Source organism: Enterobacter sp. SST3 (genome assembly GCF_000286655.1).
Lineage (GTDB): Bacteria > Pseudomonadota > Gammaproteobacteria > Enterobacterales > Enterobacteriaceae > Enterobacter > Enterobacter roggenkampii.
The window spans coordinates 56,495-168,508 of sequence record NZ_ALNS01000011.1 but is presented as its reverse complement, the minus strand read 5'-3'; the positions used below and the strand labels follow the sequence as shown (position 1 = coordinate 168,508).

The 112,014-nt window shown below is 54.7% G+C and carries 122 protein-coding genes and 3 pseudogenes (2 of these 125 only partly in view); 43 read left to right on the top strand and 82 right to left on the bottom strand.

Features of this window, described 5'->3' with window-relative positions:
* The 4 genes from B498_RS15475 to yobA form a co-directional block, all read right to left on the bottom strand.
* On the bottom strand, positions 1–794 hold the 5' portion of the coding sequence (locus B498_RS15475; protein ID WP_008500469.1) for an ATP-dependent nuclease. 715 nt of this gene lie to the left of the window's left edge; 794 of the gene's 1,509 nt are visible here — the first part of the coding sequence; the start codon lies at positions 792–794; the stop codon falls past the left edge of the window.
* Positions 795–2,135: 1,341 nt separating this feature from the next.
* Positions 2,136–2,474, bottom strand: a complete 339-nt coding sequence (locus tag B498_RS15480; protein ID WP_008500468.1) for a YebY family protein — start codon at positions 2,472–2,474, stop codon at positions 2,136–2,138.
* Between the two features lie 16 nt (positions 2,475–2,490).
* The gene (gene copD / locus B498_RS15485; protein WP_008500467.1) at positions 2,491–3,360 is read right to left on the bottom strand and encodes a copper homeostasis membrane protein CopD; all 870 of its coding nucleotides are present in this window, start codon (positions 3,358–3,360) and stop codon (positions 2,491–2,493) included.
* A gap of 1 nt (position 3,361) precedes the next feature.
* The gene (gene yobA, locus B498_RS15490; RefSeq protein WP_008500466.1) at positions 3,362–3,733 is read right to left on the bottom strand and encodes a CopC domain-containing protein YobA; all 372 of its coding nucleotides are present in this window, start codon (positions 3,731–3,733) and stop codon (positions 3,362–3,364) included.
* A gap of 137 nt (positions 3,734–3,870) precedes the next feature.
* Here yobA and B498_RS15495 point away from each other — a divergent pair, with 137 nt between their 5' ends.
* The 3 genes from B498_RS15495 to exoX all read left to right on the top strand — a co-directional run bounded on the left by B498_RS15495 (position 3,871) and on the right by exoX (position 5,549).
* Positions 3,871–4,101, top strand: a complete 231-nt coding sequence (locus B498_RS15495) for a DNA polymerase III subunit theta (protein WP_008500465.1) — start codon at positions 3,871–3,873, stop codon at positions 4,099–4,101.
* Between the two features lie 110 nt (positions 4,102–4,211).
* The gene (locus tag B498_RS15500) at positions 4,212–4,862 is read left to right on the top strand and encodes a carbon-nitrogen hydrolase family protein (protein WP_008500464.1); all 651 of its coding nucleotides are present in this window, start codon (positions 4,212–4,214) and stop codon (positions 4,860–4,862) included.
* A gap of 24 nt (positions 4,863–4,886) precedes the next feature.
* Complete coding sequence (gene exoX, locus B498_RS15505) at positions 4,887–5,549, top strand: exodeoxyribonuclease X (protein WP_008500463.1); 663 nt, start codon at positions 4,887–4,889, stop codon at positions 5,547–5,549.
* Here exoX and ptrB read toward each other — a convergent pair.
* Positions 5,546–7,606, bottom strand: coding sequence for an oligopeptidase B (ptrB, locus tag B498_RS15510; protein WP_008500462.1), 2,061 nt, complete (start codon positions 7,604–7,606; stop codon positions 5,546–5,548). The two genes, exoX and ptrB, sit on opposite strands and share 4 nt — an antisense overlap.
* A gap of 85 nt (positions 7,607–7,691) precedes the next feature.
* Positions 7,692–8,342, bottom strand: coding sequence for a tellurite resistance TerB family protein (locus tag B498_RS15515; protein WP_008500461.1), 651 nt, complete (start codon positions 8,340–8,342; stop codon positions 7,692–7,694).
* A 171-nt stretch (positions 8,343–8,513) separates the two neighbouring features.
* Here B498_RS15515 and purT point away from each other — a divergent pair, with 171 nt between their 5' ends.
* The gene (purT, locus tag B498_RS15520; RefSeq protein WP_008500460.1) at positions 8,514–9,692 is read left to right on the top strand and encodes a formate-dependent phosphoribosylglycinamide formyltransferase; all 1,179 of its coding nucleotides are present in this window, start codon (positions 8,514–8,516) and stop codon (positions 9,690–9,692) included.
* A gap of 41 nt (positions 9,693–9,733) precedes the next feature.
* Here the strand turns inward: purT and kdgA are convergent, their stop codons facing one another.
* The 3 genes from kdgA to zwf form a co-directional block, all read right to left on the bottom strand.
* Entirely contained in the window at positions 9,734–10,375 is a 642-nt protein-coding gene (kdgA, locus tag B498_RS15525) for a bifunctional 4-hydroxy-2-oxoglutarate aldolase/2-dehydro-3-deoxy-phosphogluconate aldolase (protein WP_008500459.1), read from the bottom strand.
* Positions 10,376–10,414: 39 nt separating this feature from the next.
* Positions 10,415–12,226, bottom strand: a complete 1,812-nt coding sequence (edd, locus tag B498_RS15530; RefSeq protein WP_008500458.1) for a phosphogluconate dehydratase — start codon at positions 12,224–12,226, stop codon at positions 10,415–10,417.
* Between the two features lie 233 nt (positions 12,227–12,459).
* Positions 12,460–13,935 (bottom strand): glucose-6-phosphate dehydrogenase, encoded by a 1,476-nt coding sequence (gene zwf, locus B498_RS15535; RefSeq protein ID WP_008500457.1) that lies wholly within the window; start codon positions 13,933–13,935, stop codon positions 12,460–12,462.
* Between the two features lie 356 nt (positions 13,936–14,291).
* On the opposite strand from zwf, the gene B498_RS15540 reads away from it, so the two are divergent.
* A complete protein-coding gene (locus tag B498_RS15540) occupies positions 14,292–15,161 on the top strand; it encodes a MurR/RpiR family transcriptional regulator (RefSeq protein WP_008500456.1) in 870 nt (289 codons plus the stop codon).
* Between the two features lie 137 nt (positions 15,162–15,298).
* Positions 15,299–16,741, top strand: a complete 1,443-nt coding sequence (gene pyk / locus B498_RS15545) for a pyruvate kinase (protein WP_008500455.1) — start codon at positions 15,299–15,301, stop codon at positions 16,739–16,741.
* Between the two features lie 45 nt (positions 16,742–16,786).
* Here the strand turns inward: pyk and lpxM are convergent, their stop codons facing one another.
* The 3 genes from lpxM to znuA form a co-directional block, all read right to left on the bottom strand.
* Positions 16,787–17,758, bottom strand: a complete 972-nt coding sequence (gene lpxM, locus B498_RS15550; RefSeq protein WP_008500454.1) for a lauroyl-Kdo(2)-lipid IV(A) myristoyltransferase — start codon at positions 17,756–17,758, stop codon at positions 16,787–16,789.
* Between the two features lie 120 nt (positions 17,759–17,878).
* The gene (gene mepM, locus B498_RS15555; RefSeq protein WP_008500453.1) at positions 17,879–19,198 is read right to left on the bottom strand and encodes a murein DD-endopeptidase MepM; all 1,320 of its coding nucleotides are present in this window, start codon (positions 19,196–19,198) and stop codon (positions 17,879–17,881) included.
* Between the two features lie 15 nt (positions 19,199–19,213).
* A complete protein-coding gene (znuA, locus tag B498_RS15560; RefSeq protein ID WP_025910050.1) occupies positions 19,214–20,158 on the bottom strand; it encodes a zinc ABC transporter substrate-binding protein ZnuA in 945 nt (314 codons plus the stop codon).
* Between the two features lie 77 nt (positions 20,159–20,235).
* Here znuA and znuC point away from each other — a divergent pair, with 77 nt between their 5' ends.
* The gene (gene znuC / locus B498_RS15565) at positions 20,236–20,991 is read left to right on the top strand and encodes a zinc ABC transporter ATP-binding protein ZnuC (protein ID WP_008500451.1); all 756 of its coding nucleotides are present in this window, start codon (positions 20,236–20,238) and stop codon (positions 20,989–20,991) included.
* Entirely contained in the window at positions 20,988–21,773 is a 786-nt protein-coding gene (gene znuB / locus B498_RS15570; protein ID WP_008500450.1) for a zinc ABC transporter permease subunit ZnuB, read from the top strand. The genes znuC and znuB overlap by 4 nt, the downstream gene beginning before the upstream one ends.
* A gap of 52 nt (positions 21,774–21,825) precedes the next feature.
* Here the strand turns inward: znuB and ruvB are convergent, their stop codons facing one another.
* The 6 genes from ruvB to aspS all read right to left on the bottom strand — a co-directional run bounded on the left by ruvB (position 21,826) and on the right by aspS (position 27,081).
* Positions 21,826–22,836 (bottom strand): Holliday junction branch migration DNA helicase RuvB, encoded by a 1,011-nt coding sequence (gene ruvB, locus B498_RS15575; protein ID WP_008500449.1) that lies wholly within the window; start codon positions 22,834–22,836, stop codon positions 21,826–21,828.
* 8 nt (positions 22,837–22,844) lie between these two features.
* Positions 22,845–23,459 (bottom strand): Holliday junction branch migration protein RuvA, encoded by a 615-nt coding sequence (ruvA, locus tag B498_RS15580; RefSeq protein ID WP_008500448.1) that lies wholly within the window; start codon positions 23,457–23,459, stop codon positions 22,845–22,847.
* 80 nt (positions 23,460–23,539) lie between these two features.
* Positions 23,540–24,061, bottom strand: coding sequence for a crossover junction endodeoxyribonuclease RuvC (gene ruvC / locus B498_RS15585; RefSeq protein ID WP_003859749.1), 522 nt, complete (start codon positions 24,059–24,061; stop codon positions 23,540–23,542).
* Between the two features lie 34 nt (positions 24,062–24,095).
* A complete protein-coding gene (locus B498_RS15590; RefSeq protein ID WP_008500447.1) occupies positions 24,096–24,836 on the bottom strand; it encodes a YebC/PmpR family DNA-binding transcriptional regulator in 741 nt (246 codons plus the stop codon).
* A gap of 27 nt (positions 24,837–24,863) precedes the next feature.
* A complete protein-coding gene (gene nudB, locus B498_RS15595) occupies positions 24,864–25,307 on the bottom strand; it encodes a dihydroneopterin triphosphate diphosphatase (protein ID WP_008500446.1) in 444 nt (147 codons plus the stop codon).
* Position 25,308: 1 nt separating this feature from the next.
* A complete protein-coding gene (gene aspS, locus B498_RS15600) occupies positions 25,309–27,081 on the bottom strand; it encodes an aspartate--tRNA ligase (protein ID WP_008500445.1) in 1,773 nt (590 codons plus the stop codon).
* 263 nt (positions 27,082–27,344) lie between these two features.
* Between aspS and B498_RS15605 the strand changes: the two genes are divergently transcribed.
* The 5 genes from B498_RS15605 to cmoB are packed head-to-tail and all read left to right on the top strand — an operon-like array spanning position 27,345 to position 30,925.
* The gene (locus B498_RS15605) at positions 27,345–27,911 is read left to right on the top strand and encodes a hydrolase (protein ID WP_008500444.1); all 567 of its coding nucleotides are present in this window, start codon (positions 27,345–27,347) and stop codon (positions 27,909–27,911) included.
* Positions 27,908–28,726, top strand: coding sequence for a DUF72 domain-containing protein (locus tag B498_RS15610; protein WP_008500443.1), 819 nt, complete (start codon positions 27,908–27,910; stop codon positions 28,724–28,726). Before B498_RS15605 ends, B498_RS15610 begins: the two co-directional genes overlap by 4 nt.
* 51 nt (positions 28,727–28,777) lie before the next feature.
* Positions 28,778–29,173 carry an MAPEG family protein gene (locus B498_RS15615; RefSeq protein WP_008500442.1) on the top strand — a complete coding sequence of 132 codons (396 nt, stop codon included), beginning with the start codon at positions 28,778–28,780 and terminating at the stop codon, positions 29,171–29,173.
* 40 nt (positions 29,174–29,213) lie between these two features.
* Entirely contained in the window at positions 29,214–29,957 is a 744-nt protein-coding gene (gene cmoA, locus B498_RS15620) for a carboxy-S-adenosyl-L-methionine synthase CmoA (protein ID WP_008500441.1), read from the top strand.
* Positions 29,954–30,925, top strand: a complete 972-nt coding sequence (cmoB, locus tag B498_RS15625) for a tRNA 5-methoxyuridine(34)/uridine 5-oxyacetic acid(34) synthase CmoB (protein WP_008500440.1) — start codon at positions 29,954–29,956, stop codon at positions 30,923–30,925. Before cmoA ends, cmoB begins: the two co-directional genes overlap by 4 nt.
* Positions 30,926–31,100: 175 nt before the next feature.
* On the opposite strand, the gene cutC is transcribed toward cmoB, so the two are convergent.
* Complete coding sequence (cutC, locus tag B498_RS15630) at positions 31,101–31,844, bottom strand: copper homeostasis protein CutC (RefSeq protein WP_008500438.1); 744 nt, start codon at positions 31,842–31,844, stop codon at positions 31,101–31,103.
* 69 nt (positions 31,845–31,913) lie between these two features.
* Positions 31,914–32,483, bottom strand: a complete 570-nt coding sequence (locus B498_RS15635; RefSeq protein ID WP_008500437.1) for a VOC family protein — start codon at positions 32,481–32,483, stop codon at positions 31,914–31,916.
* A 239-nt stretch (positions 32,484–32,722) separates the two neighbouring features.
* Here B498_RS15635 and argS point away from each other — a divergent pair, with 239 nt between their 5' ends.
* On the top strand, positions 32,723–34,456 hold the full coding sequence (gene argS, locus B498_RS15640) for an arginine--tRNA ligase (RefSeq protein ID WP_008500436.1): 1,734 nt from the start codon (positions 32,723–32,725) through the stop codon (positions 34,454–34,456).
* A gap of 58 nt (positions 34,457–34,514) precedes the next feature.
* Here the strand turns inward: argS and flhE are convergent, their stop codons facing one another.
* The 14 genes and pseudogenes from flhE to B498_RS15700 all read right to left on the bottom strand — a co-directional run bounded on the left by flhE (position 34,515) and on the right by B498_RS15700 (position 49,856).
* Complete coding sequence (gene flhE / locus B498_RS15645; RefSeq protein ID WP_008500435.1) at positions 34,515–34,907, bottom strand: flagellar protein FlhE; 393 nt, start codon at positions 34,905–34,907, stop codon at positions 34,515–34,517.
* Positions 34,907–36,985 (bottom strand): flagellar biosynthesis protein FlhA, encoded by a 2,079-nt coding sequence (gene flhA, locus B498_RS15650; RefSeq protein ID WP_008500434.1) that lies wholly within the window; start codon positions 36,983–36,985, stop codon positions 34,907–34,909. The genes flhE and flhA overlap by 1 nt, the downstream gene beginning before the upstream one ends.
* Positions 36,978–38,126, bottom strand: a complete 1,149-nt coding sequence (gene flhB, locus B498_RS15655; protein WP_008500433.1) for a flagellar biosynthesis protein FlhB — start codon at positions 38,124–38,126, stop codon at positions 36,978–36,980. The genes flhA and flhB overlap by 8 nt, the downstream gene beginning before the upstream one ends.
* Before the next feature lie 148 nt (positions 38,127–38,274).
* On the bottom strand, positions 38,275–38,919 hold the full coding sequence (gene cheZ / locus B498_RS15660) for a protein phosphatase CheZ (RefSeq protein ID WP_008500432.1): 645 nt from the start codon (positions 38,917–38,919) through the stop codon (positions 38,275–38,277).
* 10 nt (positions 38,920–38,929) lie between these two features.
* Positions 38,930–39,319 carry a chemotaxis response regulator CheY gene (gene cheY / locus B498_RS15665; protein ID WP_008500431.1) on the bottom strand — a complete coding sequence of 130 codons (390 nt, stop codon included), beginning with the start codon at positions 39,317–39,319 and terminating at the stop codon, positions 38,930–38,932.
* Positions 39,320–39,336: 17 nt separating this feature from the next.
* Entirely contained in the window at positions 39,337–40,386 is a 1,050-nt protein-coding gene (locus B498_RS15670) for a protein-glutamate methylesterase/protein-glutamine glutaminase (protein WP_008500430.1), read from the bottom strand.
* The gene (gene cheR / locus B498_RS15675) at positions 40,383–41,249 is read right to left on the bottom strand and encodes a protein-glutamate O-methyltransferase CheR (RefSeq protein WP_008500429.1); all 867 of its coding nucleotides are present in this window, start codon (positions 41,247–41,249) and stop codon (positions 40,383–40,385) included. Before cheR ends, B498_RS15670 begins: the two co-directional genes overlap by 4 nt.
* Before the next feature lie 19 nt (positions 41,250–41,268).
* On the bottom strand, positions 41,269–42,870 hold the full coding sequence (gene tap, locus B498_RS15680) for a methyl-accepting chemotaxis protein IV (protein WP_008500428.1): 1,602 nt from the start codon (positions 42,868–42,870) through the stop codon (positions 41,269–41,271).
* A 44-nt stretch (positions 42,871–42,914) separates the two neighbouring features.
* Positions 42,915–44,582 carry a methyl-accepting chemotaxis protein II gene (gene tar, locus B498_RS15685; RefSeq protein WP_008500427.1) on the bottom strand — a complete coding sequence of 556 codons (1,668 nt, stop codon included), beginning with the start codon at positions 44,580–44,582 and terminating at the stop codon, positions 42,915–42,917.
* An 84-nt stretch (positions 44,583–44,666) separates the two neighbouring features.
* Positions 44,667–45,629: a spore coat protein U domain-containing protein gene (locus tag B498_RS0121280; RefSeq protein ID WP_023325527.1), complete on the bottom strand. Its 963-nt coding sequence runs from the start codon at positions 45,627–45,629 to the stop codon at positions 44,667–44,669.
* Positions 45,626–47,972: pseudogene (locus tag B498_RS0121275) on the bottom strand (fimbria/pilus outer membrane usher protein). Before B498_RS0121275 ends, B498_RS0121280 begins: the two are co-directional and overlap by 4 nt.
* Complete coding sequence (locus B498_RS15690) at positions 47,948–48,706, bottom strand: molecular chaperone (RefSeq protein WP_008500425.1); 759 nt, start codon at positions 48,704–48,706, stop codon at positions 47,948–47,950. Before B498_RS15690 ends, B498_RS0121275 begins: the two are co-directional and overlap by 25 nt.
* 16 nt (positions 48,707–48,722) lie before the next feature.
* Positions 48,723–49,271, bottom strand: coding sequence for a spore coat U domain-containing protein (locus tag B498_RS15695; RefSeq protein WP_032622788.1), 549 nt, complete (start codon positions 49,269–49,271; stop codon positions 48,723–48,725).
* A 12-nt stretch (positions 49,272–49,283) separates the two neighbouring features.
* On the bottom strand, positions 49,284–49,856 hold the full coding sequence (locus tag B498_RS15700) for a spore coat U domain-containing protein (RefSeq protein ID WP_008500422.1): 573 nt from the start codon (positions 49,854–49,856) through the stop codon (positions 49,284–49,286).
* Between the two features lie 430 nt (positions 49,857–50,286).
* Here B498_RS15700 and B498_RS15705 point away from each other — a divergent pair, with 430 nt between their 5' ends.
* Positions 50,287–51,552: a dicarboxylate/amino acid:cation symporter gene (locus B498_RS15705; protein WP_008500421.1), complete on the top strand. Its 1,266-nt coding sequence runs from the start codon at positions 50,287–50,289 to the stop codon at positions 51,550–51,552.
* Between the two features lie 471 nt (positions 51,553–52,023).
* On the opposite strand, the gene cheW is transcribed toward B498_RS15705, so the two are convergent.
* The 6 genes from cheW to flhD all read right to left on the bottom strand — a co-directional run bounded on the left by cheW (position 52,024) and on the right by flhD (position 57,456).
* Positions 52,024–52,527, bottom strand: a complete 504-nt coding sequence (gene cheW / locus B498_RS15710) for a chemotaxis protein CheW (RefSeq protein WP_008500420.1) — start codon at positions 52,525–52,527, stop codon at positions 52,024–52,026.
* Positions 52,528–52,546: 19 nt separating this feature from the next.
* Positions 52,547–54,583, bottom strand: a complete 2,037-nt coding sequence (cheA, locus tag B498_RS15715) for a chemotaxis protein CheA (RefSeq protein ID WP_008500419.1) — start codon at positions 54,581–54,583, stop codon at positions 52,547–52,549.
* A 4-nt stretch (positions 54,584–54,587) separates the two neighbouring features.
* A complete protein-coding gene (gene motB, locus B498_RS15720; RefSeq protein ID WP_008500418.1) occupies positions 54,588–55,517 on the bottom strand; it encodes a flagellar motor protein MotB in 930 nt (309 codons plus the stop codon).
* Complete coding sequence (gene motA / locus B498_RS15725) at positions 55,514–56,401, bottom strand: flagellar motor stator protein MotA (RefSeq protein WP_008500417.1); 888 nt, start codon at positions 56,399–56,401, stop codon at positions 55,514–55,516. Before motA ends, motB begins: the two co-directional genes overlap by 4 nt.
* Positions 56,402–56,524: 123 nt before the next feature.
* Positions 56,525–57,103 carry a flagellar transcriptional regulator FlhC gene (gene flhC, locus B498_RS15730; protein WP_008500416.1) on the bottom strand — a complete coding sequence of 193 codons (579 nt, stop codon included), beginning with the start codon at positions 57,101–57,103 and terminating at the stop codon, positions 56,525–56,527.
* A 2-nt stretch (positions 57,104–57,105) separates the two neighbouring features.
* Positions 57,106–57,456 (bottom strand): flagellar transcriptional regulator FlhD, encoded by a 351-nt coding sequence (flhD, locus tag B498_RS15735; RefSeq protein WP_008500415.1) that lies wholly within the window; start codon positions 57,454–57,456, stop codon positions 57,106–57,108.
* Positions 57,457–58,251: 795 nt separating this feature from the next.
* Between flhD and uspC the strand changes: the two genes are divergently transcribed.
* Entirely contained in the window at positions 58,252–58,680 is a 429-nt protein-coding gene (gene uspC, locus B498_RS15740) for a universal stress protein UspC (RefSeq protein WP_008500414.1), read from the top strand.
* A gap of 15 nt (positions 58,681–58,695) precedes the next feature.
* Here uspC and otsA read toward each other — a convergent pair whose 3' ends face one another.
* The 5 genes from otsA to araF form a co-directional block, all read right to left on the bottom strand.
* Positions 58,696–60,120, bottom strand: coding sequence for an alpha,alpha-trehalose-phosphate synthase (gene otsA / locus B498_RS15745; RefSeq protein ID WP_008500413.1), 1,425 nt, complete (start codon positions 60,118–60,120; stop codon positions 58,696–58,698).
* On the bottom strand, positions 60,095–60,898 hold the full coding sequence (gene otsB, locus B498_RS15750; protein WP_008500412.1) for a trehalose-phosphatase: 804 nt from the start codon (positions 60,896–60,898) through the stop codon (positions 60,095–60,097). The genes otsA and otsB overlap by 26 nt, the downstream gene beginning before the upstream one ends.
* Positions 60,899–61,074: 176 nt before the next feature.
* On the bottom strand, positions 61,075–62,064 hold the full coding sequence (gene araH, locus B498_RS15755; RefSeq protein ID WP_171843394.1) for an L-arabinose ABC transporter permease AraH: 990 nt from the start codon (positions 62,062–62,064) through the stop codon (positions 61,075–61,077).
* A gap of 11 nt (positions 62,065–62,075) precedes the next feature.
* Positions 62,076–63,590, bottom strand: a complete 1,515-nt coding sequence (gene araG, locus B498_RS15760; protein WP_008500410.1) for an L-arabinose ABC transporter ATP-binding protein AraG — start codon at positions 63,588–63,590, stop codon at positions 62,076–62,078.
* Between the two features lie 71 nt (positions 63,591–63,661).
* A complete protein-coding gene (araF, locus tag B498_RS15765; RefSeq protein WP_008500409.1) occupies positions 63,662–64,651 on the bottom strand; it encodes an arabinose ABC transporter substrate-binding protein AraF in 990 nt (329 codons plus the stop codon).
* A 787-nt stretch (positions 64,652–65,438) separates the two neighbouring features.
* Here araF and B498_RS15770 point away from each other — a divergent pair.
* Positions 65,439–65,942, top strand: a complete 504-nt coding sequence (locus B498_RS15770; protein ID WP_008500408.1) for a non-heme ferritin-like protein — start codon at positions 65,439–65,441, stop codon at positions 65,940–65,942.
* A gap of 156 nt (positions 65,943–66,098) precedes the next feature.
* Positions 66,099–67,442, top strand: coding sequence for an anaerobic C4-dicarboxylate transporter (locus B498_RS15775; protein ID WP_008500406.1), 1,344 nt, complete (start codon positions 66,099–66,101; stop codon positions 67,440–67,442).
* A gap of 42 nt (positions 67,443–67,484) precedes the next feature.
* Here the strand turns inward: B498_RS15775 and B498_RS15780 are convergent, their stop codons facing one another.
* A complete protein-coding gene (locus B498_RS15780; RefSeq protein WP_008500405.1) occupies positions 67,485–67,736 on the bottom strand; it encodes a DUF2766 family protein in 252 nt (83 codons plus the stop codon).
* A 108-nt stretch (positions 67,737–67,844) separates the two neighbouring features.
* Positions 67,845–67,928 (bottom strand): stress response protein AzuC, encoded by an 84-nt coding sequence (gene azuC / locus B498_RS22845; protein ID WP_014884364.1) that lies wholly within the window; start codon positions 67,926–67,928, stop codon positions 67,845–67,847.
* Positions 67,929–68,162: 234 nt separating this feature from the next.
* On the opposite strand from azuC, the gene yecR reads away from it, so the two are divergent.
* Positions 68,163–68,501, top strand: coding sequence for a YecR family lipoprotein (gene yecR, locus B498_RS15785; protein ID WP_008500404.1), 339 nt, complete (start codon positions 68,163–68,165; stop codon positions 68,499–68,501).
* A 203-nt stretch (positions 68,502–68,704) separates the two neighbouring features.
* Complete coding sequence (gene ftnA / locus B498_RS15790) at positions 68,705–69,202, top strand: non-heme ferritin (protein WP_008500403.1); 498 nt, start codon at positions 68,705–68,707, stop codon at positions 69,200–69,202.
* A 36-nt stretch (positions 69,203–69,238) separates the two neighbouring features.
* Here ftnA and B498_RS15795 read toward each other — a convergent pair whose 3' ends face one another.
* On the bottom strand, positions 69,239–69,580 hold the full coding sequence (locus B498_RS15795) for a hypothetical protein (RefSeq protein ID WP_008500402.1): 342 nt from the start codon (positions 69,578–69,580) through the stop codon (positions 69,239–69,241).
* A gap of 229 nt (positions 69,581–69,809) precedes the next feature.
* Between B498_RS15795 and tyrP the strand changes: the two genes are divergently transcribed.
* Positions 69,810–71,021: a tyrosine transporter TyrP gene (gene tyrP / locus B498_RS15800; RefSeq protein WP_025912273.1), complete on the top strand. Its 1,212-nt coding sequence runs from the start codon at positions 69,810–69,812 to the stop codon at positions 71,019–71,021.
* A gap of 33 nt (positions 71,022–71,054) precedes the next feature.
* Here the strand turns inward: tyrP and B498_RS15805 are convergent, their stop codons facing one another.
* Positions 71,055–71,723, bottom strand: coding sequence for a YecA family protein (locus tag B498_RS15805; protein WP_008500399.1), 669 nt, complete (start codon positions 71,721–71,723; stop codon positions 71,055–71,057).
* A 424-nt stretch (positions 71,724–72,147) separates the two neighbouring features.
* On the opposite strand from B498_RS15805, the gene B498_RS15810 reads away from it, so the two are divergent.
* From B498_RS15810 to B498_RS22145, 7 genes are all read left to right on the top strand, one after another.
* Positions 72,148–73,269: a branched-chain amino acid ABC transporter substrate-binding protein gene (locus B498_RS15810; protein ID WP_008500398.1), complete on the top strand. Its 1,122-nt coding sequence runs from the start codon at positions 72,148–72,150 to the stop codon at positions 73,267–73,269.
* 99 nt (positions 73,270–73,368) lie between these two features.
* Complete coding sequence (locus B498_RS15815; RefSeq protein ID WP_008500397.1) at positions 73,369–74,283, top strand: ABC transporter permease subunit; 915 nt, start codon at positions 73,369–73,371, stop codon at positions 74,281–74,283.
* 11 nt (positions 74,284–74,294) lie between these two features.
* Positions 74,295–75,569 carry a high-affinity branched-chain amino acid ABC transporter permease LivM gene (livM, locus tag B498_RS15820; RefSeq protein WP_025912272.1) on the top strand — a complete coding sequence of 425 codons (1,275 nt, stop codon included), beginning with the start codon at positions 74,295–74,297 and terminating at the stop codon, positions 75,567–75,569.
* Positions 75,566–76,441, top strand: coding sequence for an ATP-binding cassette domain-containing protein (locus tag B498_RS15825; protein WP_008500394.1), 876 nt, complete (start codon positions 75,566–75,568; stop codon positions 76,439–76,441). The genes livM and B498_RS15825 overlap by 4 nt, the downstream gene beginning before the upstream one ends.
* Complete coding sequence (locus B498_RS15830; RefSeq protein WP_008500393.1) at positions 76,438–77,154, top strand: ABC transporter ATP-binding protein; 717 nt, start codon at positions 76,438–76,440, stop codon at positions 77,152–77,154. The genes B498_RS15825 and B498_RS15830 overlap by 4 nt, the downstream gene beginning before the upstream one ends.
* A gap of 154 nt (positions 77,155–77,308) precedes the next feature.
* Positions 77,309–77,800: an Hcp family type VI secretion system effector gene (locus B498_RS15835; protein WP_008500392.1), complete on the top strand. Its 492-nt coding sequence runs from the start codon at positions 77,309–77,311 to the stop codon at positions 77,798–77,800.
* The gene (locus B498_RS22145; protein WP_008500391.1) at positions 77,797–78,276 is read left to right on the top strand and encodes a DUF2778 domain-containing protein; all 480 of its coding nucleotides are present in this window, start codon (positions 77,797–77,799) and stop codon (positions 78,274–78,276) included. The genes B498_RS15835 and B498_RS22145 overlap by 4 nt, the downstream gene beginning before the upstream one ends.
* A 354-nt stretch (positions 78,277–78,630) precedes the next feature.
* Here the strand turns inward: B498_RS22145 and B498_RS15840 are convergent, their stop codons facing one another.
* Positions 78,631–79,308 (bottom strand): DUF2076 domain-containing protein, encoded by a 678-nt coding sequence (locus B498_RS15840; protein ID WP_032622786.1) that lies wholly within the window; start codon positions 79,306–79,308, stop codon positions 78,631–78,633.
* A 151-nt stretch (positions 79,309–79,459) separates the two neighbouring features.
* Here B498_RS15840 and B498_RS23495 point away from each other — a divergent pair.
* Positions 79,460–79,693 (top strand): annotated as a pseudogene (locus B498_RS23495) (hypothetical protein); the annotation flags it as partial.
* A 77-nt stretch (positions 79,694–79,770) separates the two neighbouring features.
* On the opposite strand, the gene B498_RS22140 reads toward B498_RS23495, so the two are convergent.
* Together B498_RS22140 and B498_RS15845 are read right to left on the bottom strand one after the other, a co-directional pair.
* The gene (locus B498_RS22140; RefSeq protein WP_008500389.1) at positions 79,771–80,019 is read right to left on the bottom strand and encodes an ogr/Delta-like zinc finger family protein; all 249 of its coding nucleotides are present in this window, start codon (positions 80,017–80,019) and stop codon (positions 79,771–79,773) included.
* A 45-nt stretch (positions 80,020–80,064) separates the two neighbouring features.
* Positions 80,065–81,219 (bottom strand): phage late control D family protein, encoded by a 1,155-nt coding sequence (locus B498_RS15845; protein ID WP_008500388.1) that lies wholly within the window; start codon positions 81,217–81,219, stop codon positions 80,065–80,067.
* Between the two features lie 151 nt (positions 81,220–81,370).
* Between B498_RS15845 and B498_RS15850 the strand changes: the two genes are divergently transcribed.
* Genes B498_RS15850 through B498_RS15870 form a run of 6 tightly spaced genes read left to right on the top strand, consistent with a single transcriptional unit; the run spans position 81,371 to position 87,020 of the window.
* Complete coding sequence (locus B498_RS15850) at positions 81,371–82,552, top strand: phage tail sheath subtilisin-like domain-containing protein (protein WP_008500387.1); 1,182 nt, start codon at positions 81,371–81,373, stop codon at positions 82,550–82,552.
* Positions 82,553–83,068: a phage major tail tube protein gene (locus B498_RS15855; RefSeq protein WP_008500386.1), complete on the top strand. Its 516-nt coding sequence runs from the start codon at positions 82,553–82,555 to the stop codon at positions 83,066–83,068. It abuts the gene before it with no gap.
* 52 nt (positions 83,069–83,120) lie between these two features.
* A complete protein-coding gene (locus tag B498_RS15860; RefSeq protein ID WP_008500385.1) occupies positions 83,121–83,420 on the top strand; it encodes a phage tail assembly protein in 300 nt (99 codons plus the stop codon).
* A gap of 29 nt (positions 83,421–83,449) precedes the next feature.
* Complete coding sequence (locus tag B498_RS22135; RefSeq protein ID WP_039268621.1) at positions 83,450–83,593, top strand: GpE family phage tail protein; 144 nt, start codon at positions 83,450–83,452, stop codon at positions 83,591–83,593.
* Entirely contained in the window at positions 83,583–86,522 is a 2,940-nt protein-coding gene (locus tag B498_RS15865) for a phage tail tape measure protein (protein WP_008500384.1), read from the top strand. Before B498_RS22135 ends, B498_RS15865 begins: the two co-directional genes overlap by 11 nt.
* Positions 86,523–86,531: 9 nt before the next feature.
* Positions 86,532–87,020: a phage tail protein gene (locus B498_RS15870; RefSeq protein ID WP_008500383.1), complete on the top strand. Its 489-nt coding sequence runs from the start codon at positions 86,532–86,534 to the stop codon at positions 87,018–87,020.
* A 7-nt stretch (positions 87,021–87,027) separates the two neighbouring features.
* Here B498_RS15870 and B498_RS23330 read toward each other — a convergent pair.
* A pseudogene (locus B498_RS23330) lies at positions 87,028–87,368 on the bottom strand (recombinase family protein); the annotation flags it as partial.
* Between the two features lie 85 nt (positions 87,369–87,453).
* Between B498_RS23330 and B498_RS15875 the strand changes: the two are divergent.
* The gene (locus B498_RS15875) at positions 87,454–88,005 is read left to right on the top strand and encodes an ATP-dependent Clp protease proteolytic subunit (RefSeq protein WP_008500382.1); all 552 of its coding nucleotides are present in this window, start codon (positions 87,454–87,456) and stop codon (positions 88,003–88,005) included.
* 102 nt (positions 88,006–88,107) lie between these two features.
* On the opposite strand, the gene B498_RS15880 is transcribed toward B498_RS15875, so the two are convergent.
* From B498_RS15880 to B498_RS15955, 16 genes are all read right to left on the bottom strand, one after another.
* On the bottom strand, positions 88,108–88,698 hold the full coding sequence (locus B498_RS15880) for a tail fiber assembly protein (protein WP_008500381.1): 591 nt from the start codon (positions 88,696–88,698) through the stop codon (positions 88,108–88,110).
* On the bottom strand, positions 88,698–89,984 hold the full coding sequence (locus B498_RS15885) for a phage tail protein (protein ID WP_008500380.1): 1,287 nt from the start codon (positions 89,982–89,984) through the stop codon (positions 88,698–88,700). The genes B498_RS15880 and B498_RS15885 overlap by 1 nt, the downstream gene beginning before the upstream one ends.
* Entirely contained in the window at positions 89,974–90,588 is a 615-nt protein-coding gene (locus B498_RS15890; RefSeq protein ID WP_008500379.1) for a phage tail protein I, read from the bottom strand. The genes B498_RS15885 and B498_RS15890 overlap by 11 nt, the downstream gene beginning before the upstream one ends.
* Positions 90,581–91,477 carry a baseplate J/gp47 family protein gene (locus B498_RS15895; protein WP_008500378.1) on the bottom strand — a complete coding sequence of 299 codons (897 nt, stop codon included), beginning with the start codon at positions 91,475–91,477 and terminating at the stop codon, positions 90,581–90,583. Before B498_RS15895 ends, B498_RS15890 begins: the two co-directional genes overlap by 8 nt.
* Positions 91,464–91,832, bottom strand: coding sequence for a GPW/gp25 family protein (locus tag B498_RS15900; RefSeq protein WP_008500377.1), 369 nt, complete (start codon positions 91,830–91,832; stop codon positions 91,464–91,466). The genes B498_RS15895 and B498_RS15900 overlap by 14 nt, the downstream gene beginning before the upstream one ends.
* On the bottom strand, positions 91,829–92,413 hold the full coding sequence (locus B498_RS15905; RefSeq protein ID WP_008500376.1) for a phage baseplate assembly protein V: 585 nt from the start codon (positions 92,411–92,413) through the stop codon (positions 91,829–91,831). The genes B498_RS15900 and B498_RS15905 overlap by 4 nt, the downstream gene beginning before the upstream one ends.
* Complete coding sequence (locus B498_RS15910; RefSeq protein ID WP_008500375.1) at positions 92,413–93,054, bottom strand: phage virion morphogenesis protein; 642 nt, start codon at positions 93,052–93,054, stop codon at positions 92,413–92,415. Before B498_RS15910 ends, B498_RS15905 begins: the two co-directional genes overlap by 1 nt.
* Positions 93,051–93,500 (bottom strand): phage tail protein, encoded by a 450-nt coding sequence (locus B498_RS15915; protein WP_008500374.1) that lies wholly within the window; start codon positions 93,498–93,500, stop codon positions 93,051–93,053. The genes B498_RS15910 and B498_RS15915 overlap by 4 nt, the downstream gene beginning before the upstream one ends.
* 141 nt (positions 93,501–93,641) lie before the next feature.
* On the bottom strand, positions 93,642–94,037 hold the full coding sequence (locus B498_RS22695; protein ID WP_008500373.1) for a hypothetical protein: 396 nt from the start codon (positions 94,035–94,037) through the stop codon (positions 93,642–93,644).
* Positions 94,034–94,585: a lysozyme gene (locus B498_RS15925; protein ID WP_008500372.1), complete on the bottom strand. Its 552-nt coding sequence runs from the start codon at positions 94,583–94,585 to the stop codon at positions 94,034–94,036. Before B498_RS15925 ends, B498_RS22695 begins: the two co-directional genes overlap by 4 nt.
* The gene (locus B498_RS15930; protein ID WP_000420349.1) at positions 94,582–94,863 is read right to left on the bottom strand and encodes a hypothetical protein; all 282 of its coding nucleotides are present in this window, start codon (positions 94,861–94,863) and stop codon (positions 94,582–94,584) included. The genes B498_RS15925 and B498_RS15930 overlap by 4 nt, the downstream gene beginning before the upstream one ends.
* Entirely contained in the window at positions 94,854–95,054 is a 201-nt protein-coding gene (locus B498_RS15935; RefSeq protein ID WP_008500370.1) for a tail protein X, read from the bottom strand. The genes B498_RS15930 and B498_RS15935 overlap by 10 nt, the downstream gene beginning before the upstream one ends.
* The gene (locus B498_RS15940) at positions 95,054–95,551 is read right to left on the bottom strand and encodes a head completion/stabilization protein (protein WP_008500369.1); all 498 of its coding nucleotides are present in this window, start codon (positions 95,549–95,551) and stop codon (positions 95,054–95,056) included. The genes B498_RS15935 and B498_RS15940 overlap by 1 nt, the downstream gene beginning before the upstream one ends.
* A 103-nt stretch (positions 95,552–95,654) precedes the next feature.
* Positions 95,655–96,518 carry a phage terminase small subunit gene (gene gpM, locus B498_RS15945; RefSeq protein ID WP_008500368.1) on the bottom strand — a complete coding sequence of 288 codons (864 nt, stop codon included), beginning with the start codon at positions 96,516–96,518 and terminating at the stop codon, positions 95,655–95,657.
* Between the two features lie 46 nt (positions 96,519–96,564).
* Positions 96,565–97,614, bottom strand: a complete 1,050-nt coding sequence (locus B498_RS15950; protein WP_008500367.1) for a phage major capsid protein, P2 family — start codon at positions 97,612–97,614, stop codon at positions 96,565–96,567.
* Positions 97,615–97,637: 23 nt separating this feature from the next.
* The gene (locus B498_RS15955; protein ID WP_008500366.1) at positions 97,638–98,471 is read right to left on the bottom strand and encodes a GPO family capsid scaffolding protein; all 834 of its coding nucleotides are present in this window, start codon (positions 98,469–98,471) and stop codon (positions 97,638–97,640) included.
* 160 nt (positions 98,472–98,631) lie between these two features.
* On the opposite strand from B498_RS15955, the gene B498_RS15960 reads away from it, so the two are divergent.
* The 4 genes from B498_RS15960 to B498_RS15975 all read left to right on the top strand — a co-directional run bounded on the left by B498_RS15960 (position 98,632) and on the right by B498_RS15975 (position 103,589).
* A complete protein-coding gene (locus B498_RS15960; RefSeq protein ID WP_008500365.1) occupies positions 98,632–100,353 on the top strand; it encodes a terminase large subunit domain-containing protein in 1,722 nt (573 codons plus the stop codon).
* A 2-nt stretch (positions 100,354–100,355) separates the two neighbouring features.
* On the top strand, positions 100,356–101,408 hold the full coding sequence (locus B498_RS15965; RefSeq protein WP_000043651.1) for a phage portal protein: 1,053 nt from the start codon (positions 100,356–100,358) through the stop codon (positions 101,406–101,408).
* 460 nt (positions 101,409–101,868) lie between these two features.
* The gene (locus B498_RS15970; protein ID WP_008500364.1) at positions 101,869–103,068 is read left to right on the top strand and encodes a hypothetical protein; all 1,200 of its coding nucleotides are present in this window, start codon (positions 101,869–101,871) and stop codon (positions 103,066–103,068) included.
* Positions 103,069–103,070: 2 nt separating this feature from the next.
* Entirely contained in the window at positions 103,071–103,589 is a 519-nt protein-coding gene (locus B498_RS15975) for a hypothetical protein (RefSeq protein WP_008500363.1), read from the top strand.
* 164 nt (positions 103,590–103,753) lie between these two features.
* Here the strand turns inward: B498_RS15975 and B498_RS15980 are convergent, their stop codons facing one another.
* From B498_RS15980 to B498_RS23325, 13 genes are all read right to left on the bottom strand, one after another.
* A complete protein-coding gene (locus B498_RS15980; RefSeq protein WP_008500362.1) occupies positions 103,754–104,074 on the bottom strand; it encodes a hypothetical protein in 321 nt (106 codons plus the stop codon).
* Positions 104,075–104,322: 248 nt separating this feature from the next.
* The gene (locus B498_RS15985; protein ID WP_008500361.1) at positions 104,323–106,953 is read right to left on the bottom strand and encodes a replication endonuclease; all 2,631 of its coding nucleotides are present in this window, start codon (positions 106,951–106,953) and stop codon (positions 104,323–104,325) included.
* 7 nt (positions 106,954–106,960) lie between these two features.
* Positions 106,961–107,134, bottom strand: a complete 174-nt coding sequence (locus B498_RS23255) for a hypothetical protein (RefSeq protein WP_001098742.1) — start codon at positions 107,132–107,134, stop codon at positions 106,961–106,963.
* Complete coding sequence (locus tag B498_RS15990) at positions 107,131–107,337, bottom strand: hypothetical protein (protein WP_000152897.1); 207 nt, start codon at positions 107,335–107,337, stop codon at positions 107,131–107,133. The genes B498_RS23255 and B498_RS15990 overlap by 4 nt, the downstream gene beginning before the upstream one ends.
* Entirely contained in the window at positions 107,337–108,302 is a 966-nt protein-coding gene (locus B498_RS15995) for a DNA adenine methylase (RefSeq protein ID WP_008500360.1), read from the bottom strand. The genes B498_RS15990 and B498_RS15995 overlap by 1 nt, the downstream gene beginning before the upstream one ends.
* Positions 108,299–108,526, bottom strand: a complete 228-nt coding sequence (locus B498_RS16000; RefSeq protein WP_008500358.1) for a hypothetical protein — start codon at positions 108,524–108,526, stop codon at positions 108,299–108,301. The genes B498_RS15995 and B498_RS16000 overlap by 4 nt, the downstream gene beginning before the upstream one ends.
* A gap of 8 nt (positions 108,527–108,534) precedes the next feature.
* Entirely contained in the window at positions 108,535–109,086 is a 552-nt protein-coding gene (locus B498_RS16005; protein ID WP_008500357.1) for a 3'-5' exonuclease, read from the bottom strand.
* Positions 109,083–109,307 (bottom strand): hypothetical protein, encoded by a 225-nt coding sequence (locus B498_RS16010; RefSeq protein ID WP_008500356.1) that lies wholly within the window; start codon positions 109,305–109,307, stop codon positions 109,083–109,085. Before B498_RS16010 ends, B498_RS16005 begins: the two co-directional genes overlap by 4 nt.
* 67 nt (positions 109,308–109,374) lie before the next feature.
* Entirely contained in the window at positions 109,375–109,647 is a 273-nt protein-coding gene (locus B498_RS16015) for a hypothetical protein (RefSeq protein WP_008500355.1), read from the bottom strand.
* A 17-nt stretch (positions 109,648–109,664) separates the two neighbouring features.
* Positions 109,665–109,892, bottom strand: coding sequence for a phage filamentation protein Fil family protein (locus tag B498_RS16020; protein WP_008500354.1), 228 nt, complete (start codon positions 109,890–109,892; stop codon positions 109,665–109,667).
* Positions 109,893–109,904: 12 nt separating this feature from the next.
* Positions 109,905–110,078, bottom strand: coding sequence for a hypothetical protein (locus B498_RS23250; RefSeq protein WP_181008254.1), 174 nt, complete (start codon positions 110,076–110,078; stop codon positions 109,905–109,907).
* Positions 110,068–110,268 carry a DUF4761 family protein gene (locus B498_RS22125; protein WP_237716801.1) on the bottom strand — a complete coding sequence of 67 codons (201 nt, stop codon included), beginning with the start codon at positions 110,266–110,268 and terminating at the stop codon, positions 110,068–110,070. Before B498_RS22125 ends, B498_RS23250 begins: the two co-directional genes overlap by 11 nt.
* Positions 110,269–110,278: 10 nt before the next feature.
* Positions 110,279–110,482 carry a hypothetical protein gene (locus B498_RS23325; RefSeq protein ID WP_008500353.1) on the bottom strand — a complete coding sequence of 68 codons (204 nt, stop codon included), beginning with the start codon at positions 110,480–110,482 and terminating at the stop codon, positions 110,279–110,281.
* Between the two features lie 311 nt (positions 110,483–110,793).
* On the opposite strand from B498_RS23325, the gene B498_RS22115 reads away from it, so the two are divergent.
* The 3 genes in view from B498_RS22115 to B498_RS16035 are tightly spaced (at most 10 nt apart) and all read left to right on the top strand, a layout consistent with a single transcriptional unit that may run on beyond the window.
* Positions 110,794–111,186: a helix-turn-helix domain-containing protein gene (locus B498_RS22115; RefSeq protein WP_071530941.1), complete on the top strand. Its 393-nt coding sequence runs from the start codon at positions 110,794–110,796 to the stop codon at positions 111,184–111,186.
* A gap of 9 nt (positions 111,187–111,195) precedes the next feature.
* On the top strand, positions 111,196–111,831 hold the full coding sequence (locus tag B498_RS16030; RefSeq protein ID WP_008500352.1) for a membrane protein: 636 nt from the start codon (positions 111,196–111,198) through the stop codon (positions 111,829–111,831).
* 10 nt (positions 111,832–111,841) lie between these two features.
* On the top strand, positions 111,842–112,014 hold the 5' portion of the coding sequence (locus B498_RS16035) for a hypothetical protein (RefSeq protein ID WP_008500351.1). Its footprint extends 181 nt past the window's final position; 173 of the gene's 354 nt are visible here — the first part of the coding sequence; it begins with the start codon at positions 111,842–111,844; the stop codon falls past the right edge of the window.

Below are 112,014 nucleotides of genomic sequence, written 5' to 3'. Positions count from 1 at the left end.
TTTTTACGTTCTGCTAATTCAATTAAATATTCAACCATTCTAATGGTTGCGATCGGATGCAACCCATTTTCAATTTCCTCAATGATTACAAGAGTATGATCCACTGCTGCTTCAAGTTGAAGAACCATCCTTATAATGCTCGATTCACCAGCCCCAAAATGGAACTCGGAAAAAGAGTCGCCAGTACTATTAACTCCGGAAAGCAATGTTACATTACCAGTTTCATCAACCTTCATATGTTTAAATTCAGAAACATCTTTATCCAAAATAGCTGAAACTGAATTTGCCACTATAGAAGACAGATCAGAAATCCTATCAGCTCGAACAGAAAAATTATTTGAAACACAACGCCTTAGTTCCTTCCTTTCAGACGCTGGTACTGTTCGAATAACCCCGAAAACCAATACATTTCTATCTAATGTTGTTCTAGCCCATTTCAAGTTATGGTATTTGGCTGTACGTCGAACAATATCATTGTTTTTGACTTGCCGATCTATAGCTTCATATTCAATTTTCCAATTTTGCATACTGGCATCATACGCTCCACTTTTTGCAAAAAACAATGCTGGAGCAATATCTTTATACAAAATTGCAGCAGCCCCTGCAATAGTAGTTTTACCTCCTCCATTAGGACCAACAATAGCTGTAACAGGAAAATCCAAATTGATTGTTTTATTATTAATAGAACGTGCTTTCTCAATAATTATTTTTAATAAATATTTTCCATACCTTCGAGTTCTTACTTTTTCAAGAAGGTCATTAACTGTGCTCTGTCTAATTTCACTTTGAAACATTTTATTCCCTCTAGAAGGTAAATTATAGTTTATAGGGTTAAAGCTCACGCATCTACAAAGGCTTTATCATAAGGCCATATTATTAAAAGGCTTTTGTTATGGGTTCTCTAGATAAGTGATAGTACAATTTAACATAAACACCTCTCACAAATGAAAATATGGATAATCGCAAATTCAAAAAAAGAACAAACTTTAGGAAAGTGAACAATAAATAACACAAGCAAAAAAAATTAGATAGAAGTCATTACAAAGTACTCTTTTTTTAAATGCTCTGCAAAAGAAAAAAGTGAATCATTGTCACATTCTTAATGTTAATGTCATCTGGCGTTTGTAGTTAAAGCGCAATAGGTACTAATAAGCTATGAGACTATCATAAAAATTCAGGGACAACCAGAAGCATTTCTAAAGTAAATTTATTACTTTAAATTACTATATGATAACCTTTATTTATACTCACAATCTTGCATAAATTCCATGTATATCGATAGGGCACAACTGAGAACTCATGTTATTACTGAATCACTCATCATGATTGAGGCCTTGCGTATGTGAAGTATAGCCTATCGGGTATTCGTATTCGGCGTGCCCTGCGCAACACCCTCCCCCACACTCGCTCGTACAGGCGGGTAGAGATAATCCTTCATCGACCATTTCGACGTCACGAGTACTACTACCGGCATCGAAAATTACCCAGATGCGAGTGAATGTACGGCGCAATTCTTCAATCGTCCACCGTAAGTGAGCATTACTGTCTGACGATGCATAACGATTTTACGATTAGACTTATAATCAGTAAAGGATGTTCATAGCAGCATAAGCTAGCTATTTTGGCAAAGGGATTTGTAAATGCGAGAACGCCAACAGGAATGTGCTTTCCGGAAGTCCCGTCGGCGTTCCATGTAAATGAAAACTCATCTAAGATATTGTTTGAGAAATTATTAGAAAACAACAAAATAACGCGTGTTGGTTAAATTCGAATGCAAATGATTGAGAATGTTAAAAACGATGTGGTATAACATGAAGATCGGAGTCTTTAAGTCGGACAGTTTTAGGGAACTTTTGGACGTAGAACCGTAATGGACTGAAATTTCATGCAGATAAAAAGAGACCGAATACGATTCCTGTATTCGGTCCAGGGAAATGGCTCTTGGGAGAGAGCCGTGCGCTAAAAGTTGGCATTAATGCAGGCTAAGTCGCCTTGCCTTTTAAGAATAGATGACGACGCCAGGTTTTCCAGTCCACAGCTAAAGCGGTCGGAAAAAAAGCGCCAGAGCATCATAAAATGTGAAAAACCGCAGTGCTTTCGCAAGCATCTGCGGTTTTTTATTGGAAACCTGAACGTTAGCAGAGCTTGTCGGCGCGCTCGATAAACGGGGCCAGACTCATTTTCTGTCCCGGATTCGCCGGGTCATCGATCTGAATGATGCTAATCGGCTGGCCGCTGCTCTTGCCGCTGGCCACCTGCTGCTCGGCGGTTTCATTTAACGGGTATTGCACCAGCGTGCTCGGGTTAATCGCGTACAGCGCATGGCCCGGACGGCAGGTCAGCATCACCTCTTCACGGTTGAAGGCCCATTTGTCCTTACCCACTTCAAAACGGCTGACGGTGATAACCTGCGGTGCGGCAAACGCGCTCCCCGTGCAGGCCAGCAATATGAGAGAAAGTACTGTCTTTTTCATATGATATTTAACCTTGTCAGAAGGGTTCCCAGGTGGCGAACAGACTGACCGTTGCCAGTACCAGCGCCCCCAGCACCACTTCTGCCTGTGTCATCCTGATAAAAATCTGTTGTGCTCGCCCGGTCTCCGGACGAAACCGTGGCACCAGAAAATACCGATTTGCCAGCGCAATTACCACCATCAACGCCACCAGCGCACATTTGAACAACAAAAACTGCACGTAGTCAGCCTGCCAGGGAATATGGACGCCCAGTATCATGAGCGCATTGATCGCTCCGCTGAGCAGCACGCCCGCGACCGCATAATGGCCCACGCGCGAGAAGCGCATCATGGTATAGATGGCGGCATTCTGCCAGCGCCCTTTCGCCAGACGCATGCAGAACAGCAGGGGCAGTAATCCGCCAAGCCAGGTAGCAGCACAGATCAGGTGAAAAGCGTGATTAAGGCGCTGCAACGCCCCCATCGGACCGTCGTTCATCGCCGCGTGCCCTACCCCCGCCAGCAGGATAAGCTGCCCCATGGCGAGCAGCAGCAGCCGCGAACCCTTCAGCGGCGCGAGCCATGCTGCAGCGACCGTCATCGCAGCGAGAATCATTTGCCACAGCCAGACGCCGCCAAACTGTGTCCTCATTACGCCGGACCAGACCTGTGGGGCAAATACATCGCCCCAGCCGTTACCCATCTGCCCGCCCTGAAGCATAAACATCAGGAGTGCAGCCGCCAGGCTCACAAAAGCCGCCACTTTCTGCTGCAGCTGGAAACGTCGGGACATCAGCCGCTGGAGAGAGGAAGGCGCAAACCAGACGCTGTAAAGCGCGTTGCCAAAAATCAGCATCAGCGCCCCGAAATGGATAAAGCGCAACCCGATATAACACAGCGCCAGCATGCTATTTCACGCTAAAGTGATAGCTACCTTTGGTTTTATGACCGTCTACCGAGACGACATGCCAGTCTACCTGGTACGTCCCTGGCGTCAGCGTTTGGTCCAGCGGAACGGTGAGCTGCGCCTTGTTCTTTTCGTCGCGCGTGGCGGTTCCCGTTTTGATGACCTGCTTTTGCGCATCCGTCACCACCACACCGCTAAATCCCGGTTCGATGCCTTCTGAAAAATTCAGCGTTAGTGCCTGCGGAGCGCTCACCACGCTGTCCGCTGCCGGGATCGGCTGCTTAAGGTGCGCATGCGCCAGCACGGAGGGGGTCATCATTGTAGAGGCCAGAAAAACCAGTGCGCATACCGCGCGGGAAGCGGAGAAACCCATCGCAATCATTCCTTTTTGTTATGTCTGTATGCTAAAGAATAACGCTGTATAATAAACGAGTCGAGGATCATCCTGCCTCCGCTTGTCATCGTCGTGCAATCGCGGTAACGTTGCCGCCGCATAAAAAGGAGAAGGTAATGAAGATCAATCTGGCCGCCCTTCCACAGGACGAGATGGATAAAGTGAATGTCGATCTCGCTGCCGCTGGCGTCGCGTTTAAAGAGCGTTACAACATGCCTGTCGTGGCTGAAGTCGTTGAACGGGAACAGCCCGCCCATCTGCGCGACTGGTTTCGCGAAAGACTCATCGCCCACCGTCTCGCCTCGGTCAACCTCTCCCGTTTACCGTACGAACCTAAAGTTAAATAAGCTTAACGAGCCGTTACACTTCCTTACGCTGAATCTGGCAGGATAAGAAAACCCTGATAAATTTAGGTGTATTCTTAAATCCCTGCGACTCAGTGTATAAGGAAGTCACGATGTCACATTGGAATATAGCGGCGGCCCAGTATAGCGGGCAGCATCAGAGTGTCGATGACCATATCACGCACCACCTGCGCTTCATCGCCGAAGCAGCACGGCAGGGGTGCGATCTGCTGGTGTTTCCTGAACTGTCATTAACAGGCTCGGGAACGACGACGTTACCTCTCCCACCCGGCGACGCCCAGCTGGAACCGCTGCTCGACGCGGCGCATCGTTACCGAATAACCGTGATTGCCGGGCTCCCCGTGGAGCGGGATGGTCAGCGCCAGAAAGGTCTCGCGCTCTTCACCCCCGCTCGTCAACGCATCCTTCGCTACCCGCAAGGTGGCGGAGCCAGCCTGGTGCCGGGAGAGAAACAGCTCAGCATTATTGATGCGCATGCCGATTCCCCCAATCTCGATCCCAGAGCGTCGCTGTTTACCAGCTGTCAGTCAGTGGAGGATAACCGCTGGCGGCAGTCCATCAGTACCCTGCAGCGCTTCGCGCATAAATATGCCATAGCGGTGCTGATGGCGAACGCCTGCGGCGGTAGCGCGCTGTGGGATGAAAAAGGCCAGCTGATCGTTCGCGCGGATAAGGGCGAGCTGCTGTTGACCGGCACGCTCGGCGGAGAGGGTTGGCAAGGCGATATCATTCCTTTAGGCTAGGCGTTTTAAGCTCAGGAGAGTTCAATGCTGCGCGTCATCGATACCGAAACTTGCGATCTTCAGGGCGGAATTGTAGAAGTGGCCTCTGTCGACGTGGTTGATGGTAAAATCGTCAACCCAATGAGCCATCTGGTGCGTCCTGACCGCCCCATCAGCCCTCAGGCGATGGCTATCCATCGCATTACCGAATCGATGGTGGCGGACAAGCCGTGGATCGAAGAGATCATTCCCCACTATTACGGTAGCCCCTGGTACGTCGCGCATAACGCCAGTTTTGACCGCCGGGTGCTCCCTGAGATGCCGGGGGAATGGATTTGTACCATGAAGCTGGCGCGCCGCCTCTGGCCGGGCATTAAATACAGCAACATGGCGCTGTACAAGTCCCGCAAGCTCAGCGTCCGCACGCCTGAGGGGCTTCACCATCACCGGGCCCTGTATGACTGCTATATCACCGCCGCGCTACTGATTGATATCATGAATACCTCAGGCTGGACGCCGGACGATATGGCAACGATTACTGGACGCCCCGCACTGCTGACCACGTTTACCTTTGGTAAATACCGGGGCAGAGCGGTGTCGGATATTGCGGATAAAGACCCGGGCTATTTGCGCTGGCTGTATAACAACCTTGACAAAATGAGCCCGGAACTGCGCCTGACGCTAAAGCACTATCTGGGCGAAGCTTAACGCTCTGCACGGCCTGGCAGCGTCTCCTGCGCCAGGCCAATCAGGAAGGCGTATTCCAGCGCCACCCCTTCATACGATTTAAATCGTCCCGATTTCCCGCCGTGTCCGGAATCCATGTCGGTACACAGCAGCAGCAGGTTGTCGTCGGTTTTCAGCTCCCGCAGTTTCGCCACCCATTTTGCCGGCTCCCAGTACTGCACCTGAGAGTCATGCAGACCGGTGGTGACCAGCATGTGGGGATAGGCTTTCGCCTCGACGTTATCGTAAGGGCTGTACGTTTTCATATAGCGGTAGTAAATCTCATCCTGCGGATTCCCCCACTCTTCAAACTCCCCGGTCGTCAGCGGAATGGATTCATCGAGCATGGTCGTCACCACATCGACAAACGGCACCTGCGCGACAATCCCCTTAAAGCGTTCGGGACGCTGATTGATAACCGCCCCCATTAGCATACCGCCCGCGCTGCCGCCCATGCCAAAGCAGAGTTTCGGATCGCCATAGCCCTGATCAATCAGCGCATCGCAGACGTCGAGGTAGTCATTGAAGGTGTTTTTCTTTTTCAGGAATTTCCCGTCCTCATACCAGTGCTGCCCCAGCTCACCGCCGCCGCGAATATGGGCGATGGCGAAAACAAAGCCGCGGTCGAGCAGGCTTAAACGGCTGCTGCTGAAATCGGCATCCATGCTGGAGCCGTAGGAGCCGTAGCCGTACACCAGGATCGGGTTTTTGCCTTTCTGGAAATGGGCTTTGTGATAGACGAGCGAGACGGGGACCTCGACGCCATCCCGGGCGGTGACCCACAGGTGCTCGCTGCGGTAGTTTTCGGACTCAAACCCTTTAACCTCGGTCTGCTTTATCACCTGACGCTGCCCGGTATCCATGTCCAGCTCAAACAGGGTGTCCGGTGTGGTCATGGATGAATAGCCGTAGCGCAGCCGCGAGGATTCGGGTTCGGGATTGAACCCAATCCACGTCACATAGGCCGGGTCGTCGAACGCAATCCCCACCACTTCCCGCGTTTTGCGGTTGATTTGCCGGATGCTGGTCAGCCCGCGCTGGCGCTCCTCCACCACCAGCCAGTCGGTGAACAGGGTAAACCCTTCCAGCATCACCTGATCCCGCGCGGGGATAAGCACCTCCCACTTGCGCTCATCGCGCACTTTGGTTTTATAGAGGCCAAAGTTTTTACCCTCGCGATTCGAGCGCAGATAAAAGCTGTGCTGGAAGTGATCCAGGCTGTACTCATGATCCTTTCGGCGCGGCAGGAAACAGAGCGGCTGGGCGTCCGGCAGTTCGGCATCCAGCAGCAGGACTTCCGACGTCGTGGCGCTGGCCAGGAAGATAATCACATAATGGCGCGAAGAGGTTTTATGCAGGCTGACATAAAACGTTTCGTCTTTCTCTTCATAGACCAGGTCGTCGTCTGCGGAGTCCGTTCCGATGGTATGCCGCCATACCTGATAGGGCAGCAGCGTGGAGGCGTGCTTTTTGACGTAGTACACCGTCTCGGAATCATTCGCCCAGACAAAATCCGGGGAGACGTTTTCCAGCATTTCCGGATACCAGTTGCCGGTGTCCAGATTGCGAAAACGCAGGCCGTACTGGCGACGAGAGAGATAATCCTCCGCCAGCGCCATCACCGCGTTATCCGGCGAAATGGACATGCCGCCCAGAGTATAAAACTCGCTGTGGGCCGCGCGTTGGTTGGCATCCAGCAGAATATCCCACGCATCCCATTCGGCGCTCAGGACCGACTGACGCTGGTAGATGGGATACTCGTTGCCGGGCTCATAAATATGGCGATAGCGATAGCCATTTTTGGTCCAGGGCGCGGAGATATCGCGCTGGGGAATACGCTGCACCATTTCATTCAGCAGCTGGTCCTGAAGCGTCTGCTGGCTGGACATGACCTTGCGGCCATAGTCGTTTTCCTCGTGCAGGTAGTCGAGCACCTCTGGCCGGGAGCGCGAATCGTCCCGTAGCCAGTAATAGTTGTCTATACGCGTATCGCCATGCGTGGTGATCGCATAAGGTATACGTCGGGCTTTCGGTGGCATGTCATCATTCTTTTTCGTTTTACACCCTATAAGGTTGGCAAAACCCACGCATGATGCAAGCGAAACAGGGTCGCAACGGCGAGAACTATCCCTGTAACGCCTGTTTTTGTTCCCGAATATCCCGCTCAATGCCTTCGCGCACGTCTTGTGGGATCTTTAACGCATCGCCCAGGGCGTTAAGGTAGCTCCGCTCCATAAAGTGATCGATATCGATGGCGGCACAGCTGAGGAAATAGAGTTCAAGCGCCTCTTCCTCATTTTTCACGCTTTGCGCCAGACGCTGCGGCTCCAGAGGCTGTTCGATGGCCTGCGCCACCAGCGCTCTGCCCTTCTCTTCGACGCCGGCTTCGCGAAGCTGCTGTTCGATCGCCAGCCGTTCCTTATCGTCGATATGTCCGTCACTTTTCGCGGCAAAAACCAGCGCAAGAATGAGCCTTTCGGTACGCAGATCCAGCGGCGAGGTGTGCTCGCCGTAGTGCGGTTCATCGCTGTGCGCGGTCCGGACCCTGTCCTTGTATTTATTCCACAGGACGGTGCCCGCAATGGCGCCCCCACCGGCGAGCAGCGCGCCTGTCCCATACTTTGCCAGCAGCTTGCGCGAGGATTTATTCGCGACCAGCAGGCCTGCCAGCCCGCCGAGCGCCCCGGGCACCAGTAGTTTGCTGAGATCCCGCTCGCCGGAAGACGACGTTTTCTGCCCTAACAGTGATTGCAATTGATTTAGCCAGCCAGACATGGTTTCCCTCACTTAACGGTGAACATGTTCCACAGCGTAAGCGAGCAGGCGTCAGGAAATGTCTGGGCGGGCTAAAGAAGCGCAAATTTCTTCTCCCCTCGCCTGGCCGTGCACAAGACAGACGCAAACGTTTTCGTTTATACTGCCCGCAACTTTTTCAGGGGGATTGTTATGATTCGTTTAGGAACCGCGCTGCGACCTGCGGCGACGCGAGTGATGCTGTTGGGATCGGGCGAGCTGGGAAAAGAGGTCGCCATTGAGTGCCAGCGTTTAGGCGTGGAAGTCATTGCCGTAGACCGCTACGCCGATGCACCTGCCATGCACGTCGCCCATCGTTCTTATGTGATTAACATGCTGGACGGCGATGCCCTTCGTGAGCTGATTTCACGCGAGAAGCCTGATTTCGTTGTACCGGAAATTGAAGCCATCGCCACCGACACGCTGATTGCGCTTGAGCAGGAAGGCCAGCGCGTGGTGCCCTGCGCGAAAGCCGCAAAGCTGACCATGAACCGAGAAGGCATTCGTCGTCTGGCGGCAGAAGAGCTCGGGTTGCCCACGTCGAGCTATCGTTTTGCTGGCGATAAGGCCGCATTCCTGCAGGCCGTTGAGGAGATTGGTTACCCGTGCATCGTTAAGCCGGTGATGAGCTCTTCCGGTAAAGGACAGAGCTTTATCCGCGACAGCAGCACGCTGGACAAGGCGTGGGAGTACGCCCAGCAGGGTGGCCGCGCCGGTGCCGGTCGCGTGATCGTTGAAGGGGTGGTGAAGTTTGATTTCGAGATCACCCTGCTGACCGTCAGCGCCGTTGACGGCGTCCATTTCTGCGACCCGATTGGCCACCGCCAGGAAGATGGCGATTACCGCGAATCCTGGCAGCCGCAGCAGATGAGCGCCCTGGCGCTGGAGCGTGCGCAGGCGATCGCCCGTAAAACCGTCCTGGCGCTGGGCGGCTATGGCCTGTTTGGCGTGGAGCTGTTTGTGTGCGGCGATGAGGTGATCTTCAGCGAAGTCTCCCCTCGCCCGCATGACACCGGCATGGTCACGCTGATTTCGCAGGATCTCTCCGAGTTCGCCCTGCACGTGCGCGCCTTCCTCGGCCTGCCCGTCGGCGGTATCCGTCAGTACGGCCCGGCCGCCTCGGCGGTGATCCTGCCGCAGTTAACCAGCCAGAACGTTACGTTTGATAACGTTGACGCGGCGGTGGGTGCCGGGTTGCAGGTCCGTTTGTTCGGCAAGCCGGAGATCGACGGTACCCGTCGTCTTGGCGTGGCGTTAGCCACCGGAGATAACGTTGATGACGCCGTGGTGAGAGCGAAAGCGGCCGCAGCAAGCGTTAAAGTAACGGGATAAAAAAACGGGCCGAAAGGCCCGTTTTTCATGCGGCGAATGACTTACTGCTTCGCGCCTTCTACCGCTTCGCGAGCCAGTTTGGTGATGCGATCCCAGTCGCCCGCTTCCAGCGCATCCGCCGGAACCAGCCATGAGCCACCGATGCACAGCACGCTTTTCAGCGCCAGGTAGTCACGGTAGTTGGCAGGAGAGATACCGCCCGTCGGGCAGAAGCGTACCTGAGAGAATGGACCGGCAATCGCCTGCAGCGCTTTGGTGCCGCCGTTCGCTTCCGCCGGGAAGAATTTGAACTCTTTCAGACCGTAGTCCATGCCCAGCATCAGTTCAGAAACGGTGCTGATGCCCGGGATAAGCGGAATAGTACCTTCGGTGGCGGCTTTCAGCAGCGACTCGGTCAGGCCCGGGCTGATGGCAAACTGTGCGCCCGCTTCGGTCACTTCAGCCAGCTGTTTTGCGTTCGTTACGGTACCCGCACCGATAATGGCGTCCGGCACTTCTTTGGCAATCGCGCGAATGGCATCCATCGCGCAGGCGGTACGCAGGGTCACTTCCAGAACGCGAACGCCGCCCGCAACCAGCGCTTTCGCCATCGGTACAGCGTGCTCCAGCTTGTTTACCACGATAACCGGCACGACAGGGCCAGTGGTCAGGATTGCTTCTGCACTTGTTTTCCAGTTTTTCATCAGAGTCTTCTCTCGCCAGATCGTTAAAATCAAGTCGTCTTAAAACGTAATACAGGTTGCGCCCTGCTCAGCACCGGAGAGGTTCTCACGCAGTGCGCCAAACATTTCGCGTCCTGTTCCCACGCGCGACGCGCTCAGGTCAGGAATATGGGGCTGACGTGCCGCCAGCTCGGCGTCATCCAGCAGCAGGGTTAACTCGCCTGTCTGACCGTTAACGCGGATCATGTCACCGTCACGCACTTTCGCCAGCAGGCCGCCGTCGTACGCTTCCGGCGTCACGTGGATAGCTGATGGCACTTTACCTGAGGCGCCAGAGAGGCGTCCATCGGTCACCAGTGCAATTTTGAAACGGCGGTCCAATAATACACCAAGTGGTGGCATAAGTTTATGTAATTCTGGCATCCCATTGGCTTTAGGCCCCTGATGACGCACCACTACCACGCAGTCTTTGTCGAGCAGACCGGCGTCAAAGGCAGGTAATACGTCGTGCTGGCTTTCAAATACCACCGCTGGCGCTTCGATAATCTGGTTCTCTTCCGGTACGGCAGAGGTCTTCATTACCGCGCGACCGAGGTTACCGCTCAGCACCTTTGTGCCACCGTGAGGAGAGAAAGGTTTGTCGATGGTGGCAATAACCTGCGCATCAAGAGATGCGGTCGCCCCTTCGCGCCAGTCCAGCTCGCCGTTGTTCAGCCATGGCTCCTGGGTGTAGCGCTGCAGGCCAAAGCCCGCTACGGTGTTAACATCTTCATGCAGCAGACCGCCCTTCAGCAGCTCGCGCATGAGCAGCGGTACGCCGCCGGCGGCCTGGAAGTGGTTGATGTCCGCCGGACCGTTTGGATACAGGCGCGCCATCAACGGCACCACGGAAGAGATCTCGGAGAAGTCATCCCAGTTAATCAGAATGCCCGCCGCACGCGCCATGGCCACCAGGTGCATGGTGTGGTTGGTCGAACCGCCGGTGGCCAGCAGCGCGACAATCCCGTTGACGATAACCTTTTCGTCGACCATTTTGCCCATCGGCATCCATTCGTTGCCGTTTCCGGTCAGACGCGTGACCTGACGGGCCGCGGCCTCGGTCAGCGCTTTGCGCAGCGGTGCATCCGGCTGGATAAAGGACGAGCCCGGAAGCTGCATCCCCATAAACTCCACCACCATCTGGTTCGTGTTCGCGGTACCGTAGAACGTACAGGTGCCCGGCGCGTGGTAGGATGCAGCTTCCGCTTCCAGCAGCGCCTGACGATCTGCTTTTCCTTCCGCGTACAGCTGGCGAATGCGCACTTTTTCTTTGTTCGGCAGGCCGCTTGCCATTGGGCCCGACGGCACGAAGATCGCAGGCAGATGACCAAACGACAGCGCGGCCATCACCAGGCCCGGAACAATCTTGTCGCATACGCCGAGATAGAGCGCGCCATCAAACATGTTGTGTGACAGGCCCACCGCCGCGGACATGGCAATGACTTCACGGCTCAGCAGGGAGAGCTCCATACCGTCCTGACCCTGCGTCACGCCGTCGCACATGGCGGGTACCCCACCCGCCACCTGGCCGACCGCATTCACGCTGTGCAGCGCTTTACGGATGATATCCGGGTAAACCTCATAGGGCTGGTGCGCGGAGAGCATATCGTTATAGGCGGTAATGATGGCGATATTGTTACGCAACATGCTTTTCAGCGACGCTTTATCGTCAGGCTGGCAGGCGGCGAAGCCGTGCGCCAGGTTACCGCAGGCCAGCTGGGAGCGGTGAACGGTGTGGCTCTTCGCCTGTTCAATCCGGGCGAGGTAGGCCGAACGGGTCTCTTTCGAGCGCTCAATAATGCGCTGCGTTACGCGTAACAATGTCGGATTCATAAAAGCTCCTCTCATTTATCTGTCCGGGCTCGGGAGTTTACAAAGTCGCTGGCAGTTGTTAACAACGCTGAAACGCTTGCTGTCCGGAGCTCAGGGGCAAAATCACTTCCGGCAGTGTAATAAAAAAAGCTCCGCGGGTGAATCCACGCGGAGCTTAAAAGTTGAAAATTGTGCCACGAGCTGTGTTAGATCATGTTACCGGTAAAATAACACTTTCGGGCTAGCGGATTATCTTACTCAAACTCGTTCCAGGAGCGGCCATCACGGGTGATCATTGCCACCGACGCGACAGGTCCCCATGTGCCCGCCTGATACGGTTTTGGCGCATCCTGATCGGCAGCCCAGGCTTCGGTGATGGAGTCGACCCATTTCCACGCCTCTTCCACCTCATCGCGACGCACGAACAGCGCCTGGATACCGCGCATGGTTTCCAGCAGCAGACGCTCGTAAGCATCGGCCAGGTGTGTCTGGTTGAAGGTTTCGGAGTAGCTCAGATCCAGCTTGGTGGTCTGCAGGTTGTGTTTATGATCCAGGCCCGGCACTTTGTTCAGGATCTGGATATCCACGCCCTCGTCCGGCTGCAGACGAATGGTCAGCTTGTTCTGCGGCAGCTCCTGCCAGGACTCTTTGAACAGGTTCAGTTCCGGGTTCTTAAAGTAGACTACCACTTCGGAACATTTCGCAGGCAGACGCTTACCGGTGCGCAGGTAGAACGGAACCCCCGCCCAGCGCCAGTCGTCGATGTCCACGCGGATGGCCACGAACGTCTCGGTGTTGCTGGACTTGTTCGCGCCCTCTTCTTCCAGGTAGCCAGGCACCTTTTTGCCTTGCGCAAACCCGGCGGTGTACTGGCCGCGAACGGTCTTCTCGCGCACGTTGGAGCGGTCGATGCGGCGCAGCGACTTCAGCACTTTCACTTTGGCGTCACGGATGCTGTCCGCCGTCAGATCAGACGGAGGAGACATGGCAATCATGCACAAAATCTGCAGCAGGTGGTTCTGGATCATGTCGCGCATCTGACCGGCCTGGTCAAAGTAACCCCAGCGACCTTCAATCCCCACCTCTTCCGCCACGGTGATTTCCACGTGGTCGATAGTGCGGTTATCCCAGTTATTTACAAACAGGGAGTTAGCAAAACGCAGCGCCAGCAGGTTCAGCACCGTCTCTTTACCGAGATAATGGTCGATACGGTAGACCTGGCACTCTTCAAAGAACTCGCCCACCTGGTCGTTGATTTCACGCGAGGTTGCCAGGGACGTACCCAGCGGCTTCTCCATCACGACGCGCGCCGGTTTGGCGTTCAGTTTGGCTTCGCCCAGGCCCTTGCAGATGGCGCCGAAGGTGCTTGGCGGCATGGCGAAATAGTTAATGGTGACGCGGTTTTTCTGATCCAGCATCGCGCCCAAGCGAGCGAACGCGCTGACGTCATTCACGTCAAGGTTGCAGAAATCGAGACGACCGCTCAGGGTATCCCACAAACTTTCATCAATTTTTTCCTTCATGAAAGTTTCGAGCGCCTCGCGGACGACTTTGGTATAAGCGTCCTTATCCCAGTCGGCGCGCCCAACACCCAGGATACGGGTATCCGGATGAATTTGGCCCGCTTTCTCCAGTTGATACAGGGAAGGCAGCAATTTTCGGCGTGCAAGATCGCCTTTCGCGCCGAAAATGACCAGGTCACATGCCTGGGCTGTTTGCGTTACCGCCATGTCATTCTCCTCAGTTGGATCACCTGGTGCTTCTGCCAGGTATCGTTGTAATTTTATTACAATGCACTGTACTGCTTTTACGTCATTCCCGAAACCATTAGCGCTTATCGTCGCGTGCGATACCGCGATTTTTCACCCATTGGATGATTTCGACGGCTTAATGACGCAACAACCGTCGTTTCTTTGCGCAACAGGGTCATAGCAAAACCCGACATCGATCAAGTAATGAAAAAAAACAACAACATTATCTCGTCGATTGTTACCCTTAATGGAAGCCACAGGGGTAATATCGGCTAAATCGAATCACGATTTCATCAATTAATGAAATCGTTTACACCCATGAGCGTCCTGTTAACATGAACATGCTGGAAAAAATCCAGTTTCAACTGGAACACCTTAGCAAATCCGAGCGAAAAGTGGCCGAGGTCATTCTCGCCTCTCCCGCTCAGGCGATTCATTCAAGCATCGCCGCTCTGGCACAGGAAGCGGGTGTTAGCGAACCCACGGTCAATCGCTTCTGCCGCAGCCTGGAAACGCGCGGCTTTCCTGATTTTAAACTGCATCTGGCACAAAGTCTGGCTAACGGCACCCCTTATGTTAATCGTAATGTGGATGAAGACGACAGCGTTGATGCCTATACCGCAAAAATTTTTGAGTCGGCCATGGCTTCGCTTGACCACGTCCGTCAGTCTCTGGACATGAGTTCCGTGAATCGCGCAGTGGATTTACTCACCCAGGCCAAGCGAATTGCCTTCTTTGGGCTCGGGTCGTCGGCGGCCGTCGCGCATGACGCCATGAACAAATTTTTCCGCTTTAACGTCCCGGTGATTTATTCCGATGACATTGTCCTGCAACGCATGAGCTGTATGAATTGCAGTGAAGATGACGTCGTGGTACTGATTTCGCATACTGGCCGCACTAAGAGTCAGGTAGAACTGGCGCAGCTGGCCCGTGAAAACGATGCCATGGTGATTGCGCTGACCACGGCGGGCACACCGCTGGCCCGTGAGGCGACGCTGGCGATCACTCTCGACGTGCCGGAAGACACCGACATTTATATGCCAATGGTCTCCCGACTGGCCCAGCTCACCGTGATTGACGTGCTGGCGACCGGTTTTACCTTACGCCGGGGGGCAAAATTCCGGGATAACTTGAAGCGGGTCAAGGAAGCGCTGAAGGAATCGCGTTTTGATAAAGAATTGCTTATAAAGAGCGATGTTCGATAGTTGATAACGAAGACGTCACGAATAATGACGAAGTAACGATTTACGGCATTCGGTCCCCTCTCCACTGCCTTGCAGCAGATGAAGGCCGATTCAATGTTCACGCAACACCAAAGTTGTTTCAGTCAACGGAGTATTACATGTCCAGAAGGCTTCGCAGAACCAAGATCGTAACCACCTTAGGCCCGGCCACCGATCGCGATAATAATCTCGAGAAAATTATCGCCGCTGGCGCCAACGTGGTGCGTATGAACTTCTCTCACGGTACGCCAGAAGACCATAAATTACGTGCCGATAAAGTGCGTGAAATCGCAGCCAAACTGGGCCGTCACGTTGCGATCCTCGGCGATTTGCAGGGTCCAAAAATCCGCGTTTCGACCTTTAAAGAGGGTAAAGTTTTCCTCAATATCGGCGACAAATTCCTGCTGGATGCCAACCTGGGCAAAGGCGAAGGCGATAAAGAGAAAGTCGGTATCGACTATAAAGGCCTCCCGGCTGACGTCGTACCTGGCGATATCCTGCTGCTTGACGACGGTCGCGTGCAGCTGAAAGTGCTGGAAGTTCAGGGCATGAAAGTGTTCACCGAAGTCACCGTCGGCGGCCCGCTCTCCAACAATAAAGGCATCAACAAGCTGGGCGGCGGCCTCTCTGCGGAAGCGCTTACTGATAAAGATAAAGCGGATATTGTGACTGCTGCGCTGATCGGTGTTGACTACCTGGCCGTCTCCTTCCCGCGCTGCGGCGAAGATCTGAACTATGCGCGTCGTCTGGCGCGTGATGCAGGCTGCGATGCCAAAATCGTCGCCAAAGTTGAGCGTGCGGAAGCCGTTTGCGATCAGGATGCTATGGACGACGTGATCCTTGCCTCTGACGTGGTGATGGTTGCGCGTGGCGACCTGGGTGTGGAAATCGGCGACCCTGAGCTGGTGGGTATTCAGAAAGCCCTGATTCGTCGCGCACGTCAGCTGAACCGCGCGGTGATCACCGCCACTCAGATGATGGAATCGATGATCACCAACCCGATGCCAACCCGTGCAGAAGTGATGGACGTGGCCAACGCCGTGCTGGACGGTACCGATGCGGTAATGCTCTCTGCGGAAACCGCTGCGGGCCAGTATCCGGCAGAAACCGTGGCCGCCATGGCACGTGTTTGCCTGGGTGCTGAAAAGATCCCAAGCATCAACGTCTCTAAACACCGTCTGGACGTGCAGTTCGACAACGTTGAAGAAGCGATTGCGATGTCTGCAATGTATGCGGCAAACCATCTGAAGGGCGTTACCGCGATCATCACTATGACCGAATCTGGCCGCACCGCGCTAATGACCTCTCGTATCAGCTCAGGTCTGCCGATCTTCGCCATGTCCCGTCACGAACGTACGCTGAACCTGACGGCGCTGTACCGCGGCGTGACGCCGGTACACTTCGACAGCACCAATGACGGCGTGGCCGCGGCGCACGATGCCGTAAACCTGCTGCGCGACAAAGGCTATCTGGTCTCTGGTGATATCGTCATTGTGACCCAGGGCGATGTGATGAGCACCATCGGCTCAACCAACACCACGCGCGTTATGACCGTCGAGTAATAACGACTCTGTTAAAAAACCCTCTCCAGATGGAGAGGGCTTTTTTTATTTCGTTGGATAAAGCTCTTTGCGTTTATACGGCTCTTTTTCACCCGGCTTACGCGTTTTAAGCAGCTTCAGGATCCACGTGTACTGCTCGGCATGCGGCCCTACCAGGATCTCCACCTCTTCGTTCATCCGACGGGCAATGGTGTGGTCGTCAGCGGTCAGCAGATCGTCCATCGGCGGACGAACCTCAATGCTCAGGCGATGCGTTTTACCGTCGTAGACCGGGAATAGCGGGATCACGCGGGCACGACACACTTTCATCAGGCGGCCAATCGCAGGGAGCGTCGCTTTATAGGTCGCAAAGAAATCGACAAACTCGCTGTGCTCGGGGCCGTGGTCCTGATCCGGCAGATAGTAGCCCCAGTACCCCTGGCGTACCGACTGAATGAACGGCTTAATGCCATCGTTGCGCGCATGCAGGCGTCCGCCAAAACGACGACGCACCGTATTCCAGACAAAATCGAAGATTTTATTGCCCTGGTTATGGAACATTGCCGCCATCTTCTGGCCCTGAGAGGCCATTAGCATCGCCGGAATATCAACGCCCCAGCCGTGTGGGACAAGGAAAATGACTTTCTCGTCATTGCGGCGCATCTCCTCAATAATATCCAGCCCTTTCCAGTCAACGCGATCGACAATTTTCTCCGGCCCTTTCAGCGCCAGCTCCGCCATCATCGCCATGGCCTGCGGTGCGGTGGTATACATCTCATCAATGATTGCCTCGCGCTCGGCGTCGCTCTTTTCAGGAAAACAGTAATAGAGATTAATCTGCGCGCGACGGCGGGCACTCTTGCCTAAGCGCCCGGCAAGACGGCCAATTTTACCCAGGACAGGATCGCGGACGGAAGCCGGCAGCAACGCTATCCCCGCAAAGGCGTAAACACCGAGCCAGGCGCCCCAGTTGCGCGGATGGCGGAAGGATTTTTCAAACTCAGGAATGTATTCAATATTGTTTTTTTGGGTTTCCATGCTGGATCCAGGGTCTGATGACGCAAAATTAATTCAGATAGTGTAGCGAGGCAGTCGTCCGCGCACAAAAGAAAAAGCCGGCGTCAGGGTGCGCCGGCTTTTTTAACAAAAACAGAGGGCTTAGTCTAAGCTCAGCTGCGGCAACACCTCTTTCACCTGCGCCAGGTAATCCGTACGATCTTTACCCGTCAGGCCTTCGGTGCGCGGCAGTTTCGCCGTCAGCGGGTTCACGGCCTGCTGGTTGATCCACACTTCGTAGTGCAGGTGCGGGCCGGTAGAGCGACCGGTATTACCGGAGATCGCAATGCGGTCACCACGCTTCACCTTCTGTCCTGGTTTAACCAGCAGCTTACGCAGGTGCATATAGCGGGTCGTATACGTGCGACCATGTCGTACCGCAACATAATATCCGGCTGCGCCGCTACGTTTGGCCACCACCACTTCGCCATCCCCAACCGCGAGTACCGGTGTGCCCTGCGGCATAGCAAAGTCAACGCCACGGTGCGGTGCGACGCGTCCGGTGACAGGGTTCAGACGACGCGGGTTAAAGTTGGAGGAGACGCGGAACTGTTTCGCCGTCGGGAAGCGCAGGAAGCCCTTTGCAAGGCCCGTACCGGTGCGGTCGTAGAACTTGCCGTCTTCGGCACGGATCGCGTAGTAATCTTTGCCCTCGGAGCGCAGACGCACGCCCAGCAGCTGGCTTTGCTCGCGCTTGCCGTCCAGCATTTCGCGGGACATCAGGACGGAAAACTCATCGCCTTTTTTCAGCTTGCGGAAATCCATCTGCCACTGCATGGCTTTGATCACCGAACTGATTTCAGCGCTGGTCAACCCTGCGTCGCGCGCGCTGGAGACAAAGCTTGCGCCCACGGTGCCTTTGAGAACGCTGTTGACCCAGTCGCCCTTCTGCATTTCGCTGGTCATTTTGAAACCGGTTGCCGTGCGATCGTAGGTGCGGGTTTCACGGCGGGACATTTCCCAGGTCAGACGCTGGAGATCGCCATCGGCCGTTAACGTCCAGGAGAGCTGTTGCCCAATTTTCAGGTTGCGAAGATCTTTATCTGCCGCCGCCAGCTGGCTGATATTGCCCATGTCGATGCCGTACTGGTTCAGCACGCTGCTCAGCGTGTCCCCGGTAGAAACTACATATTCGTGGATACCCGCTTCGTTCTCGGTTTTATCGTCCAGTTCATCCTGTGGAATGGCTTCATCTTCCTGAGCCGACTGGTCGATAGGCTCACTGGCTTCAGGCAGCAAAGAGCGGATTTCGCTCTTTTCAAGCTCGATGGTTTTGATGATAGGGGCAGAACTCGGGTGGTAAACATAGGGCCGCCAGACGGCGACCGCTAAGGTGAGTACTGTAAGCGACCCCAGCATGACGCGGTGGGGTCGAGGCAGATTGTTAAATGCCAGGGCGACAGAGCGGGCTATCTGTTGCACGTATTCACTTCCTCGTTAATCTCCTTTCAGGCAGCTCGCATACTGGTTCGCCAGTTGGCTGAGGAACTGCGAATAGCTCGCTTTGCTCAACTGGATATTCGTTCCTAGCGGGTCAAGGGTCCCCATGCGCACGGATGTCCCCCTGGCCACGGCTTCTACGACCGCTGGCCTGAACTGTGGCTCAGCAAAAACGCATGTCGCTTTTTGCTCAACCAGCTGTGTTCTGATTTCATGTAAACGCTGCGCACCAGGTTGAATTTCAGGGTTGACGGTAAAGTGCCCCAGCGGGGTCAAACCGTAGTGTTTTTCGTAATAGCCGTAGGCGTCATGAAAAACGAAATACCCTTTTCCTTTCAACGGTGCGAGCTCATTACCTACCTGCTTATCGGTTGCGGCTAATTGTGCCTCAAAATCTTTCAGGTTGGCGTCTAGTTTGGCTCGACTTTGCGGCATAAGTTCCACTAATTTGTCATGGATTGCAACCGCTGAAAGCCGCGCTATCTCTGGGGATAACCAAAGATGCATGTTGTACTCGCCGTGATGGTGATCTCCATCACCTTTTTCACCGTCGGCAGCATGATGGTCATGTTCATCGCCGTCGTCATCCGTCCCTTTCATGAGTAACGGTTTCACGCCTGGGAGGGCGGCAATCGCGACCTGTTTTTCGCCCGCCACCTGTTTTGCTGACTTCTGCATAAACGCTTCCATTTCCGGACCAATCCAGACAACTAAGTCCGCGTTTTGTAAGCGTTTTACGTCTGAAGGGCGCAGGGAGTAGTCATGCTCGGATGCACCATCCGGGAGCAGAACCTGAGTTTCTGTTACCCCGTCAGCAATGGCTGACGCGATAAACCCGAGTGGTTTAAGCGAAGCGACAACCGCAGCGTTAACATCTTGTGCGGTTGTGCCCCAAAGGGCAGCGGATAATGCTGCGAAAAGAAGCGTATTTTTATGTAACATAATGCGACTAATCATCGTAGTGAATGCGTGGAATGTGATATTATAACATTCGTTGACTTCTTCAAGCTTAAAATGACATGACGACATTGGTTTCTCTTGAAAATATTTCGGTCTCATTTGGCCAGCGCCGCGTCCTTTCTGACGTGTCGCTCGATCTGAAGCCCGGCAAAATTCTGACGCTGCTCGGCCCCAATGGCGCAGGCAAATCCACCCTGGTTCGCGTGGTGCTGGGTCTGGTCGCACCCGATGAAGGCGTGATCAAGCGTGAGGAAAAATTGCGCATCGGCTATGTGCCGCAAAAACTGCACCTCGACGCCACGCTGCCGCTGACGGTGAGCCGTTTCCTGCGCCTGCGTCCCGGCACGCGTAAAGCCGATATTCTCCCGGCGCTGAAGCGCGTGCAGGCAGGCCATCTTGTCGATGCGCCGCTGCAAAAACTGTCCGGCGGTGAAACGCAGCGCGTATTACTTGCCCGTGCGTTGCTCAGCAGCCCGCAGCTGCTGGTGCTGGATGAGCCGACGCAGGGGGTCGACGTCAACGGCCAGGTCGCGCTATACGATCTTATTGACCAGCTGCGTCAGGAACTGAACTGCGCGGTACTGATGGTATCCCACGACCTGCATCTGGTGATGGCAAAGACTGACGAAGTGCTGTGTCTTAACCACCACATCTGCTGCTCCGGCACGCCAGAAGTGGTCTCCATGCACCCGGAATTTATCTCCATGTTCGGCCCTCGCGGCGCTGAACAGCTCGGCATCTATCGCCATCATCATAATCATCGCCATGATTTGCAGGGACGAATCGTTCTGCGTCGGGGAAATGGACACTCATGATTGAACTGTTACTGCCCGGCTGGCTGGCCGGGATTATGCTTGCCTGCGCCGCGGGTCCACTCGGCTCGTTTGTGGTGTGGCGCAGAATGTCTTACTTCGGCGATACCCTGGCGCACGCGTCCCTGCTGGGCGTGGCTTTTGGCCTGCTGCTGAACGTCAACCCGTTCTACGCGGTGATTGTGGTCACGCTGCTGCTGGCGGCCGGTCTGGTCTGGCTGGAAAAGCGCCCTCACCTCGCCATCGATACCCTGCTTGGCATCATGGCGCACAGTGCCCTGTCGCTGGGCCTGGTGGTGGTCAGCCTGATGTCCAATATCCGCGTGGATCTCATGGCTTACCTGTTCGGTGACCTGCTGGCCGTCACGCCTGACGATCTCATCGCTATCGCCATTGGCGTTGTGGTGGTGCTCGGGATTCTGCTCTGGCAGTGGCGTAACCTGCTGGCGATGACCGTCAGCCCCGATCTGGCGTTCGTCGATGGCGTGAAGCTGCAGCGCGTTAAGCTGCTGCTGATGCTGGTAACGGCGTTAACCATTGGCGTGGCGATGAAGTTTGTCGGCGCGCTGATTATTACATCGCTGCTGATCATCCCTGCGGCTACGGCGCGTCGTTTTGCCCGTACGCCGGAGCAGATGGCCAGTGTTGCCGTAATTATCGGGATGATTGCGGTAACGGGTGGGCTAACCTTCTCGGCGTTCTATGACACGCCTGCGGGGCCGTCCGTGGTGCTGAGTGCGGCGGTTTTGTTTATCTTCAGTATGATGAAGAAGACCGCGCAGTAGCGGGTATGTCCCCGGTGGCGCTTCGCTTACCGGGGCTATAAATTATCGCTGCTTACGGCATTGCCGGTGGCGTAATGCCGAAATGATTCCACGCCCGCACCGTGGCCATACGTCCACGCGGGGTGCGCTGCAGGAAGCCCTGCTGGATCAGATACGGTTCAAGCACGTCCTCAATGGTTTCACGCTCTTCCCCGATTGCCGCCGCCAGGTTATCCAGCCCGACCGGGCCACCAAAGAACTTGTCCAGCACCGCCAGCAGCAGCTTGCGGTCCATGTAGTCAAAACCTTCGGCATCGACGTTCAGCATATCCAGCGCCTGCGCGGCGATCTCTGCGGAGATCGAACCGTTGTGCTTCACCTCAGCAAAGTCACGCACGCGGCGCAGCAGGCGGTTGGCGATACGCGGCGTACCGCGGGAACGCTTCGCCACTTCAAACGCCCCCTCTTCGCTCATCTCCAGCCCCATATAGCGGGCGCTGCGGCCAACGATGTGCTGGAGATCGGCCACCTGGTAAAACTCCAGACGCTGCACGATACCGAAACGGTCGCGCAGTGGAGAGGTCAGCGACCCGGCTCGCGTCGTGGCGCCTATTAGGGTAAACGGCGGCAGATCGATTTTGATGGAGCGTGCAGCCGGACCTTCACCAATCATGATATCCAGCTGATAATCTTCCATCGCCGGATAGAGCACCTCTTCCACCACCGGCGACAGGCGGTGGATCTCATCGATAAACAGCACGTCATGCGGTTCGAGGTTGGTCAGCATGGCCGCCAAATCGCCCGCCTTCTCCAGCACCGGGCCGGAGGTGGTGCGCAGGTTCACGCCCATTTCATTAGCAACGATGTTCGCCAGCGTGGTTTTGCCTAAACCCGGCGGGCCAAAAATCAGCAGGTGATCGAGCGCATCGCCGCGCAGCTTTGCCGCCTGGATAAAAATCTCCATTTGGGAACGAACCTGCGGCTGGCCAATGTACTCATCAAGCAGTTTTGGGCGAATCGCGCGATCCACCACATCCTCTGCCTGAACAGTGCCTGCCGAAACCAGGCGGTCTGCTTCAATCATCCTTTACCTCACAATGCAGCGCGCAGCGCTTCACGAATCAGGGTTTCACTGCTGGCGTCCGGTTTGGCAATTTTGCTCACCATACGGCTGGCCTCCTGAGGTTTATAGCCCAGTGCCACCAGCGCGGCAACCGCTTCCTGCTCCGCGTCATCATCCGCCGCAGGCGCGCCTGGGGAGGTCAGCACCAGATCGGCCGCCGGCGTGAAGAGATCGCCATGCAGGCCTTTAAAGCGGTCTTTCATCTCGACAATCAGGCGCTCTGCCGTTTTCTTACCAATGCCAGGAAGCTTAATCAGCGCCGCAGGATCTTCACGCTCAACGGCATTCACAAACTGTGGTGCAGACATGCCGGATAAGATCGCCAGCGCCAGCTTCGGCCCGACGCCGTTGGTTTTAATCAGCTCGCGGAACAGGGTGCGTTCCTGTTTGTTGTTGAAGCCGTACAGCAGCTGAGCATCTTCACGCACCACAAACTGGGTAAAGACAATCGCCTCTTTGCCCGCGTCCGGCAGCTCGTAGAAGCAGGTCATCGGCATATGGACTTCATAGCCCACGCCACCCACTTCCAGCAGCACTAACGGGGGTTGTTTTTCAATGATGATGCCTCTAAGTCTGCCTATCACGTGACGCTCCTGCGTTCTGGAAGAAATTAACTGCCGACATAATAAAAAAAGGCTGGATAAACATCCAGCCTGATTTGTCATTATCGTAACCTGCCTCGCGCCAGATTGAGCCGCGATTCGCTCATTTGCATCGCGTTCTGGCTGACGTGACAGTGGGTAATCGCAATCGCCAGCGCATCGGCGGCGTCGGCCTGCGGGTTAGCAGGGAGCTTGAGCAGGGTCCGCACCATGTGCTGCACCTGACTTTTCTCCGCGCTACCGATGCCCACCACCGTCTGCTTAACCTGCCTTGCCGCGTATTCGAAAACCGGCAAATCCTGGTTCACCGCAGCGACAATGGCCACCCCGCGCGCCTGACCGAGCTTTAGCGCCGAATCGGCGTTTTTCGCCATAAAGACCTGCTCGATGGCGAAATAGTCCGGCTGAAACTGGGTGATGATCTCCGACACGCCCGCATAGATGAGCTTCAGGCGCGACGGCAGATCGTCCACTTTGGTGCGAATACAGCCACTGCCCAGGTAGGTTAACTGGCGTCCCACCTGACGGATAACGCCATAACCGGTGACGCGTGAGCCTGGGTCAATCCCGAGAATAATCGACATCACGCGTCTCCTGTAACGGGTTTACACGCTCCCATCAGAGAGTCGCTGCAACCTCATCAGAGATTTCACCGTTGTGATACACTTCCTGCACGTCGTCGCAGTCTTCGAGCATGTCGATCAGACGCAGCAGTTTTGGTGCCGTTTCTGCATCCATGTCCGCTTTGGTGGACGGGATCATGGAGACTTCAGCGTTGTCCGCTTTCAGGCCCGCCGCTTCCAGCGCATCGCGCACGGCACCCATCTCTTCCCAGGCGGTATAAACGTCGATAGCGCCGTCGTCGAAGGTCACTACGTCTTCCGCACCGGCTTCCAGCGCCGCTTCCATGATCGCATCTTCGTCGCCTTTCTCGAAGGAGATGACGCCTTTTTTGCTGAACAGGTAAGCAACGGAACCGTCAGTGCCCAGGTTGCCACCGGTTTTGGTGAACGCGTGGCGCACTTCCGCAACGGTACGGTTACGGTTGTCGGAGAGGCATTCAACCATCACCGCCGTACCGCCAGGACCGTAACCTTCATAGATGATGGTTTCCATGTTCGCGTCTTCATCACCGCCGACGCCACGTGCGATAGCACGGTTCAGGGTGTCACGCGTCATGTTGTTAGACAGCGCTTTATCCACCGCCGCACGCAGACGTGGGTTAGAGGCCGGATCGCCGCCGCCCAGACGCGCTGCCGTCACCAGCTCGCGAATGATTTTGGTAAAGATCTTACCGCGCTTGGCATCCTGTGCCGCTTTGCGGTGTTTGGTGTTGGCCCACTTACTATGACCTGCCATAAAAATATCCTCAAAGAGCGCGCCTTTTCAGGCAGCGTTAATTACAAATTCTTCAATCGCCTGCCGGTTGCTCCACGACTTGGTCAGTGCGGCGGCATCCGCCGCATTCACCCAGCGGTAGGTCAGGTGTTCGGTAAACACGATCTCCCGTTCATGGGGGAGCGCGAGACAGAACCACGATTCCGTATTGCGCTCGGTACCCGGCGCGTAGCGATGACGTAAATGGCTAAAAATTTCGAACTCCACCGTGCGCTGACAGTCCTTCAGGGTCAGTTGCTCGCGGGCAACGTCAATGGCGACCTCTTCCTTTACTTCACGCGCGGCGGCCTGCGGCGCGGTTTCCCCCTCTTCCAGACTGCCGGTAACCGACTGCCAGAATTCAGGGTCATCGCGCCGCTGCAACATCAGCACCCGCTTCGTGTCTTCTGCATAAATGACCACCAGGACCGAAACGGGGAGCTTATATGTCATATCAGTTTTTCTCTTCCTTCTTCACCACCTCAATGCCCAGCTCAGCCAGTGCGGCCGGGTTGGCAAAGCTTGGCGCTTCGGTCATCAGACACGCTGCAGCAGTGGTTTTCGGGAAAGCGATAACATCACGGATGTTATCGGTGCCGGTCAGCAGCATGGTCAGACGGTCAAGACCGAAGGCCAGACCCGCGTGCGGAGGCGTACCGTATTTCAGCGCGTCCAGCAGGAAGCCGAATTTCTCGCGCTGCTCCTGCTCGTTGATGCCCAGGATGCCGAACACGGTCTGCTGCATTTCACCGCTGTGAATACGCACGGAACCACCGCCCACTTCGTAGCCGTTGATGACCATATCGTAGGCGTTGGCGACGGCCTCTTCCGGTGCCGCTTTCAGCTCGGCAGCCGTCATGTCTTTCGGCGAGGTGAACGGGTGGTGCATCGCGGTCAGGCCGCCTTCACCGTCGTCTTCAAACATTGGGAAGTCGATAACCCACAGCGGCGCCCATTTGCTCTCGTCGGTCAGATTCAGGTCTTTACCGAGCTTCAGACGCAGCGCGCCCATCGCATCCGCAACGACTTTCTTGTTATCTGCACCGAAGAAGATCATGTCGCCGTCCTGCGCGCCGGTGCGCTCCAGGATCGCTTCCACGATGTCCGCGTTCAGGAATTTCGCAACCGGGCTGGTGATACCTTCCAGACCTTTCGCACGCTCGGTCACTTTAATATAGGCCAGACCTTTCGCGCCGTAGATCTTGATGAAGTTGCCATAGTCGTCGATCTGCTTACGGCTCAGAGCCGCGCCGCCCGGTACACGCAGCGCGGCCACGCGGCCTTTGGCGTCGTTAGCCGGACCCGCGAAGACCGCGAACTCCACGTTTTTAACTAGATCAGCTACGTCCACCAGCTCCATCGGGTTACGCAGGTCGGGTTTGTCAGAGCCATAGCGACGCTCGGCTTCCGCGAAGGTCATGATTGGGAAATCGCCCAGCTCAACGCCTTTCACGTCATTCCACAGGCTACGCACCAGGGCTTCCATCACTTCACGCACCTGCTCGGCGGTCATGAAGGAGGTTTCCACATCGATCTGGGTAAATTCAGGCTGGCGGTCAGCACGCAGGTCTTCGTCGCGGAAGCATTTCACGATCTGATAGTAGCGATCGAAGCCGGACATCATCAGCAGCTGTTTGAACAGCTGTGGAGACTGTGGCAGCGCGTAGAATTTGCCTTTATGAACGCGGGATGGCACCAGGTAATCGCGCGCGCCTTCCGGCGTGGCTTTGGTCAGCATCGGGGTTTCGATATCGAGGAAACCGTGGTCATCCATAAAGCGACGCACCAGGCTGGTGATTTTCGCACGGGTTTTCAGGCGCTGAGCCATCTCCGGACGACGCAGATCCAGGTAGCGGTATTTCAGACGCGCTTCTTCAGTGTTGACGTGGTTGGAGTCCAGCGGCAGCGCTTCAGCACGGTTGATGATCGTCAGATCGGACGCCAGCACTTCAATGGCACCCGTCGCCATGTCGGCGTTAACGTTTTTCTCGTCACGCGCACGCACGGTGCCGGTGACCTGAATGCAGAACTCATTACGCAGCTCAGAGGCCAGCTTCAACGCATCTGCACGATCCGGATCGAAGAACACCTGAACGATACCTTCGCGGTCGCGCATATCGATGAAGATAAGGCTACCAAGATCACGACGACGATTGACCCAACCACACAGGGTGACCTGCTGTCCGACGTGGGACTGACGCAGCTGCCCGCAATATTCTGTACGCATGAGATATCCCTTAATTAGCCGCAGGCTAAATGTCGCCTGGTATGCAGGCTACTATGTCGCAGCTTTCTGTATGTCACAACTGGATGAAAAAAGGCGGCTATTATACTGGAAATTCCGCCGGACGATAAGAGCGAACCACGGCCAGGCGGTCGTTTGCTGCACTCTTATTGCGCATTCTCACAAAAATTAACAAAATTATGCGACCAATAACAGGCCATCGCGTCGTATGGTGTGTGGAAGTGATTCATTTAACGGGAGTAACGATGTTAACCCTTGATGCCAGCAAAACCGCGCTTGTGGTGATTGATTTACAGGAAGGCATTTTGCCCTTCGCCGGTGGCCCGCATACCGCGGACGATGTGGTCAGCCGAGCCGCCCGCCTGGCGGAACAATGCCGTGCCAGCGGTGCCCCGGTTGTCATGGTGCGCGTCGGCTGGTCTGCGGATTACGCAGAAGCGTTAAAACAGCCCGTTGATGCGCAGACTCCCGCCCGCGCCCTGCCGGAAAACTGGTGGACGTACCCGGTATCGCTTGGCAAACGCGACAGCGACATTGAAGTCACCAAACGCCAGTGGGGCGCCTTCTACGGCACCGATCTTGAGCTGCAGCTCCGCCGTCGCGGCATTGACACGATCATCATGTGCGGTATTTCCACCAACATCGGCGTGGAGTCGACTGCCCGCAACGCGTGGGAGCTCGGCTTTAATCTGGTGATCGCCGAAGATGCCTGCAGCGCGGCCTCCGCGGAACAGCACCAGGGCAGCATGACCCATATCTTCCCGCGCATCGGCCGCGTGCGCAGCACGGATGAGATTGTCAGCGCGCTATGATGTATGTCGGTTTACCCCAGTGGTCGCACCCGAAATGGGTGCGCCTTGGCATCACCAGCCTTGAAGAGTATGCTCGACACTTCAACTGCGTCGAGGGTAACACTACCCTCTATGCGCTCCCGAAAGCCGAGATTGTTGCACGCTGGCGGGAGCAAACAACCGACGACTTCCGCTTCTGCTTCAAGTTTCCGGCGACCATTTCTCACCAGGCCGCGCTGCGAAACTGCGGTGAGTTGACCGACGAATTCTTTGGCCGGATGGCGCCTCTGGCAAACCGCATCGGCCAGTACTGGCTGCAGCTTCCGGCCACGTTTGCTCCGCGCGACCTGCCTGCGCTCTGGCAGTTCCTGGATGCCCTGCCCCGGGAATTTACCTACGGCGTGGAGGTTCGACACCAGGACTTCTTTGCGAAAGGCGAAGCGGAAAAAGCGCTCAACCGCGGCCTGCTTGAGCGTTCCGTTAACCGGGTGATCCTCGATAGCCGTCCGGTGCACAGCGCGATACCGCATAACGAGGCCATCGTTGAAGCTCAGCGTAAAAAACCGAAAGTGCCGGTCCACGCCATCGTGACCGCGAAGAACCCAATGGTCAGGTTTATCGGCAGCGATAACATGCTGCAAAACCAGGCGATGTTCGCCGTCTGGCTGGAAAAACTGGCCTCGTGGGAACACACCACCACGCCGTATCTCTTTTTGCACACGCCGGATATTGCCCAGGCCCCCGAACTGGTCGATGCTCTGTGGCAGGCCTTGCAGGCTGCGGTGCCGTCCGTGGGCAGCGCCCCTTCCATCCCACAACAATCTTCTCTTTTCTGATATCACCCCCTATCATAGGGAAGTGCCATCTGCCAAAAACAGGGAGTTTGTATGGTCAGCGCGCTGTACGCGGTGTTAGGTGCATTACTGCTGATTAAGTTTTCATTTGACGTTGTGCGCCTCAGAACGCTCTACCGCGTTTCTTACGGTGACGGCGGCTTTTCCGAGCTGCAAAGCGCTATCCGCATTCACGGCAATGCGGTCGAATACATCCCCGCGGCCCTCATCCTGCTGCTGTTTATGGAGATGAATGGCGCAGAAACCTGGATGGTGCACATCTGTGGCCTGCTGCTTATCGCTGGCCGCCTGATGCATTATTACGGCTTTCACCACCGCTTAATCCGCTGGCGTCGTTCCGGCATAAGTGCAACCTGGTGTTCGCTTTTGCTGATGGTGCTGGCTAACCTGTGGTATATGCCGTGGGAGTTGGTTTTCTCCCTCCATTAGCGCACAATACGCCACTTTATTTTTCCCGGATTTTTACGTTATGTCAGATCGCGACACGCTTTTTTCCGCGCCTATCGCCAGCCTGGGCGACTGGACCTTCGATGAACGGGTAGCCGAAGTCTTCCCGGATATGATCCAGCGCTCTGTTCCCGGTTATTCCAATATTATCTCTATGATCGGCATGCTGGCTGAGCGCTTCGTTCAACCCGGCACGCAGGTCTATGACCTGGGCTGCTCGCTCGGCGCGGCAACGCTGTCGGTACGTCGTAACGTTCATCACGAAGGCTGCCGAATCATTGCCGTGGATAACTCTCCGGCCATGGTGGAACGCTGCCGCCGCCATATTGACGCCTACAAAGCCCCTGTTCCGGTTGACGTGGTGGAAGGCGATATCCGTGAGATTGAGATCCAAAACGCCTCGATGGTGGTGCTGAATTTCACCCTGCAGTTCCTGGTGCCGGAAGACCGCCAGCTGCTGCTGGACAAAATCTATCAGGGGCTGAATCCTGGCGGCGCGCTGGTGCTCTCGGAGAAATTCAGCTTTGAAGATGCCGAGGTTGGCGAGCTGCTGTTCAATATGCACCACGATTTCAAACGGGCGAACGGCTACAGCGAGCTGGAGATCAGCCAGAAGCGCAGCATGCTCGAAAACGTGATGCTGACGGACTCCGTAGAAACCCACAAGACGCGCCTGCGTCAGGCCGGATTTGAGCATAGCGAACTGTGGTTCCAGTGCTTCAACTTTGGGTCTCTGGTGGCGCTGAAAGCGGGGAAACCCGCATGATCGAGTTCAGCAACTTCTATCAGCTGATTGCCAAAAATCACCTCTCCCACTGGCTGGAGACGCTGCCTGCGCAGATTGCCGCCTGGCAGCGGGATCAGCAGCACGGCCTGTTAAAGCAGTGGGCAAATGCGGTGGAGTTTCTGCCGGAACTGACCCCGCATCGTCTGGATCTCCTGCACAGCGTCACCGCAGAGAGTGAAGAACCGCTTCCGCCAGGGCAGATCAACCGTATCGAAACGCTGATGCGCAACCTGATGCCCTGGCGTAAAGGGCCGTTCTCGCTGTACGGCGTGAACATCAATACCGAATGGCGCTCAGACTGGAAATGGGATCGCGTTCTGCCGCACCTTTCCGACCTGACCGGGCGCACCATTCTGGACGTGGGCTGCGGTAGCGGCTATCACATGTGGCGCATGATTGGCGCGGGCGCGCATCTGGTGGTCGGTATCGACCCGATGCAGCTGTTCCTGTGTCAGTTTGAAGCGGTACGTAAGCTGCTGGGTAACGACCAGCGCGCGCACCTGCTGCCGCTGGGTATTGAGCAGCTGCCCGCACTGAAAGCCTTTGATACCGTGTTCTCCATGGGCGTGTTGTATCACCGCCGTTCCCCACTGGAGCACCTGTGGCAACTGAAAGATCAGCTGGTCAGCGGCGGCGAGCTGGTGCTGGAAACGCTGGTGATCGAAGGCGATGAACATGCCGTTCTGGTACCGGGCGATCGCTACGCGCAGATGCGCAACGTTTACTTCATCCCTTCCGCGCTGGCCCTGAAGAACTGGCTGGAGAAATGCGGATTTGTGGATGTGCGAATTGCCGATGTCAGCGTGACCTCTATCGAAGAGCAGCGCCGGACCGAGTGGATGATCACCGAATCGCTGGAGCAGTTCCTCGACCCGGCCGATCACAGCAAAACCATTGAAGGCTATCCGGCCCCGATGCGAGCGGTGTTGATTGCGACGAAGCCGTAGCCTGTTAGCCGGGTGGCGGCTGCGCCTTACCCGGCCTACTCCCGATTTTCCAGATCCGGTAAGCGAAGCGCTACCGGGCGCAGGCGAAAAAAAGGCCCCTGTTGAAATTGCAGGGGCCTGGTACAAGCAAGCATCATATTGGGCGACATGATGCGCGGTAAAAATCGGTACGTTGCTACACGTGATAGCGCTCAATCAGCGACTTCATTTCCGCAACCGACTCTCCCTCTACGCCGTAGCGTGAATACTCATCCGCTTCAGCATCCGTCGACATAGACAATCCTGTATTGCGATAACGCATGGGTGACGGCATCCATTTGCCTGCCGAGCTGTGCAGCTCTTCTACCCCGGCGTTTAAAAACCGTTCCAGATTGCTGGCACGGACTCCCGCACCCGCCATTATTATTGGAACACCGGAATGTGCTTTTAGTTCCGTAATTAATTGCAGTCCTTTTTCAGCGGACGGCTGTTGACCCGATGTCAGAATGCGCGCCACGCCAAGTTCTCCAAGCGTTTCAAAGGCCTGAAGCGGATCTTTACACATATCAAATGCGCGATGAAAAGTGACGGCGAGCCCCTGCGCGGCGCTCATGACCTGACGCATGCGCGGGAGGTCGATATTGCCGTCTTCATCCAGCAGGCCGGTGACCAGCCCGGGGAACCCCAGGTCGCGCACGAGGGCGATATCATCAAGCATGGCACCGAACTCGCCCGTCGTGTAACAAAAATCACCGCCGCGTGGACGAATAATCGGGTGAACGGGAATCGTGACGGCCTGACGGGCAGCCTTCAGCACGCCGTAAGAAGGCGTCAGCCCGCCCTCTTTGGGTGCCGCACACAGTTCAATGCGGTCAGCCCCGTAATTTTGCGCGGTGACGGCACACTCCACGCTGTAACAGCAAATCTCCAGCAGCGCCATGTAATCCTCCTTAAATTCCACCAAACGCACCATCATGACATGCCGTCTGTTTTCAGTCCCGGCGGGAACTCACATCTCTTGCGCCTCACTGGCAACGATCTGCTCAATGGTCCAGGGATGAAACTTCACCGTGACCTGCCCGTCCGTGACGGCCAGCGTCGGGTTGGGTAACCGCTCGCGTTCGCCTTTGGGCGAACTGGTCTTCACAAAAATCCCCGGCTGGCTTAAGCCTTCGTCAGCTAACAGGGCCAGCGCGCGCGCGTTTAATGTTTCCGGCTCACCCGGCAGGACAATTTCAATGTGCTCCCACCCTTCGTGCGGATAGCGCTTCTCGCCCGGCCACGGCAGTTCAACCACGGTGAATTGCCAGTGGGCCACGTTCACCGGCTCACGCAGCCTGAACAGGCAGATGGGGCGACCGTTAATGATATTCTCGGACAGTAACTCGCCGCACTGTTCAAATCCGCGACGCCAGCGCTCTGCGGTAGCATTCTGATGGCAGCGCAAAGAGATGTGATCGGCCTCAAGCGGCGCGATATCCAGGCCGAGACGGGTGGCAAGTTCTGTGAACGCCTGGGTGAAGCGCGGTAAATCTGCGGAAATATCATGCAGTTCGTCAATGGATTGCCAGTTCTCCATAAGTCACTCTCTTTTCGTGTCGCAAAGCCGCTAATTTACTCTGTTGCTCTGTTTTGACCAACCGCAGAATCCGGCTTTTTACGACTGCATATTTATGCACACCTTCTTAGCCTGGATTCTGAGCAATCTTCAGGCCCCGCGATGCTGACGGCAGAAGGCATTTGCAGTATACTCCCGCCCTAAATTCTCTAACTGGCGCGGGTGGTTGTGAGCCCGCATCAAAAAAGTAAGGTATCCAGGTGAATATTCAGGCTCTTCTCTCCGAAAAAGTCAGTCAGGCACTGATTGCCGCAGGCGCGCCTGCGGATTGCGAACCGCAGGTTCGTCAGTCAGCAAAAGTACAGTTTGGCGACTATCAGGCTAATGGCGTGATGGCAGTGGCTAAAAAACTGGGTATGCCGCCGCGACAGCTCGCTGAGCAGGTACTGACGCATCTGGATCTCGCCGGCATTGCCAGCAAAACCGAAATCGCCGGCCCAGGCTTTATCAACATCTTCCTTGAGCCTGCCTTCCTGGCAAGCCACGTTGACGCGGCGCTGAAATCCGATCGTCTGGGTGTTTCCCAGCCGGAAGCGCAGACCGTCGTGATCGACTACTCTGCCCCGAACGTGGCGAAAGAGATGCACGTTGGCCACCTGCGCTCCACCATCATCGGTGACGCCGCGGTGCGTACGCTCGAGTTCCTCGGTCACAAGGTGATCCGCGCGAACCACGTGGGCGATTGGGGTACCCAGTTCGGGATGCTGATTGCTTACCTGGAAAAACAGCAGCAGGAAAACGCGGGCGAAATGGCGCTGGCGGACCTGGAAGGGTTTTATCGCGAAGCCAAAAAGCACTATGACGAAGATGAAGCCTTTGCCGAGCGCGCGCGCAGCTACGTGGTAAAACTGCAGGGCGGCGATCAATACTTCCTCGAGATGTGGCGCAAGCTGGTTGACATCACCATGTCTCAGAACCAGCTTACCTATAACCGTCTGAACGTCACCCTGACCCGTGACGACGTGATGGGTGAAAGCCTGTATAACCCAATGCTGCCCGGCATTGTGGCGGACCTGAAAGCGAAAAACCTGGCGGTGGAGAGCGAAGGCGCAACGGTGGTGTTCCTTGATGAGTACAAAAACAAGGAAGGCGAACCGATGGGCGTGATCATCCAGAAAAAGGATGGCGGCTATCTCTACACCACGACCGATATCGCCTGCGCGAAATACCGTTATGAAACGCTGCACGCCGACCGCGTGCTGTACTACATCGACTCCCGTCAGCACCAGCACCTGATGCAGGCGTGGACCATCGTGCGTAAAGCCGGGTACGTACCGGACAGCGTTCCGCTGGAACACCACATGTTCGGCATGATGCTGGGTAAAGACGGTAAGCCGTTCAAAACCCGCGCGGGCGGGACCGTGAAGCTCTCCGACCTGCTGGACGAAGCGCTGGAACGCGCCCGTCGTCTGGTGGCCGAGAAGAATCCGGACATGCCGGCCGACGAGCTGGAAAAACTGGCGAACGCCGTGGGTATCGGTGCGGTGAAATACGCGGATCTCTCCAAGAACCGTACCACCGACTACATCTTCGACTGGGATAACATGCTGGCGTTTGAAGGCAACACGGCGCCGTACATGCAGTACGCTTACACCCGCGTGCTGTCGGTCTTCCGCAAAGCCAATATCGACGAAAGCGTGCTGGCGAATGCCACCGTGACCATCACGGAAGATCGTGAAGCGCAGCTGGCGGCGCGTCTGCTGCAGTTCGAAGAGACGCTGACCGTGGTCGCGCGTGACGGCACGCCGCACGTGATGTGTGCTTACCTGTACGATCTGGCGGGTCTGTTCTCCGGCTTCTACGAACACTGCCCTATTCTCTCTGCGGAGAATGAATCGGTCCGCAACAGCCGCCTGAAGCTGGCGCAGCTGACGGCGAAGACCCTGAAGCTGGGTCTGGATACTCTGGGTATCGAAACCGTAGAACGTATGTAATACAAAAAACCCGGCAATCGCCGGGTTTTGTTTTTTTGCAGTCCTGACAATTCAACCGTCAGCGGTAGTTCACGATGACAGAATTACTCTGCACCTTCAGCGCCGGGATCAAACGTCCCCCTCCCGGCACTTCCCAGATGAAACGCAAAGGTTCAATAGCCGGCACGCCGTTGAACGCCTGCGTTGTTCCATTTTCGCCGTCGATTTCCGTGCAGCGCGTCTGAGAGCAGAGGCGCACCCGCAGGCCCGCTGGCGTTGGGCCAATCAGCCGGTAGTTCCAGACCACCAGACCCATCAGACCGGAAACCTCTTCAGCAGGCGCCAGCGGGTTAGATGACATGGCAACACCGCGGTTGCTGAGGGTCACCCCAATGCTGCTCGCCTGCCAGGTGCCTCCCCCGGCAGCCTGCGCCGCCAGCGGGAAGAACAGCAGCCAAAGCCATTTACGCATTATTTTCCTCCAATCGTCGCGGTCATGCGGATATGACGGTTATCCGACAGCTCGAGATTCGACAGCACGACCAGCTGGCTCAGGCTGCGGCGCAAGAAGCGGGACAGCAGCGGACGCAGCGCGTGGTTCACCAGCAGCACCGGCGGCGCGCCGAGCATCTCCTGACGCGCCAGCGCCTCCTGGGTTTGCGCCAGCAGACGGTCGGCCAGGCCCGGCTCCAGGCCGCCTCCGCCCTGCAGAGCCTGCAGCAGCAGACGCTCAAGCGGCGTATCGAGGCCAATAACCTGAACCTCCCCGGTTCCCGGGAACCACTGCTGGGTGATTGCGCGTCCCAGCGCCACGCGCACCACCGCCGTCAGCTCGTGAGGATCGCTCTGGATTGGCGCGTGCTCTGCCAGCGTTTCCAGAATGGTGCGCATATCGCGAATCGGCACCTTCTCGTCGAGCAGGTTTTGCAGCACCTTGTGCAGCGTGGTTAAGGTCAGCACGCCCGGAACCAGATCTTCCGTCAACTTCGGCATCTCCTGCGTGACGCGGTCCAGAAGCTGCTGCGCTTCCTGACGGCCAAACAGTTCCGCCGAGAATTGCCCAATCAGGTGGTTAAGGTGGGTTGCCACCACGGTACTGGCTTCAACAACCGTGTAACCCTGGATCTGCGCCTGCTCTTTCAGCGCGCTTTCAATCCAGATCGCGGCCAGACCAAAGGCCGGATCGATGGTTTGCTCGCCCGGCAGCGTGCCTGCGGCGGTGCCGGGGTTAATCGCGAGCCAGCGGCCCGGATAGGCATCACCGCTGCCAATTTCAACGCCTTTCATCAGGATGCGATAGCGCGCGGGCGGCAGGTCCATATTGTCGCGGATGTGTACCACCGGCGGCAGGAAGCCCATGTCCTGGGCGAATTTTTTACGGATACTGCGGATACGGCCGAGCAGCTCGCCGTCCTGCTGGAAATCGACCATCGGGATCAGGCGATACCCGACTTCCATTCCCAGAGAATCCTCCAGCTGAACGTCGTTCCAGGTCGCTTCGACGGCCTGATTATTCTCCGGCATTTTGACCGGAACAGGTTCCGCTGCCGGTTTGGTTTCACGGCCACGCATCCACCAGGCAAGGCCCAGCAGCGCCGCCGTAAACAGCAGGAAGACGAGGTTTGGCATACCCGGCACCAGACCGAGCAACCCGAGCACCGCCGCGGCCAGCAGCATCACGCGCGGGTTACTGAACAGCTGGCCCACCATCTGCTCGCCAACGTCCTGATCGGTGCTCACGCGGGTCACGATGACACCCGCCGCAGTGGAGATCACCAGCGCCGGGATCTGCGCGACCAGACCGTCACCGATGGTCAGCAGCGTATAGCTTTCCGCCGCGTGGCCCATGTCCATCCCGTGCTGCAATACGCCCACCAGCAGGCCGCCGACCACGTTAATCACCATGATCAGAATGCCCGCGATGGCGTCACCACGCACAAACTTACTCGCACCGTCCATGGAGCCGTAGAAGTCCGCCTCCTGCGTCACTTCCGCACGGCGCTTTTTGGCTTCATCTTCGGCGATTAGCCCGGCGTTCAGGTCGGCGTCGATCGCCATCTGCTTGCCCGGCATCCCGTCCAGCACAAAGCGCGCGCCCACTTCCGCAATACGCCCTGCACCCTTGGTGATGACCATAAAGTTGATGATCACGAGGATGACGAACACCACGATACCGATAGCGAAATTACCGCCCACCAGGAAGTGGCCGAACGCTTCCACCACTTTACCTGCCGCTGCCGCCCCGGTGTGGCCTTCCATCAGGATGATACGCGTGGACGCCACGTTCAGCGCCAGTCGCAGCAGGGTGGTAAACAGCAGAATGGTCGGGAACGCGGCGAACTCCAGGGTACGCTGGGTGAACATCGCCACCAGCAGCACCATAATGGACAGCGCGATATTGAAAGTGAAAAGCAGGTCGAGGATGAACGCCGGAAGCGGCAGTACCATCATCGACAGAATTAGCAGGATCAGAATCGGCCCGGCCAGGATCTGCCATTGGGTCGATTTCAGGTTGCCGGGCAGGCGCAACATTGCCACCAGATTAGCCATCAGTGTCCTTCTCGTTCATAAAATCCAGCGCGGCAGGCACCGGAAGGTTCTCAGGTTTCACAGGCCGTTGACCGCCGGCCAGACGCCAGCGCTTCAACTGCCATACCCAGGCCAGCACTTCCGCCACGGCGGCGTAAAGTTGTCCCGGGATCTGTTGTCCAATATCCGCATGGCGGTACAGGGCACGCGCCAGCGGAGGGGCTTCGAGGATCGGCACGCGGTGTTCGGTGCCAATTTCACGGATACGCAGCGCGATCAGCCCCGCCCCTTTCGCCACCACTTTCGGCGCGCTCATTTTGTTTTCTTCATAGCGCAGCGCAACGGAATAGTGTGTCGGGTTGGTAACGATGACGTCGGCCTTTGGCACATCGTCCATCATGCGGCGACGGGCGGCGGCACGTTGCATCTGGCGGATGCGCCCCTTCACGTGCGGGTCACCTTCCATCTGCTTATATTCGTCACGGATATCCTGACGCGACATCCGCAGCTTCTTGAAGTGGGTATAGAGCTGGAAGATCACGTCAAAACCCACCATCGGGATAATGCTGAGCACCACCAGCAGCGCGCAGAGCCCGACCAGATTCAGCGCGTTGCTCATCGCGGTGAGCGGCGACTCGCTGATAAGACGCATCATTTCCGGCCAGTGGTACCAGAGGTAAAACCCCGCGGAGCTGCCCATCAGCACCGATTTGAGAATGGCTTTGAGCAGCTCGGCCCCGGTCTGGGCAGAGAACATTTTCGCAATACCCGGCAGCGGGTTGAGTTTGGAAAATTTCGGCTGCAGCGATTTGGCGCTGAAGACCAGACCGCCGAGCATCACCGGCGAGACCAGCGCGACCAGCACAACCCCGGTGATCAGGGGCAGCAGCGCAACCATGGCCCCTTTAATCAGCTGAATAATCTGGCTGAGGATCAGATTCGGATCGTTGACCATACTGTGGTCAAAACGGAGGCCGGTTGAGAGCATGCCCGCCAGCTTGCGGGCGAGCGACTCCCCGCCCCACCAGATAATGCACACCCCTACGATAAGGATCAGCAGGGAGGTCAATTCTCGGGATCGGGGGATCTGCCCTTCCTCACGCGCCTTTTCTAGTCGGTGGGGTGTGGGGGCTTCCGTTTTGTCGTCGTTCTCTTCTGCCACTGTGCACGCTCAGCCCATTACGTCACGGGTATCATGCCAGCGCAGCGGAAATCCAATGGCGGGAAAAGCCCGTTTATTCGGGCTCTTTTCGGTGATTTTGTCGCAAACCGCCCCAGGCGGCGTTAACCCCCTGAAGCGGAATGGACCATCAGAAGCCGAGGCTGTCCAGCAGGTCGTCCACCTGATCCTGGCTTGCCACCACGCCCGCCTTGCTGGCGTCGAGCTGTGGACCATTGAGCAGGCTTTCGTTCTCGCGTTTTGGACGGGCTGCCGGTTCCGGGATGTTCTCCAGCAGCACCATCAGCAGCTGGCGCTCAATCTCCTGGATCACATCCATCATGCGCTTGATCACCTGACCGGTCAGGTCCTGGAAATCCTGCGCCATCATGATGTCCAGCAGCTGGGCGTTGGTGAAGCTGGTGTGGCCGGGCACATCCCCCAGGAACTGACGGGTGTCGGTCACCAGTTCGCGGGCATCCGCCAGCTCGATTGGGTTCTCAAACCACTCGTCCCAGCGTTTGGTCAGCGCTTTCGCACCCTTTTCCATCGCATCCTGGTGCGGTTGTGACGCTTCAACGCTGTTCAGCGCACGTTCCGCGGCCTGAGCGGTCATCTGCACGACGTAGTCCAGACGATCGCGTGCATCAGGAATCGCTTCCGCCGCTTCGGCAATTGCCTGATCCAGACCCAGCTCACGCAGGCTGTCACGCAACATGCGCGTCAGGCTGCCGATGCGGACGATAATGTCGCTCGGCGAGTGTTCTTCAACGGGTTTCATAGCAGGTTGCATCATAACCAACACCTCACATGCCGAGTTTCTCGAAGATCTTACCGAGCTTCTCTTCCAGGGTCGCCGCCGTGAATGGCTTCACCACGTAGCCGCTTGCGCCCGCCTGTGCAGCGGCAATGATGTTCTCTTTTTTCGCTTCTGCCGTGACCATCAGAACCGGCATGGACGCCATTCCCGCATCAGCACGAATGGTTTTCAGCAGTTCCAGACCGTCCATGTTTGGCATGTTCCAGTCGGAGATCACAAAACCAAACCCGCCCGCCTGCAGCTTGTTCAGCGCATCCACGCCGTCTTCTGCTTCTTCAACGTTATTGAAGCCCAGCTCTTTCAGCAGGTTGCGCACAATGCGACGCATGGTGGAAAAGTCATCCACAACCAAAAACTTAAGCTCTTTATCCGCCATAAAATAATACTCCTGAGTCAAATACGTATTGCCTGTCCGGCACTGATTTTCGCCAGCATCTGCTGGCTTACCTGGCTAAGATCGACCACTTCGCTCACGCCACCCATATTGATGGCCTCGCGCGGCATGCCGAACACCACACAACTTGCTTCATTCTGCGCAATCGTCCAGGCGCCAGCCTGGTGCATTGCAAGCATTCCGGCGGCCCCGTCGTTGCCCATCCCCGTCAGGATCACCCCCACGGCGTTGCGCCCCGCATGTTTCGCCACCGAATGAAACAGCACATCCACCGACGGACGGTGCCGGTTGACCGGCGGTCCGTCATGAATTTTGATTTGATAGTTAGCGCCGCTGCGCGCCAGTTCCATATGCTTGTCGCCCGGCGCGATATAGGCATGTCCCGGGAGCACGCGCTCGCCGTCTTCCGCCTCTTTCACGCTGATCTGGCACAGCTTGTTCAGGCGTTCGGCGAACGAACGGGTAAAGCCTGGCGGCATATGCTGCGTGATCAGAATACCCGGACTTGAGAGCGGCAATGGCTGGAGTACATGACGAATTGCCTCTGTTCCTCCGGTTGACGCGCCAATGACCAGCAGTTTTTCCGAACTGAGTAAGGGACCGGCCTTCAGGGTCGCAGGCGCGGCCATCGGCGTGTGGGCGGCAAGCTTTGCCCGCGACGCGGTGCGGATCTTCTCGGCGATCATCTCGCTGTACGCCAGCATCCCCTCGCGAATGCCGAGCTGCGGCTTGGTGACAAAGTCCACCGCTCCCAGCTCCAGCGCGCGCAGGGTGATTTCCGATCCTTTCCCGGTCAGGGAGGAGACCATCACCACCGGCATGGGCCGCAGCCGCATTAATTTTTCGAGGAAATCTATGCCATCCATGCGCGGCATCTCGACATCCAGCGTTAGCACGTCGGGGTTATATTTTTTAATTAAATCCCGCGCTACCAGCGGATCGGGGGCGGTTGCCACCATCTCCATGTCGCTGTGGCTATTGATAATTTCAGTCATGATCTGACGCATCAGCGCTGAATCATCGACGGACAATACCCTGATTTTACTCATGCTTTTTCCTTACTCAGCGCATATACCGTTTGCCCACGCAGGCTAAACTCACGCACGAGGTTGCTGAAGTTTTCCGAGTGCCCGGCAAACAGTAAACCGTCAGGCTTGAGCAACGGAACAAACCGACGCAAAATGTCCTGTTGCGTCGTTTTATCAAAATAGATCATGACGTTACGGCAAAAAATGGCGTCGAACGGCCCCGGCACGTTGTACTGCTTATCCAGCAGGTTAACGGGCGCGAATTCGACGCAGTTCGCCAGCTCCTGGCGTACGCGTACCAGGCCTTCATGCGGGCCCGTGCCGCGCATGAAATAACGCTGCAGCTGCTGCGGCGACAGCGTTTTCAGTTCATCCTGGCGATAAACACCGTTACGCGCCTTCTCCAGCACTTCGGTATCGATATCGCTGGCGTAGACCTTCCAGCGTCCCGGCGCCATCCCCAGCGTATCGGCAAGGGTGATCGCCAGCGAGTACGGCTCTTCCCCCGTCGAGGCGGCCGCACTCCAGACGCGATACTCCCCGGTGCGACGGCGCGCATGCTCGGCCAGGACCGGGAAGTGATGAGCCTCCCGGAAAAACGCCGTCAGGTTGGTGGTTAACGAGTTAATAAAAGCCTGCCACTCGGCGCTGTTCTGGTTCGCCTCGAGCATGCTCAGATAGCGACCAAAATCATCCAGCCCCAGCGTACGCAAGCGCCGCACCAGACGGTTGTAGACCATGTCCCGCTTATGATCCGCAAGCACGATCCCCGCACGCTGGTAGATTAACTGACATATCCGACGAAAATGCGCGTCGGACAGCGCGAGGCGCTGTGTCATCTGCAACAATAATGACGTTTGCCCAGGGGGCATTGGTGATGTCATAGCGCCTTCTTAATTACATTCAGGATACAACTGGCACGGCCTGCGACCGCCCGACTTCTGTTACTGCTTCAACGTGCTCTTTCACATTAAATACCGCGACCAGCCCGGTCAGACGATCCGCCTGGCTGGCCAGCTGATCGGTTGCCGCTGCCGCTTCCTCAACTAACGAGGCGTTCTGTTGCGTCACCTGATCCATCTGGGTGACCGCCTGAGCAACCTGCTCAATCCCGCGACGCTGTTCATCCGACGCCGAGGCAATCTCGCCCATGATGTCGTTCACCCGCGTCACGGAGGTGACGATTTCGTGCATGGTTTGTGCCGCCGTATCCACCAGGGCAGAGCCTTGCTGAACCCGTGACACCGATTCTTCAATCAGCACCTTAATTTCTTTCGCCGCGTTGGCGCTGCGGCTCGCCAGGTTACGCACTTCACCCGCTACCACCGCAAACCCGCGCCCCTGCTCCCCGGCACGCGCCGCTTCAACGGCAGCATTCAGCGCCAGTATGTTGGTCTGGAACGCGATACCGTCAATCACGCTGATGATGTCACCAATTTTCTGTGAACTGGTGGCGATCTCCTGCATGGTGCTGGCGACATGGGACGCCTGGTCGCCGCCCTTCTTCGCCGTCATCGCCGCCTGTTTTGACAGGTCAGATGCCTGACGCGCGTTATCGGCGTTCTGGCTAACCGTCGCGGTCAGCTGCTCCATGCTGGCTGCCGTCTGCGCCAGCGAGGCCGCCTGCTGCTCGGTGCGGGATGAGAGATCGTTGTTACCCGCCGCAATCTCTGAGATCCCGGCGTGCATGGCATAACTGCCCTGACGCACGTCGGATACCGTTTCCCTCAGCGATCCCTGCATCGCCTTCAGGCTGGCAAAAATTGCCGAAATTTCGTTTTTGCCGAACACCGCCACCGGACGCGCCAGGTCGCCTTTCGCAATGCTGTCGAAGTGGCTGCTGATAATCGCCAGCGGCTGCACAATCATTTTGCGTGACCAGAGCAGCGCGGCGCCGGTCAGCAAGCCCGCCTGAATCACCATCACGCCGAAGATGACGCCCGACATGTGATAGCTGGTGCGGCTTGCTTCACCGGCGCGCAGAACAGACTGATTGATATCCTGCTGCCATGCGTCAAAGCTGCCGTCAAACGCCGCCTGCGAGGCCTGAACCGGCGCGGTCATAAAGTCCGACAGCTGGTTGTTCTCAAGCCACGTCGCCTGATGGTCGAGATCGCTGTACCACTGTTCAAAATGGGTATTCATGGCGGCCTTCAGCGCTTTCTCTTTCTCGCTGCCGGTGGCCTGTGCCGCAAAGGCCTTAAACTGTGCGTCAGCCTGTTTCAGGCTGTCGCGCGCGGTGGCCATCAGCGCCTTAATGTCATCCGGCGGATAACTTAGCGCGGTTAAGGTTCCCGCCTTGTTCAGCGCAGTGCTTGCCTGCAACAGCACGGCACGGGTTTGTGCCAGTGCGGAGCGCTGCTGATTACTCGCCTCAACGTCCTGCAAATTCTGATAGCCATCGCGAAACGCCCAAAAAGACAACCCGTTACTGCCAACCTGCAACACACCGCAAAGGATCAGAATCAAAAACAGTGTGGTCGAGATACGAATACGATTTAACATCCACGCTCCCATCAAGCGGCAAGCAGCCGCGGTTTAATTGTCAGTCAAAATGTTTCCCAGTTTTCATCTTGTCCGGTCGTCGCGGTACGCGTACGGTTGGCAGCCGGTTCAGCGGCTGGCGCACGGTACGTCGCCTGCGGGGTGACCGTGTTTCCAGCGAGTGAAGCGAGACGAAACGCCGAGACGGCCATCTTCAGACGGCTCGCCTGGTCTTCCAGGGCAGCGGCCGCCGCAGCGGACTCCTGCACCAGGGCGGCGTTTTGCTGTGTCACGCGATCCATTTCCGATACCGCCAGGGCAACCTGGTCGATACCACGACTCTGCTCATCAGACGCAGAGGCGATTTCACCCATGATGTCCGTCACGCGGGTGACGGCATTCACGATGTCATTCATGGTCTCCCCGGCGCTTTCCACCAGCACGGAGCCGGTATCGACGCGGGAGACGGAATCTTCAATCAGCGATTTGATCTCTTTTGCCGCGTTGGCGCTGCGGCTGGCCAGGTTGCGCACTTCCCCGGCCACCACGGCAAACCCGCGTCCCTGTTCGCCCGCGCGCGCCGCTTCCACGGCGGCGTTCAGCGCCAGAATGTTGGTCTGGAAGGCAATGCCGTCGATGACGCTGATGATGTCGGCGATTTTCTTGGAGCTCTCGGCGATGTCGTGCATGGTTTTCACCACGCCATCCACCACGCGGCCGCCGCGCTGCGCCGTCTCGGAGGCGCTTTCCGCCAGCTGAGACGCCTGGCGGGCGTTATCGGCGTTCTGCTTCACGGTCGCGGTGAGCTGCTCCATGCTGGCCGCCGTCTCTTCCAGGGCGGACGCCTGCTGTTCAGTGCGCGATGAGAGGTCGTTATTGCCCATCGCAATTTCGCTGGTGCCGGTATAGATGGCATCCGTGCCGCTACGCACGTTGGCGACGGTATCGATAAGCGAACGCTGCATATGGTCAACGCTGGTTGCCAGCTCGGTGATCTCATTGCGCCCGGACACGGTCAGCGTTTTGGTCAGGTCACCGCCGGCAATGTCACGAATATGGGCGATGACGCGACCGAGAGGGTTCAGCAGGATATGGCGAATGCCGTACCAGACCGCGATCAGCACAATGACCAGCGCCAGCGCCAGCACCGCCATCTGCCATTTCGCAAAGCGGTAGTCATTCTGGCTTTCAGTAAACGCGGAGTGATACAGATCGCCACTGACCTTTGCATATTCCCCCAGCGCCGCGCCGAGGGCGTTTTGCATCCCCTGCGTCGGCTGCGCGAAATAGGCGTCCATGTTGCCGCTCTCCAGGAACTGAATCAGCTCTGCCAGACCGGCATGGTAGGCGTTGTATTTTTCGTCGATATTCTGGCTCACCTGCTCCATCGCAGGCTGCGGGGTGATTTTCTTAAAGGCCTCGTAATGCTTTGCGGCATCCGCAAGTGTCGCCCGGGCATTTTTCAGCAGATCGGTTTTCGCGCTGCTCTGCTGATTGTTGGGATCCATCATCATGCGCGCGGACGAGCGGCTCAGGTTGATACGCGTTTGCAGCATCAGATCCCACGTTGAGGTGAGTTCACTCTGCTGCAGGCGGAGATCGTTCGAGGCCGCAAAGCTGTCCTGGTTCTGTTTTAATGACGAGAAAAAAAGCCCGCCGGAGATAAGCTGAAGTAGTGCGAAAATGACCAGCACCATCATAAGCATTGTGACAACGCGGATACGGTTCAACATACAACACCTTCTCATAGATTTATTAACGGTGTTATCGGCACAGCCAACAGGAACTTTACATTTGAGAAAGGGAAAAGCGCGGGGTTAGAAAGCCACGTCGACAATCAGCGTATCGGTGTAGGTTCCGGCGGGTGGCGTGGCCTGATTAGTCAGCACTTTCGCGGTGTAGTTGTAGGTACGCAGGAGACCGTCGGTACTGACCTGCGACGACGTCGCGCTGGTCCAGCGTTCGCTGCCGCTGCCGCCCCAGCGGTTACCCGTGGCTTCTTTATAGATGTCATAACTGAGGTAGTTACTGCCGCTTACCATCCGGCGCACGTTATTCAGCGCGTTAGCACCGTTGTTAATGCCGATGGTATAGGTACTGCCTTTGGTACAGGTGACGGCTATCGCCTGTGAGACGGTGGGGAAACTTTGTACCAGCGGCGCGCTGTTGAAGTTGACGTCCGGCGTGGTCATGGCGCTGCAGTCGTTGGTGACGGTCATATCCAACAGGATGGTGGTTGTTGAGGTTCCCGTCTGGGCATTCGTACAAAGGCTTCCAACACCGAAGGCACAGACGCTGTAGCTGATGCTGAAGGTCAACTGCACCTGGTAGGGACCGGCAGTGACGTTTTGTCCAGCGACGGTGCGAAAATAGAGCGGAATGTTATACTGCCTTGTCCCCAGCAGCCCCAGCAAGGTATTCCCGCTCCAGGTATACGTTTTACTTATCTGCACCTCGCTGCTGCTCGCACAAGCCGATAATCCGCACAGCCGGGTGGGGATTACGTCCGTAATGGCGGCATTATCCGTACGTTTCATGGTCGCGCGACTGTTGCCCGAGACTGACGCCGCGGTGTAGCTCAGGGTCACCGAATCGTTGGTCAGAACGTTGAGCACGGTATCACACGCCACAACAAGCCTGCCGGTGGTTTCAACCTCCCCGGTTCCGCTGAGCGCGAACGAGGTGACGCTGCCAAACGACGCATTAACCGTACTGACGGTACACGCCGCCCAGCCGCCGCCGGAGAACAGCAACAGCATCAACAGCAGCAGACGCTTCATGGCGCCTCCCGACACACCAGCGGACCGTAGGTTTGCAGCTTGTTCCGGGTTGGCTCCCACGGTCAGGGTGACCTTGCAGCGTTTTCCGTCAGGCGCGATCACCTCCAGCGGATTCACATCGCTAAGGTTTTCCAGCCAGGCAATACCGTCATACCCCACCACCGCATTGCTGCGCGAGGCACGCCGGACCTGGCTTCCCACCGGCAGCGCCTGGCCGCGCGCATCGTGGAGGATGACGCTTGCCACCCTCTCCTGCTCCATCGGGAAATCGACCAGATAGCCGCTGTGACGCCGAATCGCAATTCGCCGCTCGGTCTCTTTCAGCCGGGTATCCGCCGGCAGGTTCAGGGTATCAATGCGGTAGCTTGCCGGGTAATACGCCGACACCCCGCTGACCAGCAGGTAACCGTTGTTATTCGTTTTGCCAACGGGCTGGTTCTCATAGCTGACGGGCACGTCCGGATGGCCGTCGGTACTGATGACCACAAACGCATCGTTGATCTTATTCGCCGCGAACAGCTCGCCGTCCATCAGAACAATCGCGCCCATCGCCTCGCCCCACCAGGTCATCATGTCCCTTTCGCCGTAGCCGCCGCCCTGCAGTTCAATATTGTTATTACGCCAGCCCAGCGTGCCCTGCTGATAGTCACTGGATTTTGACTGGTTGGCCCAGGCCATGTTCCAGCTAAAGCCGCCGTCAGACGGCATGGAATGGTTGTAGTTAATGCGCTGGGTGTTGCCCGCATCCGGGGTGTTTTCGACGGTGAACGCGGCGCTGTCGCGTGCCCCCAGCGGCACCTGTAGCGACAGCGCGACCGTCCAGTCTCCCCGCTGCTGGTCCCGGCTCCCGGCGAGGTAAATACTGCTCGCGCCCCACAAATTACGGCTCCATGAGAGATTAAGCAGCTCGGTTTTTTGACTGTCAAAACTCTCCACGCCAATCCAGGCTGCGCCGATGTTGCCGTACTGTACCAGGTTGAAGGTCAGAGAATACTGGTCCGTATTGCGGCTGAAGCTGGCGATGGGTTTATCGTTCTCGTCGTACACCGTAGGCTGGTCGTACAGGGCCAGATTGCCAAAGCCGCGGTCCCGACGCGTGTGCTGGGTGGCCACGCTGAACTCGCTGGTGCTGTACTGGTAACCCCAGTTGATTTGCCCGCCCGCCTCCCCGCGCATGCGGCTTTGCGAGTAAGAGGTATTCACCACGCCAAACTGGCCGAGTTTAATCACCGTCCCGGCCCCGCCCAGCGCCAGTTCCTGCGCCCCTTCGGCATGACCCTCCAGGGTCAGCCAGTCCGTCACCCCGTAGCGATACGAGCCGCTGCCTGCCGCCGGGCCGTAGTCAAAGTTCTTGATACCGTAATTACGCCGCAGGCTGCCCAGCGTCACGGCGCCGTCGCTTAGCCCTTTTTTAAGCAGGTCGCTGGAGACGTAAAACGGCAGCGTGGTGCTGACCTGGCGCCCTAATGCATCCGTCGTGACCAGTACCGCATCCCCGGCGCCGTTGATATAGGGCAGATTGGTCAGGGTGAAGGGGCCCGGCTGAAGCTGGGTTGAGCCGGACCGATAGCCGTTGATAAAGAGATCCACCGAGGTGGGTACCGCCGCTTCCCCCGCGAATTCGGGCAGCGGCCACGTCACCAGGTCAGGGCGCAGGGAGAAATCTCGCCCGACGCTGATCCCTCCCATCCGCACGCTCGAGCTCCAGCTCATTGCGTCATCCTCGTTAGTGAACAGCAGGGTCGTGTCATAGCGGACATACCCCTCCTGCTGACCGTCGTTACCGGTGAAATTTTCCCGGGCATAGCCGGTGGAGGAAAACGAGCCGTTCTCATTGAAATAGCGGAATTCATGCCAGAGGGACGCCTGTCCGCCGATATGCTCCGTGTGGTTGGTGTAGAGATCGTAATTGAGCAGCGCGCCGCGCCCGAAGTGCGGTTTGGCCTGCGCCGTTTGCGCGCCGAACGGCGTCACGCGGGATGCAACCCAGTCCCGGGGAACGGTCAGCAGCAGACGTTGCCCGGCGCTGTCGTACTCCACCCGAACCTGAGAAAGCGATGAGAGATTCACCTCTCCGGCAGGAACATGTTCCGGGGGCAGTCCCGCGCGCAGCAGGTCAGCGCTGGAGATAAAGAAAGCGCCTTTGCGCTGCGTCACGGGCACGACCAGACCGGTATCGTAGTGGTTGAGCACGAGGGCAAGCTGGAAGACCGCTTCATCATGTATCGCCTGTGCCTGGGGCGGCGGCGGAAGGCTGTCATCGCCGGACTCAGCCCAGGTCGCGGAACTGACGCAAAGCAGTATCATCATCGCCGGCTTCAGTTGACGGGCGTCGACTGCCATTGTGCGTCCCTGGCATTAATCTGCGCGCTCATCCGCTCTGGCTGACGAACGCCTGCGGGTACCGGCCAGCTGCGGGTGCTGCCGGGAAGTACGTAACCCAGCAATCCCTCCGCGACCGTGCGTTTCTGCCCTCCCTGCTCCAGCGCCACCTGGCTCAGCCTGACATGGACATCCCCCCGATTCCGAACCTCCAGTACCGGCTGCCCATCCGCTCGCGTCACCCGCCAGCTCAGGTTCCGGGTCTCCACCAGCGCGTGATGCGCCCCCTCTTTTATTGTCGGGATCCCCTGGCCATACACAAACAGCGGAATGGAGTAACGCATCTGCAACTTGAGGCCGATGGCGGGTTCTGCTTTGGCATCAGGCTGAGGAATTTCATCCACGATAATGCGGTAGGCCTGTTCGACGCCTGCGGGAACGGGGGCCTGCTTAATAAGACGGATAAGCTGCTTGCTGCCTGTGCCAATCGTGACGATGGGCGGGCTGGCGACCACATCCTGCTGCGCGGTGTAGCGCTCGTGTCCGTCCTCCTGCTTCCAGCGCACAATGCGCACCTGCATCGTGGTGGCGCTGTTTCCCTGGTTCTGGATCCACAGCTCCGTGGCGTTGGCGTCTGCCGCAAGCCACGGGTCGATAGGCCAGAGCAGAATGGTGGCAGCCGCCTGCGCCTGACCGGTTGCCACAGCCATTCCCAACGCGCCCGCCAGACAAACAGGTCTGAAAACTGGCTTCATCAACACTCTCCCTTTATTACCATGACAAGGTCACGGTGAGCTGATCGGAATACGTTCCTGCCGGGCTAAATCCGGTCAGTAGCGCCACGCCAAAAAGCGGCAGCGCGATGTTATTGCTGTTGCTATAGGTCACCGGTATCGCCTGGTTGACGCCAATTTCGCTGTTCGCGGCCAGCGAGCTGCTGCTGTAAAGCCGGTATCCCACCACGTCGGCGCCGTTCGAGCGCTTCATGCGGCGAACGGTTGAATAATTCTGTCCGCCATTAATGCTCATGCTCAGCGCCACGCCCGGCGTGCAGGCGATAGACAACGCCCCGTTTGGCACAAAGCTGGTGCTGACCGGTGCGCTCTCGACGCCGTTATGGGTGCCAAAATCCAGCGTCCCGAGAACCCCTCCGCTGCCGGTGGCCACCGCGCATCCCGGAACAATCGTCGCGCTGACCTTAAAGGACTGTGACGTCACCGCATCCGCCGCGGGCGCCATCAGCAATCCGACGATCAGCGCGAAAAAAGGCTGCACGTATCCCTCTGCGCATATGCGCAGACCAGTAAGAGTTGCCTTCATGGCGGTGCAGGACTAATAGGTGACGCTGACGTTAATCGTGTCGGTGTAGGTGCCCGGGACGACCGTCACGCTGTTACCGCCGCCGGTAATACGCCCGTAGAGGGTGTAACTGTCCACCCCTCCGGCCGTAGAGGCGATCGGCAGCGCGGTGTTATTGGCAATCACGCTGTTAAACCCGCTGTCGCTGTACAGGCTGTATGCCACGCCCTGTGCCGCGTTGGCGGTGTTAACCAGATAGCGCGCAGGGGTTCCCGGGGTGCCGACAACGGTGCCGGGTGCGGTGGAGTTGGTGTTGCCGGTGATCGCCACCGTATAGCTGGCGGTCGTACATTGAATAGTGAAGGTGTTTCCGCCGCTGGCGCCGGTGAGCTGCGTGGTCAGAGTGGAAAACGTTGCGGGATGGGTGCCGAAATCCAGTGTCCCGAAGTTAATACCGTTTTGCGTGGGCGATCCGTTTATCAGACAACCGTTCGTGAGCGTCAGCGTCGCGCCGATGGTGCCGCTACTGGTGACGGCCAGCGCCTGATGGACCGTTGTCGCAGTCAGTAAGGTGCCTGCGCAGATCAAAAGGAGTTTTCTTTTCATTTACCACCCTCCAGAAGACGTCTCCGTTCCCTTGCCACGTTTTATTTTTGTCGTTCAAGATGTTAGCCCCGCTTAATGTTCCTCTGAGGGGGGTTATTGAGAATTTAGTTTACGGATATCGCTTCGACCACCTGCCCCTTAACGCATAAGCACTTTGTCTTATTGACTTCCTATTGCCTTAAATAACAGAGAGTTAAACTATCTTTTTCTGCATTTTCATGCTATCAGGAGAGAATATATCCATTAAAGTGTGATGCGGATCACAATATATCGTCAGGGCAATAACAACAAAATTAATAAAACTTAAAAAGGAGTTGTATCCCCCTACGCTTTGCGTCAATTTATGTGCCGAATAATTTCCCGCGTCGTAATAAAAAATTTATATGTATCGGTGCGGGCTACATCTGAAGCGCATAGAGGGTCTTTTTTCGTGGCAAGTGCAAACAAACTCACACTCTTCATCGTGATATTCATGCTGGCGGGTATTCTTTCAGGGGCAGCAATTCATGAATATGCATCTGCGGATGCCATCAAAGCCTGGTCGGATAATATTACCCTTCTGACCGATATTTTCCTGCGACTGATCAAAATGGTCATTGCGCCGCTGGTCTTCAGTACGCTCACCGTCGGCATTATGAAGCTGGGCGAAACCTCCACCATTGGCCGCGTGGGCGGCAAAGCGATGGTATGGTTTATCAGCTCATCCGTGCTCTCAATTCTGGTCGGCCTGTTTATCGTCACGCTGGAGCATCCGGGCAGCGGACTGAACCTGACCGTTCCGACCGAGGCGGTGGATACCGGATTAGCCGTTGGGGGGATGACGCTGAAAGCGTTCCTGTCTCACACCATTCCGACCAGCATCGCGGGGGCGATGTCGAACAATGAGATCCTGCAGATTGTGGTGTTCTCCATGTTCTTCGGCATTGGCGGCGCGTCGCTGGGGCAGAAATTCAACGCCCCGCTGGTGGCTGCGCTGGACGTGGTTTCCCATATCATGCTGAAGGTCACAGGCTACGTGATGTACGTTGCGCCGCTGGCCATTTTCGCGGCAATCTCATCCGTTATCGCCACGCAGGGTCTGGGCATTCTGTTGAACTATGCCTCCTTTATTGGCGGCTACTACGTTGCCATTCTTCTCACCTGCATGGTGCTGCTGGCCGTGGGTTACATGGTGCTGAAAAAAGAGGTGTTCCGCCTGGTCAGCATGCTGAAAGATCCGGTTCTGGTGGCGTTTACCACCAGCAGTTCTGAAGCGGCCTACCCTAAAACGCTGGAGCAGCTGGAGCGTTTTGGCTGCTCGCGCAACATCGCCTCTTTCGTACTGCCGATTGGCTACTCCTTCAACCTGGTGGGGTCGATGGTGTACTGCTCTTTCGCCTCGATGTTTATCGCGCAGGCGTACAACATTCATCTGAGCTTCTCTGAGGTGACGGTGCTGATGCTGACCCTGATGCTGGCCTCAAAAGGGATTGCGGGCGTACCGCGCTCCTCGCTGGTGGTGCTGGCTGCGACGATCCCAAGCTTTAACATTCCGGTGGCCGGTATTCTGCTGCTGATGGGGATCGACCACTTCCTGGATATGGGCCGTTCCGCAATTAACGTCCTGGGTAATGGTATTGCGACCGCCATGCTGTCGCAGAATGAAGGCGCGCGGGACGCGGAAGCTGAAGCTGAACTGGTAAAGCAGGAAGCGTAATGGCATGAAAAAGCCGGGTGGCGGCTTCGCCTTACCCGGCCTACAAATGGCCCGAACGCGTAGGCCGGGTAAGCGTCAGCGCCACCCGGCTTTGTTTTAGGCTACGCGACTCGCCGCGATATCCTGCAGTGAAGACGGCCCCCGAACATTAACGTATGGGTGGCCACGGAAGCTGAGCAGGTGGAGCAGGATGTAAAAAAGCCGGGTGGCGGCTTCGCCTTACCCGGCCTACAAATGGCCCGAACACGTAGGACGGGTAAGCGTCAGCGCCACCCGGCTTTGTTTTAGGCTACGTGACTCGCCGCGATATCCAGCTGCGAAGACGGCCCCGAGCATTAACGTATGGGTGGCCACGGAAGCTGGGCTGGTGGAGCAGGATGTAAAAAAGCCGGGTGGCGGCTTCGCCTTACCCGGCCTACAAATGACTTGAACACGTAGGCCGGGTAAGCGTCAGCGCCACCCGGCTTTGTTTTAGGCTACGTGACTCGCGGCGATATCCAGAAGCGCCATCTCATCGCTGTTCAGCAACTTCTCAATGTTCACCAGAATCAGCATACGCTCGCCGAGCGCGCCCAGACCGGTCAGGTATTCGGTCGACAGCGTGACCGCAAACTCTGGCGCAGGACGAATCTGATCAGAGGTCAGGGAAAGCACGTCAGACACGCCATCCACCACGATCCCCACCACGCGCTGCCCCAGATTCAGGACGATCACCACGGTGTTGTCGTTGTAGTCAACGTCGCCCTGGCTGAACTTCACGCGCAGATCCACGATGGGCACAATGACGCCACGCAGGTTAGTGACACCTTTAATAAACGCAGGCGTGTTAGCGATGCGGGTAACCTGGTCGTAACCACGGATTTCCTGCACTTTCAGGATATCGATGCCGTACTCTTCATCGCCTAAAGTGAATACCAGAAATTCCTGTCCTGATGGCTCGCCCGCCAGTTTCGTTACATTACTCATACCGGTCATGTTATTACCTTCTACTTAATCAGGCGGCTGTGTACGCCACACGTTGTTCACGATTTAATCCCTGAAGCGCCGACACGTCGACGATCAGCGCCACGCTACCATCACCCAGAATGGTGGCGGCAGAAATACCCGGCACTTTGCGGTAGTTGCTTTCGAGGTTCTTCACCACCACCTGGTGCTGACCGATCAGCTGATCGACCAGCAATGCGTAGCGGCGGCCCGCGCTTTGCAGGATCACCACGATACCCTGCGTGGCCTCGGTCTTCGCCCCGTCCACTTCGAACACTTTCCACAGTTCCACCAGCGGCAGGTACTCACCGCGCACTTCGAGGACGCGCTCGCCGCCCGCCAGCGGATGCAGATCTTCCTCACGCGGCTGGAGGGATTCCATCACGGCGTTCAGCGGGAGGATAAAGACTTCGTCCGCCACTTTGACTGACATGCCGTCGAGGATCGCCAGCGTCAGCGGCAGCAGGATGCGAATGGTCGTGCCGGAGCCCTGTTTGGACTGGATCTCAACGTGGCCGCCCATCTCCTGGATGTTACGTTTCACCACGTCCATGCCCACGCCGCGTCCGGAGACGTCGGTCACCTGCTCTGCGGTAGAGAAGCCCGGTGCGAAGATCAGCATGCCCACTTCTTCGTCGGTCATGTTTTCATTGACCGCCATTCCCTGCGAAATCGCTTTTGCCAGGATGCGCTCGCGGTTCAGACCGGCGCCGTCATCGGTCACTTCAATGCAGATGTTTCCGCCCTGATGTTCCGCAGACAGGATCAGATTCCCGACCGGGGATTTCCCGGCGGCAATGCGGTTTTCCGGCAGTTCGATACCGTGGTCGAGGCTGTTACGCACCAGGTGCGTTAACGGGTCAATGATGCGCTCGATCAGGCTCTTATCCAGTTCGGTTGAGCTGCCCATCAGGGTCAGTTCAATCTGCTTGTTCAGCTTGCTGGCGAGATCGCGAACCAGACGCGGGAAGCGGCTGAAGACATATTCCATCGGCATCATACGGATGGACATGACCGATTCCTGCAGATCGCGGGCGTTACGCTGCAGCTGGCCCATGCTGGTAATCAAATCCCCGTGGGTGACCGGGTCGAGTTCGTTTGAACGTTGCGCCAGCATCGACTGGGTGATCACCAGTTCGCCCACCAGGTTAATCAGCTGATCAACCTTCTCAACGGCGACACGGATGCTGGTCGACTCGCTGGAGCGCGCGGCAGGTTTTTCACCACGGCCCGGTGCAGCAGCCTCTTTTGGCACCGCCTTGAGCGCCGGAGCCGCAGGCGCCACAGCCGGTGCGGCAGCCTGAGCGACAACAGCCGCCTCTTCCACAGCCGCAGGGGCATCAACCGCGACCGTTTCGGTTTCGAAGGCGATTTGATCGGCTTCAATCACAAAGCACAGCACCGCCACGATATCGTCCTGGCCAATACCGTCATCAAGCGTCGCGGCCAGGCTGTCTTTGCCTTTAACCACGTTGCTTAATTTCGCCAGGTTACCCAGCTCTTCTTCCAGCAGGTTAACTTCATTCTCTTTCAGGCGAGACAGCACCACGCGCAGCTTGCCTGCCGGTGCGTCAGCAGGGGCAGACGCCTGCGCGGCAACCGTGTCCACAACGCTCAGTTTTGCGGCAGGAACCACGGCTGCGGCAACCTCACCTTTGGCTTCCAGCGCGAGCTGGCGCAGCGCATTGCAGATGTATTCAAAGCTGGCGGCATCAGGCTCTGCCGAACTTTTATAGGCGTCGAGCTGTTCCTGCATAATATCTTTGGTTTCCAAAAACAGGTTGATAATGTCGGTATTGAGCTGCATCTCACCGCGTCGTGCTTCATCAAGCAGGTTTTCCATTAAATGGGTCGTTTCCTGCAGGATGGTAAATCCAAACGTTCCGGCTCCGCCTTTAATGGAATGCGCCGCACGGAAGATGGCATTGAGCTGCTCGGAATCCGGTGCTTCGGGCACCAAATCGAGCAAGTGTTGCTCCATATCGGCCAACAATTCGTCGGCTTCATCAAAGAATGTCTGGTAAAAATCGCTAATATCCATGCTCACGCTATCACCTCGGATTGGCTGGTGGCGATGTTGGAACGGCAGCCGAAGGAACGGCCCCAGGCTGTTTTAAATCGTCCAGTGACTCATTCTGACTTTCGGCGTTTTCATGCAGGATGGCCTGCTCCGCCTGCTGGTTCAGCACTAAAAGACTGATACGACGGTTGATGGCATCATCCGGCCCGCGGTCGGAAACGCGCATGGTTGCGGCCATGCCGACTACGCGCAGTACCTTGCCATCATCAAGCCCACCTGCCACCAGCTCGCGGCGCGAGGCGTTGGCACGGTCGGCAGAAAGTTCCCAGTTGCTGTATCCCTTCTCCCCACTGGCGTACGGGAAATCATCCGTGTGGCCTGACAGGCTGATTCGGTTAGGAATGCCGTTCAGCACCGGTGCAATGGCACGCAGAATATCGCGCATGTACGGTTCGACTTCCGCACTCCCGGTTTTAAACATCGGGCGGTTCTGGCTGTCGATAATCTGGATACGCAGCCCTTCCTGCACCAGGTCAATCTTCAGATGCGGTCGCAGCGCGCGCAGCTTCGGATCCGCTTCAATCAGCTGATCGAGATCGCCACGCAGTTTTTTCAGGCGCGCCTGTTCCATCTTTCGTTTCAGCTCGTCGATGTTCGGCTCTTTTTTCACCTCACCCTTCTGCTGGGTGTAATCATCGCCGCCGCCCGGGATCGGGCTTTCGCTGTTAGAGATACGCGGCCCGCCGGCCACCGCCGTTGCCAGCGGCGTGCGGAAATATTCGGCAATCTGGATCAGTTCTTTTGGGCTGGAGATGGAGATCAGCCACATCACCAGAAAGAACGCCATCATTGCGGTCATAAAATCGGCGTACGCGATTTTCCACGAGCCGTGGGCGCCATGCCCACCGCCCTTGTGCTTGCGTTTTTTTACGATGACGATCGGATGGGACTGGTTTTTCATGCGTCCTCAGTTGTCGTCTGTTGGTTTGGGTTTTTCACCGCACGCACGTGTTCTTCAAGCTCGATAAACGACGGACGCTCGCTGGAGTAAAGCGTTTTACGGCCAAACTCAACCGCGATCGGTGGCGCATAACCGTTGAGGTTAGAGAGCAGCGTGATCTTCACGCACTGCATCATTTTGGTGGTTTCCGCGCTCTTCTGGCGCAGCACGCTGGCCAGCGGAGAGATAAATCCATACGCCAGCAAAATACCGAGGAAGGTGCCCACCATCGCATGGGCAATCAGCGCGCCGAGCTCGGCTGCCGGACGGTCTGCCGAGGCCAGGGCGTGAACCACCCCCATGACCGCAGCAACGATACCAAATGCCGGAAGCGAGTCGCCGACCAGCGCCAGGCTGTTGGCCGGTACTTCCGATTCGCTTTCATGGGTTTCAATCTCTTCATCCATCAGCGCTTCGATTTCGAAGGTATTCATGTTGCCACTGATGATCAGTCGCAGATAGTCGACGATGAAATCCAGCATCATGGCATCAGCGAGAATGCGCGGATAGCTGGCAAAAATTTCGCTCTCTTTCGGGTTTTCAATATCCCGCTCAAGCGAGAACATGCCCTGCTGACGCGACTTCGCCATCAGGCGATAGAGCAGTGCCAGCAGATCCATATACATGCTTTTGGTGTATTTTGAGCGACGGAACAGCAATGGAATTGCTTTCAGCGTGCCCTTGATCGATTTACCGTTGTTGCCAACGATAAAAGCCCCTACCCCTGCGCCGCCGATGATAATAAGTTCAGCCGGTTGATAGAGTGCTCCAAGGTGCCCGCCGGTCATCATGTAACCGCCGAAAACTGTACCGAGAACTACCAGGTAACCTAATAAGATAAGCACGACATCATCCTTCCGCTAGTGACTATGGCAAGGACGTCCAGCTCGCAGCGTTGACCGTTCGCGGGGTAAAAAAAAGCAGCGGTAATCGCTTACCGCTGCTGGAATCTTTCCCACACGTTCGGGTTAAACAGCTTGTTCGATCTGTTCATCCAGCAGTTGTGGAATAATATCGGCAGCATCCCGGGAAAGTTTACGTCTTTTTACTGCACGGGAAGGAGGCTGACATAAACTACAGGCGAAGCTGCCTGCAGGTTGGTGAGCATGGGTAATGAAATTGCCGTTGCAGCAGTTGCAGCGCGACAGCTCAAGCATTCCGCTCTCAACAAAACGCACCAGCGTCCATGCGCGGGTCAGCGCCAGCAGAGGACCTTCTTCCTGCTGTGGGCATTGTTCAAGGTAAAGTTTGTAGGCTTTGATCACGGCGTCAACGCCGCTACACAAACCGGTTTTGAGAAGATACTGCCAGGCATTACAGAACATGGAAGCGTGAATATTCTGCTCCCACGTCATAAACCAGTCGGTAGAAAACGGCAGCATGCCTTTCGGCGGGGGACTACCACGTAACTCTTTGTACAGTTTGATGAGACGACCACGGCTCAACTGCGTCTCGCTTTCCAGCATTTGTAAACGAGCACCCAGTGTAATCAGCTCCATGGCCAACTGTATGTCACGCGCTTCCTGAACAATGCTTTTCTCGCTCATTGCTAGGCCCTTTTCTTACGGGCTACGTCATCAGGCTGGCTGATTTCGTTAAGCAAGCGAGTAGAGAGAAGAATACCGGTATGGATCTGTTGAAGATCGTCTACACGGGACTCCTGCGTCAGACGCGTTATAGTCTGAGAGTCATCGAAACGGAACTGGCAAACCAGTTGATTCGTTTCAGCCAGTTTAACCATCTGCGGGAGGGTTAAACCGCCCAGCATGGTTGCCATCTCTTCGTTAATACCCAGACGAAACATCGCGGACGCCTTGTCCTGACTAATCAAACGCTGCGCGAGCAGTAAATACGACAAATTGATGTCATAGATATGTTTTAGCAACTCGGATGTATGCATTGTTCCCATCCCGAATAACCAACTATTATTTTTATGCGGAAAGACCGCACCCCGTGATGTCGCCGGGAAATCACCCGGTATAAAAAAGAAAAGGCTAAATGCATAGTTGAATTTAGGTTTGTATTCATCGAAACGCGTAAGAGAGGAAACGCGAATGCGTCTCTTACATGTTTTATCATTTCTTACAAATAACTAAGATTTTTCCTAATTCGACGCAAACTCTACTCGTCAGTTTTGACACATACAATCCAGCCATCCTCAAATTTAAAAAAAATGTGATCTACGTCACACAATTTAAGTGAATATGACCCATAAATCCATCAGTATGACTTGTAATTTGTTCAAATATTAACCAACTGACACTGTTTTGTATTCTTAATTGACGAATACTCATGCAGAAGGGGGATCAGAACTGGCATGCAACGTGCTTTTCCTCGGGTGGGCGTCGCGCGGAAACATTTACATCATTCACCCCTCTGGGAAACATTTTTCTTACTGTGAAAAGACATAGAGTTATGCAGGCAGCCCAAAAAAGATGTTTCAGAGCGTGATCATTCGAAATGATTTTGTAACGCATCAAAACGACTCAACAGTCAAGGCATAAAATTGTGTGATTTACGTTAAGTTGTTAATTTTTTTCATTTAGGCGCATTTTTCAGTTATTCTTCTTATAAGAATAATTAATGAATAATTATGATAAGCTTCACACTAATGTCGTAATCAGCCCTTGCAGAACCCGGAAAATCGCGGTAAAGGTGATCAAACGCTGTCAGTCAGACACCCAAGGAGTGCGCCATGAGTTACTCCCATCTACTTGTTTCTGTTGCCGTTTCCCCAGAAAGCCATCAACTCGTCGCCCGGGCAGTTTCCATTGCCAGACCCCACAATGCCCGCATCAGCCTCATCACGCTTGCGGCCGAACCCGAGATGTATAATCAGCTGGCTGCCCCCATGCTGGAGGATATTCGTGAGGTACTTCAGGAGGAAACGCAGCAATTTCTGCGCGAGCTGGTCGAAAAGGCACACTATCCTGTCTATGAAACCGTAATTGCGACAGGAGAACTTAATGCCCATATTCTCGACATGTGTCGTAAACAGAATATTGATTTAGTGATATGCGGGAATCATAACCACAGCTTTTTATCGCGCGCGGCCTGCGCGGCGAAATCCATTGTCGCATCAAGTCAGGTTGACGTGTTATTAGTGCCGCTTGGGGGGCGTTAACCCCCCAGGGAAATATCAGGCAAGTTTAGGGAAAGTTGCGATCTTTTTTTGTAAATCGCCTTCATGGCTTTGTGGAGCGATATCGCGGAGATCCTGAATAAAACGCGCCTGCCAGTGGTTAATATCGTTCTTCCGGATCGTCTCCATCATTTCAGCATGGCGGGAAATACGTTCCGTGAGCGGCATGGTCAGCGCGCGGTTCAGGGCATTCGCCACGTCATCGCGATCGTAAGGGTTCACAATCAGCGCCGAGGTAAGCTCATTTGCGGCCCCGGCAAACTGGGATAGCACCAGAACCCCCGGATCGGCGGGGTCCTGCGCTGCCACATACTCTTTCGCGACCAGGTTCATCCCGTCGCGCAGCGGCGTCACCAGGCCGACGTCCGCGTAGCGGAAGACCTTCATCAGGATCTTGCGGTCGAAGTGCTGATTCAGATAAAACAGCGGCGTCCAGCCCAGCTGCCCGTAACGGCCATTAATGCGCCCGGCTTCTGTCTCCAGCTGATGGCGAATATCCTGATAGGCCTGAACCTCACCGCGCGACGTCGGCGCAATCTGGGTATAACGGATTTTACCGTGGTGCTCCGGATATTTATCCAGCAGCGTTTCATACGCCAGGAAGCGTTCCGGCAGCCCTTTAGAATAATCAAGACGCTCGACCGAGAAGATATTTTTCACGTGCTTGAGTTCATTCTTAAGCTGCGCCAGCTTCGGCGGCAGCGGGCCGGAGGCCTGCTCCGCGATTTCGTCAGGTTCAATCCCTATTGGATACACTTCGGTGTGGAACGTTTTTCCCCACGCCGTATGGGTTTTCCCGCCTTTGGTCACCAGACGCGCTTTCCCTGACACGGAGTCAAGGAATGCCAGGCGGTCATTTTCCGTCTGGAAGCCCAGCAAATCGTAGTCACACAGCGCCTCCAGCAGCTCTTCATGCGGCGGCAGCGCGGTAAAAATTTCCGGCGTCGGGAACGGGATGTGCAGGAAGAAGCCAATCCGGTTATTCACTCCCCTCTTTCGCAGCTCTCTCGCGAACGGCAGCAGGTGATAATCGTGGATCCATAAAATATCGTCTTCCTCTATCAATGGCAGCAGTTTATCCGCCAGCAGCGCATTCACGCGCGCGTAGCCTTCGAAGGATTCACGCTGGAATTTGACCAGGTCAAGACGATAGTGAAACGCCGGCCACAGCACGGCATTCGAGAACTGCGAGTAATACTCGTCGTAGTCTTTCTCTTTCAGTGCAAACGACGCCCACGTAATGTTACCGCGCGTCACTTTTGTGAGCGGTTTCTCTTCTTCACTGATTTCTCCGCTCCAGCCAAACCACAGCCCGCCAGCGGCTTTCAAGGCACCTAACACCCCTACCGCCAGGCCACCCGCACTGGCTTTTTTATCATCAGGCGGTGCGATTCGGTTAGAGACGACGACTAAGCGACCCATAATGGTTTCCCCCTTTGTTTTGCGCTATTTGTTGTTGTTGCTGGTTAGCGATATCAGATACCCACTGCCAGACGCTGGCGACATCCGCCAGCCGCCATTCGGCGACAGTGTCACCAGGCCCTACCTTAACGGCGATCCCTCCGGCCTGATTAACCACACGGAACCCGGCCTCGTCGGTCAGGTCATCCCCTAAGAAAACAGGCGTCCGGCCCTTAAATGGCGCCTCCGCCATAAATGCGGCGATGGCAGCGCCTTTATTAATCCCCTTCGGCTTTAACTCCACCACGCATTTGCCCGGCTGCAGCGCCAGCTGTGGATGCGCATCCGCAACCGTCTGAGCAAGCGCGAGCACGGTATCTCCGTGCTGCGGTGCCTGGCGATAATGCAGGGCAAAGGCCATGCCTTTGGCTTCCAGTTCGGTGCCAGGCAGGTCGGCCAGCGCAGCAGAGAGCCGCTTCTGGAGCGTTTGCGTAAGTGCGTCGGGGAGTGAAACGATATGCGTTTGATCATGGATGTCGCGGCGCTCCGCTCCGTGTACACCGGCCAGCGGAAAGTGGTATGGACTGGCGAGCAGATCCAGCTCGGCCATTGAGCGCCCTGATATCAATGCCAGTGCTCCCTCATTCATGAGCGAGAGCTGATGCAAATCCTGTAACACCGCCTCCGGAATAGACACCTGATCGGGGTGCGGTTTTATCCCGGCGAGCGTGCCGTCGAGATCAAAAAAGAAAGCATAATGTCCGGGCAGTACAGGCGGTGCGGTTAACAAGTCAGCCACCCTTTTCCTCCTTACGGTTGACGAGAGGTAAACGCCTTTACCTCTTTCATAGCCATGTAAGTATAGACAGTGTGACGTCGCTCGCCATTTGACAACCGCCCCGCCAGTTTTACTGGCGGGGCGGTGAAGGGGTCAACTATGGTTATAAGTTGAGCAATAAAAGAGGTGCAAAACGGTTACACGGTACGCTTCGCTTTTTGCTTGTAACGGTCGAAAATCACCGCTGCCAGCAGGATCAGACCACGCACCACGTACTGCGAGAACGGCGAAATATTCAGCAGGTTCATGGCGTTCTCTACCGTGCCCAAAATCAGGATACCGGCCACCACATATGAGATTTTTCCGATGCCTCCCTTGAGGGAAACGCCCCCTAACACGCAGGCCGAAATAACGATCAGCTCATAACCGATAGAGGTCATTGGCTGGCCGCTGGTCATACGCGACGCCAGAATAATCCCCGCCGCGGCAGAAACGAGCCCCGAGAGCACAAAGATAATAATCTTGGTGCGCACCACCGGCACCCCGGCCAGACGGGCGGCCTCTTCGTTACCGCCAATCGCCAGCGTATTACGGCCAAAGGTGGTCCGGTTAAGCAGGAAGCCGAACAGGATCAGGCAGGCCACGGTCAGCCAGATAGGCGCAGGCAGACCCAGCCAGTTGGCGTAGCCCAGCGTAAAGAAGCGCTCGTCTTCAATCCCGACCGCTTTACCGTCGGAGATGATATAGGCCAGCCCGCGGACAATTTGCATTGTCGCAAGCGTCGTGATCAGGGCGTTAATCTTCAGGCGCGCGATAACAAAACCGTTCACCAGGCCGCTGATGACGCCGAGTAACAGACCGGCAAAAACGCCAATCCACAGGCTCTCCGTCATGTTGATCACCACGGCCGTCGTAACGCCTGCACAGGCAATCACCGACGCCACCGACAGGTCAAAATCGCCGGAGGCCAGACAGAACAGCATCCCGCAGGCCACCATCCCGGACATGGAGATGGCGAGACCCAGCCCCTTCATATTAATGAAGGTGGCAAAGTTGGGGACAAAGATCGCGCAGGCGACGAACAGTGCGGCAAACACCACCAGCATGCCGTACTGATCCCAGATACGCCCAACGCTCAACGCCGACTTCGACTTCGGCACTCCGGATGTAGTAACAGAGGACATCATTAACTCCTTACTCAGGCGACGGCCTGGCTAACTTTAGGCATGGCGAGGTTCAACGCCTGTTGTTCATTCGCCTGTTCATGAAGTAATTCGCCGGCAATTTCGCCTTCACGCATCACCACAATGCGGTCAGCCACGCCAAGCACCTCCGGCAGATCGCTGGAGGCGAAAAGCACCGCCACGCCGCGTTTTGCCAGCTCATAGATCACGTTATAAATCTCGTGTTTTGCCCCCACGTCGATACCGCGCGTCGGCTCATCCAGCAAGATGACCTTCATATCCTCCGACAGCCAGCGGCCCAGAATGGCCTTCTGCTGGTTTCCGCCTGACAGATTCATGATCAGCTGTTCCGGACCCGGCGTTTTGATATTCAGTGAACGAATATGGTGGTCGGCATTGCTCGACTCCCAGCTATCGTTTATCAGGCAACCTGCGCGAATAAACTTACGGCGGGCGGAAATATTGATGTTGTCGCGTACCGAGTGCACCGGAATAATGCCCTCTGCTTTCCGGTCTTCCGGACAGAGCATCATTCCCGCCCCGATCGCGTGGGCCGGTTTCTGAATGTCTACCCGCTCGCCGTCAATGGAGACCTGCCCATCGGTAATACGGGTACCGCCGAACAGCCCTTTCATCAATTCGCTACGCCCCGCGCCTACCAGACCAAACAGGCCGACGATTTCACCGCTGCGTACGGATAACGAAATCGGCGTTCTGACGCCCGGCGCTTTTACGCTATCGAGGCGCAGACGCTCAGGGCCGTACTGGCGAGGCTGCCAGTGATAGATATCACCCAGATCGCGTCCGACCATCGCCTGAACAAGCTGGTCATGGTTCACCTGCGCCATGTCGGTAAAGGTGCGCACATAGCGTCCATCTTTAAACACGGTGATGGCATCGCTGAGAGCAAATATCTCTTCCATGCGGTGCGAAACGTACAAAATCGTCCGGCCTTCCTGACGCAATTCGCGGATCACGCGGAACAGATTTTCGATTTCACGCTTCGAGAGCGAACTGGTGGGTTCATCGAAGGCAATTATTCTGGCGTTACGCGCCAGCGCCTTGGCAATTTCAACCATCTGCCACTGGCCGATGGAGAGATATTTCAGCGGCGTCTGGGGATCGACGTCCAGCCCCAGGTGTTTTAGCTGCAGCCCCGCTTCATAATTAAGTAGCGAACGATTCACCACGCCGCCTTTGTGCGGGAGCTGTCCTAAATAGATGTTTTCCGCCACGGTCATCTCAGGGATGAGGTGCAGCTCCTGATAGATAATGGCCACCCCGGCATTGAGCGCCGCCGTGGTATCTGCAAAAGAGACCTCTTCGCCGCGGATCGCCAGCGTGCCGGTTGTTGGCGAGTAGTTGCCGCTGAGGATTTTCAACAGCGTGGATTTTCCCGCACCGTTTTCCCCCATCAGGGCGTGAACCTGGCCGGCATAGCAGTCGAAGCTGATATCGGTCAGCGCGTTCACACCGGGGAAGGTTTTCCCGATGCCGCGAAAAGAGAGATACGGATCAGACTGTCGCATAACGTCTCCGTGATTCCTGTAGTGTGTACGTCAGGCCCCTCACGCAGGATGAGGGGCACAATCACCGCGTATTACTTCCCGCCCAGTCCTTTTTTCGCCAGCTCCTCTTTGAAGTTGTCGCGGGTGATGAGCACCACGTCGGTCACTTCGGTAAATTTCGGCGGTTCAGCTCCTTTGGTGACCCAGTTGTAGAGCATCTCGCTGGATTTATAGCCGTGAACGTCCGGGCTTGGCAGCAGTGAGCCGTAGAAGCCGGTTGCCTGCGCTTTGGACAGCTCGCTGACGGCGTCAACGCCGTTGATGCCAATCCCGATCACGTCAGGTGCCTTGAAGCCCTGACCTTCCGTCGCGCGCACGCCGCCCAGCACGGTGTTGTCGTTCATGCCGACCACCAGCCAGTGTTTGACCTCCGGATGCTGAACCAGCATGGAGTTGGCGGCGTCGAAAGCGCCCGGGATATCGTTAGATTTGGTGGGGACTTTGTAGATCTGTTTTTCCGGGAAGCCGGCCGCCTTCAGCGCGTCCATTGACCCGGTCGTACGACGACGCGCCGTGTCCAGCTCATCCGCTGTAATAGCCATCACTGCGGTCTCTTTGACGTCCCAGCCGCGTTTTTGCATCTCTTTATAGAGTTCCTGGCCCTGACGTTCGCCGATTTTTGTCGCGGCCATCATGACCAGCGGGACGCTGTCCATCGGCTTGCCTTTGGCGTTCACGAACTGATCGTCAACGGCAATGACCTTCATGTCGTAACCGCGGGCTTTTGCCGCGATGGCCGAGCCCAGCTTTGGATCCGGCGTACAGATAACGAAACCTTTCGCACCGCTGGCCGCCAGGCTGTCGATGGCGTTCAGGGTTTTCTCACCGTCAGGCACGGCGATTTTAATCACTTCAAAACCTAAATCTTTCCCGGCCTTATCGGCGAATTTCCACTCCGTCTGGAACCAAGGCTCTTCGGGCTGTTTTACCAAAAAACCGAGCTTTAAATTCTCAGCAATAGCGGATTGTGACATAACGGCAGCCAGACCGATGGCCGCCAGCGCTTTAGTAAATTTGTGCATGGTAAACTCCAGCTTTAGCTTTCTTTTCTGTAGGGAATATGTGCGTGCTTCTTATTTAATCGGACTTAAAACAAGGCATTAGCGCTTACCTCGTTATAAGCGTTATTGCTGGTGATAGTTTTAGCGGGAAATTAATCATCCATAAGAGAGCCCCATCACACCGCAGAATTACAGTAATTGCGTACATAAATTCAGCGAAAAATGACATAAAAAAGGCAGTATTTGTCAGACAAATGAAATGAGGGTAAGCAGGATTATCCATAAGATTAGCTAAGATATCCCTGATGCCCCGGATCGGGCACGAGAACGCCGGACGTCAGAAAAGTGCAGTATGTTTTCCATCAAAAATGCCACACGCACTGAAACTTATTTACTCCACAGAATTTGATTTAGCGCAATTTTATTAATGCACCTGATATACGGAATAATTAATCCGTGATTCATTTTTTTACGGAGCATTATTCCGGTTTAATATTCCCGAAAGAGTAACAGCATATCTCTTCGAAAAAAATGTTGATTATCAGAGGATTATCTAAACACTGATCTATGGCGAGCTAATTGTATTTCTGTACTATATTAAAGTTTGTAATGTATGGTAAACACAGCCAATTTAAGAGTTTTCTTAGACCAAAGACAAGGGTATGCTTATTTATATCGAACACAGGAAGTGAATTTCGGTCGACTTCGTTTACTGCAGAAAGCGTATTTCTGCTCTTTTTCTTCGTACTTGCCTGGTGCTCAGGTTAAGCAACGGACATCACGTCCCACCGTCAATAAGGATATGAGTATGGCTACCCAAACGATGATGCAAAAACTTAACGCGCAGATGAACCTTGAGTTCTACGCCTCCAACCTGCACCTTCACTTAAGTGCCTGGTGCGCTGAGAATAGCCTCACGGGCTCTGCCACCTTCTTTCGCTCTCAGGCACAAAGTAACGTCACCCATATGATGCGCGTTTTTAACTTCCTGAAAGCTGCCGGGGCAAACCCTGTCGTTAAAGCCCTTGATGGGATAAACGAGAGCTACTCTTGTCTGGAAGAACTGTTTCAGAAAACGCTTGAAGAGTATGAACAACGCTGCAGCACCCTCAACAAACTGGCCGATGAAGCCAAAGCGCAGCAGGACATTACGACGCTCAGATTCTTACGCGATATGGATAAAGAGCAGCAGCAGGATGGCCTGCTGCTGAAGACGCTGGCGGATGAGCTGCATAACGCGCAGCAGGCAGGTTTATGTCCTGAGCAAACCGACCGTCACCTGCTCGACATTGTGGCGGTGCAGCACCACTGAGTTTCTGGCCTGCTTCCGTCCCGGGGAGCAGGTCCCCTTCCCCTCTCCAACCTTCTGCTTTTGCTGAAATTTAACAAATCAGATCTGGCTCCCAATGATTAACCACACAACGTGTGATGATTTATTTAATTACATAATCATTGACGAGGGAGCATCATGATCACCATTGAGTTTGTTGTCATTCTCCTCTGCCTGCTGACGGGTACGCGTTTCGGCGGTATGGGGCTTGGGTTAATCAGCGGTATTGGTCTTTTTATTTTATGTTTCGTCTTTGGTCTGCAGCCGGGTAAACCGCCGGTTGACGTCATGCTGACCATCCTCGCGGTGATTGGCTGTGCCGCTACTCTGCAAACGGCGGGCGGTCTCAACGTCATGATGCAGTTTGCGGAACGTCTGCTGCGCAAACACCCGCAGCACATCACCCTGCTCGCCCCGTTTACCACCTGGATGCTGACCTTTCTGTGCGGCACCGGCCATGTGGTCTACACCATGTTCCCGATTATTGCGGATATCGCCCTGAAAAAAGGGATCCGTCCGGAGCGCCCTATGGCCGTGGCGTCGGTCGCGTCGCAGATGGCCATCACGGCCTCCCCCGTTTCCGTTGCCGTCGTGTCGCTGGTGTCCATCCTGGCAGCCCAGCATGGGATCGGCCACGCGTGGGGAATTCTGGAAATTCTCGCCGTGTCGGTTCCCGCTTCACTTTTCGGCGTGGCTATTGCTGCACTGTGGAGTTTACGCCGCGGGAAAGATTTGGCGGACGACATGGAGTTTCAGGAAAAGCTAAAAGATCCTAAGCAGCGCGAGTTTATCTATGGCGGAACAGAGACGTTAATGAATCAGCGTTTCCCAAAACAGGCCTACTGGTCCACGTGGATTTTCTTTGCCGGCATTGCCGTGGTCGTTCTGCTGGGGGCCTTCCCTGAGCTGCGCCCCGCCTTTGAACTGAAAGGCAAAATGACGGCGCTGTCGATGAACCTTGTCATCCAGATGATGATGCTAATTGCGGGTGCCGTGATGCTGATGGCCTGTAAGGTCAATGCCTCCGCGATTTCCAACGGCGCGGTATTCAAGGCCGGTATGGTTGCGATCTTCTCGGTATTCGGCGTGGCGTGGATGAGCGATACCTTTTTCCAGGCGCATCTCGACGAGTTAAAGCTGGCCCTGGAAGGCGTGGTGAAAAGCCACCCGTGGACATATGCGATTGTGCTGTTTCTGGTGTCAAAACTGGTGAACAGCCAGGCGGCGGCGCTGACGGCGGTGGCGCCGATGGGGTTGATGTTGGGCATCGACCCGAAAATGCTGATCGCCTTTTTCCCGGCGTCTTACGGCTATTTTGTCCTGCCGACCTATCCCAGCGATTTGGCCTGCATCGGCTTTGACCGGTCAGGCACGACCCGCATCGGTAAATTTATCATCAACCACAGCTTTATTTTGCCAGGGCTGATTGGGGTAAGCTGCGCGTGTGCCGCGAGCTACCTGCTGGTCCAGACGTTCTTCTGATAACATCAAAGGGCGACGCATGCCGTCGCCCATTTCCCTGCGTCAGTGGGACTCACCCTGCGGCGTGAATCGCAGCTCGATCAGCGCGATGGCTTTCTGGATCGCACGAAGCGTTACCGGGTCAGCGGCAGCAGGATGGCTGGCGAAGTCGATGTTTTTCAGCTGGGTAGACATCTTCTCGCGCACTTCAACCGGCGCAATCACGTCCAGAACATCCAGGATTTGCTTGATAACCAACTGGCAGGCGACAACGTCAGAGACCAGTTCCTGATCGGCGCTCAGGTTTTGTGACATGGGGTTTCTCCTTATTTAAAGGCCGCCATAGTATCAAAACACGCCCCCTGACATCTTCCCTTCAACGTCTGCAGGTATAAAAAAACCTGCCGAAGCAGGTTTTTTTTATCAGAACATGGCGCCCGGCGGCACGTCTTTGAACGTGCGGCAGTAATTGGCCCACATACTTTTCAGGATTTTGCGCAGTTTCACAGTGATGCTCCATCAACTTGTTATACAACTTTATCGTCAATGCGCCTATAATATGACCACCATCACAAAAATCAATGCTTTTGTGATAGAAATCACAATTTAATCAGAATGGGGTCTGATCGCGTTCACCATCGACCCGTTGCGAAGAGTGAGGGCAGATTGTCCGGCTATTCCAGCCATTGCGGCGGGCATCTGCGGGTACGATAACGTATTTCCATCCACTCAGAGCGAACCATGAAAAGAGTCATTGTAGCCGGCACACTCCTCCTGCTCGCGGGGTGCAGCATTAACCGCCAGGCTGAAGTCAGCACCCTCGATGCGCCGAACGGCATCGTCCGCCTTAACTACGGTCAGGCAGCGCTGCAAAATGCGTATTCCGATGAGTATGTGAATAACGGTACGGCGGCAAAAGCGTGTCAGAGCATGGGGTACGCCACGGCCTCAGCCTATGGTCAGCCCATTAAAACCTGCACCCTCATTAGCGGCTCGTTGTGTCTGAACGAGAGCGTGACTATCCAGTATAAATGTATGGGTTATGCCGTGAGCCCTAAGTCAAACAATCCGTGGTATTAATCCAGACTGCCAGCGCAGGCTGGCAGTTTATTTCATTACGAACAAAAACAATTCTCATTAATAAATGATAAAATCGCCAATGCGTTTTATTCCCATTCGTATTTTAAATAAATAAAATAAATATTTTACGTTTTGCAAATAATTAAATAACAAATTATAGTGTCGCTCATTGTGAACCAGAAATAATAACCCGGAGCGCCACCATGCTGAAAACTGAAATGATCGACAAGCTCAACGCACAAATGAATCTTGAGCTGTATTCATCCCTTCTCTACCAGCAGATGAGCGCCTGGTGCAGCTATCACAGCTTTGAAGGCGCTGCCGCGTTTCTGCGTCGTCACGCGCAGGAAGAGATGACCCACATGCAGCGTCTGTTTGATTATCTGACGGATACCGGCAGCCTGCCGCGCATTGAAACCGTGGCATCCCCATTTGCTGAATATAATTCTCTCGATGAACTGTTCCGCGCCACCTACGAGCACGAGCAGCTGATCACCCAGAAAATTAACGAACTGGTTCATGCCGCGATGACCAGCCAGGATTATCCAACCTTCAATTTCCTGCAGTGGTATGTCGCCGAACAGCATGAAGAAGAGAAGCTGTTTAAATCCGTACTGGATAAATTATCTCTGGTGGGGAAATCAGGCGAAGGTCTTTACTTTATTGATAAAGAACTTTCCACGCTGGATACGCAGAATTAATTTCAGCGCGGTGCGGGTTCCCTGCACCGCGTTAATTTACATACACCCAGCGCAGCTGGTACAGCGCCAGTCGTGAGGATTCACGGCCTGGTAAAAATAGCGGTAGCTGGCCGTCTCCAGCGCAATACCCCTCTCGAAAAACATATCCGTCAACCAGTCGACATTCGCTATGATCCACTCATCTTCCTGTAAGCCTTGTGCAAAGGTCTCATCCTCAGGATCAATAACCGAATAGATTCCCCAGGTGCCCATATCTTTTTCGCGGCGGGACTCCGGAAGTATCAGGGGCTGGTTCTGCCAGTGGATTATCCAGTGGCCATGGCACAACAGGTTGCCTCCACGGCTCCATGCCGCGGTAAAAGGATTCTCCCCCGCCATAAAACCCTCACTTTATTTGATAATTTATATTTATTATTTACGTTACGCCGAAATGTTGCTCAGCAACATAGCCCTCATGTAGTAGGCGGAAGCCTATAAAGGGTCAGAGGAATATTAATGTGTAAAACATTCATTACACTTCTTGTAACGGTGATTTGACGAGTTACAGCTTTTCCCTTACTCTGCGCCGCAGATTTTGTCGCGGTTAAGAAGCGTTGTAGAGGAAAGCGTGAAAAACAGAACTCTGGGAAGTATTTTTATCGTCGCCGGAACGACGATTGGCGCAGGAATGCTGGCAATGCCTCTGGCAGCCGCGGGCGTGGGATTTGGCATGACCCTGCTGCTGCTGGGGACGCTCTGGGCGCTGATGTGCTACACCGCCCTGCTGTTGCTTGAGGTTTACCAGCATGTGCCCGCCGATACCGGTCTGGGTTCCCTCGCGGCGCGCTACCTGGGACGCTACGGCCAGTGGATAACCGGCTTCAGCATGATGTTCCTGATGTACGCCCTGACCGCCGCCTACATCAGCGGGGCCGGGGAGTTGATCGCCTCAAGCGTTAACGACTGGTTTGGCTCTGACATTACCCCGGCGACGGGCGCCATCTTCTTTGCGCTCATCGGCGGCGGCGTGGTCTGCGTGGGAACGTCGCTGGTGGATCTGTTTAACCGTTTCCTGTTCAGCGCCAAAATTCTGTTCCTGATTGTCATGCTGGTCCTGCTGGCACCGCATGTTCATCAGGTCAATCTGCTGACGCTGCCGCTGGAAAAAGGGCTGGCGCTTTCCGCCATCCCGGTCATTTTCACCTCGTTTGGCTTCCACGGCAGCGTGCCGAGCATCGTCAGCTATATGAACGGCGATATTCGCAAGCTGCGCCGCGTCTTTGTTATCGGCAGCGCGATCCCGCTGATTGCCTACATTTTCTGGCAGCTGGTGACCCTGGGCAGCATCGACTCTTCAACCTTTATTGGCCTGATGGCACAGCACGCAGGCCTGAACGGTTTTCTGCTGGCGCTGCGCGAGGTCGTCACCTCCCCGCACGTGGAGCTGGCGGTACACCTCTTTGCCGACCTGGCGCTGGCTACCTCGTTTCTGGGCGTGGCGCTTGGCCTGTTTGACTATCTGGCCGACCTGTTCCAGCGCCGCAATACCGCCGCAGGACGGTTACAGACCGGGGCCATCACCTTCCTGCCGCCGCTGGCCTTTGCGCTGTTTTATCCACGCGGGTTTGTGATGGCGCTGGGGTATGCGGGGGTGGCGCTCTCGGTCCTTGCCCTGCTCCTCCCTTCCCTGCTGGCGTGGAAGAGCCGCCAGCAGCATCCGCAGCAGGGTTACCGCGTGGCGGGGGGAAAACCGCTGCTGTGCATTGTGTTTGGCTGTGGGGTGGTGATTATTCTGGTGCAGGTGTTGATTGCAGCCGGGATGCTGCCGGAAGTGGGTTAATGAAAAAAGGGGCTGTCATCAGCCCCTTTTTTATCAGTGCAAACAGCAGCTCTTGAACTTCTTCCCGCTGCCGCAAGGACACGGATCGTTACGCCCAACCTTCGTGCCGTTCACCATCGGCTTCTTCACCTCCGGCTGCTGCGGATTGTTCACCCAGTAGTTATACAAGCGCAGCGCCGCAGGCTGAATACGTTCAATGCTGGCGGTATATTCTTCTTCGGTCAATTCATCCAGCTGGTCGCCGATCTCTTCGCTACCGTGCAGCGCAATCACATCCAGATCGGCCTTCAGCTCGTCCGGCAAGGCTGACCAGTCCGTCAGCGCCACGCCGCGCATGTAGCCGTAGCACCACTCTTCCACCACGGTATAGCTCTCACCGTCAATGTCGTTATAGCCAAACATCGGTTCAAACTGGTCCGGATATTCGCTCAGGCGCTCGGCAATATCGTTCATATGCTTAAAGCAAAGATCGATAAAACGGTTCATCTCGCGATCGTTTTTCCAGCGCGGAATGTATTTCTCGCCCCCCCACACCGCCACCAGCCAGGTATCTGGCTCAACGACAACAGGACCGGAAAGCACTGCGGTAAACATGCCGTCCAGTTCAGACACGTCAAGCACGGACGCATCGTCATGACCGTAAGAGATTAACGTCTCTTCAAGCCACGCCATTTCGCTTTCATTTAATGGGCCTTCAGTCATCGCTGACACTCCTGATAAAAAGGAAACGATCCTAACACATATCTCACGCCTCTCCGGGCTGAAGTTTAGGTCTTTATTGCTGCAAAAACGTGCAAATCGTGACCTTTGCACAACTTATGGGCTTTATTGTTAACGATATGTGATCTCCGCTGTAATTTCTTCTCCTCCCGCAAGGCGGCATAACGCGGCGCTCTATACTCAAACATGTCACAGGCCCGTCAATGGGTTAACCATTCTGGCAACGTTTTTGCTTAATGTTCTTCGCGCGACGCTGCGCAGGGAAACCTCGCCGTATATGCAGGATGCCGTCAGTATCTTGTTCGTTTAGTGCATTTTGTTCTTGCTCGTGTTTCGGATTGGCTGCGCCGTCGGGCGTTCGGGTTTACGCCGTGGTGCAAAAACCTCTTTGCTAAGGAACATAATAATGTCGCTGAAATTTATCAGAACTCCGCTTTCTCTCGTGTTGGCCGGTTGCCTGGTGACGGCGTTTTCCGCCAGGGCAGATATCGTGATTGGCGTGGCCGGACCGTTCACAGGTCCTAATGCCACCTATGGCGATCAGTACTGGCACGGCGCAACGCAGGCCGCTGAAGACATTAACGCCGCCGGCGGCATTAACGGCGAGAAGATCAAACTGGTTCAGGGTGATGACGCCTGCGAGCCTAAGCAGGCGGTGGCGGTGGCCAACCGCTTAGTCGACCAGGATAAAGTCAACGCCGTGGTCGGTCATTTCTGCTCCTCTTCCACCATGCCCGCCTCCGAGGTTTACAGCGATGCGGGGATCATCGCTATTACCCCCGGTTCAACAAACCCCCTGATCACCGAACGCGGCATGAGCGACATGTTCCGCATGTGCGGCCGCGATGACCAGCAGGGCCAGGTGGCCAGTGACTTCATCATCGACAAGCTGAAAGCCAAACGGGTGGTGATTATTCACGATAAAGACACCTATGGTCAGGGCCTGGCTGACGCCACCAAAGCGGCGCTGGCGAAACGCGGGGTTCAGGATGTGATGTACGAGGGGTTATCCCGCGGTGAAAAAGACTTTAACGCGCTGGTCACTAAGATCGGCGCGCAAAAACCGGACGTCGTGTTCTTCGGTGGCTGTCATCCGGAAGCCGGCCCGCTGGTTCGCCAGATGCGTGAGCAGGGCGTGCAGGCGAAATTCTTCTCCGGGGACTGTATCGTCAACGAAGAGATGGTGACCGCGGCGGGCGGCCCGCAATATACCAATGGCATTTACATGACCTTCGGTAAAGATCCGCGCCTGATCCCGGACGGCAAAGCGGTAATCGAGAAATTCCGCGCCGGTAAATTCGAGCCGGAAGGTTACACCCTCTACTCCTACGCCTCGGTACAGGCGATTGCCGCGGCCTTCAAGGCCACCGGCGGCAAGGACTCTGCCAAAGCCAGCGAGTGGCTGAAGGCCAATTCCGTCGACACGGTGATGGGCAAAAAAGCCTGGGACAGCAAAGGCGATCTGAAAGTCTCTGACTACGTGGTATACCAGTGGGACGACAAAGGAAAATATAAGGAAGTGGAGTAACGGGACGGAGTCACGCTCAACGTCGATGGGCTCGCCCGTCGGCGCGTAACAAACATCAGGCTGCGCGGCTCGCGCAGCCTATAAAACGAGCGCGCTAAAATGAGTACATTCTTCCTGCAACAGTTAATCAATGGCTTAACGCTGGGTTCCGTCTACGGCCTGATCGCCATCGGCTACACCATGGTGTACGGCATTATCGGCATGATTAATTTCGCCCACGGCGAAGTGTATATGATTTCCGCCTATCTCTGCGCCATTGGCCTGGCGCTGCTCTCGTTCTTCGGCCTGCAGTCCTTCCCGCTGCTGATCCTCGGCACGCTGGTGTTCACCATTGTGGTCACCGGGGTGTACGGCTGGACCATCGAGCGTATCGCCTATAAGCCGCTGCGCAACTCCACGCGCCTGGCACCGCTGATCTCCGCCATCGGGATATCGCTTATCCTGCAAAACTACGCGCAGCTGAGCCAGGGCCCGCGCCAGCAAGGGGTACCGACCATGCTGGACGGCGTGATTCGCCTGCATCTGGGCGAAGGGTTCGTGCAGATAACCTACACCAAAGTGTTTATTCTGGTGGCCTCGTTTGCCGGCATGCTGGTGCTCACCTGGATAATCAACCGTACCCGGCTGGGGCGGATGTGCCGTGCGGTGCAGCAGGATCGCAAAATGGCCTCCATTCTGGGGATTAACACCGACCGGATTATTTCGCTGGTCTTCGTCATCGGCGCGGCGATGGCGGGCCTGGCGGGGGTGCTGATCACCATGAATTACGGCACCTTTGATTTCTACGTCGGGTTCGTGATCGGCATTAAAGCTTTCACGGCGGCGGTACTGGGCGGCATAGGTTCCCTCCCCGGCGCCATGCTCGGCGGCCTTATCCTGGGCGTGGCGGAAGCGCAGTTCTCGGGCATGGTGAACTCGGACTATAAAGACGTCTTCTCGTTTGGCCTGCTGGTGATGATCCTGATTTTCCGCCCTCAGGGGCTGCTCGGGCGCCCGATTGTGGCCAAAGTGTGAGGGAGACAATGATGACGTCACACGGTTTTTCACTTAAACGCTGCATTCTGGACGCGATTTTCTCCGGGCTGATTGCGCTGATTATCTTCGGCCCCATTGCAGGTGTGGTGCTGGACGGATATAGCTTTACCTTCGCCGGGCAGCGCCTGGCCTGGATGGTCGGTATCGTCATGGCGGGGCGTTTTCTGCTGAGCGCTTTTTTAGGTACCGCTGCCGGTGCTCGTTTCCAGGCGCGCTTCGAGGCCGATAGCGCGGGCGTATATGTCCGCCCCCCGGAATACAAAAGCCGCATGCGCTGGATTATTCCCCTGGTGATTACCCTTGCGATTTGCTTTCCGTTTGTCGCCACCAAGTATGTTCTGACCGTCGCCATCCTCGGGCTGATCTACGTGCTTCTCGGTCTGGGGCTGAACATCGTCGTGGGCCTGGCCGGCCTGCTGGATCTGGGGTATGTCGCGTTCTATGCGATTGGTGCGTACGGCCTGGCGCTGGGATACCAGTATCTCGGCCTGGGCTTCTGGAGCATGCTGCCGCTCGCGGCAATCATGGCCGCTGCCGCAGGTGCCCTGCTCGGCTTCCCGGTACTGCGCATGCACGGTGACTATCTGGCCATCGTCACCCTCGGCTTCGGGGAAATCATTCGCCTGATACTGAACAACTGGCTGACCTTCACCGGCGGCCCCAACGGCGTGTCTGCCCCTCCCCCCACCTTTTTCGGTCTTGAGTTTGGGCGACGCGCAAAAGAAGGCGGCGTGCCCTTCCACGAGTTTTTCCACCTGACCTACAACCCGAACATGAAGTTTATCTTTATCTACGCGGTGCTGTTTCTGGTGGTGATGCTGGTACTTTACATCAAGCACCGCCTGACGCGCATGCCGATTGGTCGGGCGTGGGAAGCCCTGCGCGAAGACGAAATTGCCTGCCGCTCAATGGGGTTAAATCATGTTCTGGTTAAGCTTTCCGCCTTTACGCTGGGCGCGTCCACCGCAGGCATTGCCGGGGTGTTCTTCGCCACCTATCAGGGGTTCGTGAATCCGACCTCCTTTACCTTCTTTGAATCGGCATTGATCCTCGCCATTGTGGTGCTGGGCGGTATGGGTTCTACGCTGGGCGTAGTGCTGGCCGCCTTTGTGCTCACGGTAACGCCGGAGCTGCTGCGCAGTTTTGCCGAGTACCGCGTCCTGCTGTTTGGCATGCTGATGGTGGTGATGATGATCTGGCGTCCACGCGGTTTGATCCGCATTAACCGCAGCGGGTTTGCCGTGCGTAAGGGCGTCGCACCATGAACGAAACGATATTACGCGTTGAGCATCTGATGATGCATTTTGGCGGGATTAAGGCGCTAAACGACGTCAACCTGGACGTGCAGCGCGGCTCCATTACCGCCCTGATTGGCCCCAACGGGGCGGGCAAAACAACCGTGTTTAACTGCCTGACGGGCTTCTACAGAGCCTCCGGCGGCAACATTTTGTTTAATACCCGCCATAAAACGACCAACGTGATTCAGGTCCTCGGGCAAAAATTCCAGCCGGGTGACTGGATTAACCCCGCGCAGTTCGGGCAGCGTCTTTTCTACAAAATGTTCGGCGGAACCCACCTGGTCAACCGTGCCGGGCTGGCGCGCACGTTTCAAAATATCCGTCTTTTTCGCGAGATGTCGGTCGTGGAAAACCTGCTGGTCGCGCAGCATATGCGCGTTAACCGTAATCTGCTCGCCGGGATCTTAAATACGCCGGAATACCGGCGGGCGGAAAGCGACGCCCTGGACAGAGCCTTCTACTGGCTGGAAGTAGTGGATCTGGTGGAGTGCGCCAATCGCCTGGCGGGAGAGATGTCATACGGCCAGCAGCGGCGACTGGAAATCGCGCGGGCAATGTGTACCGGGCCGGAAATGATCTGTCTGGATGAACCCGCCGCCGGGCTTAATCCGGTTGAAACGCACAAGCTGAGCGGCATTATTCGCTTTCTGCGGGATCATCATGACATCACGGTATTGCTGATTGAGCATGATATGGGGATGGTGATGGACATTTCGGACGACATTATCGTGCTCGACCACGGCGATGTGATTGCCAGGGGGAAACCCGAGCAGATCCAGCATGATGAAAAGGTCATTGCAGCCTACCTGGGCACGGATGAAAGCGAGGTCTCCCTATGAGCGAACCGCTGCTGGCTTTTCGCGAGGTGGATGTGTTTTACGGCGTCATTCAGGCGCTGAAGCAGGTCTCTCTTGAGGTGAATAAGGGGGAAACCGTGGCGCTGATTGGCGCAAACGGCGCGGGTAAATCGACATTGCTGATGTCCATCTTCGGCCAGCCCCGTATCCGCAGCGGGCAAATCCTGTTCTGTGGTGAAGACATCAGCCATCAATCCACCCACTATGTTGCGTCCGGCGGCATTGCGCAGGCACCGGAAGGCAGACGTATCTTCCCGGATATGACCGTTGAAGAGAACCTGCTGATGGGGACCATTCCCATCGGCAATCAGTTTGCGGCTGAAGATATGCAAACCATGTTTGACCTTTTCCCTCGCCTTAAGGAGCGACGTAAACAGCGCGCGATGACCATGTCCGGCGGGGAACAGCAGATGCTGGCGATCGCCCGGGCGCTGATGAGCCGTCCGAAGCTGCTGCTTCTGGATGAGCCCAGCCTGGGCTTAGCCCCGATTGTGGTGAAGCAGATCTTCCAGACGCTGCGCGAGCTGGCCCGCAGCGGCATGACCATTTTTCTGGTGGAGCAGAATGCGCACCATGCGTTGAAGCTGTCTGACCGCGGGTATGTGATGGTGAACGGACAGATCCGGCTGAGCGGCAGCGGTGAGGAATTGCTGGGGAATCAGGAGGTGAGGAAGGCGTATTTGGGCGGGGTGTGATTTGACACCTAAGGAACCATTAGAAATATTTTCATATAAATAACAATGAGATACTCACGAAAAGTATAGCACGCAATGCCTTGAGAAGGCCTGAGTTTGTTGATTTATTAGTCTTTGACAATCACGTCAAACTCACTGAAAAGGAGCGTTCAGAATGGCTATACCCGCATATTTATGGCTCAAAGATGACGGAGGTGCGAATATTACAGGTTCTGTAGATGTTCAGCACCGTGAAGGTAGCATTGAGGTTTTATCGTTTGGCCATGGTTTACACATTCCAACCGATGGCAATACAGGGAAACTAACCGGTACCCGCGTCCACTCCCCACTAACAATCGAAAAAGAGTTTGATTCATCCTCGCCTTACCTTTACCGGGCTGTAGCAACTGGCCAGACCCTAAAGTCAGCTGAAATCAAATGGTACCGTATCAACGATGCAGGGCAGGAAGTTGAGTATTTCAACATGCTTTTAGAAAATGTGAAAATCGTAGGGATAACGCCTGTAATGCATAACGTAAAAAATCCCTCAATGGAAAAACACAATCACCTTGAGGCGATAGAACTGCGTTATGAGAGAATCACATGGAAGCACTGCGACGGGAATATCCAGTTTACTGACGGCTGGAATATTCGGGTTACAGCATGATTATTGCTCGCTATGCATTGAATGGCTTACCGTCATCTATTCTTACCGTTCCGGGTATAGGAAACTTTCCGGCATTCTCAGGCCAGCTCTATGGCAGAAACAATCCGACTATGGCAAGCAAACCAGAAATCGGACCTATCCCGCCAGGACGTTACTTCATCGTGAACCGACAGAGCGGAGGCAGGCTCGGAGGACTAAGTGATTTTGCCCTGAAAAATATTTATGGCACCGATCGCTCAAAATGGTTTGCCTTATACAAAGATGACTGGCAGATAGATGATCAAGTATTTGTTGAAGGTGTCCGGCGTGGCCATTTCCGCCTCCATCCGATAGGACCAAGAGGGTTAAGCGAAGGCTGTATAACCCTTCTTCATCTGAGTGACTTTGATTACTTGCACGAAGCTCTTATGAAAACAACTATGATGCCGGTACCTTGCACGAGCTTTAAAGCTTACGGGACAATAACAGTAACATGAGGACTTTTATAGAAATCACCTTCAGCCTTGCAATCGGTCTTATCAGTTTTCTTTTATATACGCGCTGGCTTTTTATTTTGATACCTGTCGAATGGGCTTATGCCGTGATGGACCATTTCGGGACATACGGGATAGAAGAACTGGAGGATACGTTAGTCGATATCGCCTCTTTGTTTGGATTGCTTCCGGCAATTCTTACAGGTTTGTTAGTAAGAAAAGCAGTAAAAAGAATGTGATTTATGAGCCTTCAGGCTTAGCCTCGAAGGCTTTTTTGACCCGGAAAAGCAAAACCCCGAAAGTTGGATACCCAACTTTCAGGGTTAACTTCATTTCGATGGTGACACGATAACGTCGTTAAATAAAACTATCGTCGTCATTGCTGTAGTCGTCATCTACATCGTCGTTCTGCCAGACGTCGTTATTACTGCCGAACGGATCGTTCTGGTTGAGGAAACGGGTGTCAGAGACGTTATTAACGTCGCCGTATTGATTACCGACAAACGGTTCACCACCGACGGGCATTGTCGGCTCTTCGATGATGTTCACGATCTCTTCCGGCCGCGACTGATGGAACATGCTGGTAAGCATCTCGGCAAGCGCGATGCCACCGGCCACGCCAGCGGCTGTCTGGAGCGCGCCAGCCATAAAACCGCCGCCGCGAGTAGCCGACGCTGGCGCCCGAGAGTAATCCTGCGCCGGCGGCTGTTGCGGCTGGGCATTCCAGCTGTTGTCAGGCTGCGGGTTACTTTTCCCGCCACCAAACAGGCCGCCGAGGAAGCTGCCGCCCGTCGAGGGTTTGCTTTTTTGCGCGGCTAATTCGCTTTCAAGCTCCTGAACCCGGGCCTGCAGACGTTTCAGCGCCGCTTCCTGAATCAAAATCGACTGCGCCATATAGTAGGGGGCCGCAGGCTGCTGTCTGACAAATTCAGCGATCTGACGCTCTGCATCTGCATCCCGTTGGCTGTTTTGTTGTTCGGCCTGTTTAAGACGCTCGAAAAGGCCGTTGATAAGCTGCTGTTCTTCATATTGCATGACAATAACCTTCCGCTCTCCAGGGTGGATACCGACCAGTTTATCAGCGGCGGCAACCTGTGTCTGGCGAGTGAAATGTTTGTTTAAGATTGGTTGCAGGTTAGCTGACAATCGCCCTGCTTTCCGGGCTTGATATTAGAGAGTCAGGCTTAACGTTCTGGTATGGCAGCAAATTCCCGGGCACAGCACGATCGTGATGACGATGAGATACGCTCACTTCGCGCTAAACTGGAGGCACAAAAAAACCACCTTTCGGTGGTTTCACGACACTGCTTATTGCTTTGATTATTCTTTGTTTCCCATGGTAGCCGGAGTGGGACTTGAACCCACACAGCGCGAACGCCGAGGGATTTTAAAAACTATTAGAGAGTCTTATAAAACATAAGCTTATGATAAATAAGACTCTCTTTGATGGTAATCGCTGGTAGTCACAGGTAATGGCTGGACTTTTGCTGCCACTATTTAGAGGGCCAAATTAAGCTGATCCCTCCCGTAGTGAGAAGCGGGGAAGGCATCGGATGGGATGAAATCAGCTGGTAACTTATCGCGGGGTGCGCGTTTGGTTACCAGCTTCTCAACGCTGTTAAGCGTGGTAAACGTAATACTGCATTCGAAATTCTGGCACTGGTGATAATGCCGGACTGTCATTTCACTAAGAGGGCGACTGGTGCGCGTACGGGCGACGGCACCACAAACAGGACACTTAAACATAATGGCCTCCCATGGCGGGAGTTGAACTCGCTCATATTATGGCCGCTATGATTCGGTTTCTGCAATCCATTCAGGTATTTTTGCTTCCAGCTCCAGACGTGTTTTAAACCCACTATCGTCAATAGTGTGGCTTGCCTTCGCAATTATCCAGTCCTGGCCGTCAATGACGTCTTTGAACTCCGTTACCGTTCCGTGCATCTCCGGATAAAGATCCGCGCGCCCGTAAGCCAGGGTTAGAGAGAACTCAGCGGCTCCGCGCTGGAGTTGTTGCCATTTTGCAGTTGCTGCACGTTGTGCGGCCATCTCGCTGCTGTACGTCGTACGGAGTACAAAAACGTTACCATCTTCACCGGCAATATAGTCCCCTTCCCGGCTGCTGCTGCGCGGCTTTTTGTCTGCGGTTTTTTTCCGCTTTTTAACAGTGACCTTTTTCTTTTTCCCGAAATCCATATCAAGCCAGTACGCCTGCACGCCAGTGTATGCGTCGCGATCTGCAATCCGGAAAGAATGGCGATCTCCGCTGCTGCGCGTGATGGAAAACTCCGGCAACGCTCTGCCATTTGCACTGACACCGCCACCAGGCAGGATGAAGAGCAGGTAACCATTTTTCACAGTTGCAATAGCACCCAGCATTTCCGCCATGCGCGTGAGAAACGACATATCGCTTTCCTGCGTCTGATCTGCATGATCGATCTCGGCGGACATCAGTTGCTCTGAGATGAGAGGTTTTAACTTGTACCTGTGAGCTATAGCAGAGACGATGCGCTCTACTGTAACGTCATGCCACGACACCTCCCGCTTAACGTTAAATTCATCGCGGAAATCTGCACTTCTGGCCGTGATCTCGATACGGTCCGGCGGTCCTGAGTGCGCAATTTCATCCACGATGAAAATCCCTTTGTGTACCAGTTTCTCTCCCTGCCAGCCTATCGCTACCGACAATTCAGCGCCACGTGGCGGTAACTCAATATCTCCCTGGCTGTCATCAACAGTGATAGTCAGTTCATCAGCATTAAAGCCCCTGTTATCTGTTAATTCTAACGAGAATAGTTTCTCATCCAGCATGATCAGCGCTTTGCCGCCAAGCATGACGTTAAACGCTGGCACACGTGACAGGTCGCCTGGGTAATTCTTGAATTTCTCAGCACCTGCATTCAGCAGGCTTTTCGCGCTCTCTATCGCGTCAGTTGTCAGTGTCATCGCTTTCTCCTCCCGCAAATATTTCCATGCGCGCGCGATAGGACAAACAGCCTTTTGTTGTCGCCTTTCTGCGACATCCATCGTGACGTGTCTGCCGCCCGGAATTCAGCGAATATCACCATGAACTCACTAAACATGATGGCGGTAGAGTATGACCGACAACTTTTTCCACGGGGCGCGCACCAAAGAAAACACCGACCTCCAGACCGCGATCAATGACATTGATTCAACGGTCATTGGTCTGGTTGCGGTGGCCGATGATGCCGATCCCCTCACCTTTCCACTTGATACGCCAGTCCTGATCACTCGCGTGATTAGCGTGCTGGGTAAGGCGGGCAAAACAGGCTCACTGTATAAATCTCTTAAGGCTATTTCCGACCAGGTCAGCACACGTGTAATTGTTGTTCGTGTCGCTGAAGCAAAGGAAGGAGAAAATGCCAAAACGCAATCCCAGCTCATTATCGGTGGCACGCAGGCTGACGGAAGCTATACCGGGATGTTTGCCCTGCTGACCGCAGAGCAGAAAACCGGTTATCGCCCTCGCATCCTCGGCATTCCAATGTACGACACGCAGGAAGTAACCGCACAGCTGCGCGTAATTGCGAAGCAGCTGCGTGCATTCTCTTACAGCTACTGCGATGGCTGCGAGACTATCGCCGAAGCGAAAACCTACCGCGAGCAGTTCGCAGAACGTGAAGGGATGATGATTTGGCCCAACTTCATCGCCTTCAACCCGCAGACCGGCGTTAATGAAGAATTCCCGGCAGTTGCCTATGCGCTTGGCCTGCGGGCACTGATTGACAATGAGCAGGGCTGGCACAAATCACTTTCTAACGTTGCGGTGAAAAACGTCCTGGGTATCTCAAAAGATGTGTTCTGGGCGTTACAGGCGGAGGACTCCGATGCTAACGAGCTGAACGCTAACGAGATTACCACGCTGATCAAACGCGATGGCTTCCGGTTCTGGGGTAACCGTACCACCGACACCGAAGAGTATATTTTCGAGGTGTTTACCCGGACGGCCCAAATTCTTGCGGACAGCATTGCGGAAGCGCAATTCACCACCGTGGATAAACCGCTTACCCCGGCTAACGTCAAAGATGTAGTAAGCGGGATCAATGCCAAACTTCAGGCGTTGGTCACTGCTGGCAAACTGATTGGTGCGGCATGCTGGTTTGATATTGTCGATAACCCGACCACCGGTATTCGCCAGGGTAAAGCCGTTGTTCGCTACAACTACAGCCCCGTACCACCGCTGGAAAACCTGACGCTGATCCAGACGTTTACCGATCAGTATTACGAACCAGCCTTTGCATCGCTGGGAGGTGCATAAATGGCTATTCCGAAGAAACTCCGCCTGTTCACGATGTTTGTTGATGGCGACAACTACATCGGGAAGATCCCCAGCGTCACGCTCCCGAAAATTACCCGTAAAACGGAAGATTATCAGGGTGGCGGGATGCTTGGCTCCGCTGCTGTTGACCTCGGCCTTGATTCAGGTGCACTGGATGCATCAATGGTTGTTGGCGGCATGGTCGAAGAGCTGATCCTGAAATGGGGCGGGGATATTGACGAACTACGCACGCGCTTTGTCGGTGAGATCTACAGCGGTGGGACAAGTTCCCTGCTTGAGGTCGAAATGCGCGGACGTATTACCGAAGTTGACCAGGGCGAAGCCAAGCAGGGTGATGACACCAGCCATACTTATGCGCTCAAAAATACGTATTACAAGCTCTCCGTGGATGACAAGCCTTTGCTGGAAATCGACCTGCTGAACTTCATCTACAAGCGCAACGGAAAGAGTCTCTACACGGACCGCATTGCGTCCGCCCTGGGTCTCGGTCAGTAATCTTTTTTACCACTACCAATGGCGGCCAGCCTGGCCGCCCGGAGAAAATATAATGCCAGTAACTCTCAGCCAACCCATTAAACGCGGCGACCAGGAAATCAAATCCGTCGCAATCACCGACACAATCAAGCAGGCTGGCTCACTGCGCGGGCTGCGGCTGGTTGACGTTCTTAACTTCGACTATGACGCGGTATCAACTCTGCTAACACGCGTCACCGCGCCTCAGCTGACAACCACTGATATTTCCTCAATGGCGACCGGCGACTTTACGGCGCTGTGTGAAGAGATTACGCCTTTTTTGACGAAAGCGGCGCCGTCCGCACCGAACGAGGCGGCGACGGCGAGCAAGTAAGAGAGGCAGTATTCAGCGATGTCGACGATCTGATCGCTGACATCGCAGTGATATTTCACTGGCCGCCCTCCGAAATGCACAGCATGGAGTTGCGCGAGCTGATGGCCTGGCGCGAACGGGCGGCCATCAGAAGCGGTAACCATGAGAAGGAGGATGACGACGATGGATCTTAGTATTCGCGTTGCGTTCAGTGCAATTGACAAGCTCACCCGCCCGGTCAGCGCCGCCAGTAAAGCCATTGGCGACCTTTCTGACTCCCTCAAAAAAACACAGTCCTCTATCAAAGACCTGGAAAAAAGCGCAACGTCATTTGATAAGCTGCGCTCGCAAGCCAATGACACTGCGCTGAAGCTGAAAAGCACCCAGCGGGCCTTTGACGGTCTCAACCAAAAACAACGCGAAGGCGGCCAGCTTACTGAAGCCCAGACGGCTCGACTTGAGTCACTTCGCACCAAACTTTCCCGGCTGACTGAAACATACGGCAGGCAAACGACGCAGCTTCGCACAGCTGCACAGGCAGTGCGCCAGCATGGCGTTAACCTCACCACCGGCAGCGGCGCCATCCAGAGTGCCATCAGGCGCACGGAGCAATACAACCAGACACTTGAGCGCGAACGCCGCCAGCTGGCTGCTACTCAGAAGGCCCAGGCCAGATACGATCGGGCAAAAGAGACTGCGGGCAAACTTCGCGGGGCGGGTATGGGGATGATGCTCGGCACCGCTGCTGCGGGTTACGCTGGCGGATCATTCCTGGCGCCTGCAATTGGTTTCGACGAGGAAATGTCACGCGTCCAGGCATTAACCCGCCTTAATAAAGACTCTTCCCAAATGGGGGATCTGCGCGCGCAGGCTAAAAAACTCGGTGCAGAAACTGCATTTACTTCACGAGATGCTGCCAGTGGGCAGGCGTTTCTTGCAATGGCTGGCTTTACTCCAGAAGCTATTCAGGCTGCATTGCCTGGCGTTCTGAACATGGCGCTGGCTGGCGGCATGGATCTTGGTGAAAGTGCCGACATCAGCTCCAACATTCTTTCGCAGTTCCGTCTCGATCCAAAGGAAATGGATCGGGTCAGCGATGTTTTGACCGCAGCATTTACCCGTACTAACACCGATTTAATGAACATCGGTGAGGCGATGAAGTATGCAGGAACGGGGATGGCAGGTCTTGGCGTTGATGTTGAACGCACAACCGCCATGATCGGCGTAATGGCGAACGTTGGCCTGCGCGGCAGTATTGCAGGTACGGGACTGCAAACCACCTTCTCGCGTCTGGCCGCACCAACAGGTAAAGCCCAGGCAGCCCTGAAAGAATTGGGCGTTTCTGTTGCCGATGCCACCGGGAAAATGCGACCGGCCGAAGTGGTCTTGTCTGATATTTATAAATCTATCAAAAAGTACGGCGACACAGACCAGTTGTCATTCTTTAAAGACATAGCGGGCGAGGAAGCGGCAAAGTCATTTCAGGCGCTGGTAAGATCGGCTGGTAGCGGTGAGCTGCAAAAACTCCTTGCCGATTTGCGCGGCTCTCAGGGCGAAGCGCAGAAGGCAGCGAAGGTCATGGCTGACAACCTCAGCGGTGATCTGAAAAACCTGGACAGCGCATGGGAAGGTTTCCGCATTCAGGTTGAGGAGACTGCCGACGGCCCACTGCGCTCTCTCACTCAGGGGCTTAGCGATATGATCACCGCTGCCAGCACCTGGGTAAAAGAAAACCCCCGCCTGACACAAACAATCATTCTGGTTGTGGGTGGGGCACTTGCACTGGTGGCGGCAATTGGCGCTGCATCACTGGCGATGGGTATTCTTATTGGCCCTCTCACCAAAATACAGCTCGGTTTTTCACTGCTGACCGGTGGTCGCGGGCTACTCGGTACCATTACAGCTTTTCGCACTCTCGGCACTGCCGCGGGCCCGGCCATGGCGAACGTCAGAGGGTGGTCCGTCTTACTGTCAGGAATCGCACCTAACCTGGGAAGAATTTCAGCTATTCTCCCCGCGGTTCGCTCTGGTCTGCTTACTGCATTCCTGTCTCCTGGCGCACTTTTGGGATCGCTGACTAAAAACATTGGCATGTTGCTGTTGCGCCTCACTGGCTTACCAGCAATCTGGGGCATGATCACCGGTGCGGTATCTATTCTTGGTGGGGCTTTATCTTTTTTACTCAGTCCAATAGGCCTGATTGGCGCCGCATTTGTCGCTGCGGGATTGCTAATCTGGCGATACTGGGAACCCATTAAGGCGTTTTTCCTCGGTGTGTTTACCGGAGTTATGCAGGCGATCTCTCCTCTCAGGGATACCTTTGCCACCTTTTCCCCCATCTTTGACATGATCAGCTATGGGGTTAAATCCGTCTGGCAGTGGTTTACGAACCTCTTATCGCCAGTGCAGACCAGCAAGGAGACGCTTGATAAATGCACGAGCGCTGGCGAGATCTTCGGTAACGTGCTCGGCGGTGCAATAAATCTCGTACTGACCCCAGCCAAGATGCTTCTTGATACCCTTGGCTGGATACTTGAAAAACTTGGTGTATTACCCGATGAAGCAGAGAGGGCGCGCAAGAAAATTGAGGATGCGCAACGCTCCGCCCTCCTTCAGGATAAGGTGGCTTTCCTTGCCGGTGATATGGCTAAAGTTGCCCCCAAAAAAGCAGAGTCGCCAGTTACTACTGGTGCACCACCCGCGGCCTCGCCACTGTCTGGAAATACCGGTACGCAAAGACGTCTTCAAAGCATCGCAGACAATACAAAAGCAACCGCTGACAACACAAAGAAAGTCGGGCCGGGTGACATTATTTTCAAAAACCTGCCGCGTGCTCTGGCTTTGCGTGGCGCATATCAGGAAGCTCGCGTTACACCGCAATCAGTACCGCGAGTGGCAACGCCCGCAGCTGGCGGCATTATTTCAGCGACAGCAGCCACACAGGCTCCGGTATCAGCTCCTGTTACCGCTCCGACTGGCGGTGCCCCAGTTTTTAACATTACCTTTAACGATGTTGGTAAGCGCACGGATCAGGAGCTGGAGAGAATGATGCGCAATGTTGTGCGTGATGCGATGGCCAGCACCGGCAGAATTAACCGTGGTTCTTTCCGCGACAGAGATTAGGTGACGATTATGATGATGGTTTTTGGAATGTTCGTTTTTATGCTTCGCACCACCCCTTACCAGCAACTCCAGCACTCGCAGGAGTGGAGGCACGTAAAAAACGAACGGGTTAACCAGTCAGCTGGCTGGCAGTACATTGGTACTGGTGATGACAATATAACGCTGTCAGGCGTCCTTTACCCGGAAATCACCGGTGGAAATCTCTCGCTGTCAGCCCTTGAAACTATCGGCTACGCAGGGCGCCCATGGCCCCTTATTGAGGGTACGGGGCGTATTTATGGTATGTACGTTTTAACACGTCTGGAGCGGGGCAAGTCCGAGTTCGACCGATTTGGGAATCCAAAAAAAATCGAATTTACCCTCAGCCTGAGCCGTGTCGATGCGGATTACAGGGAGAAGCTGCAAAGTTCGACCGTCAGCGATGCCCTGGCTGAGTTAAAGACGAGTGCAAATAATGCGATAAACCAGGTTAAAGATTCGCTCAACGGTCTGTTTTAATAATGCCTTAAGCCCCTTCATATTCCCTTCTTGTTGAAGGGAACTTTTTATAAAGTGTCAACATTCCGACATCAAAAATGATAGCCACCCGCTGTCGTTTTTCCCCTGCGGCGATCATGTTCCCATAGCTGCTCTGTCAGTTTTGATCGCCACCCTCCTATCCTTCCTTCTGTACGGGCTGCAACCAAACCGGCGCGGGTGCTCTCAACGATTAACTCACTCTATATCTGCCAATTCTCCCATAACGTGAAAGAAAGACCGCTTCAGAAGGTTTGACATGTCGATGCTGTCGACAGGGCACTGCATTGTCATCCATATCAAAATATACCTTAACTCGTTGACGATTATTTAATTTCAGTGCATTACATAATGCTTCTCAACAAAAGAAGCACCCATCCCAACGGAAAAAATACTTTTTTGAAAGGAGAAAACCATGCTACACACACTTATGTTCACCTGCCCAGTCAATCAGTCAACGGTTAATGCTTTGATTGGGAATTGCTTGGGAGCCATTAATCAGGGCGCGACAGAATTAAACATTTATATTTCCAGCCAAGGCGGTGATCTGGTTGCAGGATTCACTGCATATCACTTTTTAAAAGCCTTACCTGTCCCTGTTAGAACTCATAATTTAAGTAATGTTGAATCTGTCGCAAATATCATCTTTTTGGCGGGTTCAGAGCGTAAGGCAAACCCTGGTAGTAGATTTTTATTACACCCATTTCACTGGGGACTGGCAGGGCCAAGCGTGGATCACTCACGAGTCAGTGAGTGGACCGCGTGTCTTAATAATGACCTTGAGCGTTTCGTTGATGTTATCGAGGCTAGCGTTGGTAGCAGCAAGAATCGTGATGAGTGGAAGAAAATCATTTCTGCTGCCACTATTGCAGATGCCGCCATGGCCAGTGACTGGGGGTTGATTCACGATATCACAGTTGCTGGATACCCTTTGGCACCCGGAACATATTGGTGGATTAACTGTTAACATGTAACGCCTTTAATCTCGTAATTATCAGGCACGCTCCTCGCCATGGAGTGACAAGTCTGTTAAAGATAATGCGTCAATCTACTTTTAAACCCAAAAAGATCATGACGGACGCTTAGGCCAGCTGACATCCGGTGCAGTGGAGGTATCGACTGCCTTCACTGCTTTGATGTACTTCATCCAAGCCGTTAACTTCGCTTTGTCGTTATCGTCAATAATGCCCAGGGACAATTCAGTACGCCAGTCGGCGGTTATCTCATTCGCATGTGTGGTAAGGTTTTGTCTCTGTTGTTCAGCCTCGGCGATTTGACCGGCTTTTAGTGCGTCATAGTCCGTCACCCATGCTTTACCATCCCATTTATCGTATGCCGTGCCGGGTGGGATCAGAGTCGTTTTGTCTGGATAATTGCCGAGAGCTTTCACTTCAATCGGTTGACCATTCTCTGTGCTGTAAACCGTTTCACCACGATGGTCATCAACCATAACCCACTTACCATCCCCGCGTATTATCGCTTTTCCTGCCTCATAAACTGGCGGAGCATCAATGTATGCACATGCAGGAACGCCAGACGTTGCTGGAATAAATTCATCGACATAGCCAATATATTCACCATCTGGATTAGTGAGATAACAAACAACCCAGCCTGAGGTTTCTGCGAATCCCTGTTCATTAAGGGTGATGTAATCTTTCATTATTGCGCTCTCACAATGTAGTTAAATGCCACGTTTTTAACGCGGTTCTCTGCTGCTGTCGGTACCTGATTGGCTGCATTAAGTACAAGATTTCGATAATTGAGATTAACACCTGCTCCAGACTGCCACTGACCGAAACCACTCCCGGCATAGCTGAGTACCCCACTCGCTGTATTTGGATCGGCGGTATAGACGTTTGCCACGCTGCCGGTGATGTTTCTGATTGCGTCGCCCTGCTCGCTAAGCAGGGTACGTCCGGTATCAATCCCCCTGCCATCATCCCAACCCCTGATTGTTTGCGCTCGCATATCAGGCAAAACCCCGGACGGGTATGCCAGAGCAAGCTTAGGGTTTGCGACTTTATCGAATATTGCACCATTCATTTTCAGAAAGCCGGTCGGCGGGGTTGCCAGCGGCCATGGAACAGGCACCCCAACGGGCAAAGCGGAACCATCTCCCAAACCAAGGTTTTGGAGAAACTTCGCCACGTCAGGAATATCCGCGCCGTTTTGGCTTTTCTGCATCGCCCCGGTAATTCGAGCATCATCCCCCGAGGCTACCGTTCCGGCCGTTGTTCCAACATTTCGCGTCGAGCTGTCACCCAGTTCTAAATTCTGCCGTGCTAACGCGGTATTAGGTAAGTCCGACAGGTTGCGATCTTTTGCCAGCCGTGCGCTCCCGTTATCCATCGCAATTTTAACGGCCTTCGGTGTTGCAGCCTGCGATTCGCTGTCACTGGTCACACTGCTGCTGAGCTGCACAAACCCTTTCTCTGTCGTTGACGCATCCGGGTGATTACGTGACTGCTCATGCGCGCGCAGCTGGCTGTCAACATACTGGCGTGTTGCCAGTACAACAGCCGGATCAATCTTCAACGTAACGGCTTCGGTGCTGCTGACAATCAAGATCACGCGAATAACCTGAACGCGTCCGCTCCCCTCCTGCAACTGAGGCTTATAGGTTTCAGCGCAATTGGCAATCGCCACCATATCGCCATCTTTATCGAAAAGGCCGATCTCACGAATCCACCACCCGCCGACGTCTTCCGGTATGACCTGTTCCGCAATGATCTGGCTGGCGTTCGCCGGGTCCACCGTCAGCATATTCAAAGGGGCGCGGCGTAACTCATGTACGAGGGCAGTCTGTGCCGGATTCGGTGCAGGCAGTACACCATTGCCATCACCAACGGCCAGCTGGGTAATCTCAACTTTCGTACCCAACGCCGTGGCTTTTGCCAGTTTTGCCGCCCCGATATTGGTCAACAGGGCAAGATATTTAGTCGCCACTTGCGATCTCCACGGTATCAATTAAATGGATTGCTGCGCCGGTGTAGTCATTGCCACCCACAGCGATAGTTTCAGGAAAATAGGGATATACCGTCAGCGTATCGCCCACGTAACACCCCGCCCCTATCTCGATATAACCCTGAGACTGAAGCGAAAGCGAAAGGCCTGTGAGGTGACGGCTTCTGGGTTTTGCATCGTCAATCAGGCGCTCAAGCTCCCGATAAGTTTCCTCGGTGATCCCCTCATCCTGAATGCCGATTTCAAGCCGGAAAGTGCCTGGCTCCTCGCCGTTCTGCCACCACTCAATCACCCTCAGCAAATAGCCGAAAGGTTCAACAACGCGCCTCAGCGCTGAAATCGTGCCTTTGTGACGATGGACAAGCCAGGAGGCTTTGATTACCTGCCTCTTAGTCTGTTCAGACCAGCGCTTATCCCAGCGATCAACAGACAACGCCCAGGCAAGATAGGGTAAAAACTCCACGGGGCATTCATCCGGATTCCAGAGCTTTCGAAGGTCGACAGGAATACCGCTGATCCGCGCAGTCGGTTTCTCAGCGTTCCGCATGAAAGTGCTGGCTGAAGGCGGCAGGAGGCTGTTATTCATCCGTCCCCCCTGCATTGATGGTGTGCGAAATACACCGAGCCGCCTGGGTATCATCGATCACGATGTCTTCCGGAGGGTTCAGCAAGACTACGCGCTGCACCCCCTGCACATGAAGAGCGGCCATAATGGCCGAACGCGCAACATCGCGACCGATTTTCCCCTGCTCTGCCCGCCATGCCCGCAATGAATCATCTGCCGCACTCAGGATCGGCTCAGATTCCGGCCCCGGATAGAGATAAAGCAGTGCGTCAATTTCATAATTCACAATCTCCGCTGACTGGACTGTTAGCCGGTCGGCGACAGGCCGCTTATCATCCGCTGAGAGCGTGTCGTTTACCGTTGCGATCAGCTCGTCGCTCGCCGTGCCATCCCCTTCGGTAGACAAAATGGACACGACGACGACAGCGGGAGAAGGGCTGGTTGCCCTGGCATCAGCAACTTTACCGCTCGCACTTTTTGCAAAATATTCGTAAGCCCCCGTTGGGCCAGCAACGCTCAGCCCTTCAAAAGCGGATTGCGCCCGCAGACGCAGTGCGGTATCGCTTTCCATCTCTGCATCGGTGGTTTCGGTAGCCGGAATACGAACCAGACGTTCGGTGTTCAGGTTCCCCGCAAGGTTATCAAGATCGGTGGAGACGGAATGGCTCAACATGCAGGCCGCAGCACCCTCATTGATTCGCTGGCGCAGCATTAATTCCCGGTAGGCAATCACCTGCGCCAGTATGGTCAGGGGTTCAGACTCAAGTTTTAACGCAGCGGCAACAGAGGCCTGTTGTTCATCAGGGAAAGCCGCGATCATGACGGCTTTGACATCAGCCAGGATCACTTCAAAATCCAGCACTTCAATAATTTGCGGCGGTGGAAGCTGCGCCAAATCAACTGTTGCCATTGCTGCTTTTCCTGAGTGTTAAGGTTGTCGTCTGCTGTTCCATAGATTCCGTCAGTGCCCCTGACAATCCCGCCTCCACTGCTCCTGACTGCGAATAACGCACCTCCACGATGCTCAGCGTGATCCGCGGTTCCCATGTCGCCAGCGCAATAACCACCGCGCTCATCAGCTGCATGCGTGTAACGTCGTTTTGCGGACCATCAATCAGATCAGGAACAAGAGAGCCGTAGTCACGGCGCATGACCCGCGAGCCTATCGGGGTGTTAAGAATGTCACTGGCTGACTGCCACACGTGGGCGGCATCCGTCAGCGTTCCCGTGCCATCAGGATTCATCCCGGTATAACGCACCGTCATTTCGTGCCCTCCGTCCAGCTTCCGCCACGCTGCACGGCACCATGATCATGATCATCAACCTGGACACCGTTTGAGATGAACGCACCACCAGTGTGCGTAAAGTCCCCCTGCATTTTGCCGCCTTCCGTAACGGTGAAGTTTTTGGTTTTCAGCATCTCGGTACACTCGACCATTGGCGTTTCCAGCAAGACCTTAACCGACGCCTCAATCTTTGCTGATTTAATACCGCTGACCTGCAAAGCCCCTGCTTCTGCGTCATAGCGAAACTTCGCTCCATCCGGTGCGGTCACGATCATTTCTTTTGCCGATGCGCCTGGCGCCGGATTGTCGTTACTGTAAAGACTCCCCCCGATGATCGCAGCGGTAGTGTTACCCCCAAGGCACAGGAACCATACCTGCTCGCCAACAGACGGCGGCACCCAGACGCTGAAAGCGCCTGCACGCTGTGCACTCCAGCGCAACCAGGTGGAATCCAGTTCTCCGCTTTTCACCCTTACCCGCCATTTTTTCTCGTCAATCTCCGTTACCGTACCGGTGCGAACGATGTTTTCCAGCAGGCGAATGACTTCAGCCAGATTCATCAACTCACCCCCAGAGAATCAATGACCTGCCGGGCTATAGCCATGCGGTCCGCCTTGCTCAGGCCGAGCAACTCACGGCGCGGGTAGCTTGCCATCGCGCCACTGTCGTTTACCCGGTCCCGCAGTCCGTACTGGTGAACGCGGGCGATGCGGGCAGCAGCGCCCGAAAAACCAACTACAGCCCCCTCAGAAGTCGCTCTTGCTTTCAGAAAACGGGTTGTGCGCAGTCGGCGAAACATGGGATCGCTTTTCGTGGTATCACGGCGCGTCTCGCTGAAACTGATATCAAGATAACGCTCAATATCAGAGCGATAGAACGAGCGAACGGCCCCCTTCCCCTCATCAAAGCCTGTCAGCATGCGTCCCCGGCTTCCACGGGTTGCCCGCCAGTTCCGCAGACGACGCTCCTCACCTTGCCAGACAAAACCGATCCCAGCCTGGGAGCGTAAGACGCGGCGATGACGCTTCTGGTATTTCGTGCCATCCGGAGCTGTCTGCTTCCCGATGCGCTGGCTCTGGCTACGGCGTAATGTAGTCGCTATTCCGTGCGCAGTACGCAACCGGCTCGCTGGCGCCATTGCGGACAGAATGTCTGCAAAAACCTGATCGAGTTGATGAAACAGCGCTGCATCATCGGTCATGCCAGCTCTCCTCCGCCAAATACCACTCCCCACTCACCGCCATGGATGCGCGGACGGTCTTCGCTCAGGTGTTTCGCGACGGGCTTCCCGTCAACGGTTTCCACCATGACGCGCTCCCAGACCGGCACCTTGAACAGAAGATCGGCCAGGTCGTCGCTGATAATGTCAGCGTCGAACTCCACCTTGCGGTTATTGTCAGGATTCAGCAGTAAATCCGGCTGATATTGCCAGGCCCAGGCCATGATCGGCAGCATCAGGTCATCAACCGCCCCGGGGAATTCCACGGCGAGAATATTGATGGTGTAGAGGTACATGAAAGACGGTTCGCCGGTCGCTTCAATCCCTATATTGCCTTTTTCCACCCAGACGGTGATTTGCTCCGGATTGGCCTTACACCAGGTGTTACCGGCTATCAGGGCTTCACGCATCAACTCTGCTTTTTTCACTTTATCCCCCTGGCGATTCGCCGCAGTTCCAGCTCTCTGATACCCGCCTTATCGGCGTTGCATGTGTCCAGCGCATCCAGCAGCGCATCGGACCACGGAGCGAGGCTCCCGTATGTCATTGGTTTTGGCGGTGCTGGCGTTTCAGTTTTTGCCGTCAGGCTTTCCGGTAAAGGTTCCTGAATAATCACCGGCGCCAACTTCGGCGGCTCGCTGGTACAGGCTGTCAGCCACACGGCCAGGCACAGGCACAGCGGCGCATTTATCACCGGCCAGCTCAGTTTTGATATTTTCACGGCGCTTTTCCCCTGTATCGCTACGCTTCTGAGCCAGTGTTTTCAGACCAGCGGCCACTTCGTTCACGTCGTTACGTAACGCCCTGATCTCGGCCAGCACATCACCGGTTTGCTTAAGCTTCTGTTTGGCTTCTCCAAGGGCCGTCTCTGCGGCCTCTCGCTTACTGCTCTCCAGCGTCAGCCTGACACCTGCGATGACCAGCAGAAGGGAAATACAAACGGTAAATACACCCAGCGCTTTCATTTCGCCCCCTTCAGCTCAGGCTCTGAGAGGCACCAGTCCCGAAACTCTTCCCGGCGCTTTACCAGCCCCGGCAGGCGTTTTCCGCCGGAGTTGACAAAGTCTGTGAGTCGCTCGCAAACACCCTGCCAGTTACCATCCTGCGCATTGCGCCAGATTGTTGTTCTGACCTTCTGGCCCTTTTTGTTGGTGTACCAGCCAAGACCACCACAACCGACGTTAAATGCGCCGTCACTCAGCGCTTCGAAAACCCGTTGTGGTGCAGCTGCGCCATTAAACTCGCGGTTTACGCATTTCTCAGCACGAAACAGGTCATTCACCCATCGCTCGGCGATCTCGCGCTCGGCGTACTCGCGGTTCTGCACGTTGCTGGTCGACCCCATGCCTACGGTCAGCACACCTGCCGGGCAGTAATACGGCGTCTTTCGGCAATCCTCGTATTTCGCCATCTTCAGCTGCGCTTCAGGGCTTGTGCGCAGCATCTGCGGCCAGAGTGCCGCTGCGAGAGAGACAATCGCCGCAACAGAACAGGCAATAATTCCTCTTTTCATCGCGGTGACTCCCTGATAGTCCGGATTAACTCCTTCACGTCCTGCCGGTTCTCGGTATCGTCCCGAATCGCATCGATCAATTCATTCAGCAGAACATTATTGGTTTCATGGATGCGGGACATCCGGCGGCGATGGAGCTCACCCAGCACGGCAACCACGATCCCGGTGAGCGCAGCAATGAAAGCCAGCCAGTCCTTCTGCGTCATCATGCCGACGCCCGTCAGCAGCATCGACCAGAGGTACACCGTCCAGTTCCAGAGGCGGTTTATCAGCTCCATAATTGAACAGTCTCCTTTGTCGCAGAGGTGTCGACGGCAGGCAGCTCAACTTCCTGCCCTGCATCAAGAAAGATCTGACCGGCCAGCGCATGATTCGCAGCCAGTACGATCTCGGTCACGCCCTGGGTGATGCCGTAGTGACGCTGACACAACAAATCCACTGTATCGCCTTGCAATGCCTTCACCTTCATCAGAACGCCTCCGCAGAGTTACGGACCACGCCCTGAATATCCGAGATAGCCCAGCGCGCATCACGCCAGTGATCATTCGCCTGGGTTGCGAGTGCGGCGGCGCGCTTCTCGCCCGCGTCACCCGTGGTGTCAACATCGCGGAAAGTCTCGATCAGTAGGGCCCGCGAGATGCTGTAAACTGCGCGGCGCCAGCGATATACCTTTACACTCTCGTCGTTAATCACCATGGCCGGTACGGCGGCCAAACTGGCATATCCGGCCCCAATCTGTTCTGCCTGCCATTTCTTCAGCTGGTCAGCTGTGTGGGCTACGGCTTCAATAACCACCTGCTTTAAACGCGAAGTGGTAACCGCACCGGTGATCCGCATCTCCTTACGGACGTTGCTCAGCACTATCTCGGGCCAGAACTCCCCGGCGGTGACTTTCTCTCCGCCGTCATCCACGTCCGGCACATCCTCCGCAGAGGGGGTAACTGTGCGAGGGGCCACAAGGCTCATCGTGTAGTCTCCAGAAAAGGTTGGCGGTGAGCGGACGGAGAAAAGCTAACGCGATGTGTTGCAGATCTCCGCCCGCGCCGCCAGCGCACGGGGCGCAAGTCGGTTATTTTTTATCGGCGGTGGGCTTTTTCGTCGTTGTTTTGCGGGCCACCGTTTTACGTGTTGTGCTTCCGGGGTTGTTTTTGGCGGCTGGCTTTTTGGCAGCTGGCACCGTCACTTCCGGCGTTGCTGCAGCCTGATTATTGCCCTCTTCGCCCCCGCTCTGGTCTGCCCCCTCACTGCCTGATGCATTTTCCGCAGAGGCTTTTTTTACCTGCCTGGCAAGCTTATCGATCAGCTTTTTCACCCCGGCGCCGGAGTCGAGATTCAGCGCGCGGCGCAACAGCTCCAGCGCAGTCGCCTGTTCATCCGCAGTGCCGTTGCACAATGCAAAAGCACGGGCTTTATACAGCTTGGCCCGGACGACGTCTGGCATATCGCTGTTTTCAGTGATCTCCTGGACCTCATCGAGCACCGCCAGATATGGCTTAACATCAGTGCTGTCATCCGCCTTGACCTGCACCAGAATGGGATCGCAAATCTCATCGACCAGCGCTGTCGCTGCCGTGCGGTTAAACCGGTCTGGCATTGCCAGATTGTGCGCGATGACATACCGCCCGATGCGCACCGCCAGCGGATAATCCCGAATATCAATCGCCCAAATCATTAGGCGCGTGATCACTTCATCCTGTCGCCCGCTGTCTCCCTCCAGCGTCCCTTCAATCCACCCCTCGTAATTGGGTAGCAACTGGCGTTTAAGCGCGGCTTTTGCCTGTTCGCCCTGAATTTTCTTCAGCGCACTCATATCCATACGCATGCGGTGCAGAATTTGCTCGTGCGCAGTACGCGCCGTTTCTGACAGATCATCTGCCTTGCCATGGCGCTCAGCCATGACGCGTTGAAAATGTCGTTGTGCCGGTGTCAGCATTGTTTCTTCCCCGATGAACGGCGGGCCGAAGCCCGCCAGTGTGCGGTTATTCGCCGCCTGCCGGTGCCTCGGCAAAGGTAATGCCGTCAATGAATGCGACGTTGCCGTAGTCCTCGATCACAAAGTCATCATTCGATGACTGATAGGTCGCAATACGGTTGTACTCCGGCTCCTCCTTGATCGTCCGGCGCATTCCACCGCGCTGGTAGTACACGGACAGGTTTTTAAACGGCGTGATCAGTACGCCATTGACCGGGAAGTACGGCGCGATGAAGGTCGGCATGTTGCCGACACGTTCCTGCGCAACAATCAGCTGACCGGCCAACATTTCGGTGTTCGGGTTGGTCTGGCTCATGGCGTTAATCGCCGGGAAGTTGCCGGTGGTCAACAGGTCGCCCGCCAGGATCACCACGTTGTCAGGATTACGTTTATGCCACTCATCCATCAGGCTGTTTTTGGCGTCGTACACCGCCGCGCCCAGGTTGCCGTAAGTCCCTTTCGCAATAACCTTGTTATCTTCATCACGGGAAGTGATCGTGACGCCGGAAATCACGCGATGTGAGGCTTCGGTACGGATTTTCTCCAGCCAGCCAATACCACAATCCTGCAACAGCGGGTTAGCCGCGCGGTCTGATGGATCGCTGTATTTGGTGCCGTTGAAACCGATCATGATGCGGTCAAGTGACATCTGGCGAGCCATCGCCTTGCTGATCAGGGGCTGGAATTCCGGCATATGCGCCCAGGCATCAAGCTGTTCATAGCTGATCCCGTAGTCGTAGTTGACCTTACGGCACATGTAATCAAACGGCTCCATTGAATGGTTAGCCCCTGGATTACGACGGTTGGTGGTGCTGTTGTTAACGCCAGCCATCGGGCCTTTGCTGCCAATCAGCACTTTCTGACCAATCTGCTGATTAACGCCAAACACGTTAATTTTGCTCAGGAAAGAATCACTCTCCTGTGCGGCCTGCTCCATGCGCTGCTGGCGCGCAGGGTCTACCGCAAATTTCGCAGCGACTGCCGCAGTCGATACGCCGTTTAAGCGCGCCTGTTGCGCGATGTACTGATCAAACAGCTGGCGGGTATTGTTTTCCATGTTCTCTGCTCTCGTAGTGGATATCAGTAATCAGCCAGCTGCGCGTTAGCGCCGCCGTTCGCAGGTGGTCGCTGACTGAAGGAAGCTTCAGTGCTTCCCAGCTTCTGGCGCAGCTCCGCAAGCTCAGTGGTCAGCTTCTGGATAGCGGCCTTATCCTCCTGGCGCTCCTGTTCTGCGGCACTGAAGCGATCAATTTGCTCGGATTGCGATTGCGCCACGGCCTCAACGACCTGATGCATCTGACTGAAGCGCTGATCGTCCGTTTTCTGACCTTTGCCAATAATGCTCATCACGCGGTTAAACCACTTAGCACCTTCATCGCTGCGCTGGGCGGTCAGCTCGATCACCTCTGCTTCAAGCGCTTCGGTGAACATCGGCGCCTCACCCTGCTGGTTATTGAAGGCCATCACCGATGCACGCTGCTGTGAGGCAAATTTAAGACGCTCAGTACCCAGGCTCGCCGGGGTATCGGTCATTGCCAGCCCGACAACATAGGCTTTGCCGTTGAGGGCAAACTGCGGATGCAGCTCAATACTGGAATAGACTTTTTGCCCTTTGTCGGTCATCTGCACCATGCGCTCGGATGGTTCGATTTCGGCATAAAGCGCGGTACGCCCCGCCAGCGCACCTTCGGTGATGTCTTCAGTGCTGAGGGCTACCACATCCCCCATCGCGCCAAAATCGCTATTCGGGAACATAGAGAGATAGTGCTCAATGTTGACCCGCGCGCCATAGACCTCAGGGTTGTAATTTGCTGCCGCATCGCGAAGGTGCTGCGGTTGAATTTCGCGCCCGTCAACGGTATTTCCGGAGACGGCCACGCGAAACTTCTTACGTGGTTTTGCTGTGCCTGCCATGTTCGTTTACTCGCTTGTTTTCTGAGTTCCCGGAGATGATGGCAGGGGGACGCATCCCCCCTCAACGCGTTGTTGTTGTGAGCGGAGCACTACAACCTAAAGCGAGCGCAAGGGTACGCGCGCGCGGGTTAATCTCCCCGGCAGGAAGCGAGGAGGATTAATGGCGATTGAAGAAGCATTCATCATGCAGCGTGCACGACAGCTTTACTGGCAGGGCTACCCGCCAGCAGAGATCGCACGCCTGATGGGGATCAACCAGAACACGGTTTACTCATGGAAAAAGCGAGATGAATGGGACGCCACACCGCCGATCCAGCGCGTGACAACATCCATTGATGCCAGACTAATTCAGCTCACTGGCAAAGACAAAAAGACCGGCGGTGATTTCAAAGAGATTGACCTGCTCACCCGTCAGCTGAAAAAGCTGGATAACGGCACAGCAGCCACCCAGCCGAAGAAAAAGATCCGCAAAAAGCAAAACTATTTCTCAGAGTCGCAGATTGCCGCGCTGCGGGAGAACATTCTCGGCTCTCTGCACTGGCACCAGAAAGGGTGGTATGACAATCACCACTGGCGCAACCGCATGATCCTGAAAAGCCGTCAGGTTGGCGCGACGTGGTATTTCGCACGTGAAGCTCTGGTGCGCGCCCTGTCTGAGGATGTGAAATATAAGCACCAGCGCAACCAAATCTTTTTATCGGCAAGCCGCCGCCAGGCGTACCAGTTTCGTAGTTTCATTCGCTCGGCCGCCGAAGAAGTTGACGTGGAGCTCAAGGGCGGCGACATGATCCAGCTGTTCAACGGCGCCGAGCTGCATTTTCTTGGCACGTCAGCGGCTACCGCTCAGTCATACACGGGCAACCTGTATTTCGACGAATTCTTTTGGGTAGGCCAGTTTGCCAACCTGAAAAAAGTCGCGGGCGCCATGGCAACGCTAAAAGGCCTAACGCGTACCTATTTCTCCACCCCTTCAGCCGAAAGCCATGAGGCTTATCCATTCTGGACAGGTGAAGCATTTAACAAAGGTCGCAGCCATGGCAAGCGCATTGAGTTTGATACATCCTGGAAAACGCTTAACAGCGGCCTGATGTGCCCGGACAAGATCTGGAGGCAGATTGTCACGTTGCAGGATGCTATCGACCATGGATGGGATCTGACTGATATCGACGAAATCCGGGAAGAGAACAGCCCGGAAGAATACGACAACCTGTACGGATGCCAGTTCATCAAAAGCGGTGAAAGCGCCTTTGACTATAACAGGCTACTGGCATGCGGTGCTGATGGTTATGACGACTGGCCCGACTGGCGGCCATATGCGGCCCGCCCCATGGCTGATCGTCCCGTCTGGATTGGCTACGACCCGAACGGCGCCAGCGGCAAGGGGGACAGTGGAGCCATATCCGTTAACGCTGTGCCGATGGTGCCCGGCGGCAAGTTCCGCACGATTGAGACACTACGCATACGAGGGATGGAGTTCGAAGAGCAGGCCAATCTCATTATCGGCATGCTCACCCGGTACAACGTGCAGCACATTGGGATCGATGGCACCGGTATTGGTGAAGCGGTTTATCAGCTGGTTAAAAAGCATTTCCCGGCAGCGGTTTGTTACCAGTTCTCACCGTCCAGTAAGCGAATGCTCGTGCTGAAGATGCAACAGCTGATTCGTGGCGGGCGCTGGGAGTTTGATCGTGGTGAGCTTGACCTGGTAGGTGCATTCAACTCTGTCCGCAAGATCGTTACCCCTGGCGGCGTTGTCACTTACGACACGGACCGATCTCGCGGCGTCAGTCATGGCGATCTCGCATGGGCGACGATGCTTGCCACCATTAACGAACCGCTGGGACAAGAAGGCGGCAGCAGTATGACAGTTACGGAGTATTAACCTTGAGCAAACAAAGACCCACACGCGGCAGGAAGTATGCCAGGGAGCAGGCAGATCTCGCCGCCTCACTGAAAGCGTCACCGGAGCTGAACTCATTCACCTTCGACGGCCCATGGCCGGTGAGTGGTGCCAGCGACCTGCTTGATAACATGTATTGCGCAGACAACGGGCGATACTACGAAACCCCCATTGACTGGTATGGTCTCGCCCGTCAGTTTGGCTATGCGAGCTGGCACCAGTCGGCGCTTTATTTCAAGCGCAACGTCCTTGCCGGATGCTTTATCCCGCACAAACTTCTTTCCCGCCAGGTGTTCTCCGCCTTCGCGCTGGACTGGTTTGTCTTCGGGAATGGCTATCTTGAGATGCGAAAAAACCGGCTTGGTGGTTCCTTTGGCTTTCGTCACTCGCTGGCGAAATACACACGCCGTGGTTCTGACCTGGACACTTACTGGTTTATTCAGGCCGGGCTACAGGATCACATGTTTTCAACGGGCTCGGTATGCCACGTTCTCAGCCCGGATATTCACCAGGAAATATACGGCATGCCTGAGTATTTCGCTGGCCTGCTGTCTGCAAACCTGGCCCATTCTGCTGACAAGTTCAGAAAGCTCTACTACGACAACGGCTCACACGCTGGCTGCATCGTCTACGTTAACAGCGCGATGGCCGACCAGGAGAGCCTTGATAAGCTCAAAAAGACGCTGACGGACACCCGGCGCGGCGGTGCGTTTAAGAACATCCTTCTGCACGCACCTAACGGCGGCAAAGACTCCGTGCAAATACTGCCATTCAGCCAGATATCGGCTAAGGATGAGTTTGTGGGGGTGAAGTCTTCCACCCGCGATGACATGCTGGCAGCGCACCGGGTACCGCCGCAACTGATGGGCGCCATTCCGGAAGGGAACGGTTCATTCGGTGATATTGAGAAAGCGGCTCGCGTGTTCGCCGTCAACGAGCTGACACCCTGCATGGAGGCCATGAAGCATGTTAACGACTGGCTGGGTGAGGAGGTGATTCGCTTCAACCCTTACGCATTGCTTGAGCCCACGAAGTGATCTCCTGGCCGCATCGTCATTTCTGGCGGTGCGGTACCACCCGCAGCACCATCATTTCCGGCCATATCGGCCACTCGCTAAACACAAATAAACCACACCCCCAACCAGACGCAGCCAGCGGGCTTCTGGCGCGACTTCTCTCGCGCTGCCGCTTCGCTCAACCATCAACATGAGCGCCCGACAGGCGGCGAATGGCGGAGGATATGACCCCCTGCATGCCCCCCCTTTGCGCGCGCTTGCTCCCCCGCCTCGCCTGCGCGGTAAACCGACCTCTTTTTGTGCACTTTGTGAAGACCCTCAAGGCCTCACCAGCACTGAGGCGGCAAAGCAAAAGCAGCCTTTCGTAAACTGTGCAAATTTGTGCATGATTGTGCTCTTACTTGATTCCTCGTATTGCTTACTAGGCTTTTACATGTAAACTCCATACTAAGTTTGATTTACTTCCAAAAGGTGGAACAAAATGGCATTTACAAAAATTAAAATCGACAACCTTTTTTGCTTTGCAAACAGCACTCTTGACCTCAGTTTCTCCAGAGCGCCAGTCAATAGCACCTTAGAGGGCGAGCATATTGAAGGGTATGAAAAGTTTTACTTCAAAAAGGTCTGTGTAGTATCTGGAGCCAACGCATCAGGAAAAACCTCGCTTGGCAGAGTCATGTTGGCAGTTTTGCGTTTTCTCAGTAATGGGGTTTTCAATCCAGACCCGTTAAAAATCACAGATAAAACAAAACCTGCATATATTGAAGTTGACTTCTTTCAAAGCCACTTGAAGTGCCTGTTTAGGACGGGTGTTTGGTTACAAGCTACGGATGATACTGTCAGTGTAGAAAAAATCGCCATGGCATCAGTTGACCTTCGTAAAATGGATTCATGCGCAAAAACGACTAAAAGACTAGATGCGGTCTGGGAGGCTCAAAAATTCGAGCTAAACGGACCCAACAGGTATTTCTCAACTGAGAATACAAATCCAAAAGACTTTACAAAACACTTAGTTGATTTGGACTTTGTCCTTGGTTGGCATTTTATTTTATCTGAAAACCAAGAAAACACTGATAAGATTTCTCGTATTAAAAAAAATGTTCTCAAGAGTATACTTAAAACCTTCGACAACACAGTTAAATCAGTTTCCGGTTTGACAGTTAAAGACGATGAAGGCAAGGAAGACCTGCAAGGCTATTCAGTAGTATTTAATAATGGTGATAAAGTTATCATCGATATGGAAGGTGAAATCACGAATAAAGACAGACTGTCTCGCGGTACTTATGAGGCTGTGAAAATATCTCATCTTCTTTCAGGCGTGTTGGAAGATAAAGCAGAAGAAAGTGAACTAAATTTCCCATGCAGCGGGATTTATTTTTTAGATGAAAAAATGGCCTTCACTCATACTGAATTAGAAAAAATGATGGTCACTTTAATAATATCGAAGCTTTGCAGGTATGGGCAGTTTATCTACACAACTCATAATTATGATATTTTAAGTCTCGACTTGCCTACTCATTCTTATACATTTACAAAGAAAATAGATGGGTTAACAACCTTTGTTGAAGCAACGTCACAACATAAAAAAAATGATAGAAATCTATTGAGTAAAGTCAAAAATGATTGTTTTACTACTATCCCTGACGTTTCATTAATTGAAGAAATGCTGTTTGAGGATTGATTATGACGGCTAAGAAATTTGCGATTATCCTTGTTGAAGGAGAAACAGAGAAAGCATTGTTTAATGATTTTAAAACATTGCTTGGATATCCAATCAAAAAAATAGTGATTGCTAACTTATGGAATGTCAGCATTAAAAAACTAATGCCATCACTAACTGAAAAAAGTGATATTCTTGTCGTTTATGATACCGATAGAATTCAGAACATTGACAGATTTAAAGAAAACATCAATCTACTAAAATCAAAAAAACATGTAATTCACTTATTCCAACAAACTGATAATTTTGAAGGCGAACTAGCTTTTGCATGTGGTATCAGTAATCACAGACTTTATTCTTGCTTCTGTCCTAAAATTATTTCAGCTGACAATTTCAAGAGTGAGTTTATTGCTCTACGCAACAGACTAACAAAGCTAGATAGTCTAAACATGAATAAGACACTGCTTTGGAATAGAGGGTTAATACCCCAACTAGCTGAATTTAACCCACACAACTCATCTCACAACATATATTTCCCATAATTCATTTACACGTAACCGCCAATACGGCGGTTTTTGGACTATTGACAACACAAGAATTAAAAACAAAGTTAATAAAGAAACTAAAAACACTAAAAAAAATGCACCCCTAGCAGGGTGCATTTTCATTATAGGAACCACTAATATTATTCGAAAACGAATAATCCTTAGCTTTTTGCATCCAAATATTTTTGATATGCTTTTTTATGTATTTCGTTATTATTGACAACCCATGTCACGACATCACTGCGCGACTGAGTACCTGCTGGGAGAAGATTTCTGATTGACCATTCAATACGCTTTTTAGTTTCGATTGAAAGTTCGTCACTGTTAGAAAATCCCTCATTCAAGAGATATAACATTTCATATCCCTCATGGCGACTAAAACGCTCTCCATCAGATTTCTTTTTCTTCGGATCATCGCCCTGTTGTTTAGCTTTCCAATTATAATCGTCGTACAAAAGATCGTCTTTCGTGATATCGGGCATAACGCCTCCATTTGCTGTGTATTGTCTAGTCCATTGCACATAAAAAAACAATAATCAGACAATTACAATCACCGAGTTTAAGTAGGTGCTACAGTCATCACATTGCCGTGATAAAAATTTCGGCAACGCGAGCGCGACTAAAAACTTGATGAAAATCCCGCAAATTACCACCTTAACAACTGAACTTCATTTAATTCCCTTTCGCATCTAACCCCGAAATTTTCATTTTTTCCATTAATTTCAGCTTGTTACTTAAACTTAACTGCCTTCTTCCAGCGCGTGACCAGGTCACACACCGCCATGTATTCAGACGTCGGTTTATCTTTCTCACCGGCACGCCATGCTTTTACTTCGTGCAACCGGCCATTGCTCATGGCGATCAGTCCGCCGCCGTGGCGAACGCGGGCTCCACCAGCAATCGACCTCACAACGTCATCGCTGACGAAAATCCGGCAACTACGCAGCTGCGCGCCGATGCTGGCGACGGTTTCCTCGCTGACTCCGTCTTGTTTCGCAGCATCCCTTTGCTGTGCCTGTCGCAGTGTCGCTTCGGCTTTTTTCTTCTGGTATTCCGCAACTGCGGCGGCATAGTTATCCGCACGCCGTTCCGCTTCGGTCCGCAGCTGTTCGCGCCAACGCTGTTCTGCCTCTTCCGGTGTCAGGCTCATATCTTTCGCAGCGGCCACGTTTGGCCCCCACGTCAACGCAGTTTCATCATCAACAGACGTGCGCAGGCCGCGCGCGGTACGCTCGAAGGCTTGATCTGAGCTTTCGTGGCCAAAGTTTTTCAGTCTGCTGGTGATTTCCTGCCGTTGCTGGCGTGAATATCGGCGCAAATCTTCGATATTCAGCGGAAGTTCTGTCATCTGACTGTCCGGGTGATCAATACCGGCATGCATTGTCGGTTTTGACGGTGTGGTACCAGCTGGCACCGCCACTTTTAACGGTGGTTTTTCGTCCGTTCCGGAGCACCCCGTACAGTTATTGACAGAACTCCGAGGGGCCGCTGCGCGGCCTTCTAAGGTCAAAATCTCGACCGACGACGGCTTACGCTTAGGCACAATCTTGTAATCGGTGGTACGGGTGAAAATGACTGATTCGCTGCCCGTATAAGGGCAATAAACGCCAGTAATTTTGGCGACCGTGTCACCATAATCATTGCCGTTTTCGGTGAATTCATAGTTAAGCCGAACGCGCAGGCAATCGCGCGCGACAAATGGCCCGCCCTGAGCGTTGGTATATCCCGGCCAGTCTGGCGCATCGGCTGCGGCGCGTGCCGCTTCCAGCTCCGGATGCAATACCAGCTCACGGTCACCTAACCGACGCAGCTCCCGCCAGGTGGTCACCGGCGCGCCGCCAATCTGCTGAAACTGGCGGATATTCCATCGTGAAGCCCAGGCACGCACGCGCTTTGCCATATCCCTGACTGGCTGGCCTGACTCAAGATCAAGCTCACCATCCATGCCGTATCCATCGATATTTTTGGAAATGTATTTGGCGATGTAGCCCGTCGCCGAGCCAAATTGCTCGTCGATTGGCTTAACGGTAAAGCGGTGCTCCTGTGCCCCCGGCTCCTGCCCGTCTTCTCTCATGGCATGCTTACGGAAAATGGCTGTTGCATACTCCACCTCCTCAGGACGGAGGAAGAGCAGCAGGTGCCAGTGAGGGGTTCCATCGTGGTGTGGCTCTGCAACACGAAAACCAAACGTGCGGATACCTTCACGACTCCATTTGGCTCTGACGCGCGCCCAGACTTTGCAAAGGTATTTTTGCGTCTGTCGCGGGCTGGTGTGCTGGTACTTATCGTTTCGTCTGCCTGACTGGACATGCGTTGAGTGGTAACGCGACGGCGCTGTCAGCGTGTAGAACATGCCAACCAGCCCCATTTCATTCGCCATATCCTCAAACCCGCGCATGCGCACCATCAGCTCATGCCGCGCGATCTTCGGGTTGGAAACACTACCCATCACCTTATCCAGTAATGAGCTGCGCTCGCCGGTGTCCTGGTCTTCCAACTCCATCGCCTGAAGGAATTCGAAGTTCGCTTTTTTCTGCGCCACCCATTCCCTGAAGCAAGGATCAGAGCAATATGGTGAAGCCACTTTGCTGACGTAGCCGGTCGCGATCATTAGATGTTCGCGCCAGCAGTCATGGATGCGGCGGATTTTGTTAAGCCACCATTTTTCGGAATGAAGTCTGCCAGCGGCACGCAGCGCCTCGTCGGCGTCCAGTTCTTCGTCGCAATAACGCGCCCATCCGGGGATCGCGATATTGAGCGTCGCCGCTTTGCTCGCTATAGCCCCGTACGCGTAAATCGACGAAAACTCGAGATCGGATGTTTGCTCATACTGAAAATCAAACTCGCGCATAAACTCGCTTTTCATCAAGTTCGCAAGCTTATACGCCAGTCTTTTCAGACGCTTTTTGTCCGCCCACGGCAGCAGGTGAAATTCATCACGCAGCGGAAGAAGAAGCGCCGGGAGCGTACTTTGTGGGAGGTATTGCGCGTTAACCGCATCAACACGGCGTAAGACATGACGCTCAAACGTACCGAACAGCCAACGCACGACGTCTTTTGGTTTGCTGCGTTCGAGGTTTTCAAGGTGCTGCGAGAAGCGCTTACGGATAAACGCCGGGAGCGTTTGCACCCGGCGGCGGAGGTAGTTAGCGCGGCCATTTCGATCAAATGCCTCACGCGCATCGCCCTCGCGCGGGCGCAATGGTGCGCGGTAGACCGTATCAACCAGATCACCATAAGCGAGCGCCCTGCGCTCGCCTTTCGGTGTCAGATACTCAATGGCTGAACTTTCGGTTTTATGGGGGTTGATGGCCTGCCGTTTGGTATTCCATTCCCATGCTAAGGCGGTGAGATCTGACATACACCACCTAAACCGTCACTGTGTCACCGGGCTGAACCTGGCGAGCATCTTTTTCGGTATCACGGATAATGGTCGTACGGCTGTACCTGCCCCAGCTCAATACCTCCACCTCAACGATCCAGAAATGGCGGTATGGGCGAACGTCGAGCACGCGAGTGATCACTGCATCAACTGTGTTCATCGGGTGGCGACCTCCCGAATCTCTTCGATTGAGTCAAGCAGCAATCGACGGCGGGTATGTTCGGCAAAGTGACGTTTGCCGGTGTCTTTCCGGTAGCACTCTGTTTTGCCGACTACCCACATGGATTCCGTCTGGTGCAGCTTCTTGCGCTGCGGGCCGTCTTTGGTTATAACGATGCCCGTATGAGTCTTTTTAATGGTCATCAGAAAGGCTCCTGCGTTTCACAGCCCTTGGCAGGGTCGAAGCCTAAAAACATCTCGCCGTAAGTCGCATTCCCCATTACCGGCCCACAATCCGGACAGCAACCACCGCCAGCACGATCGCAGCCATCACACACGCGAAGAACGCCAATAACCTCGCCAGCCATATCGCGGCTTTTGGCGCTCACAGAGCGGCGGACACTCAGGGAGTGAAGGTTGAAGGCGGAATAAATTTCGCGGGTATCAGGCGTGTCGCTGTTTGAGATGATCGAGCGGGTGGCGTACTGACGGTTAACAGCCACAAGAGCCGCTACCAGAGCGCGATGATCATCTAGGGTAAAGGGTTTGCCGTATGCGGTGAAATTGGCGGTGTCGCTCGCAGGGATATAGGGTGGGTCACAATAAATCACCGCGTCATGCGCGAGTTGCATAACGTCAGGGATAGATTGGCGGAAATCACTATGGATAAAGACCGCTTTTGTGTCGCTGGCCTTTTCGGCGAATAAGCGCATTTCCGCTTCAGGAAAGTAAGGTTCGGCATACTTACCGAATGGAACGTTGAATTCACCCTTCTGGTTAACGCGATACAGACCGTTATAGCCATGGCGATTCAGATACAGGAAATACGCGGCATAAAGCATTGCTGCGTCCGGATCGGAGTCAGCCTGGCGGGCCAGTGAATTGAACTCTGTGCGCCGTCTGTAGTATTCCTCCGCACTGTTTCCGCCTTTGAAAGCCCAGCGGCAGGCGGCAATAGCGTCTTCTTTGCGGCCGGTTAATTGTCGGAAAAAATTAATCAGCGCGATATTGCTGTCGCAGAGAACGTAGCGGCGGTAATCCGTGTTCATAAACACAGTTCCACTACCCACAAACGGCTCAATCAGACAATCCGCTTTCGGCAAACGCTTAAGCAGCTGCGGCATAACGCGGGTTTTTCCTCCCACCCATTTAATTGGCGATCTGATCATTTGCGAAACTCCTGGTTGTAGGTTTCATGGGTCATGAGTCGCCACTGAGCGCCGCCGTTCTTGCTAAGCAACCGCCAGCGGCGGCCAATACGGATCACGAGATAGGCGTGCGGCTTGATGCGGGTGAAGTTGCGCTGACCACGTGAAAAACATTTCAGGGCGGCAATCGCCCTGGTGCATACAGGCAATGGCGCGCTGCAAACGACTGAAAGACGCGGATGCATGGCTGGCCTCACAGGGATTCAAAGTGAGGACTGGTCAGACGCTGCCAGACCTCGCAAACCTGCTCTGCCCGATATACGGCATCGGTCAGCATGTAGGTTGCCGTCGAGCGGCGCGGGTGTGGTGTATATCCGGTGATACCGGCGATGTGGATTAACGTTGAGAGATGCCGAATTTCAAAAGGAGGCAGAAGCTGCTCTGAGATGCCATAACGAGAGAGAGCATGAGCCAGCGTAGCCACATCAGCTGAATTGGCCGCAGACCAGCAATAGAGGTTTTCGTGTTTTGATGCGGTGGTGTTAATAAACTGGCAGGCTAACCGTATAGCGCTTACCTCGCTACATGCCGCACTGATAACCTCAGCACGCTGCGCGTTGTCCCCCTTCATGAGCTGCAAAACAGCTTCAGGATAAATAGCCCCTATCGTCCTGATATTTATAGCGCGATAGAATTGCGGGCCAATCTTCCCCGTTGATGGCTCGAAGAATACGCACTCAATAGCAAAGATCGGCGAGTCTGGCGCTTTCCCCAGCGCGCGAATATCTAACATGAAGTTATTCATTGTTTGTTACCCTCGTTAATGGTTAATTCGCGGCTTGCGATCCACCGCTCGACTGATGAATAAATCTCTTCTGGTGTGGCGCTTTCCTTTTTCAGCTGGCCGACAAAAATACGAAGCAACCCCAAAAGGTGGGCGCGTTCGTGTTTTCGTGCGTTGGTGCTTATCTCTACAAACTCCGGATCACTTATTTCGCCATCCAGCTTTATTGACTTAACCGACATGCAACCTCCTGAAAAAGGCAAAACGAATCCCCGGCAAAATAAATGCCGTTAATTTAAGCCTGCTTAATTAGTGGTTAGGGCGAGGTTTTCTTTTAACCTGTTTAAACAACCTTTCGTGCCAGTAATAAAGAAAATCAATAAAGGTCATTCGCGCTCGCTCGTGATTACCTCGGATTGTTTTCTCTAGCCCGTAAATAATCAGATCAATAGATGGGCTATCTGGCGAAACGATAATGCGATTTCCGTTTTTCAAAATTACGGTAAAACCCTGCTCCGCATTTTCTACCGCCTCGCGGATCAGCATTTCCCGTTCCCACGATGTTTTCTCTTCAGTAAACATGTAAGCCCCTTTTCTTGTTACAAGAGTTTTTTAAATGCTCTTGCCAGAGTAGCCAGCACACCTTTATTTATCTTTTTTGTATAAATAAAAGGTTTGCTCATACCCTTAACAAAACGAACCTTATTAGGTTCCGGCTTAAAGAAACGCCCGTCCGGGCATTCAATCCAGCCCCGCGTATTACGGTAGTGCGTTATCTGACAACCATTTTTCAGGAGGCTTGCGAGTGAAGGGCTCTCTTCGTTCATATCGTATACCTGTTAAAGTTGCCCGCGTGCTTTGCGCTCTACCTCTTCCCGACGCGCTTTAAATTCTGATAAGGCTTTTTCTCTTTTCTGCCTTACTTTCTTACAGTGTAATCTGAGTAGAAACTGAATAATGCTCAATACCACGATTGAGAAAAATAAAAGCCCAACAATCATTTCAAGCTTCATTTTTTCCCCCACTTCTTAGTTTATCAATTGTCTGCATTGCCTCTGCTAGTGCAAAGTCTCTGCCGAAATAGTTACCGTCATTTAAAACGCTATACGCTCTCTGCATAGTTCGTGATCTTCTTGGACACATATGAATCGTGAATCCGCGATAAACATAACTATGCCGACTAAGTTGAATGAGCTGATGCATGGTTTTCCTGTTAACTGTTTGCGATAGCATCCTTGAGCATGGCTATCATATTCACTTCCACCTTGCCCCCCGTTAACTCTTTAGGTCTGATAATTATTCTCCCATCACGAACCATTAGCCGACATGTTTCGAATGGAATCCCGGTTATTCTGGAATACTCCTTCAGAGATATATAAGGAGCTGCAACATTCATATTGATGGTTACGCCCGTCATTTTTACCTCGGTGTCCGATGTTAATTACCAGAATGCTGTTGCGGCTCAGATTTCATGGATTCAAGGCCACGCAAAAAGACGATGCGTACCATGTTTGATGCTGAACGGCACTCAGCCTCTGCCATGGTCTCGATCTCTGAGCGTTCTTCAGGGGACAAACGCAGTGGCAAAGAACCGCCAGCTACGCTGTTTTTGGGCGTACGTGCCCGCTGTGTGTTTTGTACTTGTGTCATAGTGGTATATTGTGATCTGCTAAGTGTCTGTGGAAAACATTATGAGATCTATAGATCTCTTTTGTCAAGGTGGTAAATGTGAGCTTTACATCTCATTGCGTCATTAGATTGAAATCAGAAAGGAAGCGTTTAGCCCTAAGTCAGGCTGAGGCAGCGGCTCTGTGCGGTGTTTCGCGTGAAACATGGGGAAAATACGAGAGAGGCTCAATAGTGCCCGGAGGAGATGTTTTACTCTCATTTGCAATGAATGGGGCTAACGTCCAGTTCATTTTGACGGGGCAAGAGTCAGGAGGAGTTGCACTAACAAGGGACGAGCATGAGCTAATTAATCATTTCAGAAACGCTCCATTAGCTATCAAAGCTGCTGTATTTGCAGCCTTAACAGCTGGCAACTCAGTTTCAAACTCAGTCAACGTGTCAGGAAGTGGCAACCGTGTTGCTGGCAGGGATTACAACGAAAACAATAAATAGGGAAGTAGTATGGAAGTGAATTCCTCAGGAGATCTAAACCGGACAGCTGGACGCGACTTCACAGAAAACCGCGTTCAAATACATAAATTTGATGGTCGTCACACCATCAACATTGCGATCCCCTCAGATGCTCATGACGAGCGGCCGCTCGTCAAGGCGCAAAGAAAAGAACTGAATGCCCTTGTTGCAGAAGTGTCAGAAACCTCTAATTCTGAAGCGTATGAAGTTTGGCAAAAAGTGCACGCAGAGATTGGTGTGTCAAGCATAGAGGAAATGACCGTCAATCAGTACCAGACGGCACTTAGCTACTTGCAGGCGATGGTTGAGCGATGTAAAGAAAAAGATGCCAGCAAAGCTTTAGTCAGTCTCCTTCTTCGTAATAGTGAAGATAGCGAGCTACGACAAAAGTTGATTCATTACTGCCACGTCAACTTTGGCACTGGGCGTTTAAATGATCTCACTCGTAATCAACTTCAAATGGCTCTTTTATGGCTTGATCAACAAAACAACTCAGTTCTCCCTATATCTAAATCTAGCGGAGAAGAAGTTTCCCGACTCGGTTTTGTTGCATTACTTCAAAGATACCCTAATGAAATCGGACTTACGTTCCTAGTTGGGTTCATTTTAGGCGCTCTTATTTTTTAAGGACAGGATCATGAGTGAAGAAAAAAGGCCTGAACAGTTAAAACGCTTATTGTTCTCACGACTAGAAAAGGTAACTCCTGAGCTGTTCGCTGAGTTTTTGGATGCAAAGGTCGGCAAGGACATCAAGTGCCTTAGTTGCGGTAGTCTCGATATTGGCATTCCTCAAGCTCAAGTGATGACTGC

Bases quoted from the DNA above. Each gene is read 5' to 3' on its own strand.
- B498_RS22695 (WP_008500373.1), bottom strand. From the start codon at position 94,037: ATGAAAGCGCTGGGTGTATTTACCGTTTGTATTTCCCTTCTGCTGGTC.
- cheW (WP_008500420.1), bottom strand. From the start codon at position 52,527: ATGACCGGTATGAGTAATGTAACGAAACTGGCGGGCGAGCCATCAGGA.
- B498_RS15850 (WP_008500387.1), top strand. From the start codon at position 81,371: ATGACCGACAACTTTTTCCACGGGGCGCGCACCAAAGAAAACACCGAC.
- araF (WP_008500409.1), bottom strand. From the start codon at position 64,651: ATGCACAAATTTACTAAAGCGCTGGCGGCCATCGGTCTGGCTGCCGTT.
- exoX (WP_008500463.1), top strand. From the start codon at position 4,887: ATGCTGCGCGTCATCGATACCGAAACTTGCGATCTTCAGGGCGGAATT.
- B498_RS23255 (WP_001098742.1), bottom strand. From the start codon at position 107,134: ATGAACACAGTTGATGCAGTGATCACTCGCGTGCTCGACGTTCGCCCA.
- B498_RS15830 (WP_008500393.1), top strand. From the start codon at position 76,438: ATGAGCGAACCGCTGCTGGCTTTTCGCGAGGTGGATGTGTTTTACGGC.
- B498_RS15980 (WP_008500362.1), bottom strand. From the start codon at position 104,074: ATGCCCGATATCACGAAAGACGATCTTTTGTACGACGATTATAATTGG.
- znuA (WP_025910050.1), bottom strand. From the start codon at position 20,158: ATGTTACATAAAAATACGCTTCTTTTCGCAGCATTATCCGCTGCCCTT.
- tar (WP_008500427.1), bottom strand. From the start codon at position 44,582: ATGTTGAACCGTATCCGCGTTGTCACAATGCTTATGATGGTGCTGGTC.
- gpM (WP_008500368.1), bottom strand. From the start codon at position 96,518: ATGCTGACACCGGCACAACGACATTTTCAACGCGTCATGGCTGAGCGC.
- cmoA (WP_008500441.1), top strand. From the start codon at position 29,214: ATGTCAGATCGCGACACGCTTTTTTCCGCGCCTATCGCCAGCCTGGGC.
- flhA (WP_008500434.1), bottom strand. From the start codon at position 36,985: ATGGCTAATCTGGTGGCAATGTTGCGCCTGCCCGGCAACCTGAAATCG.
- B498_RS16005 (WP_008500357.1), bottom strand. From the start codon at position 109,086: ATGAATAACTTCATGTTAGATATTCGCGCGCTGGGGAAAGCGCCAGAC.
- B498_RS15810 (WP_008500398.1), top strand. From the start codon at position 72,148: ATGTCGCTGAAATTTATCAGAACTCCGCTTTCTCTCGTGTTGGCCGGT.
- B498_RS23250 (WP_181008254.1), bottom strand. From the start codon at position 110,078: ATGAAGCTTGAAATGATTGTTGGGCTTTTATTTTTCTCAATCGTGGTA.
- B498_RS15635 (WP_008500437.1), bottom strand. From the start codon at position 32,483: ATGGAGAACTGGCAATCCATTGACGAACTGCATGATATTTCCGCAGAT.
- ftnA (WP_008500403.1), top strand. From the start codon at position 68,705: ATGCTGAAAACTGAAATGATCGACAAGCTCAACGCACAAATGAATCTT.
- B498_RS15985 (WP_008500361.1), bottom strand. From the start codon at position 106,953: ATGTCAGATCTCACCGCCTTAGCATGGGAATGGAATACCAAACGGCAG.
- yobA (WP_008500466.1), bottom strand. From the start codon at position 3,733: ATGGGTTTCTCCGCTTCCCGCGCGGTATGCGCACTGGTTTTTCTGGCC.
- B498_RS15875 (WP_008500382.1), top strand. From the start codon at position 87,454: ATGCTACACACACTTATGTTCACCTGCCCAGTCAATCAGTCAACGGTT.
- B498_RS15995 (WP_008500360.1), bottom strand. From the start codon at position 108,302: ATGATCAGATCGCCAATTAAATGGGTGGGAGGAAAAACCCGCGTTATG.
- B498_RS16020 (WP_008500354.1), bottom strand. From the start codon at position 109,892: ATGAACGAAGAGAGCCCTTCACTCGCAAGCCTCCTGAAAAATGGTTGT.
- B498_RS15590 (WP_008500447.1), bottom strand. From the start codon at position 24,836: ATGGCAGGTCATAGTAAGTGGGCCAACACCAAACACCGCAAAGCGGCA.
- B498_RS15840 (WP_032622786.1), bottom strand. From the start codon at position 79,308: ATGCAATATGAAGAACAGCAGCTTATCAACGGCCTTTTCGAGCGTCTT.
- B498_RS15775 (WP_008500406.1), top strand. From the start codon at position 66,099: ATGATCACCATTGAGTTTGTTGTCATTCTCCTCTGCCTGCTGACGGGT.
- cheR (WP_008500429.1), bottom strand. From the start codon at position 41,249: ATGACATCACCAATGCCCCCTGGGCAAACGTCATTATTGTTGCAGATG.
- cutC (WP_008500438.1), bottom strand. From the start codon at position 31,844: ATGGCGCTGCTGGAGATTTGCTGTTACAGCGTGGAGTGTGCCGTCACC.
- B498_RS15975 (WP_008500363.1), top strand. From the start codon at position 103,071: ATGACGGCTAAGAAATTTGCGATTATCCTTGTTGAAGGAGAAACAGAG.
- cheY (WP_008500431.1), bottom strand. From the start codon at position 39,319: ATGGCGGATAAAGAGCTTAAGTTTTTGGTTGTGGATGACTTTTCCACC.
- nudB (WP_008500446.1), bottom strand. From the start codon at position 25,307: ATGACATATAAGCTCCCCGTTTCGGTCCTGGTGGTCATTTATGCAGAA.
- kdgA (WP_008500459.1), bottom strand. From the start codon at position 10,375: ATGAAAAACTGGAAAACAAGTGCAGAAGCAATCCTGACCACTGGCCCT.
- B498_RS15895 (WP_008500378.1), bottom strand. From the start codon at position 91,477: ATGGCAACAGTTGATTTGGCGCAGCTTCCACCGCCGCAAATTATTGAA.
- B498_RS15880 (WP_008500381.1), bottom strand. From the start codon at position 88,698: ATGAAAGATTACATCACCCTTAATGAACAGGGATTCGCAGAAACCTCA.
- ptrB (WP_008500462.1), bottom strand. From the start codon at position 7,606: ATGCCACCGAAAGCCCGACGTATACCTTATGCGATCACCACGCATGGC.
- B498_RS15960 (WP_008500365.1), top strand. From the start codon at position 98,632: ATGGCGATTGAAGAAGCATTCATCATGCAGCGTGCACGACAGCTTTAC.
- B498_RS15955 (WP_008500366.1), bottom strand. From the start codon at position 98,471: ATGGCAGGCACAGCAAAACCACGTAAGAAGTTTCGCGTGGCCGTCTCC.
- araH (WP_171843394.1), bottom strand. From the start codon at position 62,064: ATGATGTCCTCTGTTACTACATCCGGAGTGCCGAAGTCGAAGTCGGCG.
- B498_RS15870 (WP_008500383.1), top strand. From the start codon at position 86,532: ATGATGATGGTTTTTGGAATGTTCGTTTTTATGCTTCGCACCACCCCT.
- B498_RS15700 (WP_008500422.1), bottom strand. From the start codon at position 49,856: ATGAAAAGAAAACTCCTTTTGATCTGCGCAGGCACCTTACTGACTGCG.
- B498_RS15910 (WP_008500375.1), bottom strand. From the start codon at position 93,054: ATGACCGATGATGCAGCGCTGTTTCATCAACTCGATCAGGTTTTTGCA.
- aspS (WP_008500445.1), bottom strand. From the start codon at position 27,081: ATGCGTACAGAATATTGCGGGCAGCTGCGTCAGTCCCACGTCGGACAG.
- B498_RS23325 (WP_008500353.1), bottom strand. From the start codon at position 110,482: ATGACGGGCGTAACCATCAATATGAATGTTGCAGCTCCTTATATATCT.
- uspC (WP_008500414.1), top strand. From the start codon at position 58,252: ATGAGTTACTCCCATCTACTTGTTTCTGTTGCCGTTTCCCCAGAAAGC.
- B498_RS16000 (WP_008500358.1), bottom strand. From the start codon at position 108,526: ATGCATCCGCGTCTTTCAGTCGTTTGCAGCGCGCCATTGCCTGTATGC.
- flhC (WP_008500416.1), bottom strand. From the start codon at position 57,103: ATGAGCGAGAAAAGCATTGTTCAGGAAGCGCGTGACATACAGTTGGCC.
- B498_RS0121280 (WP_023325527.1), bottom strand. From the start codon at position 45,629: ATGAAGCGTCTGCTGCTGTTGATGCTGTTGCTGTTCTCCGGCGGCGGC.
- B498_RS15690 (WP_008500425.1), bottom strand. From the start codon at position 48,706: ATGAAGCCAGTTTTCAGACCTGTTTGTCTGGCGGGCGCGTTGGGAATG.
- B498_RS15860 (WP_008500385.1), top strand. From the start codon at position 83,121: ATGCCAGTAACTCTCAGCCAACCCATTAAACGCGGCGACCAGGAAATC.
- B498_RS15695 (WP_032622788.1), bottom strand. From the start codon at position 49,271: ATGAAGGCAACTCTTACTGGTCTGCGCATATGCGCAGAGGGATACGTG.
- B498_RS15900 (WP_008500377.1), bottom strand. From the start codon at position 91,832: ATGACGGTGCGTTATACCGGGATGAATCCTGATGGCACGGGAACGCTG.
- B498_RS15845 (WP_008500388.1), bottom strand. From the start codon at position 81,219: ATGACACTGACAACTGACGCGATAGAGAGCGCGAAAAGCCTGCTGAAT.
- B498_RS15610 (WP_008500443.1), top strand. From the start codon at position 27,908: ATGATGTATGTCGGTTTACCCCAGTGGTCGCACCCGAAATGGGTGCGC.
- ruvC (WP_003859749.1), bottom strand. From the start codon at position 24,061: ATGTCGATTATTCTCGGGATTGACCCAGGCTCACGCGTCACCGGTTAT.
- ruvB (WP_008500449.1), bottom strand. From the start codon at position 22,836: ATGATTGAAGCAGACCGCCTGGTTTCGGCAGGCACTGTTCAGGCAGAG.
- B498_RS15970 (WP_008500364.1), top strand. From the start codon at position 101,869: ATGGCATTTACAAAAATTAAAATCGACAACCTTTTTTGCTTTGCAAAC.
- B498_RS15540 (WP_008500456.1), top strand. From the start codon at position 14,292: ATGAACATGCTGGAAAAAATCCAGTTTCAACTGGAACACCTTAGCAAA.
- B498_RS15930 (WP_000420349.1), bottom strand. From the start codon at position 94,863: ATGGAGCTGATAAACCGCCTCTGGAACTGGACGGTGTACCTCTGGTCG.
- cmoB (WP_008500440.1), top strand. From the start codon at position 29,954: ATGATCGAGTTCAGCAACTTCTATCAGCTGATTGCCAAAAATCACCTC.
- B498_RS15835 (WP_008500392.1), top strand. From the start codon at position 77,309: ATGGCTATACCCGCATATTTATGGCTCAAAGATGACGGAGGTGCGAAT.
- motB (WP_008500418.1), bottom strand. From the start codon at position 55,517: ATGAAAAACCAGTCCCATCCGATCGTCATCGTAAAAAAACGCAAGCAC.
- B498_RS15890 (WP_008500379.1), bottom strand. From the start codon at position 90,588: ATGAATAACAGCCTCCTGCCGCCTTCAGCCAGCACTTTCATGCGGAAC.
- tap (WP_008500428.1), bottom strand. From the start codon at position 42,870: ATGTTAAATCGTATTCGTATCTCGACCACACTGTTTTTGATTCTGATC.
- yecR (WP_008500404.1), top strand. From the start codon at position 68,163: ATGAAAAGAGTCATTGTAGCCGGCACACTCCTCCTGCTCGCGGGGTGC.
- flhE (WP_008500435.1), bottom strand. From the start codon at position 34,907: ATGCGTAAATGGCTTTGGCTGCTGTTCTTCCCGCTGGCGGCGCAGGCT.
- B498_RS16015 (WP_008500355.1), bottom strand. From the start codon at position 109,647: ATGTTTACTGAAGAGAAAACATCGTGGGAACGGGAAATGCTGATCCGC.
- B498_RS15670 (WP_008500430.1), bottom strand. From the start codon at position 40,386: ATGAGTAAAATCAGGGTATTGTCCGTCGATGATTCAGCGCTGATGCGT.
- B498_RS15605 (WP_008500444.1), top strand. From the start codon at position 27,345: ATGTTAACCCTTGATGCCAGCAAAACCGCGCTTGTGGTGATTGATTTA.
- B498_RS22145 (WP_008500391.1), top strand. From the start codon at position 77,797: ATGATTATTGCTCGCTATGCATTGAATGGCTTACCGTCATCTATTCTT.
- B498_RS15515 (WP_008500461.1), bottom strand. From the start codon at position 8,342: ATGTCTGGCTGGCTAAATCAATTGCAATCACTGTTAGGGCAGAAAACG.
- livM (WP_025912272.1), top strand. From the start codon at position 74,295: ATGACGTCACACGGTTTTTCACTTAAACGCTGCATTCTGGACGCGATT.
- pyk (WP_008500455.1), top strand. From the start codon at position 15,299: ATGTCCAGAAGGCTTCGCAGAACCAAGATCGTAACCACCTTAGGCCCG.
- znuC (WP_008500451.1), top strand. From the start codon at position 20,236: ATGACGACATTGGTTTCTCTTGAAAATATTTCGGTCTCATTTGGCCAG.
- B498_RS15825 (WP_008500394.1), top strand. From the start codon at position 75,566: ATGAACGAAACGATATTACGCGTTGAGCATCTGATGATGCATTTTGGC.
- B498_RS22140 (WP_008500389.1), bottom strand. From the start codon at position 80,019: ATGTTTAAGTGTCCTGTTTGTGGTGCCGTCGCCCGTACGCGCACCAGT.
- B498_RS15805 (WP_008500399.1), bottom strand. From the start codon at position 71,723: ATGACTGAAGGCCCATTAAATGAAAGCGAAATGGCGTGGCTTGAAGAG.
- B498_RS16010 (WP_008500356.1), bottom strand. From the start codon at position 109,307: ATGTCGGTTAAGTCAATAAAGCTGGATGGCGAAATAAGTGATCCGGAG.
- B498_RS15500 (WP_008500464.1), top strand. From the start codon at position 4,212: ATGTCACATTGGAATATAGCGGCGGCCCAGTATAGCGGGCAGCATCAG.
- B498_RS15795 (WP_008500402.1), bottom strand. From the start codon at position 69,580: ATGGCGGGGGAGAATCCTTTTACCGCGGCATGGAGCCGTGGAGGCAAC.
- B498_RS15935 (WP_008500370.1), bottom strand. From the start codon at position 95,054: ATGAAGGTGAAGGCATTGCAAGGCGATACAGTGGATTTGTTGTGTCAG.
- B498_RS16030 (WP_008500352.1), top strand. From the start codon at position 111,196: ATGGAAGTGAATTCCTCAGGAGATCTAAACCGGACAGCTGGACGCGAC.
- B498_RS15780 (WP_008500405.1), bottom strand. From the start codon at position 67,736: ATGTCACAAAACCTGAGCGCCGATCAGGAACTGGTCTCTGACGTTGTC.
- B498_RS15865 (WP_008500384.1), top strand. From the start codon at position 83,583: ATGGATCTTAGTATTCGCGTTGCGTTCAGTGCAATTGACAAGCTCACC.
- B498_RS15770 (WP_008500408.1), top strand. From the start codon at position 65,439: ATGGCTACCCAAACGATGATGCAAAAACTTAACGCGCAGATGAACCTT.
- cheZ (WP_008500432.1), bottom strand. From the start codon at position 38,919: ATGATGCAACCTGCTATGAAACCCGTTGAAGAACACTCGCCGAGCGAC.
- copD (WP_008500467.1), bottom strand. From the start codon at position 3,360: ATGCTGGCGCTGTGTTATATCGGGTTGCGCTTTATCCATTTCGGGGCG.
- B498_RS15940 (WP_008500369.1), bottom strand. From the start codon at position 95,551: ATGAGCCTTGTGGCCCCTCGCACAGTTACCCCCTCTGCGGAGGATGTG.
- B498_RS15855 (WP_008500386.1), top strand. From the start codon at position 82,553: ATGGCTATTCCGAAGAAACTCCGCCTGTTCACGATGTTTGTTGATGGC.
- purT (WP_008500460.1), top strand. From the start codon at position 8,514: ATGATTCGTTTAGGAACCGCGCTGCGACCTGCGGCGACGCGAGTGATG.
- B498_RS15925 (WP_008500372.1), bottom strand. From the start codon at position 94,585: ATGAAAAGAGGAATTATTGCCTGTTCTGTTGCGGCGATTGTCTCTCTC.
- lpxM (WP_008500454.1), bottom strand. From the start codon at position 17,758: ATGGAAACCCAAAAAAACAATATTGAATACATTCCTGAGTTTGAAAAA.
- B498_RS15480 (WP_008500468.1), bottom strand. From the start codon at position 2,474: ATGAAAAAGACAGTACTTTCTCTCATATTGCTGGCCTGCACGGGGAGC.
- B498_RS15615 (WP_008500442.1), top strand. From the start codon at position 28,778: ATGGTCAGCGCGCTGTACGCGGTGTTAGGTGCATTACTGCTGATTAAG.
- znuB (WP_008500450.1), top strand. From the start codon at position 20,988: ATGATTGAACTGTTACTGCCCGGCTGGCTGGCCGGGATTATGCTTGCC.
- flhD (WP_008500415.1), bottom strand. From the start codon at position 57,456: ATGCATACATCCGAGTTGCTAAAACATATCTATGACATCAATTTGTCG.
- edd (WP_008500458.1), bottom strand. From the start codon at position 12,226: ATGAATCCGACATTGTTACGCGTAACGCAGCGCATTATTGAGCGCTCG.
- B498_RS15815 (WP_008500397.1), top strand. From the start codon at position 73,369: ATGAGTACATTCTTCCTGCAACAGTTAATCAATGGCTTAACGCTGGGT.
- araG (WP_008500410.1), bottom strand. From the start codon at position 63,590: ATGCGACAGTCTGATCCGTATCTCTCTTTTCGCGGCATCGGGAAAACC.
- B498_RS15950 (WP_008500367.1), bottom strand. From the start codon at position 97,614: ATGGAAAACAATACCCGCCAGCTGTTTGATCAGTACATCGCGCAACAG.
- B498_RS15905 (WP_008500376.1), bottom strand. From the start codon at position 92,413: ATGAATCTGGCTGAAGTCATTCGCCTGCTGGAAAACATCGTTCGCACC.
- B498_RS15495 (WP_008500465.1), top strand. From the start codon at position 3,871: ATGAAGATCAATCTGGCCGCCCTTCCACAGGACGAGATGGATAAAGTG.
- B498_RS15990 (WP_000152897.1), bottom strand. From the start codon at position 107,337: ATGACCATTAAAAAGACTCATACGGGCATCGTTATAACCAAAGACGGC.
- zwf (WP_008500457.1), bottom strand. From the start codon at position 13,935: ATGGCGGTAACGCAAACAGCCCAGGCATGTGACCTGGTCATTTTCGGC.
- otsA (WP_008500413.1), bottom strand. From the start codon at position 60,120: ATGGGTCGCTTAGTCGTCGTCTCTAACCGAATCGCACCGCCTGATGAT.
- B498_RS22125 (WP_237716801.1), bottom strand. From the start codon at position 110,268: ATGCATCAGCTCATTCAACTTAGTCGGCATAGTTATGTTTATCGCGGA.